General features: G+C 52.8%; 95 protein-coding genes and 1 tRNA gene (1 of these 96 running past the window's edge). 65 read left to right on the top strand and 31 right to left on the bottom strand.

What is annotated here, in order from left to right:
• The 7 genes in view from TPRIMZ1_RS0108745 to TPRIMZ1_RS0108715 are tightly spaced (at most 10 nt apart) and all read left to right on the top strand, a layout consistent with a single transcriptional unit that may run on beyond the window.
• Positions 1-783 carry the 3' portion of a DUF58 domain-containing protein gene (locus tag TPRIMZ1_RS0108745; protein WP_232616786.1) on the top strand. 153 nt of this gene lie to the left of the window's left edge, so the window shows 783 of its 936 coding nt (coding positions 154-936); the start codon falls outside the window, past its left edge; its stop codon occupies positions 781-783.
• A complete protein-coding gene (locus tag TPRIMZ1_RS0108740; RefSeq protein ID WP_010257912.1) occupies positions 780-1,697 on the top strand; it encodes a hypothetical protein in 918 nt (305 codons plus the stop codon). The genes TPRIMZ1_RS0108745 and TPRIMZ1_RS0108740 overlap by 4 nt, the downstream gene beginning before the upstream one ends.
• The gene (locus tag TPRIMZ1_RS0108735) at positions 1,694-2,695 is read left to right on the top strand and encodes a vWA domain-containing protein (RefSeq protein ID WP_010257908.1); all 1,002 of its coding nucleotides are present in this window, start codon (positions 1,694-1,696) and stop codon (positions 2,693-2,695) included. The genes TPRIMZ1_RS0108740 and TPRIMZ1_RS0108735 overlap by 4 nt, the downstream gene beginning before the upstream one ends.
• Positions 2,692-3,732 carry a vWA domain-containing protein gene (locus tag TPRIMZ1_RS0108730; protein WP_010257905.1) on the top strand — a complete coding sequence of 347 codons (1,041 nt, stop codon included), beginning with the start codon at positions 2,692-2,694 and terminating at the stop codon, positions 3,730-3,732. Before TPRIMZ1_RS0108735 ends, TPRIMZ1_RS0108730 begins: the two co-directional genes overlap by 4 nt.
• On the top strand, positions 3,725-4,384 hold the full coding sequence (locus TPRIMZ1_RS0108725; protein WP_010257900.1) for a hypothetical protein: 660 nt from the start codon (positions 3,725-3,727) through the stop codon (positions 4,382-4,384). Before TPRIMZ1_RS0108730 ends, TPRIMZ1_RS0108725 begins: the two co-directional genes overlap by 8 nt.
• Positions 4,330-5,790 carry an SH3 domain-containing protein gene (locus TPRIMZ1_RS0108720; RefSeq protein WP_232616785.1) on the top strand — a complete coding sequence of 487 codons (1,461 nt, stop codon included), beginning with the start codon at positions 4,330-4,332 and terminating at the stop codon, positions 5,788-5,790. The genes TPRIMZ1_RS0108725 and TPRIMZ1_RS0108720 overlap by 55 nt, the downstream gene beginning before the upstream one ends.
• A gap of 10 nt (positions 5,791-5,800) precedes the next feature.
• Positions 5,801-6,289 (top strand): Smr/MutS family protein, encoded by a 489-nt coding sequence (locus TPRIMZ1_RS0108715; protein WP_010257894.1) that lies wholly within the window; start codon positions 5,801-5,803, stop codon positions 6,287-6,289.
• Between the two features lie 5 nt (positions 6,290-6,294).
• On the opposite strand, the gene infA is transcribed toward TPRIMZ1_RS0108715, so the two are convergent.
• The 6 genes from infA to TPRIMZ1_RS20485 all read right to left on the bottom strand — a co-directional run bounded on the left by infA (position 6,295) and on the right by TPRIMZ1_RS20485 (position 10,041).
• Complete coding sequence (gene infA, locus TPRIMZ1_RS0108710) at positions 6,295-6,519, bottom strand: translation initiation factor IF-1 (RefSeq protein WP_010257891.1); 225 nt, start codon at positions 6,517-6,519, stop codon at positions 6,295-6,297.
• A gap of 80 nt (positions 6,520-6,599) precedes the next feature.
• On the bottom strand, positions 6,600-7,943 hold the full coding sequence (mgtE, locus tag TPRIMZ1_RS0108705; RefSeq protein ID WP_010257888.1) for a magnesium transporter: 1,344 nt from the start codon (positions 7,941-7,943) through the stop codon (positions 6,600-6,602).
• 223 nt (positions 7,944-8,166) lie between these two features.
• Positions 8,167-9,078, bottom strand: coding sequence for an alpha/beta hydrolase (locus TPRIMZ1_RS18705; protein ID WP_010257885.1), 912 nt, complete (start codon positions 9,076-9,078; stop codon positions 8,167-8,169).
• 61 nt (positions 9,079-9,139) lie between these two features.
• On the bottom strand, positions 9,140-9,460 hold the full coding sequence (locus tag TPRIMZ1_RS0108695) for a type II toxin-antitoxin system VapC family toxin (RefSeq protein ID WP_232616787.1): 321 nt from the start codon (positions 9,458-9,460) through the stop codon (positions 9,140-9,142).
• Positions 9,461-9,513: 53 nt separating this feature from the next.
• Complete coding sequence (locus tag TPRIMZ1_RS0108690; protein WP_026043622.1) at positions 9,514-9,753, bottom strand: hypothetical protein; 240 nt, start codon at positions 9,751-9,753, stop codon at positions 9,514-9,516.
• A 105-nt stretch (positions 9,754-9,858) separates the two neighbouring features.
• Positions 9,859-10,041 (bottom strand): hypothetical protein, encoded by a 183-nt coding sequence (locus TPRIMZ1_RS20485; protein WP_157784205.1) that lies wholly within the window; start codon positions 10,039-10,041, stop codon positions 9,859-9,861.
• Positions 10,042-10,063: 22 nt separating this feature from the next.
• Here TPRIMZ1_RS20485 and TPRIMZ1_RS0108685 point away from each other — a divergent pair, with 22 nt between their 5' ends.
• The 5 genes from TPRIMZ1_RS0108685 to TPRIMZ1_RS20035 all read left to right on the top strand — a co-directional run bounded on the left by TPRIMZ1_RS0108685 (position 10,064) and on the right by TPRIMZ1_RS20035 (position 16,496).
• Positions 10,064-13,096: an ATP-binding protein gene (locus TPRIMZ1_RS0108685; protein WP_026043621.1), complete on the top strand. Its 3,033-nt coding sequence runs from the start codon at positions 10,064-10,066 to the stop codon at positions 13,094-13,096.
• A gap of 183 nt (positions 13,097-13,279) precedes the next feature.
• Complete coding sequence (gene fliM / locus TPRIMZ1_RS0108680; protein WP_010257877.1) at positions 13,280-14,311, top strand: flagellar motor switch protein FliM; 1,032 nt, start codon at positions 13,280-13,282, stop codon at positions 14,309-14,311.
• An 18-nt stretch (positions 14,312-14,329) separates the two neighbouring features.
• The gene (gene coaE / locus TPRIMZ1_RS0108675) at positions 14,330-14,974 is read left to right on the top strand and encodes a dephospho-CoA kinase (RefSeq protein WP_010257874.1); all 645 of its coding nucleotides are present in this window, start codon (positions 14,330-14,332) and stop codon (positions 14,972-14,974) included.
• Between the two features lie 5 nt (positions 14,975-14,979).
• The gene (locus tag TPRIMZ1_RS0108670) at positions 14,980-15,720 is read left to right on the top strand and encodes an SPOR domain-containing protein (protein WP_010257871.1); all 741 of its coding nucleotides are present in this window, start codon (positions 14,980-14,982) and stop codon (positions 15,718-15,720) included.
• 224 nt (positions 15,721-15,944) lie between these two features.
• Positions 15,945-16,496 (top strand): cysteine hydrolase family protein, encoded by a 552-nt coding sequence (locus TPRIMZ1_RS20035; RefSeq protein WP_010257866.1) that lies wholly within the window; start codon positions 15,945-15,947, stop codon positions 16,494-16,496.
• Positions 16,497-16,819: 323 nt separating this feature from the next.
• Here the strand turns inward: TPRIMZ1_RS20035 and TPRIMZ1_RS0108655 are convergent, their stop codons facing one another.
• Both TPRIMZ1_RS0108655 and TPRIMZ1_RS0108650 read right to left on the bottom strand, forming a co-directional pair.
• On the bottom strand, positions 16,820-18,559 hold the full coding sequence (locus tag TPRIMZ1_RS0108655) for a peptide ABC transporter substrate-binding protein (RefSeq protein ID WP_010257863.1): 1,740 nt from the start codon (positions 18,557-18,559) through the stop codon (positions 16,820-16,822).
• A 12-nt stretch (positions 18,560-18,571) separates the two neighbouring features.
• On the bottom strand, positions 18,572-19,966 hold the full coding sequence (locus tag TPRIMZ1_RS0108650) for a hypothetical protein (protein ID WP_051004299.1): 1,395 nt from the start codon (positions 19,964-19,966) through the stop codon (positions 18,572-18,574).
• Positions 19,967-20,052: 86 nt separating this feature from the next.
• On the opposite strand from TPRIMZ1_RS0108650, the gene TPRIMZ1_RS0108645 reads away from it, so the two are divergent.
• The 4 genes from TPRIMZ1_RS0108645 (at position 20,053) to TPRIMZ1_RS0108630 (ending at position 23,669) form a co-directional block, all read left to right on the top strand.
• Positions 20,053-20,898, top strand: coding sequence for a hypothetical protein (locus TPRIMZ1_RS0108645; RefSeq protein WP_010257857.1), 846 nt, complete (start codon positions 20,053-20,055; stop codon positions 20,896-20,898).
• A gap of 185 nt (positions 20,899-21,083) precedes the next feature.
• The gene (locus TPRIMZ1_RS0108640) at positions 21,084-22,280 is read left to right on the top strand and encodes a hypothetical protein (protein ID WP_081503644.1); all 1,197 of its coding nucleotides are present in this window, start codon (positions 21,084-21,086) and stop codon (positions 22,278-22,280) included.
• A gap of 37 nt (positions 22,281-22,317) precedes the next feature.
• Complete coding sequence (locus TPRIMZ1_RS0108635) at positions 22,318-22,995, top strand: hypothetical protein (protein WP_420082994.1); 678 nt, start codon at positions 22,318-22,320, stop codon at positions 22,993-22,995.
• Between the two features lie 11 nt (positions 22,996-23,006).
• Positions 23,007-23,669: a hypothetical protein gene (locus tag TPRIMZ1_RS0108630; protein WP_010257852.1), complete on the top strand. Its 663-nt coding sequence runs from the start codon at positions 23,007-23,009 to the stop codon at positions 23,667-23,669.
• A 2-nt stretch (positions 23,670-23,671) separates the two neighbouring features.
• Here TPRIMZ1_RS0108630 and TPRIMZ1_RS0108625 read toward each other — a convergent pair whose 3' ends face one another.
• Positions 23,672-26,398: a hypothetical protein gene (locus TPRIMZ1_RS0108625; protein WP_010257850.1), complete on the bottom strand. Its 2,727-nt coding sequence runs from the start codon at positions 26,396-26,398 to the stop codon at positions 23,672-23,674.
• A gap of 146 nt (positions 26,399-26,544) precedes the next feature.
• Here TPRIMZ1_RS0108625 and rpsP point away from each other — a divergent pair, with 146 nt between their 5' ends.
• From rpsP to TPRIMZ1_RS0108560, 13 genes are read left to right on the top strand one after another with little or no spacing between them, the layout of a single operon-like run.
• Positions 26,545-26,793 (top strand): 30S ribosomal protein S16, encoded by a 249-nt coding sequence (gene rpsP / locus TPRIMZ1_RS0108620; RefSeq protein ID WP_010257848.1) that lies wholly within the window; start codon positions 26,545-26,547, stop codon positions 26,791-26,793.
• 53 nt (positions 26,794-26,846) lie between these two features.
• On the top strand, positions 26,847-27,080 hold the full coding sequence (locus tag TPRIMZ1_RS0108615; protein ID WP_010257846.1) for a KH domain-containing protein: 234 nt from the start codon (positions 26,847-26,849) through the stop codon (positions 27,078-27,080).
• A gap of 20 nt (positions 27,081-27,100) precedes the next feature.
• A complete protein-coding gene (gene rimM / locus TPRIMZ1_RS0108610; RefSeq protein WP_010257843.1) occupies positions 27,101-27,607 on the top strand; it encodes a ribosome maturation factor RimM in 507 nt (168 codons plus the stop codon).
• Positions 27,604-28,383, top strand: a complete 780-nt coding sequence (trmD, locus tag TPRIMZ1_RS0108605) for a tRNA (guanosine(37)-N1)-methyltransferase TrmD (RefSeq protein WP_010257839.1) — start codon at positions 27,604-27,606, stop codon at positions 28,381-28,383. The genes rimM and trmD overlap by 4 nt, the downstream gene beginning before the upstream one ends.
• Positions 28,380-28,790 carry a 50S ribosomal protein L19 gene (gene rplS, locus TPRIMZ1_RS0108600; protein WP_010257836.1) on the top strand — a complete coding sequence of 137 codons (411 nt, stop codon included), beginning with the start codon at positions 28,380-28,382 and terminating at the stop codon, positions 28,788-28,790. The genes trmD and rplS overlap by 4 nt, the downstream gene beginning before the upstream one ends.
• A 43-nt stretch (positions 28,791-28,833) precedes the next feature.
• Positions 28,834-29,793 carry a hypothetical protein gene (locus TPRIMZ1_RS0108595; protein ID WP_010257833.1) on the top strand — a complete coding sequence of 320 codons (960 nt, stop codon included), beginning with the start codon at positions 28,834-28,836 and terminating at the stop codon, positions 29,791-29,793.
• 5 nt (positions 29,794-29,798) lie between these two features.
• Positions 29,799-30,044, top strand: a complete 246-nt coding sequence (locus tag TPRIMZ1_RS0108590; RefSeq protein WP_010257831.1) for an EscU/YscU/HrcU family type III secretion system export apparatus switch protein — start codon at positions 29,799-29,801, stop codon at positions 30,042-30,044.
• Positions 30,041-31,246, top strand: a complete 1,206-nt coding sequence (locus TPRIMZ1_RS0108585; RefSeq protein ID WP_010257830.1) for an HD-GYP domain-containing protein — start codon at positions 30,041-30,043, stop codon at positions 31,244-31,246. The genes TPRIMZ1_RS0108590 and TPRIMZ1_RS0108585 overlap by 4 nt, the downstream gene beginning before the upstream one ends.
• A complete protein-coding gene (locus tag TPRIMZ1_RS0108580; protein WP_010257828.1) occupies positions 31,236-31,592 on the top strand; it encodes a YraN family protein in 357 nt (118 codons plus the stop codon). The genes TPRIMZ1_RS0108585 and TPRIMZ1_RS0108580 overlap by 11 nt, the downstream gene beginning before the upstream one ends.
• The gene (locus TPRIMZ1_RS0108575; RefSeq protein ID WP_010257825.1) at positions 31,589-31,798 is read left to right on the top strand and encodes a hypothetical protein; all 210 of its coding nucleotides are present in this window, start codon (positions 31,589-31,591) and stop codon (positions 31,796-31,798) included. Before TPRIMZ1_RS0108580 ends, TPRIMZ1_RS0108575 begins: the two co-directional genes overlap by 4 nt.
• Entirely contained in the window at positions 31,770-32,261 is a 492-nt protein-coding gene (locus TPRIMZ1_RS0108570; RefSeq protein ID WP_010257823.1) for a hypothetical protein, read from the top strand. The genes TPRIMZ1_RS0108575 and TPRIMZ1_RS0108570 overlap by 29 nt, the downstream gene beginning before the upstream one ends.
• Entirely contained in the window at positions 32,222-33,007 is a 786-nt protein-coding gene (gene mtnN, locus TPRIMZ1_RS0108565; RefSeq protein WP_010257821.1) for a 5'-methylthioadenosine/S-adenosylhomocysteine nucleosidase, read from the top strand. The genes TPRIMZ1_RS0108570 and mtnN overlap by 40 nt, the downstream gene beginning before the upstream one ends.
• A 42-nt stretch (positions 33,008-33,049) precedes the next feature.
• Entirely contained in the window at positions 33,050-33,526 is a 477-nt protein-coding gene (locus tag TPRIMZ1_RS0108560; RefSeq protein WP_010257819.1) for an S-ribosylhomocysteine lyase, read from the top strand.
• Positions 33,527-33,538: 12 nt separating this feature from the next.
• Here the strand turns inward: TPRIMZ1_RS0108560 and TPRIMZ1_RS0108555 are convergent, their stop codons facing one another.
• From TPRIMZ1_RS0108555 to TPRIMZ1_RS0108545, 3 genes are read right to left on the bottom strand one after another with little or no spacing between them, the layout of a single operon-like run.
• The gene (locus tag TPRIMZ1_RS0108555; RefSeq protein ID WP_010257817.1) at positions 33,539-33,910 is read right to left on the bottom strand and encodes a hypothetical protein; all 372 of its coding nucleotides are present in this window, start codon (positions 33,908-33,910) and stop codon (positions 33,539-33,541) included.
• Positions 33,911-33,936: 26 nt separating this feature from the next.
• Complete coding sequence (locus TPRIMZ1_RS0108550; RefSeq protein WP_010257816.1) at positions 33,937-34,617, bottom strand: fructose-6-phosphate aldolase; 681 nt, start codon at positions 34,615-34,617, stop codon at positions 33,937-33,939.
• Between the two features lie 47 nt (positions 34,618-34,664).
• Positions 34,665-39,368, bottom strand: coding sequence for an adenosylcobalamin-dependent ribonucleoside-diphosphate reductase (locus tag TPRIMZ1_RS0108545; RefSeq protein ID WP_010257814.1), 4,704 nt, complete (start codon positions 39,366-39,368; stop codon positions 34,665-34,667).
• 323 nt (positions 39,369-39,691) lie between these two features.
• On the opposite strand from TPRIMZ1_RS0108545, the gene TPRIMZ1_RS0108540 reads away from it, so the two are divergent.
• The gene (locus TPRIMZ1_RS0108540) at positions 39,692-41,125 is read left to right on the top strand and encodes a hypothetical protein (RefSeq protein ID WP_100217031.1); all 1,434 of its coding nucleotides are present in this window, start codon (positions 39,692-39,694) and stop codon (positions 41,123-41,125) included.
• An 85-nt stretch (positions 41,126-41,210) separates the two neighbouring features.
• Positions 41,211-42,560 carry a GH1 family beta-glucosidase gene (locus TPRIMZ1_RS0108535; RefSeq protein ID WP_010257807.1) on the top strand — a complete coding sequence of 450 codons (1,350 nt, stop codon included), beginning with the start codon at positions 41,211-41,213 and terminating at the stop codon, positions 42,558-42,560.
• Between the two features lie 231 nt (positions 42,561-42,791).
• On the opposite strand, the gene TPRIMZ1_RS0108525 is transcribed toward TPRIMZ1_RS0108535, so the two are convergent.
• Both TPRIMZ1_RS0108525 and TPRIMZ1_RS0108520 read right to left on the bottom strand, forming a co-directional pair.
• Positions 42,792-42,875, bottom strand: a tRNA-Leu gene (locus tag TPRIMZ1_RS0108525).
• Positions 42,876-42,928: 53 nt separating this feature from the next.
• Complete coding sequence (locus tag TPRIMZ1_RS0108520) at positions 42,929-44,026, bottom strand: aldo/keto reductase (protein ID WP_232616784.1); 1,098 nt, start codon at positions 44,024-44,026, stop codon at positions 42,929-42,931.
• 207 nt (positions 44,027-44,233) lie between these two features.
• On the opposite strand from TPRIMZ1_RS0108520, the gene radC reads away from it, so the two are divergent.
• The 9 genes from radC to TPRIMZ1_RS0108475 all read left to right on the top strand — a co-directional run bounded on the left by radC (position 44,234) and on the right by TPRIMZ1_RS0108475 (position 50,562).
• Positions 44,234-45,025: a RadC family protein gene (gene radC, locus TPRIMZ1_RS0108515; protein WP_010257804.1), complete on the top strand. Its 792-nt coding sequence runs from the start codon at positions 44,234-44,236 to the stop codon at positions 45,023-45,025.
• Positions 45,026-45,081: 56 nt separating this feature from the next.
• Positions 45,082-46,677: a PEGA domain-containing protein gene (locus TPRIMZ1_RS0108510; RefSeq protein WP_010257801.1), complete on the top strand. Its 1,596-nt coding sequence runs from the start codon at positions 45,082-45,084 to the stop codon at positions 46,675-46,677.
• A 13-nt stretch (positions 46,678-46,690) separates the two neighbouring features.
• A complete protein-coding gene (locus TPRIMZ1_RS0108505) occupies positions 46,691-46,978 on the top strand; it encodes a hypothetical protein (RefSeq protein WP_198429920.1) in 288 nt (95 codons plus the stop codon).
• Entirely contained in the window at positions 46,975-47,826 is an 852-nt protein-coding gene (locus tag TPRIMZ1_RS0108500) for a hypothetical protein (protein WP_010257794.1), read from the top strand. The genes TPRIMZ1_RS0108505 and TPRIMZ1_RS0108500 overlap by 4 nt, the downstream gene beginning before the upstream one ends.
• 69 nt (positions 47,827-47,895) lie before the next feature.
• On the top strand, positions 47,896-48,492 hold the full coding sequence (locus TPRIMZ1_RS0108495) for a MotA/TolQ/ExbB proton channel family protein (RefSeq protein WP_232616783.1): 597 nt from the start codon (positions 47,896-47,898) through the stop codon (positions 48,490-48,492).
• Between the two features lie 5 nt (positions 48,493-48,497).
• Positions 48,498-48,911, top strand: a complete 414-nt coding sequence (locus TPRIMZ1_RS0108490) for an ExbD/TolR family protein (protein WP_010257790.1) — start codon at positions 48,498-48,500, stop codon at positions 48,909-48,911.
• On the top strand, positions 48,908-49,306 hold the full coding sequence (locus TPRIMZ1_RS0108485) for an ExbD/TolR family protein (protein ID WP_010257789.1): 399 nt from the start codon (positions 48,908-48,910) through the stop codon (positions 49,304-49,306). Before TPRIMZ1_RS0108490 ends, TPRIMZ1_RS0108485 begins: the two co-directional genes overlap by 4 nt.
• Positions 49,299-49,946, top strand: a complete 648-nt coding sequence (locus tag TPRIMZ1_RS0108480; protein ID WP_010257787.1) for an energy transducer TonB — start codon at positions 49,299-49,301, stop codon at positions 49,944-49,946. Before TPRIMZ1_RS0108485 ends, TPRIMZ1_RS0108480 begins: the two co-directional genes overlap by 8 nt.
• Positions 49,947-50,040: 94 nt before the next feature.
• Entirely contained in the window at positions 50,041-50,562 is a 522-nt protein-coding gene (locus TPRIMZ1_RS0108475) for a nitroreductase family protein (protein WP_010257784.1), read from the top strand.
• A gap of 1 nt (position 50,563) precedes the next feature.
• Here the strand turns inward: TPRIMZ1_RS0108475 and TPRIMZ1_RS0108470 are convergent, their stop codons facing one another.
• From TPRIMZ1_RS0108470 to TPRIMZ1_RS0108420, 10 genes are all read right to left on the bottom strand, one after another.
• Complete coding sequence (locus TPRIMZ1_RS0108470) at positions 50,564-53,854, bottom strand: eIF2A-related protein (RefSeq protein ID WP_232616781.1); 3,291 nt, start codon at positions 53,852-53,854, stop codon at positions 50,564-50,566.
• A 76-nt stretch (positions 53,855-53,930) separates the two neighbouring features.
• Positions 53,931-54,635 (bottom strand): hypothetical protein, encoded by a 705-nt coding sequence (locus TPRIMZ1_RS0108465; protein WP_010257781.1) that lies wholly within the window; start codon positions 54,633-54,635, stop codon positions 53,931-53,933.
• Between the two features lie 5 nt (positions 54,636-54,640).
• Positions 54,641-56,734: an elongation factor G gene (fusA, locus tag TPRIMZ1_RS0108460; RefSeq protein ID WP_010257779.1), complete on the bottom strand. Its 2,094-nt coding sequence runs from the start codon at positions 56,732-56,734 to the stop codon at positions 54,641-54,643.
• Positions 56,735-56,867: 133 nt separating this feature from the next.
• Positions 56,868-58,058 (bottom strand): sugar ABC transporter permease, encoded by a 1,191-nt coding sequence (locus tag TPRIMZ1_RS0108455; protein ID WP_010257778.1) that lies wholly within the window; start codon positions 58,056-58,058, stop codon positions 56,868-56,870.
• 22 nt (positions 58,059-58,080) lie between these two features.
• Positions 58,081-59,607, bottom strand: a complete 1,527-nt coding sequence (locus TPRIMZ1_RS0108450; RefSeq protein WP_010257775.1) for an ATP-binding cassette domain-containing protein — start codon at positions 59,605-59,607, stop codon at positions 58,081-58,083.
• Positions 59,608-59,695: 88 nt separating this feature from the next.
• On the bottom strand, positions 59,696-60,853 hold the full coding sequence (locus TPRIMZ1_RS0108445) for a sugar ABC transporter substrate-binding protein (RefSeq protein WP_010257772.1): 1,158 nt from the start codon (positions 60,851-60,853) through the stop codon (positions 59,696-59,698).
• Positions 60,854-61,003: 150 nt separating this feature from the next.
• Entirely contained in the window at positions 61,004-62,116 is a 1,113-nt protein-coding gene (locus tag TPRIMZ1_RS0108435) for a substrate-binding domain-containing protein (RefSeq protein WP_010257768.1), read from the bottom strand.
• A complete protein-coding gene (locus TPRIMZ1_RS0108430) occupies positions 62,113-63,579 on the bottom strand; it encodes a response regulator transcription factor (RefSeq protein WP_026043614.1) in 1,467 nt (488 codons plus the stop codon). The genes TPRIMZ1_RS0108435 and TPRIMZ1_RS0108430 overlap by 4 nt, the downstream gene beginning before the upstream one ends.
• Positions 63,564-65,096 carry a sensor histidine kinase gene (locus TPRIMZ1_RS0108425; RefSeq protein WP_232616779.1) on the bottom strand — a complete coding sequence of 511 codons (1,533 nt, stop codon included), beginning with the start codon at positions 65,094-65,096 and terminating at the stop codon, positions 63,564-63,566. The genes TPRIMZ1_RS0108430 and TPRIMZ1_RS0108425 overlap by 16 nt, the downstream gene beginning before the upstream one ends.
• A complete protein-coding gene (locus TPRIMZ1_RS0108420; RefSeq protein ID WP_010257760.1) occupies positions 65,093-66,043 on the bottom strand; it encodes a sugar ABC transporter substrate-binding protein in 951 nt (316 codons plus the stop codon). The genes TPRIMZ1_RS0108425 and TPRIMZ1_RS0108420 overlap by 4 nt, the downstream gene beginning before the upstream one ends.
• Positions 66,044-66,241: 198 nt before the next feature.
• Here TPRIMZ1_RS0108420 and TPRIMZ1_RS0108415 point away from each other — a divergent pair, with 198 nt between their 5' ends.
• Genes TPRIMZ1_RS0108415 through TPRIMZ1_RS0108400 form a run of 4 tightly spaced genes read left to right on the top strand, consistent with a single transcriptional unit; the run spans position 66,242 to position 69,274 of the window.
• Positions 66,242-67,282, top strand: a complete 1,041-nt coding sequence (locus tag TPRIMZ1_RS0108415; protein ID WP_010257758.1) for a M23 family metallopeptidase — start codon at positions 66,242-66,244, stop codon at positions 67,280-67,282.
• Between the two features lie 28 nt (positions 67,283-67,310).
• Positions 67,311-67,754, top strand: coding sequence for a bactofilin family protein (locus tag TPRIMZ1_RS0108410; RefSeq protein ID WP_010257756.1), 444 nt, complete (start codon positions 67,311-67,313; stop codon positions 67,752-67,754).
• Complete coding sequence (locus tag TPRIMZ1_RS0108405) at positions 67,747-68,262, top strand: YaaR family protein (protein ID WP_010257755.1); 516 nt, start codon at positions 67,747-67,749, stop codon at positions 68,260-68,262. The genes TPRIMZ1_RS0108410 and TPRIMZ1_RS0108405 overlap by 8 nt, the downstream gene beginning before the upstream one ends.
• Before the next feature lie 43 nt (positions 68,263-68,305).
• Positions 68,306-69,274 carry a PSP1 domain-containing protein gene (locus TPRIMZ1_RS0108400; protein ID WP_010257753.1) on the top strand — a complete coding sequence of 323 codons (969 nt, stop codon included), beginning with the start codon at positions 68,306-68,308 and terminating at the stop codon, positions 69,272-69,274.
• Between the two features lie 17 nt (positions 69,275-69,291).
• Here TPRIMZ1_RS0108400 and TPRIMZ1_RS0108395 read toward each other — a convergent pair whose 3' ends face one another.
• The 4 genes from TPRIMZ1_RS0108395 to ptsP are packed head-to-tail and all read right to left on the bottom strand — an operon-like array spanning position 69,292 to position 74,031.
• The gene (locus tag TPRIMZ1_RS0108395; RefSeq protein WP_010257751.1) at positions 69,292-70,497 is read right to left on the bottom strand and encodes a small ribosomal subunit Rsm22 family protein; all 1,206 of its coding nucleotides are present in this window, start codon (positions 70,495-70,497) and stop codon (positions 69,292-69,294) included.
• Positions 70,497-70,859 carry a MerR family transcriptional regulator gene (locus TPRIMZ1_RS0108390; protein WP_010257748.1) on the bottom strand — a complete coding sequence of 121 codons (363 nt, stop codon included), beginning with the start codon at positions 70,857-70,859 and terminating at the stop codon, positions 70,497-70,499. The genes TPRIMZ1_RS0108395 and TPRIMZ1_RS0108390 overlap by 1 nt, the downstream gene beginning before the upstream one ends.
• 3 nt (positions 70,860-70,862) lie before the next feature.
• Entirely contained in the window at positions 70,863-72,278 is a 1,416-nt protein-coding gene (gene der, locus TPRIMZ1_RS18700) for a ribosome biogenesis GTPase Der (protein WP_010257747.1), read from the bottom strand.
• 13 nt (positions 72,279-72,291) lie between these two features.
• The gene (gene ptsP, locus TPRIMZ1_RS0108380; protein WP_010257742.1) at positions 72,292-74,031 is read right to left on the bottom strand and encodes a phosphoenolpyruvate--protein phosphotransferase; all 1,740 of its coding nucleotides are present in this window, start codon (positions 74,029-74,031) and stop codon (positions 72,292-72,294) included.
• Positions 74,032-74,128: 97 nt separating this feature from the next.
• On the opposite strand from ptsP, the gene TPRIMZ1_RS0108375 reads away from it, so the two are divergent.
• The 3 genes from TPRIMZ1_RS0108375 (at position 74,129) to TPRIMZ1_RS0108365 (ending at position 78,848) form a co-directional block, all read left to right on the top strand.
• A complete protein-coding gene (locus TPRIMZ1_RS0108375; protein ID WP_010257739.1) occupies positions 74,129-74,332 on the top strand; it encodes a hypothetical protein in 204 nt (67 codons plus the stop codon).
• Positions 74,332-76,683 carry a B12-binding domain-containing radical SAM protein gene (locus tag TPRIMZ1_RS0108370; protein ID WP_010257737.1) on the top strand — a complete coding sequence of 784 codons (2,352 nt, stop codon included), beginning with the start codon at positions 74,332-74,334 and terminating at the stop codon, positions 76,681-76,683. The genes TPRIMZ1_RS0108375 and TPRIMZ1_RS0108370 overlap by 1 nt, the downstream gene beginning before the upstream one ends.
• Positions 76,684-76,766: 83 nt before the next feature.
• On the top strand, positions 76,767-78,848 hold the full coding sequence (locus tag TPRIMZ1_RS0108365) for a [Fe-Fe] hydrogenase large subunit C-terminal domain-containing protein (protein WP_010257734.1): 2,082 nt from the start codon (positions 76,767-76,769) through the stop codon (positions 78,846-78,848).
• On the opposite strand, the gene TPRIMZ1_RS0108360 is transcribed toward TPRIMZ1_RS0108365, so the two are convergent.
• Entirely contained in the window at positions 78,841-79,461 is a 621-nt protein-coding gene (locus TPRIMZ1_RS0108360) for a hypothetical protein (RefSeq protein WP_232616778.1), read from the bottom strand. The genes TPRIMZ1_RS0108365 and TPRIMZ1_RS0108360 overlap by 8 nt on opposite strands.
• Before the next feature lie 134 nt (positions 79,462-79,595).
• Between TPRIMZ1_RS0108360 and TPRIMZ1_RS0108355 the strand changes: the two genes are divergently transcribed.
• From TPRIMZ1_RS0108355 to TPRIMZ1_RS0108345, 3 genes are all read left to right on the top strand, one after another.
• A complete protein-coding gene (locus TPRIMZ1_RS0108355; RefSeq protein WP_081503643.1) occupies positions 79,596-80,441 on the top strand; it encodes a sensor histidine kinase in 846 nt (281 codons plus the stop codon).
• Positions 80,438-81,058 carry a response regulator gene (locus TPRIMZ1_RS0108350; protein ID WP_010257725.1) on the top strand — a complete coding sequence of 207 codons (621 nt, stop codon included), beginning with the start codon at positions 80,438-80,440 and terminating at the stop codon, positions 81,056-81,058. The genes TPRIMZ1_RS0108355 and TPRIMZ1_RS0108350 overlap by 4 nt, the downstream gene beginning before the upstream one ends.
• Before the next feature lie 188 nt (positions 81,059-81,246).
• Positions 81,247-81,681, top strand: a complete 435-nt coding sequence (locus TPRIMZ1_RS0108345; RefSeq protein ID WP_010257722.1) for a hypothetical protein — start codon at positions 81,247-81,249, stop codon at positions 81,679-81,681.
• Between the two features lie 500 nt (positions 81,682-82,181).
• On the opposite strand, the gene pbpC is transcribed toward TPRIMZ1_RS0108345, so the two are convergent.
• Positions 82,182-84,452, bottom strand: a complete 2,271-nt coding sequence (gene pbpC / locus TPRIMZ1_RS0108340) for a penicillin-binding protein 1C (RefSeq protein WP_010257718.1) — start codon at positions 84,450-84,452, stop codon at positions 82,182-82,184.
• A gap of 2 nt (positions 84,453-84,454) precedes the next feature.
• Entirely contained in the window at positions 84,455-90,442 is a 5,988-nt protein-coding gene (locus tag TPRIMZ1_RS0108335) for an MG2 domain-containing protein (RefSeq protein WP_100217035.1), read from the bottom strand.
• Between the two features lie 97 nt (positions 90,443-90,539).
• Between TPRIMZ1_RS0108335 and TPRIMZ1_RS0108330 the strand changes: the two genes are divergently transcribed.
• The 15 genes from TPRIMZ1_RS0108330 to TPRIMZ1_RS18695 all read left to right on the top strand — a co-directional run.
• Positions 90,540-90,773, top strand: coding sequence for a hypothetical protein (locus TPRIMZ1_RS0108330; protein WP_010257712.1), 234 nt, complete (start codon positions 90,540-90,542; stop codon positions 90,771-90,773).
• On the top strand, positions 90,760-93,561 hold the full coding sequence (locus tag TPRIMZ1_RS0108325) for a hybrid sensor histidine kinase/response regulator (RefSeq protein WP_010257709.1): 2,802 nt from the start codon (positions 90,760-90,762) through the stop codon (positions 93,559-93,561). Before TPRIMZ1_RS0108330 ends, TPRIMZ1_RS0108325 begins: the two co-directional genes overlap by 14 nt.
• Complete coding sequence (locus TPRIMZ1_RS0108320) at positions 93,558-93,833, top strand: hypothetical protein (protein WP_010257706.1); 276 nt, start codon at positions 93,558-93,560, stop codon at positions 93,831-93,833. The genes TPRIMZ1_RS0108325 and TPRIMZ1_RS0108320 overlap by 4 nt, the downstream gene beginning before the upstream one ends.
• A 102-nt stretch (positions 93,834-93,935) precedes the next feature.
• Positions 93,936-94,151: a hypothetical protein gene (locus tag TPRIMZ1_RS0108315; protein ID WP_010257703.1), complete on the top strand. Its 216-nt coding sequence runs from the start codon at positions 93,936-93,938 to the stop codon at positions 94,149-94,151.
• A complete protein-coding gene (locus TPRIMZ1_RS0108310; RefSeq protein ID WP_010257700.1) occupies positions 94,144-94,401 on the top strand; it encodes a hypothetical protein in 258 nt (85 codons plus the stop codon). The genes TPRIMZ1_RS0108315 and TPRIMZ1_RS0108310 overlap by 8 nt, the downstream gene beginning before the upstream one ends.
• Positions 94,402-94,404: 3 nt before the next feature.
• Complete coding sequence (locus TPRIMZ1_RS0108305; protein WP_010257697.1) at positions 94,405-97,554, top strand: hybrid sensor histidine kinase/response regulator; 3,150 nt, start codon at positions 94,405-94,407, stop codon at positions 97,552-97,554.
• 15 nt (positions 97,555-97,569) lie between these two features.
• On the top strand, positions 97,570-98,724 hold the full coding sequence (locus TPRIMZ1_RS0108300; RefSeq protein ID WP_010257695.1) for a BMP family ABC transporter substrate-binding protein: 1,155 nt from the start codon (positions 97,570-97,572) through the stop codon (positions 98,722-98,724).
• Position 98,725: 1 nt separating this feature from the next.
• Positions 98,726-99,871, top strand: coding sequence for a BMP family ABC transporter substrate-binding protein (locus tag TPRIMZ1_RS0108295; RefSeq protein ID WP_010257693.1), 1,146 nt, complete (start codon positions 98,726-98,728; stop codon positions 99,869-99,871).
• On the top strand, positions 99,868-103,080 hold the full coding sequence (locus TPRIMZ1_RS0108290) for an ATP-binding protein (RefSeq protein ID WP_010257691.1): 3,213 nt from the start codon (positions 99,868-99,870) through the stop codon (positions 103,078-103,080). Before TPRIMZ1_RS0108295 ends, TPRIMZ1_RS0108290 begins: the two co-directional genes overlap by 4 nt.
• Positions 103,077-105,863, top strand: coding sequence for a hybrid sensor histidine kinase/response regulator (locus tag TPRIMZ1_RS0108285; RefSeq protein ID WP_010257689.1), 2,787 nt, complete (start codon positions 103,077-103,079; stop codon positions 105,861-105,863). The genes TPRIMZ1_RS0108290 and TPRIMZ1_RS0108285 overlap by 4 nt, the downstream gene beginning before the upstream one ends.
• A 21-nt stretch (positions 105,864-105,884) precedes the next feature.
• Entirely contained in the window at positions 105,885-110,096 is a 4,212-nt protein-coding gene (locus TPRIMZ1_RS0108280) for a hybrid sensor histidine kinase/response regulator (RefSeq protein ID WP_010257686.1), read from the top strand.
• The gene (locus TPRIMZ1_RS0108275; RefSeq protein WP_010257684.1) at positions 110,093-111,112 is read left to right on the top strand and encodes a diacylglycerol/lipid kinase family protein; all 1,020 of its coding nucleotides are present in this window, start codon (positions 110,093-110,095) and stop codon (positions 111,110-111,112) included. Before TPRIMZ1_RS0108280 ends, TPRIMZ1_RS0108275 begins: the two co-directional genes overlap by 4 nt.
• Complete coding sequence (locus tag TPRIMZ1_RS0108270; RefSeq protein ID WP_010257682.1) at positions 111,105-111,326, top strand: hypothetical protein; 222 nt, start codon at positions 111,105-111,107, stop codon at positions 111,324-111,326. Before TPRIMZ1_RS0108275 ends, TPRIMZ1_RS0108270 begins: the two co-directional genes overlap by 8 nt.
• 2 nt (positions 111,327-111,328) lie before the next feature.
• The gene (locus TPRIMZ1_RS0108265) at positions 111,329-112,342 is read left to right on the top strand and encodes a diacylglycerol/lipid kinase family protein (RefSeq protein WP_010257679.1); all 1,014 of its coding nucleotides are present in this window, start codon (positions 111,329-111,331) and stop codon (positions 112,340-112,342) included.
• Positions 112,335-115,343: ATP-binding protein (locus tag TPRIMZ1_RS18695; RefSeq protein ID WP_010257675.1), on the top strand; the 3,009-nt coding region annotated here is incomplete at its 3' end. The genes TPRIMZ1_RS0108265 and TPRIMZ1_RS18695, both read left to right, overlap by 8 nt.

Below are 115,343 nucleotides of genomic sequence, written 5' to 3'. Positions count from 1 at the left end.
CAGGGGATAGAATTCGATGAAGTCCGCCACTATGAACCGGGGGATGATGTACGTTCCATCGACTGGAACGTGAGCGCCCGGTTCGGAACCCCCTATGTTAAGATGTACCGGGAAGAACGGGAACTGACGGTTTGTCTGGTCCTGGATGAATCGGCGTCCATGTTCGCCGCGGATATGCGCCGTCGGGATCAGGCTATTCTGGCGGCGGCCCTGGTTGCCTTTTCCGCAGAACGGGCGGGACAAAGGATCGGCGCAGTATGCTTCGACCAGGAAATTACCCGGGTTTTTAGCCCCCGTAAGGGGCGATCCCATATCATGAGCATCATCAGCGGGCTCCTTTCAACGGCGAGCGGCGAAGTTTTCCGCACAAGCGACGGGGGAAAGGGAAGCAACCTGGGGCTTGCCCTGGCAGGAACCGGCCGGCTCCTCAAGCGGCGCAGCCTGGTGGTGATCCTTTCGGATTTTCTCTGCATTAACTGGGAACAAGAGCTGGGTTACCTCTGCGCTAAACACGATGTGATAGCCATAGGGATCACCGACCCCCTGGACAAGGAGATCCCCAACCTGGGACTCCTCACCATGGGGGACCCTGAAACCGGGACGGTACTCCATGCTCCCACGGGCTTTTCCTCCTTCCGTTCCGCCTGGGCCGAATGGCATAGTGATCGGACCAAGCTGTGGAAATCCCTCTGCCACCGCTGCGGCGCCTCCTACGTGGAGCTTTCCACCGCCGAAGACGCCCCTGCGGTGCTGACCCGGTTCTTTGGGGAGCGCAGATCATGAGGCGGTTCCTCCTCCTTATCTGGCTTGTCCTGCCGGTTTTTCCGGGTTTTTCCCAGGATCACCCCTCGGGCATTTCCGGAGATAACACCCCCTACATAATTCCCCAGACGATTTTTGTGGGCGATAAGGGGCGGCTGGTGTTTCCCCTTGGTTCCGCCTTTGCGGGAACCGAAGGCGCCGTGATCCAGGGCGCCGGTCTGCCCCGGTCCAACGAGCTGGTAATCAACCGGGTGGAACTGGAACGCCGGGGAACCGCTGTCCGGCTCCTGGTCGATTTCCAAGCCTATGTTCCGGGGCTCATATTACTGCCCCCCATAGAAATCGCCTCCCATACCTTTACGGGCCTTGAGGTTAATATCAGTTCCATCCTTTCGGTGGAACAGCGGGGGATGGTCCTTTCGGGACCCGCGGAGCCCTTAACTGCCCCGGGTACCGCGGTGATGATCTACGGAACCATCCTGGGGATCATCCTCCTGCTCCTTGCCCTGACCCTGGGCGGATTCTGGGGGAAAACCAGGCTGGGCAATTTTGCGGAACGGCTCAGGCGGCGGCAGGTTATCCGCGCCATGGGGAAAAGTCTACGACGGCTGCGGAACACCGAAGCGGGTAAGGAGGGGGAAACCCTGGAAGCCCTTTCGGGGGAATTCCGCAGCTTCCTGGGGATACTTACGGGAACCAATTGCCGGGCCATGGTTCCCCGGGAATTGCTCGCCCTCCCCGCTCTGGGAACCGCCGACGGCCTTTCCCCCGCCGCGATTTCGGATCTCTTCCGTCGCTGCGATACTCTCCGGTTCAGCGGGGAAAGCATTGAGCGGGAACTGGTGTCCGGCCTTCTTGACGAATTTAAGGAACTCACCGGTCTTCTGGAGACCGCCGAAAAAGAACACTATTCTAAACCGGGAGGCGCCGAATGAATATCGGTTTTGAACGGCCCCTGCTCCTGTTTGCGGGCGCAGTAATAGTGTTTCTGTGCTTTGTCATCTCCCGTTTTTTAAAAGGCGCCTTTACCCTGGTAATCCCCCTGGGCCCCCCCGGAGGGAGCCCCTTCAAGCCTCCCTTCAACGTGGAATTTCTGGTACGGGCCATCCGCGTTCTGGACCTGGCGGGGGTTTTCGCCCTTTTTCTCGCCGCCGCCGGTCCTGCCTTTATCAGCACAGAATTGGTGTGGCTTAACCGGGGGGCGGATATTCTCTTTGTGGTGGATATAAGCCCCAGCATGGCGGGGATCGACATGAACGGCCGCAACCGCTTCGACGCCGCCCGGGATCTGGTCCGGGACTTTGCCGCACAGCGGCCCTCGGACGCCATAGGGCTGGTGGCCGTGGGGAACGATGCAAGCCTCCTGGTGCCCCCCACGATTGATCGGGGCGCCCTGTTTTCCCGGCTCGATTCCCTGCGTATAGGCGAGTTGGGGGACGGTACCGCCCTGGGGATGGGCCTGGGGATTGCGGCGCTGCACATACGGAATTCCGCAGCCCCGCGCCGGGCGGTGGCGCTGATCACCGACGGGGAAAACAACGCCGGGGCGATTCACCCGGAGACTGCGGCGGCGGCCATTCAGAATGCAGGAGCCTCCCTCTGGGTTATCGGAGTGGGCGGCGGCGGGGAAGTTCCCATTGACTATGTGGATCCGGTTACCAGGATACGCCGTACCGGCACCTTCGATTCCCGGTTTAATTCCGAAAGTCTTAGATCCATTGCCCAAAGCGGGGGCGGTCAGTATATTTCCGCCCCTTCGGCGGAGGCCTTCTCCCTGGCATTTTCCCGCATCGACGAGGGGGAGATGATTATACGCCGTTCCGGTACGATAAACCGGACCCGGAGTTTCCGTATCCCCCTGATGATTACCGCCCTGGCTCTGATCTGCGCCGCCCGGTTTATCCGGCGGTATATACTGGGGGCCTTCCTGTGAGCTTCGATAATCCCAGGGTACTGCTTGCCCTCTTTTTGCTGATCCCCGCAGGTTTTTTGGCCTTCCTCCACTACCGTAAACGCCGCGCAGTTTTAAACTTCCTTTCCCGGGATTCCGGGGATAAGCTCGTTTCGAACCTGCACTTCCGTTACCTTGTTTCCACCGCAGCTTTTACCCTGTTCCTGGCCTGTGTAATCATCGCCCTGGCGGAACCCCGTGGCGGTACCCGGCTGGTGAGCGAAACCCGCCGGGGGGTGGACGTGGTCTTTGCCATCGATCTGTCCCGCAGCATGGATGTACGGGACATCAGCCCCGGCGGTCCATCGCGGCTCAGCCGGGCCGCGTCGCTGGTGGTAGAACTGGTAAACAATCCCTGGTTTACCAGCCGGAATTTAGGCGCCGGCGCCTCGGGGGTCCGGTTCGGAGCAGCCATAGGCAAGGGCAAGGGGGTACTAGCCCTCCCCCTCACCGAAGATACCGAGGCGATCCGGGCCTTTTTGTCGAGCCTCTCCGGTTCCGCCATTACCGGCAGGGGAACCAACCTGGAATCGCTCATCGACGCTGCCGCCGGAGCTTTTCAGGACGCCTTCCCCAGCCGGCGCAGGATCATACTCTTATCGGACGGAGAATCCCTGGGGGGCTCCCTGGGTGACGCCCTGGACAGAGCCGCAGATGCGGATATCACCCTTATCACCGTGGGACTCGGTTCCGGAGAGGGCGGCGCGGTTCCCCTGGGAAACGCTGCCATGCTGGGGGAGGACGGGCATCCGGTGATCAGCTATTTACAGGATGAAGTCCTCAGAAATGCTGCGGAGCGTACCGGGGGTATCTATGTGGATGGAAACCGGAGTAACGCTGCGGCCCAGTTGGCGAATTATCTGGCGTCCCTGGCCGCCCCGGGCAGCTTGGGTTCCGGAACTACCGTAAAGGGATTTCGCCGGGAAACCAGGGATCTGGGGTATATCTTTGTCATCGCCGCCCTTATCTTTCTGGGCATTTCGAAAATTATGGAGAAGGGGAGGCGAAAACATGGTTGAACCCCTACCCCCCCAAAAAAATCATCCGGTTTACCCGGCGGGGCTCCTTTGCCTGTTTGCATTACTGTTCCTGTTAGGCGCCTCCTGTTCCATGTCCTTAGGGAGCCAGATTTCGGGGAAGCTCCTGCTTCTGCGGGGCAACTTCTTTAATGCCCAGAGCATGTATACCGAGGCAATCCTCGCCTACCTGGAAGCCCTGGAATTTGCCGAAACCGCGCCCTATGCCGAATACGGCCTGGGTTTGGTGTACCTTTCCCTGGACGAAGGCGCCGCAGCCCTCCAGCACTTTGCCGCCGCCGAAGAAGGTCTGACGGATCTGATGCGGGAGGATCACCGGGAGCTGATCTACCGGATCTACTACAACAGGGGGGTGGTCCGTTTCCATGCCGGCGATTTTGCCGCCGCGGTGGATCAATTCCGGACCGCCTTGGAAACCGATGGCAGCCGCATTGAGGCGAAACGGAACCTGGAGCTAAGCCTCCTTTCCCTGTCCCATCAAAACTCCAATGCATCATCTTCTCTCTCTTTGAATCTTCAGGAACAGCAAAAGAACCCTCAGGTTCTTTTTGATTATATTCGCCGGAAGGAGCAAGACCAATGGAAAAGCCGGGAATGGGCCGAGGACACCGATACTGCAGGACCGGATTACTAGTTCTGATCCCGCTTATTGTCCCCCTATTTTTCTCACCCCGTCTCTTTGGACAGTCCGGAGAAGAACCGGTGGTGTTGGTGGAAAGCTTCCCGGAACGCCCGGTCCTCGACGGTTCCTGGCGAATTTCTATCCTGGTGGATCATCCGGTCCCTGAGGATGTGACGGTCATCCCGCCGGATCTGCCCTCATCCCTCACCTTTGCCCAGTCCCGGAAAGAAACCCGGCTCATTAGGACTTCCCCCGAAGAGGGAACCCGCTGGACTCTGGTAGAATTTTTGTTTGTTCCCCAGAGAACGGGGACCATAAGCTTGGGGGCCTTTGAGGTAAGTGTCCGGGGGTTCAGAACCACTACCAGGAAGCTGCAGACCTATGTGATAGCCCAGGAAGGGATGAAGGAGGAATACCACCCCCGCCTGGCCTGGGATACCCTTCCAGCCGCTCTGACCATAGGAGAGGACGCGGAATTAATCCTCCGCATCCTCGGCGGGGATCCGGGAAAGGCCCTTCGCCCGGCGCCGTTCCGCGGTACCGCTCCGGCGGAGGCGCTTCTGGAGGAACTGCCCCTGACAAAGGAAGATCTGGACCAGGGCCGGGTACTGCGGCTCCGTTTGATCCCCCTGGAAGGAACCAGGGTTTCCATCGAGCCCTTCACCCTTCATTTTGATACCCTTACCCTGGATGCCCCGGCCATCTCGATACGGCTGAACCCGGCTGCTCCCCGCAAGGAACCGGTTCCCGGTAACGCCGTTCCCCCGGTTCCGGAACCATTACCCGAAGCAGTCCCGCCCCAAAAACCCGCGCCGGCCTTTCCCGAAATCCGGGAGGAACCGTTTCCCCCTTTTCGCCGGGCCTACGAAGAAACACTAAAGGCGGCCCGGAAGTTTTGGAGCATGGCCCTCTATGCCGAAGCTCTGGGAGAACTTCGGCGGGGGGAACGGGACCTCTTAGGGGGCCCAAATCTGGTCTCGACGCGCCGGGCAGCGGAACAGTCCCTTGGACTTTCCACGACCGAGGATGAAAAATGGCGCCCCCGGAATTTCTTTTTGCTATTGATCATCCTTAGTTTTTGTTTATTGATACTGGCCATATGGCTGCCAAAAAAGAGCGTAACTTCCCTGTTTCTCCGGGGTTATAAAGTTGTTATTTTACTTTTGATCGGTATTTTGGGACTTGGTATTGCCGGCCTCGCGTCTTCCCGTGGGGGTACGGGAAAAACCTTACAGGAAAGTGCGGTGCTCCGTGCCTGTGCGGCTTATCGCGTGCCGGATAGCCAGGGGGCGATCAGCGCCCGTTGGCTGGAAGGCCAGCCGGTACGGGTCCGCGCCGCCTCAAAGCCCTGGGCCTATGCGGAAAGTGCCGATGGAGACGCCGGGTGGGTGCGTCAGGATAATCTTGTTTTTTACTAAAGGCTGAATAATGGATTTTGGGGATATTCTGAATCAATGGGATCGTGAAACCGCGAAACCTGCGGGCAAAAAAGCGGTCAAGCAGCGGTCTGAGGAAGATCCCGCGGCCGCCGGATCAGAGCGGGTTGATCCCCTCACCGCCTGGCTGCGGGTATACGGCGTGGACGATAAGGATGCCGAAACAGCCAAGGCCACGGTTTCCCCCGGGGAACGCCGCCGCAGGCTCCTGGCCAAAAAACCGGACGCCACAATCGACCTCCACGGCCTCACCCGTGATGAAGCATGGCTTGCCCTGGACAACTTTTTTAACGTCAGCCGACAGCAAGCATTGGAAAAACTCCTCATCGTCCATGGAAAGGGAAATCATTCCGAAGGGGAAGCGGTATTAAAGCGCTCCGTCCGGGATTTTATCGAACGCTGTCCCTTTGCCGGAGAAAGCGGTCAAAGCCCGGCCATCGAAGGGGGAAGCGGGTCTACCTGGGTTATTTTGAAGGGGTAATGGTTTTAGCGCTCGCGGTAGATGATCCGACCGCGGCTTAAATCGTAGGGGGATAGGGCAATCCGTACCCGGTCGCCGGGGACAATACGGATGTAATGTTTACGCATCTTTCCGGAAAGATGGGCCAGTATAAGGTGTCCGTTCTGATTGTCAAGTTCTACCCTGAACATGGTATTGGGAAGGGCTTCCCGGACAACCCCTTCGACCTCTATCGCTTCTTCTTTCGCCACATAAACTCCTTGGCTTTTAAAAGTAACATACTTTCCGAGTATACTACCACAGATTACAGAAATAGTCAATTAAACGCAAATCATAGCTTGAACATCATTTTGGCGATGACAAAGTAGATCCACAATGAAGCGCCGTCAACAATGGTAGTGATAAGGGGCGCCGCCATGATCGCCGGATCTACCTTTAACTTCTTGGCCACCATGGGCAGGAAACAGCCGAGGCTCTTTGCTATCATAAGGGTAAGCATCAAGCTAAGGGTTACGGTCACGGCCAAAAGGCTATTTTTCCCGTTGGTCAGATAAATACGGATAAAGTTAATAAACCCCAGGATGAAACCGCAGAGAAAACCGATACGGATCTCCCTCCAGAGTACCACCGCAATATCTTTGAACCCGACTTCCCCAAGGGCCATACCGCGGATTATCAGGGTGGAGCTTTGGCTTCCCGCATTGCCCCCGGTATCCATGAGCATGGGGATAAAGGCGATAAGAACCGGGAGAACCGCCAGGGCATCTTCAAAGCTCGCAATGATCCCGCCGGTTATGGTAGCGGAGAGCATTAAAAAGAGAAGCCACACAATACGGTTACGGACCTGGGTAAAAACACCGGTTTTCAGGTAAGGCTCCTCCGAAGGCTTGAGGGCGCCCATTTTTTCAAAATCCTCGGTGTTTTCCTCTTCGATAATCTGTACCACATCGTCAACGGTGATAATCCCCACCAGACGGTTTTCGTTGTCCACCACGGGCATTGCCAGGAGGCCGTATTTTTTAAACTGCTGGGTGATCAATTCCTGGTCATCCGTGGTATGGGCGGACACAAATGTGGCGTCCATTATATCACCAATTCTGTCGCCCGGTTTTGACAGCATCAGTGTTTTTGCGGACACCACCCCCACAAGTAATCTGTCCCGGCGTATTACATAACAGGTGTAAATAGTTTCTTTGTTTATTCCGTTTTTCCGTATTTCGTCAAAGGCCTCATTAACCGTGGCGTCCTCGCTTAGATCCACGTACTCGGTGGTCATAATGCTGCCCGCAGAATCCTCGGGGTACTTCAGCATTTGGTTGATGATCTTTCTTTTTTCATTCTGAGTATTCTGGAGAACCCGCTTTACCACATCGGCGGGCATTTCTTCAATCAGGTCTACCGCATCGTCCACAAAGAGCTTATTCATAATGTCCCTGACTTCGTTATCAGAAAGGGCTTCTATGAGCATCTGCTGTTCGTCGGGATCGATGTAGGAAAACACCTCGGAGGCAATGCTTTTGGGCAAAAGCCGGAAGATCCGCAGGTCCGTTTCTTTATTTTCGTCCTTAAAGATATCCGCGATATTCACCACATTCATCTCTGAAAAAGCTGAATGCAGTTCCGCCACCCTCATGGGGCTTTCGTTGAGGAGTTCTAAAATTGCTTCTTTTTCCATAATAGGTTCCCTTTGGTCCTATGGCTTCCGCCACTATGCCGTAAAAGAAACCCGAAGGTTATGTTTTTAGCAGGGCAGGGCCATAAGCCGAAAATTGTTTGGACTTTGTCTATGGCGGCTGCTACTGCCGCCGTCCGAATCGGACATTATGACCTCCTGAATGGTAGATTTTCTTGGTTCCATTGTGCCGGATAATGTACTGTTTTGCAATAGGGGGCAAGGGCTATGCTGAAGCGGTAAAAAAGGCGCATATGGCCTTATTGGTTTCCACACTTTCCGGCCAATGGGGGTATAAAATGTTGAACACATGACCCAGCTTTTCCCCCTGGGCTTTAGTCCAAAACAATACTTGAGATGATGCGCCAATGCCGTCCAGATAGGCTTTCAGGGCTAGGGAACGGCTGTGATAGTCGTCCGCCTCGCTGCTTACGAGTAGTATTGGCGGCAGGGATAGCCCCTGCGCGGTATCCTGAAAATTTGCTTTAGCATAGAGGGGGCTTTGTGTTGGATTACTCCCGAAAAACATGTGGTCCATTTCCCGGTTGGTAAATTGATACCCCGTGATACCGTGGCCAACGGGATCGCATACCCCATGGTTTATGGCCAGGGCGGAAATGGCAAAGGATACCGGGGCGGCCCCATAGAGGGTTTGCAGTTCCCCGCTGAGCTGAATACAGGCAGTCAGACCGGCGAGGTGCCCCCCCGCGGAATCTCCGGTAAGAAACACCCGTTTAGTATCGCAGTGATGTTGTTCGCCATTACGCTCAAGCCAATGCAGGGAATCGAAGATATCCTGAACCTGCCCCTTGAGATCTGTTTCCGGTAAAAGCCGGTAACTCACATTAAGTACCGCGAACCCCTGGGAGGCCAGATAGAGACAGTAATACTTATTCAGCTCCTTATCGCCGTACATCCACCCGCCGCCGTGGATATCAACAATCGTGGGGAGCAGCCCGGAGCTTCCTTCGGGATAATACACATCAAGGCGATGCAGGGGGGTTCCATCATTCCGGTAGGGGATATCCTTATCCTCCGCGACTCCCGCTGTTGGGGTCAGGGTTGCGATCCGCCGGTCATCTTCCCGCTTTGTTTTCTTCCAGTGGTCCTGCAGCAGAAAACGCGCTAATTTACCCATTTTATCCCTCCAGTTTTTTTTACCGCCTCCAATACTCCGAGCCCGCTGGCGTTGATTAGATTTATACAATAAAAAACGGCATTATCTGTATATTGGGTATATAGTCGTAATGTTTAGTATTTCCTGTTATCAGAATTTCCTGGCATTCTAATGCAGTCGAAGCAATTAAAGCATCCCCTAATTCCAATCCATTACTTAATTTGTATTTTTCAAGTAGGTTTATTGCGTTTTCAGAAACCGCTTCATTTATTTGGACTATCTTTGTAGACCATTGTGTTAAATCTTTTTTTAATTTACTGAGTTCCTCTTTGTTTCTTACTCCCTGTACTATTTCCATATAAGAAACGGCGGATAAACTAAAAGGAATGTTTTGATAGATCATTTGCTGTGCCTTGAGCTTGCCGCGGTAAAACCAAATCATTACATCCGAGTCTATTAGCACAATTTTCTGCCTTTCCTCAAATTCCTGACAAATAATTCAACATCCTCCATATCCTGTCGGTCTTCCCACATCCCAAAGGATTCTGATTTTAAATTTTGCTGGTTTTCGGTGCTTGTGCTTTCGTTGGGAATCAATTGTATGATAACTTCAACCTTTTTTTGCCTGAAATCCGGAGGAAGGGCAATAAGGTTTTCTAATTTCCCGCTGTCCAGTACGGTCTTTATTGATTGCATATGGTCTCCAATTTTCATTTTATATCACCTTAGGACTTTTTACCAGCGTCAAGATTTCCGTGCCGCAAAGTCCCTTATACGGTAACCCCAAAGGTGGAGTGGAACTTACTTTTTCATTTTATCAATAACGGAATCAAGCTCGCGGGCCATTTTTTCAAGAAATTCGGCTAAACTGGTGCCAGGCGCCGTTTTTCGTGTTTTTGGTGGAAAACCCCTATCTTTTGTCCAGACTTGGCGGGGCTTTTCTAGACTTTTTCCAGTTGATGCAAAGGTAGTTAAATTTGTCATTTTGATATATCATTTATTCAGAATGAAAAAACCTGCTCAATTTGCAATGTATTTTCTTCTGGCCGCGGCCCTAATCGGCGCCGTGCTTTTCTTTTTAAGGCCGAAAAATCCCGCGGAAAGCCCCTTCAGGGTAGAGCTGTCCGACTGCCCTATTTATGCAAAAAAGGGCTTTAACTTTCAGGATATAATCCGGGAATTTTCTCCCGATGACTGGGAGGCGGCGGCGCTGCCCAACCAGGGAAGGACCTCGCTTATTATTAAGGACATCCTGGGCCTCAAAAGCGGCCGCCCGTTTCTTTCTCCATGGGCAGACGCCGATGAGGAATTCACCATGGCCATCCCTTTTGAAGTCGATACCGAAGCGATACGCGCCCTGAGAAGTTCGCCGCCGGTAACGCCGGGCATTTATTTGGCGGGCATTGGGGATAACTGGGAAGTATACCTCAACGGGTTTTTAGTCCATTCAGAAATCTATCTGGACCCAAAGGGCCAAATAACCGATCACCGGACGCGGCGGGGCGCGGGTATTCCGGTGTACCGGGATATTTTTCATACCGGTACGAACATTCTTGCCATTAGGATCATAAGCCCTCCCGGTTTCGATTATGGCGGGCTTTTTTATACCGCTCCGCATTTTATTGACGATTACCGCATCGTGATGAGGCACAGCGCCGACCAAATGACTTTGATTTTTTGTACCGTGTATGTTTTTGTCGGCCTCTATCATCTTTTGCTTTTCTTCCTGATGCGGCGAGCGGAAAAGTATAATTTCTATTACGGCATTTTTTCGATTATGACGGGGATTTATTTTATTGCCCGGAGTCCTGTCATCTATAACCTTATCAGCGATTCCGCAATCACCCAAAAAATTGAATATTCGGCCCTCTATATTCTGGTGTTCTTCCTGGCGTCTTTTATCGAACAGCTCAACTTTAACCGTATTCAATTGCCTGCAAAGCTGTACGGCCTTTTCTGTTTCGTCTTGATTATCCTACAGTCGTTTTTCTCCCTTGAATTTTCTGACAACGCATTGAATCTTTGGCGAGTAGTCTGCATGCTCATGCTGATCTATGTTTTGGGCCATGATGTAATGTTTCCCTTCTGCAAAGGCATTCACCGCCAATGGGAAAAACATACCTATGCCAAATGGAATCTCCTAAAAGAGATACAGAACGGCCTTGCCAAGACTCTGTTCGGAAATATCGTTACGGTTATTGTCTTTTTGAGCCTGACCGCCGTAGTTGACACACTGGACGCGGCATTCATCCATACGGGTATTTTCCTGACCCGCTACAGTTTCTTTTTTGTGACAACCGGTATGACCGTCGCTTTAGCAAAACACCTGGCCGATTCGTATAATCAGGTACATCAGCAAAAAGCGGAGCTTGAAATTTTGGTTGGGGAAAGAACACGGGAACTTGCCGAACAGGTAAAGATTGCCGAATCCGCGTCCAGGGCAAAGAGCGAATTCCTTGCAACCATGAGCCACGAAATACGCACGCCCCTAAACGCCATCATTGGCCTTTCAAACATTGTGCTAGAAAAAACGCTGTCCGAAGCCGCTCACGGCAGCATTGAAAAAATCAGAGCTTCGGGAGTTACCCTGCTTGGAATTATAAATGACATTCTGGATATTTCAAAAATTGAAGCGGGCAATTTTGAAATAATTCCGGTAGAATACAGTACCGCTTCTCTGATAAGTGAATCGGTGCGCCTCAATATGGTACGTATAGGTGAAAAACCGATTGCCTTTGAACTTTCGGTGAGCGGCGATTTCCCTGAAACTCTTTTTGGCGATGAACTGCGGATTAAGCAGATTCTTAATAATATCCTGTCCAATGCGATTAAATATACCAGGGCCGGAAAGGTGCGGCTTGAAATAACCCACGAGCCTTTTGAAAACGGAATACGTATGATACTGAAGGTTTCCGACACGGGCGTCGGAATCAGGCAGGAAGACAGGGAAAAACTTTTTTCAGAATACAGCCAGCTTGACACCAAGGCAAACCGGAAAATCGAAGGCACCGGTCTTGGGCTTTCGATCACCAAAAAACTTTTGACCCTTATGAACGGCGCCATCAGCGTGGAAAGCGAATATGGAAAGGGCAGTACTTTTACAATGACAATCCCGCAAAGAACAACGGGAACTTCTGTAATAGGGAAAGAAAAAGCGGAGATGTTCGCGGCCCTTCGTTTTATAGAAGAATACCATAACCCCGTCCGGGATTTGAAAAGAGCCTGGATGCCCTACGGCAGGGTACTCGTCGTGGATGATGTGGCCATAAACCTTGAAGTAGCCCAGGGCCTGCTTGAACCTTACGGACTTACGGTTGAATGTGCCTCAAGCGGCATGAAAGCCATAGAAATGATTAAAGACGAAAAACACCCCTACGATCTCGTGCTCATGGATCACATGATGCCCGAAATGGACGGCATAGAAACGGTGCGCATCATCAGAAATGAAATCGGCGCCGACTACGCAAAAAATATTCCGATTGTAGCCCTTACCGCCAATGCCCTTACCGGCAATGAAGAGATGTTTCTTGCAAATGGGTTTAACGGCTTTGTGTCAAAACCCATAGACATTATAGAACTTGACGCGATGCTCAGCAAATGGGTAAGGGCCAAGCAGAGCGCCGAAACTTTGGCGCGGGCAGAAAAAGAAAGACCCGATGCGGACGAGGCTAAAAAACAAGAACCTGAAAAATCTGTGCCGGGTTTGGATATGCCAGGGGGCATTAAACGCTACAACAGTGAAAAAATATACAAGCGCATCCTGACGAGTTACAGCAAAAGCGCCCCGGCGATGCTCGACACAATCCGCGAACCAAACGGAACAAATCTTTCCGATTATATGATCACGATTCACGGCCTAAAAGGGGCAAGCCGGGGCATTAATGCCGTAGAAATAGGCAACATGGCTGAAGAACTGGAATTCGCCGCCAAGGCAAGCGACCTTCAAAAAGTAACGGAAAAAAACGGCGCCTTTATAGGGGCAGTAGAAAAATTAATCAACGATATTCGCATTTACCTGGATAGCCACCAAACAGAATAATCATGCGGTCAACACAAGGGCGCCAGGCGGCCAAATTCTCGTAGTGTCCTCTTTCAAGGAGGCACTACCCGTAGCGTGTAGTTCACGACCAAAATGAAAATGCCAAAATTGCGCTATTTCCTTATTTACTTGCATATTGATAAGATAATATGCCGATGTTATACTAATGTCGGAGCGTAGAAAATGACCGAAGTCCTGTCCCAGGATGAAATAGACCAGCTGCTCACTGCTATCAACGCCGGGGAAACCGAACCGGAGGACTTCAAGCCCGCCGCGGATACCCGGAAAATCAAGATCTATGACTTCAAACGCCCCGATAAGTTCTCCAAAGAGCAGATCCGGACCATTTCGATTATGCATGAGACCTTTGCCCGGCTTACCACCAACGCTCTGTCGGCAAATCTCCGTTCCATGGTCCACGTCCATGTGGCATCGGTGGACCAGCTTACCTATGAGGAATTTATCCGTTCCATCCCTACTCCCACCACCCTGGCGGTTATCAATATGGACCCCCTCAAGGGGAACGCCATCCTGGAAATAGACCCGGCAATCACCTTTTCCATCATCGAACGCCTCTTCGGGGGTACCGGCGAGGGGACCAAGTCCCAGCATGAATTGACGGATATTGAAGCGGCGGTTATGGAGGGGATGATAGTCCGTATCCTGGGAAATATGCGGGAAGCCTGGGCCCAGGTAATCGACCTTCGGCCCCGCTTGGGCCAAATCGAGACCAACCCCCAGTTTGCCCAGATCGTGCCGCCCACAGACATGGTTGTTCTGGTAACCCTGGAGACCAAGGTGGGCGAAGTCGAAGGGATGATGAACTTCTGCATACCCTACCTGACCATAGAGCCCATCATCGGTAAGTTATCCGCCCAGTTCTGGTATTCATCGGCTCGGCGGGCGGCTACGAACGAAAACCTCAATACCCTTAAGGAAAAACTTTCCACCGTGGACGTTACCATCGTAGCGGAAATCGGCAGGATAAATATTCCTATTAAAGATGTGCTATCCCTGCGTACCGGGGATGTGGTGCGGCTCTACAATGTCCGGGTGGGAGATACATTCTCCCTCAACATCGGCAATAAAAAGAAGTACCTCTGCCGGCCCGGTATAGTGGGGAAGAAGGTGGCGGTACAGATCATCAAGAAAACCGAGGAGCTCGAAAAAGAAGAGTTTGAAGAGCTCACCGCCGAGGGTGACGAAGCCCTTTAGGACCCCGGTATACATAACGTGGGAAATACTACAAATCAACAAAAAGTCATCGGACTCACCGGAACCTACTGCGCGGGGAAGAACTACATAGGCCGGCTCCTGGAGGAACGGGGCCTGCCGGTGCTGGACGTGGACAAGCTGGGACACCGGGCCATCGAAACCGAACGGGAGGCCATCCTGAAACGCTTTGGGGAGGATATCCTGGGGACGGACGGCGCCATAGACCGGCGGCTTCTGGGAGAGAAGGTTTTCGGCAAGGGCGAGAACCTGGCGGCCCTGGAGGGGATAGTCCACCCGGCGGCCAACCGAATGACTTCAGAATGGATAGCCGCCCAACGGGACGAACAGGAAGGCAAGCCCTGCGTAATCAACGCGGCGCTGCTCCACCGGTCCTCCGCCTTCCCGCAGTTGGACTGCATCATCCTGGTACAGGCCCCAACCCTGACCCGGCTCCTGCGGGCCCGTAAACGGGACGGTCTAAGCTTCGGACAGATCCTGCGCCGATTTGGGAGCCAAAAAAAATTCACCCCTCAATATTTCGAAAAAAAGGCCGATATATACATAATAGAAAACCGGGGATATTTTGGTTTCTGCGCCTCCCTGTATCGAAGGCGTATAGATAACCGACTAAACGAAATTCTTTCCCGGGTGGGGATGGCGTAAGTATCATGGAAAAGAAGAAATTACTGCTCGTAGCGATTTCTGTAGGTGTTTTTCTTGTCATTGTGATAGGAGCTTCAATTCTGGTGTTTTCGCCCCGGAACCCATCTCCGGCTGCTGCTGCGATGGCAAAACCGGTAAAACCCATTCCCGCAGGGAACCCTGAAGGAATCGACAACCCCAATCTACCGGCGTCACTGGATGCGGTAGAGTTGGTGAAAAATTCCGTAGACATCCAGGGCCTCCGGACCCCTCCCGAAGGCAATGCCCAGGATAATGTCTTTTATATTTACGGCGAAAACCCCAGCGATACCGTAACGGTGGATCGCGGTACCTCAGGCGCCAGCAACCGGCTGATCGTAGACGTACCCCGCCCCGTCACTGCCGCAGTTCCCGATGCGCCCCGGGTTGCCGCCAGACCGGCCCCGGCCCGGCAAACACCCGCTGCCGCCGCTCCCCGGGCTGCAGCTCCCAAATCCGCCGCCCCCGCCCAGTCAAAGTCCCGCGAAAATTTCTGGGTACAAACCGGCTCCTTCTCCACCGTAGCCCGTGCCGAAGGCGTCAAAGACACCCTAGCCTCCAAGGGCATCACGTCCCTTATCGAAAACCGCGACGTAGACGGCAAGACCTTCTTCCGTGTCCGAGTCGGCCCCTATACCTCAAAAAACGAAGCAGATTACTGGCTGGCACTAATTAAGTCCATCCACGGCTTTGAAGAAAGCCAAGTATGGAAAACCCCCGCAAGGTAACCCACACTAACCACACGGACGAAGAATCGTTCATTAAATAGTCGCTCCCTACCAAAGTGGCAAAAACGGGAGGAGGGAGTGGCATCCCCGGCGCTCACACGCTTGTAGAATTCGCTTCCGTAGGTCCGCAATGTGTTCGGCCAGGGATGCCCCTCCCTCCTCCCGCCTTTGTCAGTGAGACACTGGGCCTACATTTTTGATATATAAAACATAGGAGAAATTATATGAGCTTTGCATTGATTTTAGTTGATATTCAAAATGACTATTTCCCAGGTGGGAGTAATACATTATATAAAACGGAAGAAGCCGCAAAAAATGCAAGTATGGCACTTGAAATTTTTCGACAAAAAAAACTTCCCGTATTTCATATTCAGCATATTAGTTTACAGACAGGAGCAACATTCTTTTTACCAAATACGGTTGGAAATGAAATAAATAAAACTGTTAAACCCAATGAGGGTGAAACAGTATTAGTTAAACATAAACCAAATAGTTTTTTTGAAACTGATTTGCATGAATGTATTTCAAAAACTGGTATTAAGAAATTAATAATATGTGGAATGATGACTCATATGTGTATAGATACAACTGTTCGTGCTGCAAAAGATTATTCTTATGAAACGATAGTTTTAAGTGACGCATGTACAACAAAAGATTTAATATGGGATAATAAAAATATCCCGGCAGAAACTGTTCATAATGTATATATGGCTGGATTGCAAGGAACATTTGCAAAAATAATAAAAACAAATGAATTAAAAAAAATATTGGAATAAAACATACATAAAAATATAAAACAAAAACCGCCCGCGTCCATGCGGGCGGCTAACGTAGCAAAAATTAAAAGCGCATAAGGCCTATATGTGTTCCGGGCCTTCGGCTTCCGGGAAATACGCTCAAACACAAGTTGTGCGAACAGGCGCCGGTGGGGGCGGGGGTGGGGGAGCCACAGCGCGGGATATTTGGAATTCCCTGCTAGAGTAGACCCGCGCAGCGGGGCTGCGGAAGCAGACTCTACAAGCATCCCGCGCTGGGGATTCACCGCCCCCGCCCCCACCGGCGTTTTTCCGAATGACCTGTGTACTCTTTTTAACAAACCCTATTTCGTCAGCAGCACTACTCCCGGCAACGGCCGAAACGCCTTGAAAGAAAAATACTTAAACGGATGTATATCCAAAGCATTGGGGAACCACCCCTCCAACTCATCGGTATCAACAATATTCACCGCAGGACTGTAGGATATGGGAAGCACCGCGCCGCGGTCCAGGAGCAGTTTTTCTGCGGCTGCAAGGGTCTCCATACGGGTCTTGCCCTCCTCCGTCATGGATCTGTCCATCAGCTCTTCGTAATCCGCATCGTTGTAACGGGCGTCGTTCAGGTTGGAATCCCGGCGCCACATCTGCAGGAAGGTGTAGGGGTCAGGGAAATCGCCAATCCAGGTTGAAAAGGCTACCTGATAATCATTCTGTTTAAGGGCCGTAAAGTACTGCCGGTAGGGGATCACCTCCACCTTAACCTGTACACCCAGTTCTTCCTTCCAGGTGGTAGCCATAAGGCCGCCAATCCGGGCAGCCTCGGGGGAAGGGGTCAGGCGAATCACCAGTTCCGGCAGACCCATGCCATCGGGGTAGCCGGCCTCGCTTAAAAGGCGTTTGGCTTCATCAATGTCCGTGGTATCCAGACCTTCAACTTCGGGATAGCCCTGGATGGGATAGATAAGGGTTTTGGCGGGCAGAGAATGGCCTAAGCGGATCTGAGCCCAGGGTAAGGCTTTGGAGAGGGCCTGACGAACCCGGTAATCGGTCCAGGGCTTGGCGGTGGAACGGATGTAGTAATAGTGCGTGGCAAACATGGGGGTCACCACGATACCACTGCGGTCGGTGAGGGTTTCGGGATTAAACTCCCCGGCTATCCACCGGACCTCTCCGGAATTCCAGAGCGCCGTGGCTTCATCCCCGTCTTCAACAAATTTGAGGGAGATCTTCCTTAGGGCCGTACGGGCCACATCCCAATAGAGTTCATTCCGGGTAAGCACGATGATGTCATCGGTCTGCTCCACCATATAGAAGGGGCCGTTGGATATCGGGACGCCCCGGGACCAGTCGTCAATTTTCAGCATAGAGGGATGGATGGGGCTGAAGGAATGATGGCAGAGCATACTGGGAAAAAAGGACGCCGGGTTATTCAGTCGTACCACCAGTTTTCTCAGCTCCGGTGCATGGATACCAACCTTGTCCGGATCGGTATTGTTACCTAAACGATAATCCAGAGCCCCTTCGATGATATCGAAAAGGGAAGAATAGGGGGACTGTTTTTCCGGATCCAGCAGGGAAAGCCATGCGGCGCGGAAATCTTCCGCCCGGACCGGATCTCCGTTCCAATACCGGGCATTTTCCCGGATAGTAAAGGTCCATTCCTTCTTATCCTCCGAAACTGTCCAGGCGCTGGCGGCGGCCGGAACCGGTTCCATGGTAAAGGGGTGATAGGAAAAAAGCCCTTCATACAGGGCGGTATAAAGCTGGGCTTCGCTGGCTAGATAGGATTTCCGGAAATCCAGTTCCACTTCACCCTTGGAAACCGCCATGGTCAGCTCTTCCCGGTTCACAATCTGAGGCCGGGATTCAGCAAAATCCGGCAGTTCCCGCTCGGTTTCGGGGGCGTCTGCACTCGGTTCAGCCTCCGACGGCTCGACGGCAGGGGGAGTCTGCTCTGTTAGATCCGGCAGGCTTTTTCGTCCCGAATCATCCCGTATGGGCGCGGCGCCGATGCACACCGAAGCCAAAAGAAACAGGCCAAGGCCGATTAAAAACACCCGATATAGCTTTCCTGATTTTTTCATGTTCTATACTCCTTATACACCGGAGGAGATACCCAGCTTCCTCATTTGCTCTTCCTCTTCCTTCTGGGCGCTGTACTCGTGGCGCCGCTGGTTTGCCTTAACAATGGCATTTTTCATGGTGGCCAGTTCCGGTTTTATCCCCTTCACCTTATCCCGGTCTTCCCGGCCCGCCTCGATCTTAAAAAAATCGTCCAGGGCGCCTAAAACTTTATGGATGGTCTGTACTTCCCGGATGTTTTTTTCCAGCATCCCCATGAGCTGGGTCTCGTTCATGGACTGCATCTTCTCAAAGGCGCCGCCGCTCCGGGATGCCAGGGCGGTGAGGGTACGGGTCTTACGATCCATTTCACCCCTAAACTGGGCAAAGTCTACCTTTTCCTTGACCGGGCCCCCTTTAACGGGATCCATATACTCTACATCGAAGATGGTCGGGTCCGGTTCCTTATTCAACATCTGCTGGATAACCCGTTTGAGTTTGTCCCAGAAGCCATTTTTCCGGTTTTCCAGAAGGGCGGCGTTTTCATCCATCTTTACCCCTACTTCAGTCAGGGACGAACCAACCGATCCGATGGCGTTGAGCCCCTCGATCAGGATACCCTTAAAAAGAATCTGGGGGGAAACGGTTTTCGGCTTGGTATCCGGCACCGTCATCTGTTTAATGACCTCATCCCGCAGGGGCTTACCCGCATTGGAATCTTCCTTAACAAGCTCCGCCACTAAATCCGGATAAAAGGGCTTGCCCGGCATAGCGGTGGCGAATTTTTTCCGTATGGTGGGTATTACCGAAGCTTCCGACTCCGTCAGAGTACTAAGCACGGTGGTTCGTAGTTCGAGTTTATAGGCTTCCCGGTTGTAATCGGATACCAATTTGAGGTAGGAGAGGATACTTCCGGTAGTTCTAGACAGGTTGGACAGGGATTCATTGATGATACTGGCGGACAGGGGATCCGCTCCGGCCTTTGCCGCATTTAAGATCTCCATCATGGCCTTATTATTAGGCACTTCACTGTTGTTACTAAGCCGGGTCCAGTCAACAAACCGTACCAAACCCAGGATACGCTTTATTTTCTCCACCGTAAGAAAATCAACGCTGAATTGATAGAAATTAACCAGAAAGTCAAGCTGATTATCGTAGGAAGACAGCCGAAGACTGTACTCGTCCTTATAGTCACTCTCGGCGAAGGGGGCGGTTTCCGGCACCTCAAGTTCCCCAATCTTTACCTCATTTTTATAGGGATCCTCAATGATCAGGCCTTTTTTAAGAAACAGCTTATAAAGCGCCACAAAGGCGGTATGAAAAGTACGGAATTCTTCTTTCAATTTGGGCAGTTCCGATTTTTCAAGCCAGTCTGCCCGGGCAGCCAAAACCTCGGTAAGTGTCTTTAGATAATCACTAGTATCAGCCATCCTGTAAATAGTATGCATTAAATAAAAAATTTAAGCAATAAACAAGTTCGGTAATGCAAAATTCTGAAGCGATACATAAGCTATGTATGAAAGGAAATAATGGATTTCTATTTTTCGCCCTAACCCTGGTCCTGGGGGCCTGCGCGGGGAACTTCGCTGCATGTAGCGCAGATCCGGTTATTCCTCCGGAATACATCGTAAATTTGCCCTCCCTACCAGTCCCGTGGCAGGAAATGCTGGGAAGCCCCCACTGGCGCCTGGTCTGGTTAAACCCCCAGGGCATCCCCCAATCTCTGGAAACTGCAGGAGGGGGTAAAACCGCCATCGCCGCAGCCTCAGAATGGGCTACCCCGGTTCTGGCCTTCCCCTACTGGCCCGGCCGGGGCATACTCCCGGGGGAAATGCGCCCCGCCGGGGGGATACTCCCCTTCGACACTTCGGGCAGCAAGCTGCAACTCAGCTGGCAAGGCGGCGTGGAAGCCTGGTTCTACCGGGAACTGACCGAAGCCAGAAACACCGCAACCGGAACCATCGATACTACGACGCTCAACAAGCGGCGGCCGGAATACTTCGACTGGCCCCGGTTCCGTACCCTCATGGGCAGCGATGCGGTACCCGAGGCGATCCGGGACGATCCCTGGCGGGCGGACTGGCATGATATAGCGATCCGTACGGTCCAATCCGGCTTCGACCGGCGGCGTATCACGGCCCAGAAAGGGGAAGAACTTCTGGTACCCAGGAATGCTCTGGCTAAAACCGGGGACCATGGAGCGGAGGGCCCCTTCGCCGGACCGTCCCCTTTCGCCAAACCCATGTTTCCGGAACCGGGGGTGGGATTCCGGTTTATGGTCACCCCCCGCTCGGATACCTACGTTTCCGTCGAGGGCATACTCCGGGTAAGCAGGGGGGTGTGGATGTGGAACCGCCGGTGAAGCCATGCAATGGTTCTAAGAGGCTAAACTGGGAGTCCTATGATCTTTTCCTATTCACCTTTGTGTCCCTTCATGTCCTTCGTGGTGGAATTCTTCTTACTGCCTGTGCCGCGGTACGGCAGGGTGGTAGAGTAATCCCTGCGGTTTGTGGTTAAATTCTCTATGTTTTATACCGTTATTGTAGTATGACATCTGTATTGCCCCTATTGTTTTTACTCTCCCTCCTCGCCTGCTCAAAAGCGCCTATAGAGGTTCCTGCATTGGCGGAACCGGCGCTGCCTGAAACGCCCGCTGCCGAATATGGCCAATATGCCCTGGCGCTTTTACAGAGCGGAGAGAATCCCCTCTGGTTTGAATTGGGCGAAAATGGACCGGCGTTGATCCCCTCCCCGGAGGAAGCGTTCCCAAGCCCCTTTATTCCCTGGCCCCTATCCCTGCGTGTCGCAGGTATTCTGGCCCAGGATGACCGGATCATCCTGGGAATAAACCAGGAGGGCTTCCTGGCTTTTATACCCTGGACAGGGACGGAGGATGCAGGGATAGCCCTGTACCGCATTGATAACAGTGTTTATTGGAAGAGTTATTCCGTAGAGTCCCTTTTCTTCTTTGACGATATACCCGCAGCCATGATATACCGGAACGATTATTTTATTGATAACAAACTCCCCCCGCCTTCGCCCCGGGTCTGGGGCTTAAAACCCGGCGCCGGAATAAGGGAACTGGATATCCCCGCTTTTGCGGATCTTCCCCCGGAGGACGGCTGGGATCTGGAGGAGCTGCAGGAAGGACCGGATGAACAGTGGTATTACCGGGCGATAAAAAAGGGGGGAACCATCCAGGGGCTTGGATATTTCCGTACCGCCAACCTTTCCCTTGCCGGGGAACCGTCCTCTCCCGGAGCCTTACAGAACGCCTTCCAACCGCGCACGCCGGAACAGGCTCCGGCCCCGCTGCAACAGGTTCTGGAGGCATCCCTGGGAAACGGAGCTTTCCCTGGCATTGCAGGGGTGGTTTCCCCGGAATTCCCCAGCCTCCGTTATTACGCAACACCTGCGGCGATGAAAAATATCCAGGAGAATGTCCTGATATACCCCGGTTACTACCATAGCGGCAACAGCGATTCTACCGAAGCTATCGCCCTGCTTATCAATCCCGCCGGGCAAGGCTTTATCGGAGTAACAACGGGGGATACGGTTAGGATCCGGGAATTCGCCCTCCCCCCGCTGCCCCAGGACTTTGTCTATACCGGCGCCGCGTTGATCACCCTGACCTTCCCCGATGAGGCTCCCTCCCGGGCGGTACTGGGAACCTGGGAAGAACAGGATGGCTGGAATGTAGGCGCCGCAGGGTTTGTTTTGGCCGGGACGAATGTGTTATACTAAAGCTATGAGATCCGTCCCCCGAATAGTTTTTTTGGCGGTGTTTTTTGTTTCTGTTCTTACCGCCCTTCCCCTGGGGGCAGAGACCACTCCGGAACTTCCAGCGAAGCTCCCCGCGGAAAAATTTACCCTAGCCTTTCGGGGCTCTGTTCTTATCTTTCCCGAAGATAACGGCCTGGACTCGGATTCCGGACCTATCCTGCCTTCCGCCGGCATCTCGGCGGCCTGGCTTCTGCCTCTGGTTAAATCCCTTCAAATAGAGCTGTCCCTGGATTTTTACGGTACCTATTACGCCTACAGTTACAAGCTGGATCGGACCATCCCGGCCAATCCGGAGAACCGTTCCGCCTTTGTGATCGGTTCCATCCTGGGTGTCCAGGCTTTAAAGACCTTCCCCCTTACCGATACCCTGCGTCTCCGTGTCTACGGCGGCCCCGCAGCGGATCTGCGTATCTGCCTTATCGCGGATGGACTTGAAGGCGAGGATGAAAAGGATGCCTCCAAGCAGACCAGTGACATTGCCGCCTATTTCTGGGGCCAGGGCCGCTGGTTCATGCCGGTTATCGGCACAGGCATGGACTTTACCGTAACAGAAAAGTTACGCATGGGTTTAGACCTCCGGGTCTGGTTCCCGATCTACCGTCTCTGGACCGGCGAGTCCCTGCCGTCTATTGAGGGCTGGCGATTTGGTGCCGGGCTTAGGTTCAGTGTGCTATAATGGAGTAGACGATGACTAAGACTAAACCGGCGTTCGGTATCCTCATATGGTTTTTCCTGGCCCCCTTCGCTTTGGCAGCGAATCCTCCGGATTCGACGAATCCTCCGGACCCGTCGGATCCTCCGGACACCAATACCCTGCTGGACACTATACTGGAATCTGCAAGTCCGGTGGATCCGACGGATGAAGATTTCGAAGATGAGGATCTCCTCATGGACATTAACCCTGAGATGACCGTCTATTACGATGATAGGAACGAAGCGGATTATGTGGAAATACGGACGGCGGAAAAAATCGAAGAGTACCATTATCTAAGTCATATCAAATACAGCGACCTTATTTTTGTCCTCAGCGATCTCCTCCGCAGAATCACCCAGGACGGCTACCAATGGTCCTCGGTTCCTGCGGTTTCCTACGAAAAGAGTGAGGAGGTAGTACTCCTGTACCGTAAGGATCTGGTGAATGACATTGTGTATGGAATCGTACAGTTTCCCGACTTTAAAGTCTGGTTGAGCGGTATCCGGAAGCAGGATGCGGAGCACCGGTTCAACGCCGGGAGCGGCCGGGATATGATGACCCTGGTATTTTCATTTGCCTCCTGCCTGGCCCAGGCGGAGCAAGAACTGGGCATTAAACAGCTTGATTATACGATGAAGTTTTTTAAACAGGACTAACCCTATATCAGCTTATGTTCCTTCGCAGCCCGGCTAAGCGCTCCGTTCCAGTAATGACGGGAAAGGAAAGACCTGTTTATATCCGCATCGTCAATGCGGCTGGCCCTGCGCTGAAGGCGCTTGTAGGCCATGCTGACGGCGGTGTCCATGTCTACCTCAAGGGCCCCGGATTCACCAAGGATACAATAGTAGGCGAAAAAGTAAAAAGCGCTGTTGGGATCCATATCGGAAAGCCGTTCATCCTGGATAATCAACTCTATGCTGCGGCGGGCATCCTCACGACCGGCCTTGCCCAGACGGCAGAGGGCCAGAGCGCGGTAGGCGGAAATCATGGAGGACCGGAATTCCTTTAGCGAAAAGAGCAGCAATTCTCCCTGGAAAAAACCGCTCCGCCAGTCGGGCTGCTCAATAAAGAGGAATTCCTGATCCGGCAGTTCACCCAGGAGCCTGTCCGAAAGTTCTACGGTTCTTTGGTAGTCCCCTGCTAAATAGGAAGCTTCAATTTCAAAAAAACGGGCGTCAGTATTTGGAAACTTCGTTACAAGCGGTGCGGGGATTTCATCACTTCCAAGAAAAACTGCAGACCGGTAGGCCCAAGCTTCCAGGATATCCACCGCCGCTTCCGGGAGGGCGCTAAAGGGATTGTGCCGCAGCTCAGCGAACATATCCAGGGACTCCTTGTACCGGCCGGATTCAAAGAGGAGTTTTCCCCGGAGAAACCGTGCCCGGTCCGCCCAGGCGGAGAGCCCCGCACTGAGGGCGGTCTCCTCCGCCTTGAGGGCCAGCCGTTCCGCCTTGGCGATATTACCAAAAAGAAATTGCGTAGCGGCGGCATAATAGGCGGATAGGGCGTATTCCTCAAAATCTTCGGATTTTTCCGCCTGTTCCATGGCAAAGGAAAAATACTCAATGGAGTCGGAGAGCCGCCCCTTGGACAGGTTCACCAAGGAAAATAAACGGTATGCCTGGGCGAGCCCTCTGTTGCCGGGCAGGCCCTGGCTTATGTGCATGGCTTCCTTTATCAGTTCTACGGCCTTGTCCGTATCGTGGATCCCCAACTTATAGGAGCTCACATAGGAAAGGAGTCGCACCTTATAGGATGGAACTTCTTCCTCCGGCGGCGGCTCCCCAAAAGCGGCGCTTATATCCCCATCATTTCCCCAGAGTAAGCTTTCCAGGGTCCGAAAAATATACAGTAACGCCGGTATGTGGGAGGACCCAACAAGTTCCTCAAAACGGGATTCCTCAATAGACCTCCGCAGCGCCCCACAGGTTCCGTTTATCAAATCCCTCCGCAGCGCTTCCAGGGCCAGTTCCTCGGAGGCTGGAAGCCCTAGATCCGTCAGAGCTTGGAGTAACTTAAACCCGGGGCGCAATTTCCCGGCTTTAACCAAGGCGAGGAGACGGTTCTGTACCATCTTTTGTATCCGATCCTTGCCGTCCCCCAGCCTCCTTTCTCCCGGTAGAGGATCCTCGGTAATTTCAAGGAGCCCCAGGGAAACAAGCATATCCAGCGCCCGGGAAATCATAGCAGGATTTTTCCCCTCCTCCTCAAAAAGCCGGAGAAACAGGAAGGGCGGAAAATATTGTCGGAAAAGGGCTGCCGCATAGGCTATCTCCCACAAATCCTGGGGGATCTGTGAAGAATCTGCCGGGGACGCCAAAAATTCCGGGGATACCCGCAATATCCGGGGGAAAACTGCTGCCCAACTCCCCAATACTGGTTTAGACTCCGCATCAGGATCCCCCGATGCCGGCGCGCTCAAGCAGGTTCCGTAAATGTGCACATCGGTATTCTCAGGATTATTTAAACCATAATAATCGATAAAGACCTGTGCTGCCGCCGGATTCGCCAGATGGATGTCCTCCAGGAGGATCACCGGACTAATTCCCCGGTTTAAGGCAAGGCCGATATAATTTTCCAGGAGTATTCGCAAAAAATGACCGGTTTTCCGGATCGCAAAGGGGGTAAATTCATCTTCAAGACGTTCCTTAAAAATAAAAGCCCCCATGGCATCCAGGGTTTCCAGCTTTTCCGGGGGGATAAGGTTCCGGATAGGAGGGCTTAAGGCATCGGTGATACAGCTCAAACCGGTTCCACCGGAACCGAAACGGATAACCAGGGGGGGGTAATCGCCCAGGATGGTCCCGGCATACCGGGAAAGGGCTTCCCGCTTGCCAATATAGCCGGGGCCCATCAGTACCACCCTCCGGCCATTGCCCTGGCTTAGGACGGATTGGATCTGTTCGCCGTAGGGGGAACTTAAGGCCCCGAGCCGAATAAGGGTTTTTAGCTCCCGTATCTGCCAATAAGTGGAAAGCAGCGTCTCCACGGCATCGTTACCGGGGGGCTCGTCAAAAACCACATAGGGGTCCAGCAAGCGCCGCAAAGGTTCGGAACACCAGATCCCGGTACCACCGGAAATACGGGACAGTTGACGGAGCATAGCCGAGCCATCCTCGGCAATATCCTGGCCAAAGATACAGGCATGTCCATAAAGTTCTGAATCGGTCCTTTTGAGGGCCTGGAGAACAGCTTCCAGAACCAGACGTATATCCAAACCGAACCCTATGGTATTCTCATCAAAAGAAGCGGTGATACAGCGGTGTTCCGCTCGGACCTTGGCCCCGGATGTCTCCGCCGCCCGAATAATGGCGTTTTCCAGGGAAGTGATCAGACTTGGTCTGGTACGGCGAAGTTGAGACTGAAATTGTAAGGAAAACAACATCTGCATCATGAGTTAATATATGGATAGTCCAGAAAATGGAGAGCGTCAAGGGCGTTAATTTGGTCCTGTATAATTGACTAAAAATGATCTACTTCGTATAATAGCATTTCATGCTCTCGGATAGAGGGCAACATAGGAGGATCTTCATGAGCGCCAGAATACGGCTCAAGAAATTCGGAACTAAGAAACGCCCCTATTACCGCATTGTGGTTATCGATAAACGGGCGCCTCGGGACGGCATAACAATCGAAGAATTGGGATATTATCACCCCATTGAAGCGGAAGATAAGCAGATTGTATTCGATGCGGATAGGGTTAAGGTTTGGCTTCAAAACGGAGCTACCGCAACCGATACGGTTCGCAGGATCCTGAACAAGAAGAACATCTCCTTATAATTTTTGTTTTAGGGGACTTTTAGTCCCAAGGGACTTAGGTCCCAGGAGTGTCTATGGAAAAGGATCTGGTTGAGTACATTGTAAAATCCCTTGTTGATGATCCCGCTTCGGTTGAGGTAACGGTGGTGGAGGGCGAAAAGTCTACCATCCTGGAACTGAGAGTAGCGGCGGGGGATATCGGTAAGGTTATCGGTAAACACGGCCGTATCGCTAAGGCAATAAGAACCGTTCTCCAGGCCGCCACCGCTAAAGACGGGAAACATGCGGTTTTGGAAATCCTGGACTGACACCAGCGTCCAAACCGGAAATGATCGAACAATTTGTGGTAGCCCTGGTGGGCGCCCCCTTCGGCATTAAGGGTTTTGTAAAAACAAAGCCCCTCTCGGGAGAGTTGGAACATCTGGAACAACTTGAAACGGTTGTTCTCCGCCGGGAAAACCACGAAACCCTATTTCATATAGAAGAAACCCAGATCATCGGCGCCTCCTTGGCAATGAAATTCCGGGGAATTGATACGCCGGAAGCTGCCAGGACCCTTTCCGGAGCGGAAATCCTTACCGATAGGGACCACGCGGCGCCCCTGGGTGAGGATGAATACTACGTTGAGGATCTGCGGGGTATACCGGTTACGGATCCCCAGGGTACGGTGCTTGGGGAAATTCGGGACGTACTTGAAGGCGGCGGGGGTCAGCTGATAGAGCTGAAACTTAACGGCGGGGAACTTCGGCTGGTCCCCTTTAGAAAAGAATTTTTTGGTGAAGTAGATACGGTAAAACGCCGGGCGGTTCTGCTGGAACAGTGGATTTTAGAATGAAGTATACGGTGCTGTCCCTCTTTCCGGAAATTATCGACGCTTATTTTGCCAGTTCCATCATGGCCAAGGCGGTAAGCCGGGGCATTGTGGAATACCGGCCGGTGAATATCCGGGATTTTGCCCTGGATAAGCATAAAACCTGCGACGATGCCCCCTATGGAGGCGGCGCGGGAATGTTGATGCTGCCGGAACCCCTGGGCCGCGCCCTGGAATCCGTAGGCGCCAGGCAACGTTTGGCAGAATCAGCGGCAGCAGGCAGCGCCGGACGAAGTTCAGGCCGCGTTATATATTTAAGCCCCGGCGGTCGGCCTTTTACCCAGGATTTGGCCGTAGAACTAGCCCGGGAGGAAGCGTTGATCCTCCTCTGCGGCCGGTACGAGGGGATAGATCAGCGTATCATCGACACCTATGTGGATGATGAAATTTCCGTTGGGGATTACGTGCTTTCCTCCGGGGAAGTGGCAGCCCTGGCGCTGATAGACGCTACATACCGGCTGGTGGATAGGGTAATAACGGCGGAGTCACTGGAAGAAGAGAGCTTTTCCGGGGGTCTCTTGGAGTATCCCCAGTATACACGGCCGGAAGTTTATGGTATGCTTCGGGTTCCGGAGCTTTTGCTTTCGGGGCACCATGAAAATATACGGCGTTGGCGCCTGAGAAAACGGGTCGAAAAAACCCTTGCCCTGCGGCCGGATTTAATCCGCCGGGGGGAAGAGATTGACCTCTTCGATGGAGAGACCCGTAAACTTATACAGGAACTAGGGGGAGAAGGATGAACGAGATACGGGCCATAGAAGCCTCCCAGATGAAGGATGAATTGGACAATTTCAAGGTCGGTGATACCGTTAAGGTTCATTTCAAGATCGTTGAAGGAAAGACCGAACGTATCCAGGTATACGAAGGCCTGGTGATTGCCATGAAAAATTCCCGGGTGGGACAGACCTTTACGGTGCGGAAAAATTCCTACGGCGTCGGGGTTGAACGGGTATTCCCCATTCATTCGCCCCGGGTTACCCGGGTGGAATTGACCCGCGCCGGCCGGGTACGCCGGGCCAAGCTCTACTATATCCGGGACAAGATCGGTAAGGCCGCCAAGATTCGGGAACTTATCGTCAAAAAACACGCCAAGACCGATGAAGCTGTACCCGAGAAAACCACGGCAACTGAAAGCGCCCAGAGCTAGATCTCTCCCGTTTTGACGGGATGGTCAAGGAGAATTCCCTGCTATGAAGCTCGGTGGGCCGGAATTTGTTGCGCGGGGAACTTCGTTGCAAATGGCGGAACATCCTGTAGGGCGTTTCGTTGATACCGGAAATGTCGAAGCGCCTCGTTCCGGTGTCTCCGCCGAAGGGGACCCTTCGGATATGGTTAGGATTGCTGCGCCGGATTTTAAGGAGCTCACCCTTTCCTTAGGGCTTCCCCAGGACAAACTTACATCATCCCTGCTTTCTTTTATAAAGTTTTTTTCCTTACCTCTGGACCCTAAGCTTATCCAACAACTCCGTCAGGAAGTACTGTCCCTAAAGCCTGCCCAAGTCCGGTCCGGCGCTCAGGCTGCCGCCGCCACTGCGGCTAAAGGCATCGTTCTTAGCGCAGAAGCCCTGGCGAAGTATTCCGTTGCTATTGCCGGCGATGAGCATGATGGCGGCGCGGGACCGGAAGACGGCGCAAGCCAGGGCAGCGGGACTGGCCGGGATGGGCAGGACCGCAGCGAAACCGGGTTCCACAGCGGGGCAAAGCACAAAAACCAGGACGGTTTGAACCCTGAGCAGTTACGGGCTATGGTGGAGAGGATCGAAGGGGAGGCGCCCCTTCTGGGTATCCTGAATAAACTTCCCGGGAAAGACGGGCGGCGCTGGATTGTCCTGCCCTTTTCGTTCAACGCCGAGGGTGTTGATTTTAAGGTGTCGTTGAGAATATTATTAGCCGATAGCAATACTGTTCCCTGGAAAGTAGAATGTATTGCCCTGAATGTGGCGGCCGGACACGATGGTATCCAAGATCGCTGGGCCTTTACCCTGGAGGATGCGGTACTTCCCGCGGCTATTGGCAGCGGGGTTCCGGTTTTTGCCCGGGCTCTTGTTAGTGTCTACCCTCCCCCGGAACATCCTGCAGCCTTAGAGGGGAAATTACAGGAATTACTGGGAACTGTTGCGAAGAAAATTACCCTGATTGAAGAGGTATAAAGCCGGTGAAAAAAGCCTCCGCCCTTGCCTACTCCCCGGATATGCCTGCCCCAAGGATCATAGCCTCGGGACAGGGCAGGGAGGCTGAGCAGATCATCGCCATAGCCCGGGAGGCGGGGATTACCGTGGTGGAAGACCCCGGCCTGGAGGCACTGCTTAACGCCGGAAAAACCGGGGACTATATACCCGAATGGTGCTGGGATACGGTGGCGAAGATATTGGCATTTGTGATCGCGAAGGAAAAGAGATGAAACAAATCCCGGTACATGATTTACGGGAAGGGTTGGTATTCTCTCACCCCATTTATATCGAAAAAAACAGTATGTTTGTACCCGCGGGAATGGCGGTGCGGCAAAAGGATATCGACCGGCTTCAAGACTGGGGCATCGAGATAGTGGAAACCGACGGGGTACCCCTGGGGGAAGACTTGGCGGAGCGCCCCACCCCGCCGCTTAAACAGGAAATTTCGGCAATGAGCAATGCGGAATGGGCTGCCGTACGGGATGACCCAAAAAAAATCCTATCCCTGGCGGACGTAAAGGAACCCAGCGGATCCTACCGTAGTTATACCGGACTTATCACCTGGTTGGCCCGGGTGTTCTCTTACATTTCCAGAAAGGTTCCTACGGATATTCGTTTTATAGACGGCATTACCCAGCGGATACTCAAAACAGTCCGGGAAGAGCGGGATGGTTTTATCAACTATATCCTGGGCGGCGAGGTACGGGGCAATGAATTTGCCAAGAGCTCCATCAATACGGCAATACTCTGCGCCCACATTGGCATAGAAATGAAACTTCCCAATCACCGGATTATACAGACCATCACCGGAGCGCTGCTCCACGATGTGGGGATGCTCAGGCTTCCCCCGGATCTGATCAATAAGACAGGTGGCCTGTCAAAGGAAGAACTCTATCACATACAAAGCCATACCCTCTACTCCTATAAAATCGTCCATGAAGAACTGGCCTACCCCGAAGAAATGGGGGCCCTGGTATTGCAGCACCATGAAAACTGGGACGGATCGGGCTATCCCCAAGGGCTGGCGGGTGAGGAAATACACTTCGGCGCCCGTATAGTCTCTGTGGCGGACGCCTTTGAAGCCATGGTCAGCCAAAAACCCTACCGCAATTCCATACTTGGTTACCAGGCCATGAAAAACATCCTGGCGGACAATTCCCGGCGTTTTGGACCGGATGAGCTTAATGCCTTTATCAAGATCATGGGGATATACCCCATAGGGTCCATCATCCTTCTGAATAACGGCTCCATGGCCCGGGTTGTGGAAGTCCGGAAAGATGCTCCCCTTCGGCCGAAGATCGCCATACTGGTGGACATAACGGGAACGGTTTATAAGCAGCCCCAGGGGGAGCTTATCGATTTATTAAACGAAAAAAACCTTTTTATCGTCAGGGCAATCAACCCCAAGGAATTGACAAAGGATGCCATCTAAAAGTTCTAAGGGCCGGGAGGGGGAAAACAGGGCGGCGGAAGCCCTGGAAAAGAAGGGGATGCAGATAATTGCCCGGAATTTTCGTTCCCGAACCGGGGAAATCGATATTATCGCCCAGGAAAACGAGACAATCGTATTTGTAGAGGTAAAAACCTGGACCCATTATGGGTTTGAAGACCTTCGCTTAGGGATTGATGAAAAAAAGCAGCGCCGAATCATAGAAACAGCTAAGTATTTCCTTCTGGAACATCGAAAATATAATGGAATGGGTATCAGATTTGATGTGGTTTTTATAAGCCCTACGAATATTGTCCATCTTGCATCAGCGTTTATGGAGCGTGTATGATAAGGGTACAGCGGAAAATTCCGCTGGCAATTCAGCCGGAAAATCAGGCAGGAGTCTCACGGTTAGAGCTTTTAAGGGCTAAGGTAAATAGTGAGGACTATCTTTACGAAGCGATTCAGCGCATGGCGCAGATCCTGAGTAATGAGCTCCTGGGTATTCCGCATGGGGGGATGTTTCATGAGCGGCAGCGGAAGGGGAGGAAATAACCGCCGGGGTTTTCGGCGAGGTAAGGATAAAGACAAAGAGAAAGAAAACTGGAGCAAAGACGGGAAGAAGAAGGGGGGTGATAATCTCCGTTTCGATAAAACCCGGGGCATCATGGTTGACCGGCCCAAGTGGGTCCCACCGGCTGTGCCCACCGAACCGATTCCGGTTCCCGACTGCCCCTATTGCGGAAAGCCTATCAAGGATCTTTCTGCAGCCCTAACCGATAAGACCAGTGGAGAGGCGATTCACTTTGACTGTGTGATTGCCCGGCTGGCGGAAAACGAAAAGCTGGAACAGGGAGACGCGGTTACCTACATCGGCGGCGGTCGTTTCGGCGTGGTTCACTTTACCAACCCCAACGATACCCGGGGGTTTACAATCAAAAAAATAGTTGAATGGGAAGATAAGGAAAACCGGGCGGAATGGCGGAAGTCCTTGGCGGATCATTTCTCCATCACTTAATTTTTTATTCGTTGTATGAAAGCGAGGTAACCATGATTGGTATTATTGGCGCCATGGAGGACGAGGTAACCTTGCTCCGCTCCGCCCTGGTGGATATCCATACCGAAATTATCGGGGGCTATGAATTTTACTCCGGCGTTCTGGAAAAAAAACCGGTGGTGCTTCTGCGCTGCGGCATCGGCAAGGTTAATGCGGCGGTGGGCTGCGCACTCCTTATAGACCACTATAAGCCGGAGCTGGTGATCAATACCGGGTCCGCCGGGGGCATCGACCCCTCGCTCAGCTTTGGGGATGCGGTGATCTCCAATGGGCTGGTCCAGCACGATGTGGACGTTACCGCTTTTAACTATGCCCCGGGCCAGCTTCCGGGTATGCCCCCGATATTTACGGTTCCCGAGGACCTGATACGCCGGGGGGAAGCGGCGGTGGACAGCCTGAAACAGGAGGGGATACTGCCGCCGGAATTTAACCACGTGCGGGGCCTTATCGGTTCCGGGGATGTGTTTATGCATGAAGCGGATCGGATTGGTGAGGTCCGTAAAACCTTCCCCGCCATACGGGCGGTGGAGATGGAGGGGGCCGCCATAGCCCAGGCCTGCCACCTCTTTTCGGTCCCCGGCCTGATCATCCGGGCTATTTCGGATATCGCCGGCGCGGAATCGCCGGTTACCCACGACGAATTCCTGCCCATTGCGTCAAAACACTCCGGAGAGATTGTGCGGCGTATCGTACGGGACTGGAATTAAAACAAAATATCGTAGATTATTATTCCCATAGGAGATATCATAATGGAAAAAATTGCCAGTTTTCAGATTGACCATATTCGCCTTCTACCGGGGCTTTATGTATCCCGGCAGGATAAGTTCGGAGATACCATACTTACCACCTTCGATATGCGTTTTAAACAGCCCAATAAGGAACCGGTGATCGATATGCCGGCCCTGCATACCATTGAACACCTGGGGGCGACCTTCCTACGCTCCCATAAGGACTGGGCGAACAAGACCGTTTATTTTGGGCCCATGGGATGCCGTACGGGATTCTATGTGATTCTGGAAGGAAAACGGAGTTCCACCGAAGTTTTGCCCCTGATCATAGAACTAATGGACTGGATCCAAGCCTTTGAGGGGGACATCCCCGGGGCCGCCCCAGGGGAATGCGGCAACTACTCTGAACAGAATTTGAATATGGCCAAGTGGGAAGCTGCTCGGTACGGGGCGCTGCTGAAAAAAGCGGGGAAGGAAAACCTGAACTACCCCGCTTAAGGGCGGGGACTTTTAGCGTTTTATCGTTATGGTAAGTGGATTGGGCTCATAGACCAGGGTTATGGGCGGTTTTGCCTTTGTACCTACCCATTTCCGTGTTTCCGCCTCGTACATCCGGGTGATCTCTAAAACAGATTCCGTTTCCCCATAGCTAAAAACACCCGAGTAGACGGGGACCCCATCTACTTCCTGGGACCAGGTTTCTCCCTTAAATATAAAGGTGCACCTTGCATCGGTGAGGGGATCGTAATAATCGTAGGGGCTAAGCTGATCAAGGGGCGTAGCCGCTTTACTCGAAGGCGTAGAAGCACAGCCGGCTAAAAGAATAGCAAGGACAAATGCAAGGGTTACCGCCATTGTGGGACCTATTCCTGTTTTTTTCATGAATTCTCCTTTTACATAGTATAGCCCTAAAGTTCCGTAATTGAAATATCTCCCTGGATTGAAACCCAGGCTTTATGAAAATCGTCAACCGCCGTTTTAATGATCGATATTCCAAAGGCGTCGTGGAGTATGTGGTCCGAGACGGTTACGCTGTGAGCCCCGGAAGCCATGGCGTCCGCAGTCTGGCGTATGTTCCGGAAACTGGCGGCAAGAATCATGGCCTTCATCTTTTCCCGGTCCAGCACATGCCGCAGGGTACGGATGGAATGGTCCGCATCAATGTCCATGTTCTTCATGCGGTTATAGTACAGGGCGATATAATCGGCCTCGCAGGCGGCGGCCATAAGCCCCTGGATCTGGGTGTAGATGGCGGTGGCGGTGATTCGTACGCCCCGCTTCCGCAGATACCCCATGGCCTTAAAGCCCTCCTCGGTGGAGGGAATTTTGATGAATACCCGGTCGTCGATTTTTTTCAGGATGGTTTCCGCTTCCTTAATGATACCCTGGGCGTCTTCGGCAATAACCTGAACGTGCAGGGACCGGTCGGGACCAATTATTTCCCGAATCTTCCTTAGGTGGGAGAAAAAATCTATTTTCCCTTCAAGCTCAAGGATGCTGGGGTTACTGGTTACTCCCGCAATGGGGAATAAATCAACGCACCGGGCTATGGCATTTAAGTTGGCGGTATCAAGCATAAACTCAATCATGAAATTCTCCTTTTTCTCCCCTACTCTATGCTAAAACCACCGTATTGTTAACTACACCCCGTGGTTCCTCCGCAGGTATCACACTTCATACAGGTGCCGTTCCGTACCAGGGTGAAGGAACCGCAGGCGGGACAGGGGTCACCCTCGTAGCCCTTGATACGGGCCTGGGCGATCTTGGCGGCGTCACTTTCGCCGGAGGAAGGCGCGTCCTTAGCGGTTTTCGCCGGCCCTTCTTTGTGCGCGGGGAACTCCGTTGCAAAATGTGTAGATTTTTCACGAAGGTGACGGGCGGCGCCGGGATGCTTGGCTTCCGGCGCCTCGTTTTTGGGGCTGTTATCCAGCAGATCCTCGGGTTTGATCTGGCCCAGGTCGGTACGTTTGAGATAGCTGATGGCCAGATCCCGGAAGATAAAATCGATAACACTGGTGGCCAGCTTTACATAATCGTGGCCCTGGACCATGCCGTTGGGTTCAAACTTGGAGAAGATAAAGGCGTCCACGTATTCCTCCAGGGGTACCCCGTACTGGAGCCCCAGGGAGACGGCGATAGCAAAACTGTTGAGGAGGCTCCGGAAGGCGGCCCCTTCCTTGTGCATATCCAGGAAGATCTCCCCCAGGGAACCATCGATGTATTCCCCGGTACGGATAAAGATGGAGTGCCCCCCAAGCTTGGCCTTCTGGGTATACCCCACCCGGCGGTTCGGCAGGGAACGGCGGCGGCCCCGGACATCTGTTGGAGCAACGGTCTTGTAGTCGGCCCGGCTTTCGACGGCGTGGTTCGGGCTTTCCAGTCCCCGCTCCAGGGCCAGGATGGTATCCGCCAGGGGATCCGTACCGGGGGCAAGGGCGGACAGGGGCTGGGAAAGTTTGGAACCGTCCCGGTAAAGGGCCACCGCCTTGAGGGCGCTCTTCCAGGAAAGCATGTAAGCGCCCTTCACATCCTCATAGCCCGCGTCGTTGGGCATGTTGATGGTCTTGGAAATGGCCCCGGAAATAAAGGGCTGCGCCGCGGCCATCATGCTGATATGGGCAGTCCAGGCTATGGAACGTTTGCCGTTTTTCCCCGAGGGGTTGGCGGTGTCAAAAACCTCTAAATGCTCCTTCTTAAGATAGGGCGCCCCTTCCAGCCCCATGGTTCCGCAGGCGTAAACTTCCGCCTCGTCAATATCGGCGGGGCTGTAACCCAGGTGCTTCAACAGGCTAAACCCCGGCAGGGACCAGGTGGATTCCGGTACCCGGAGGGTTTCTTCCACAAAGGCTTTACCTAAAATCCAGGGGTTAAAGACCCCCTCCAAGCCGGTGGCAGTCTTTACCGCATCCTCCACGGCAGCCAGGGCGGCGGGGCTAAAGCCCTTGGCTTCCAGGTCCTCCAGGGAAATCTTCGGAGCGCCAGCCAGAGTTTTGCGGCCCGTGGCATAGGCGATGATCCCGTCGATCTGCTCCGGGGTATAGCCCAGGGCTTCCAGGGCCGGGGGAACCGACTGGTTGATGATCTTGAAATACCCGCCGCCGGCAAGTTTCTTAAACTTGACCAGGGCAAAATCGGGTTCCACACCGGTGGTATCACAGTCCATCAAAAGGCCGATGGTTCCCGTGGGGGCTATGGCGCTGACCTGGGCGTTCCGGTAGCCGTGGGCGTTCCCCAGGTCCAGGGCACGATCCCAAGCAGCCCGGGCAGCCTCCAGAAGGTAAGCGGGACAGGCTTCGGCCTCTATACCCTTGGGCGGGGTATGCACCTGCTCGTACTCTGCCGCAGGGGCATTGTGGGCCGCCCGGCGGTGGTTACGGATCACCCGGAGCATGGCCTCCCGGTTTTCGCCGTAGCGGAGGAAGGGACCGAGACCGGCGGCCATGCGGGCGGACTGGGCATAGGCTTCGCCGGAAAGCAGGGCGGAAAGGGATGCCGCCACGGCCCGGCCTTCCGCGGAGTCGTAAGCCAGGCCCATGAGCATGAGCAGGGTACCCAGGTTGGCGTAACCCAGGCCCAGGGTACGGTACTCGTAGGAAAGCTGGGCAATCTTCGGCGCCGGGAACTGGGCCATGACCACGGATATTTCCAGGATGGTGGTCCAGATTTGGATGGCGTGGAGATACCCTGCTATGTTAAAGGTTTTACTTTGTTTGTCGTAAAGAACGGCCAGGTTTATTGAGGCGAGGTTGCAGGCCGTATCATCCAGGAACATATACTCCGAGCAGGGGTTGGATGCCCGGATTTCTCCACCCGCGGGACAGGTGTGCCAGTCGTTGATGGTGGTATGGTACTGGAGCCCCGGGTCCGCGCATTGCCAGGCGGAACGGGCAAGCTGGGTCCAAAGATCCCGGGCCTTCACGGTTCGGGCGGCCTTATGGTCAATCCGGTTTGAAAGCTCCCAGTCCTCATTGTCCAGCACCGCCCGCATAAATTTATCGGCAACCCGCAGACTGTTGTTGGAGGACTGGCCAGAAACGGTATTGTAGGCCTCGTCATCCCAGGCGGTGGTAAAGAGCCGGGGGTTCACATCGCCGTCACCCTGCTCAAGCCGGCGCAAAAGTTGGTAGAGGTAGGTGGGGGGTACCTTCTCCTTCAGGGAATTCCCCAGGGCTGCGGCAAGCTCGTGGTTTTTTTCGGCGTTGAACTTATCTTCCTCGGGTCCTCGCCAATCCGCCAGGGCCTTCTTAAGGGCATCCAGGTTTTTTTTAACCACCGCCGAACCGGTTACCATGGAGGCCACCTTATGTTCCTCCCCGGCCTTCCAGTCTATGTACTTCTCCACATCCGGGTGGTCTATATCCAGGGTGACCATCTTGGCCGCCCGCCGGGTAGTACCCCCGGACTTAATCGCCGAAGCGGACCTGTCCCCAATCCTGAGGAAGGACAGGAGCCCCGAGGAAACGCCCCCCCCGGAAAGCCCCTCCGCCGCCGCCCTGATCCGGGAAAAATTGGACCCCGTACCGGAACCGTACTTAAAGAGCCGCGCCTCCCGGGTAACAAGGTCCATGATACCACCGTCGTTCACCAGATCGTCCTCAACCGAAAGGATGAAGCAATTATGAACCACAATATTTCCCGCAAGAAAATTTCCACTTTTTGTCTGAATATCATAAACCGGCATTTCGCCCAGATATTCAATATGAACAATAGACTCAAGACGGCGGATCGGTAAAGCCTTTCCGTTGATACCGGAAGCCAAAGAAGCGGACAGTTTGCCCTGTTTTTCAATTGAGATAAAACCGATGAGTTCTTGAAACTTTTTCCGTTCGCTCAAGTAACCGATTATCAGGTGATAATAAGTATGCCGATCATCCCGGCTATCCTTACAGACCGATATTCGACTGTATATCCCTAAATTTGCCAATAGTTTTTGAGTATCGCCGATTAGATCCTTGGAAATACTCCCTAAAACTACATCAAAGGAATCGGTGGGCCCCTTATGGGAACGAACCGTTCCATCGGCTTGAAAAAGGGATCGTAAATACGCGGACGCAACTTCCCTGCCGCCATTGAGAATGGTCAATGGTATCCGTATATCAAGCCCACGGTTTAAGGCTTCATATTTTTCAATAAAGGGCCGTAATTTTTCTCCGTAAAGCCGAATTCTGCGAAGGCAAAGGTGTTCATTCAGGGTCTCTACCGGTGTGATATGATAGTGAACATCCTCAAATACGGCGCGAATGTGCGGTAAAAGAAATTCATACTCCTCATCATCGGCGGTCATAAATTCCAGCATCAATGAGCGGTTTGTACCATTTTCATATTGCCCCGCAAACCCATCTCCTGAAAGCCAACCCGCCAGAATCGCTTCACTCAGATTTTTTTTATTATCACTATTAACACTGTCATTGATTTCAGATATGCCGGTATTGGCGATCTGCATCACCCTCATCCCCGGTTGGAGTTTCCCCGCTTCGATCCATTCGAATGAACCGACGACGAAGTCGGGATTCCCTGCGGGGAGCCCTCCGGCTGAAACCGATGCCGGAAGTTCCGCAAAAACCCGATGGTCCGGAGTTACTTCCAAGGTATTCCCGTTTTTAAGAACGATACGGATCACCGGCTTAATTCCGTTTTCCTTTACCGCCAGAATTTCTGTGGTACCATCCTTGTCATAAACTACTGTTTTGACAGCACTCCTCTCCACCAGAACACCAATGGGAACCGGTCCTTGGGGTGTGCTAATGAGTGCATGATACGGAAGACACGCATGGGGCTGGGGCCGTTTATAGGCGCTGTCGGATTGCTTGAGCTTCCCTTCCTCCGGGTCGAAGTAGTAGTGCCCCTGGGCGGGGCCGTCTATGCCATACACGGCGTAAAGCCCGGTGTTGAACCACTGGGGACTGTTGGGAGCTGCAATCTGGCGGGCCAGCATGTAACAGGTCTCATCGTAGAAGGCCCGGGCGTCTTCCTCGCTGTCAAAATAGCGGCTTTTCCGGCCCCAGTCCATCCAGGTATAGGCTAGGCGGTGGAAAACCTGACGGCTGTCGTGTTCGGCGCCGTCTTCGGGAAGGGGAAATTCGGCGATCTTTTTAACTGCGCTGCCTGCGGCCCACTTTTTCCACTCCGCCCCCTTGTCCGCCGGGACTCCGGCCTTGCGAAAGTACTTCTGGGCTATGATATCCGTGGCGATCTGGCTCCAAAAGGAAGGGACAATCACCGTATCCTCTTCAAAAATAGCCTTCCCATCGGGGTTACGGATCTCGCTGCGCCGTTTTTCCCACTGAATATCCTTATAGGGTCCGCTTTGCGGATCCGTAAATAACCGTTCGATTTTCATAAGCCATCCTTTGTGCCGTACATATAGCGTGGCAATATTTATAGTACCCCATATAAAGGGGAGTTGCAAGGGGGACGAATGAGGAATTCAACCAGGGACCACTTGGTTGAATTCCGTCTCCGGCACTAAAGCAAAATTCCCACCGGCCCTGTATATCGTGCGGAGGCATTTATGCAAAGCAATTTCCTATCCCCCCTCAATGATTATGTTGTAACGAGGGCTTTAGGGCAAAAATCGCCCAAACATTAATCCGCTTAGCCTCCGCCGGAACCGCATTGTTCAATTCATCCCCATACGCTAGACTCATAAGGGGGGGGGTCAGGGTGCGTATCGCGTTAATCCACTATCATCTGCGCCGGGGAGGAGTTACTTCGGTGATCATGAACCAGGCGCAGGCGCTGATGGAAGCCGGGGAAGATGTGCTGGTTATCACAGGAGAGGGGGAAGCTTCTGTACCAGGCATTAAGCGGGTATTGGTGGAGGAGCTCCGGTACGATCGGGACCGGGAGACTCTCCCGGGAACTTCCGGCGAGGAACTTACCAAACGGGCAAAGGAGCTTGCGGATGCTATTGTCCTGGCGGCGAAAACCCATTGGGGGGGGCAGGAAGCGGATATCCTCCATGTCCATAACCCACTGATACAGAAAAATTCCGCGCTGCTCCGGGCCTTGCACATCCTGCAGGAAAGGGAACCCCGGCTTTTGCTTCAAAACCACGATTTAGCCGAAGATTTCAGACCCGATGTCTATGCTAAGGGCGAAGAATATCCCATAAATTGCCATTATGCGGTGATTAACAACCGGGATCGTTCTTTTCTGCACCGGGCAGGGCTGAAATTCGAAGGGCTCCACCTGCTACCCAACGAAGTACGCTCCATTAACGCTACCCCGGATCTGGTCCGAAACCGGTACCTCTACCCGGTTAGGGCGATACAGCGGAAAAATATCGGCGAGGCAATCCTCTTTTCGCTGTTCATCCCAAAGGAAAAAACTGTGGCTATCACCTTGCCCCCCACCACGGAACGAGACATCCGTATCTACCGGGGCTGGATGGAATTTGTCCGGGAACTTGATCTGCCGGTGGAATTCGAGCTGGGCATGAACACTTCCCTGGAAGATGTCTATGGGAGCGCCCTGGGGATCATCACCACTTCGGTTAAGGAAGGGTTCGGTTTCTCCTACCTGGAACCTTGGATTGCTGGGCGGACGGTTATTGGCAGGCGCATTAACCATGTGTGCCGGGACTTTGAGAGCTCAGGAGTACAGTTCGATTCCCTGTATTCCTCCCTGAACATCCCTATGGTTTATATTTCTTCAACCATTCTCCGGAAAAAACTAGAACAAACCATGATGTCGGTCTACAAACGGTATGGGATGGACCCGCCCCGGTATATTATCAAGATGATGGGGGAGGATCTGGCTTCCAGGGATGTGATGGATTTCAGCCGCCTGGACGAAACAACCCAGGGAGGAATAATCCGGCTTTTGGTCTCCAACCAGCGAGTTTTCCGGGATATCGCTGATGTAAACCCCTTCCTTAGGGACCTGGTTAATTGGAAACCCGACGAGACCGTAATTTCCCTAAACCGGCGCCGGGTTCTGGAATCTTACGGAAGGGAACCGATCCACAAACTGTTAAGGGAGACCTATCGAGCGGTACTCAATACCCCGGTAACCCACAAAATTGTAAAATCCATCCTCTTAGAACTCTACCTGGACCCTACCCAGCTCTCCCTGGTAGGGGTAGGCAATGACTGATCCCAGGATCTAGCGAGACATTGCTAAAACCCTCCCTTTGCGGTATAGTTATGTCCAATTATAAGAATTATTCGGAGGAAAAACGATGGCGGAAAAATATCAATTTCCCAATGGCTTTGAATGGGGAACAGCTAGCGCGTCCTATCAAATAGAAGGCGCTTGGGATGCCGATGGAAAGGGCGAATGTATTTGGGATCGGTTCAGCCATACTCCGGGACATATCCATGACGGAACTACCGGGGATAGGGCCTGTGATTTTTATCACCGGTATGAAGACGATATCCGCCTGGCGAAGAAATTGGGGATAAAGGTATACCGGTTTTCTATTTCCTGGCCCCGAATTTTCCCCGACGGTACCGGCGCTGTTAATGAGGCGGGGATCGCCTTTTATCGGAAGGTGCTTACCTGTCTGCATGACAACGGGATAAAGGCCGGAGTAACCATGTATCACTGGGACTTACCCCAAAAATTACAGGATCGCGGCGGATGGGCTAACCGGGAAATCGTAGGCTGGTTTGAAACCTACGCGAAAACGCTCTATGAACGCCTGGGGGATTTGGTGGATTACTGGATCACCCTGAATGAACCCTATTGTACTTCGATCATCGGGTATTGGATTGGCGAACATGCACCGGGGTATCATGATTATTCCATGGCACTATCCGCGGTTCATCATTTGCTGCTTGCCCATGGCGCCGCTGTCAAAGCCTACCGGAAAACCGGGCTCAAGGCCGATATCGGCATAACCCTCAATATGAATATAAGCTATCCCTATAATCCCGATTGTCCTGAAGATGTGGCTGCCGCAAAACGAAACCAGGAACACTCAAATAATCTTTTCGGGGACCCCATATTCCTTGGAAAATATCCGGAGGAATTATTTTCTTACCTTAAAAAAAGGGGCGTAGTTCTGCCGGATATACAAACGGGGGATATGGAACTTATATCCCAGAAGGTGGATTTCTTTGGTCTTAATACGTATTTTACGGATCATGTAAAGGCCGACGAAACTGCCTGGCCCTTGGGGACAGCTTCCGGTAAAACCGGCAGACCCCAAACTGATATGGGCTGGGAAGTAAATCCTGAGGGTATGTATGATCTCCTGAAATGGATACATTCCCGTTATAATCCGCCAAAGGTGATTATCACCGAAAACGGCGCCGCTACAAATGATTGGGTTAATGTGGAAGGGAAAGTCGATGATCCCAACCGTATTGATTATCTTTACCGGTATTTAGCCCAGGTGCATAAGGCAATTCAGGAAGGAGTTCCGGTCCAGGGATATTATGTCTGGTGTTTCTGCGATAATTTTGAATGGGCCAAGGGTTTGTCCAAACGCTTTGGTATAGTATATGTGGATTACGATACCCAAAAGCGTACACCAAAGGAAAGCGCCTATTGGTATGCGGAACTTATAAAAAATAACGGTTATTGAATAAATTTTGGATGCAATCCATTCAATGATTTTTTGATGACTGCCCAGAAGAAGACTCGAACCCTCCGCCCCTCAACTTCCTGTTTCGGGGCTCCGGGCCGCCTCCGGCCCCTGACGCGCGCATCCATGCGCGCTCTTCCTCCCTCCGGTCGGCGGGGCCTCCGGAAGTTCGAGTCTTCTTCTGGCCTTAAATAAAAAACCCCACCTTACGGTGGGGCCTCAATTTTGCTCTGCCCAGAAGAAGACTCGAACTTCCATGCTTGTTACGGCACTGGTACCTGAAACCAGCGTGTCTACCAATTCCACCATCTGGGCTTGTTTGAATACTATACACCAAATCGGACCGAAGGGTCAACGGTTTGACGACCCTACTCGATCCACCCCTTTAGCGCCTCATGGGCTATCTTAAGCTGTTTGGGGATTTCAATGTGCTGGGGACATTTTGTCTCACATTCCCCGCAGGCCACACAGAGTGAAGCATCCTGTTTGTTCCTGGTCGAGAAAAAGTATTGCCGCTTGACGGCGTCAAAGGTTCCAAACATAACCCCATCGTTGTATTTAGCAAACGCATCGGGAATTCTGACGCCCTGGGGACATGGAAGGCAGTATTCGCAGGCGGTACAGGGGATCGAGGCCATGGATTCATATTTGGCCTTGACCCGGGTGAGGATGGCCTTTTCCTCAGGGCTCAAACAATTCGGCAGGGCATCGGGCTTGGAGAAGATTTCGATATCTTCCTTGAGCTGCTCCAGGGTGGTTACACCGCTTAAAATAGTGCTTACCTGGGGATAGTTGATCATATGCCTAAAGGCCCACTCGACGGCGCTGCGTTTTACCGGAAATTCGTCGTAAATTGCTTTAACCTGGGCCGGAGGGGAAGCGAGGCTGCCGCCCCGAAGGGGTTCCATGATAACCAGGCCGGTACCCTTATCTCCCGCCAGCTTGATCGCCTCTTCGGTGGCCTCGTGGTCCACATCGATAAGGTTCTGCTGGATCTGGCACATATCCCAGGAATAAAAGGAAAGAACATCCTTAAAGGTGGGCAGCTGTCCGTGATAGGAAAAACCGATACCGCGGATAAGCCCTTCGGAACGGAATTTTTCGTATTCTTCAATGATTTTCCGCTTTTTTATATCCTCCCAGTAGGACTTCTGAATATTGTGGATCAAATATACATCAAGATGGTCCGTACGGAGCTTTTTCAAGGTATTTTCAAGGTTACGCCGTATATCGGCCTGGGTTGTCATAACGTTGAAGGGCTGTTTGGTAACGATCTTTACCTTGTCCCGGCGGACGCCTTCCAGAGCTTCCCCCACCACCGACTCGCTGGTGGTATGGTGGTAGCCATAGGCGGTATCAAAATAACTGATGCCGTGATCCGCCGCGTACTGGATCAGTTCAATAGCCTTTTCCTTATCTACCTGGGCCTCACTGGCGCCGGGAGCAAAGATGCGGGGCAGCCGCATACACCCCATACCCAAAAGGGATACCTTAAACCCATTCTTACCATATGTCCGGTATTGCATCACCAATCACCTCTCTAAAAAATTCTGATCAATCTACTATAAGCCCTGCGGGTACGTCAATGGTCTTGCTCTGGATTTTCATTTTTGTCCCATTTTTCTATCCAGGGACTAAAGCAAAAACCAGTATAGGCCCCTATACGGTTTATTATGGACCATTATATTTATCCAAATTCTATATTACAGCCGGAAGCAGCGCCACTTGCAACGAAGTTTCCCGCGCAGGAAACGGCGTCGGAAATACAGGACCGGGGGTACTGCTTCGATTCCCTGGGGCTCAATCCTCTTTCGCTTCCCCAGGCTAAGCGGCCCCGGGAAAGGTTGAATTCCGATGGGCCCGGAGCTTTGACAGACCATGATCTACTGGCCATACTCCTCAATACCGGGGTTCAGGGCAAAAATGTCAGTGTCCTGGCCATGGAACTGCTGGAATTGCTGGATCGGGACAAGGGAATTCCTTCAATTAAGGAACTCTGCCGGCTAACCGGCATGGGGGTAAGCAAGGCTTCGGCTATTGCGGCCATGCTTGAATTTGGCAGGCGGCGGTGGGGGGCCTCGGGAACCCATATCAAGCACCCGACAGATATCTTCAATACGGTTCGCCATTTTGCGGATCGCCGGCAGGAACGGTTTGTCTGCCTTTCCTTAAACGGCGCCCACGAACTTCTGAAGGTACGGACCGTCACCCTGGGACTGGTAAACAAGACCATTGTCCACCCCCGGGAGGTCTTCGCAGACCCCATCCAGGATCGCGCTTCGGCAATTTGCGTAGCCCACAACCATCCCTCAGGGCAGTTAAAGCCTTCCCCGGAGGACGGGGAGATCACCTTTCAGTTATTTGAGGCAGCGAAAATCCTTGGGCTCCGATTTCTGGATCATGTGATTTTTACCGATACGGGCTATTTCAGTTACCGGCAGGCGGGATTACTGGGGGGAGATTAAGCAAAGCCGCCTACCTTAGGAGTTTAATAATACCGGGAAAAGGCCTATATTAAAGTATGAATCGGATTCAGCTTTTCCCGGTATTGCTTATCGGCCTTTTGTGTATCACCGCAGATCCGGTAATGGGGGATTCTATAGAGGAGATCGCAGGGAAAGGTCTGGTTGTTCGAAGCGCCCCCTCCATGTCCAAGGTATTTATCAACGGTATAGAACGGGGGCTTACCCCCCTTACGCTTGAGAATATTCCCCAGGGCGAATACGATATCAGGCTTGAAAAAGACGGCTATGCGGAACGCCGGATCTGGGTTTCCATACGGGAAAACAGCAGACTGGAAATAAGCCTTAACTTGGGGGAAATTCTGGGAACCCTCATTCTGGATATAGACCGGGCAGCCGGGAGCCCACCGCCGGAAAAAATGGCGCTAAACCCGGAAATTACCGTGGAAGGAATAACCCAAACCGATCCTGTATTTTCCCTGCCCGTGGGATACCGGGCGGTCCGGATCCGGGCTTTCGGCTGGGAAGAGGCCATTCATTCTGTCTATATACTCCAGGATGCTATCCAGCGGCTAAAGGTGGAAATGCGGCCCGCATCCTTCAGTATGACCGGGGCGGAGCTTAGCCGGGCTCGGTTCAATCCGGCAAATTCCGGTTCCCTGGGAATCACCGAATTCAGTTTTAACGTATCCGGCCCCGGCGACGGGCGGATAAACATAACGAATGAACAGGGGGACCTGGTTTTTGCAAGGGACCTGGGACCCTTTACCACCTGGTCCCAGTCGACAGCATGGAACGGCCGTTCCTCCGATGGAACGCCCCTGCCGGACGGAACCTACAAAGTGCTGCTCCTAACCGAATCCATGCTCCGGGATACTTCGGCGCCGGTGGAGCGGCGGGCTGAAATGACGATACGCATCGATAGTTCCATGAATATCTATCCCCTTTCCTCCTCGGGAGCAAGCTCGGGACTTTTTTTTAGCCCCCTGCCGGAAATTCTCCCCCGTGGCTCCTTCCAAATAGACGGAAGTATGCTCTTTGGCAGGGCCGCTGCAGCCGGAGATGCCTGGGACGCCCTCCCCTTCGCAGCATCCCTGAGATTTTCCCCCCTGGAACGGCTGGAAATGACGGCAGCTCTGAATGTGACACCCTTTTTCGATGGCGGCGCTGTGGCCGGGTTTGGGGGAACCCTTAAAGGGGTCTTTAAAAAAGCCCGGGCGGAATCGCCCCTGGGTCTGGCCATGGGGCTTTCCTATGTTTGGGCCGACGAAGGGACCCTCACCCCCTTTGGAACCGCCATAGGCGCCGGTCTCTCCCTGCCCCTTTCATGGCGCCTGGGGACCGCCCTCTCCCTGGCGCTAAGTCCGGAAATCCTCTGGACCGGGGAAAAGGGCTACCCCGACGACCCCGCCCCCAGGGCCCTCCTTTCAGGCGGACTGCTGATCCAGCAGTCCTTCTTTACCGCAGGACTGTCCCTGAGATCCGAATATATCTTTTCCGGGACAAGTATGGATTTCGGGCCCCTCATGGCCGCTGCTGAGATCAGGTTCTTTCCCCCTCCCTCAAGTATGGTTTTTTCCCTCCTGGGAGGCGGCTGGTTAGAAAATAGCCAGGCCGGCGGCTTCGGGGGGATAGGAATCGGACTAATCTATTAAGTATAATAGACCAATGAAACTGACACGAACCTTGCTTTTAAGAATTACCGCAGGCCTTGGAGTTTTTCTCATCGCATATAGCCTTTTCCGGTATTTTACCGGCATCCATGTTAACGAGGAACTGGAAAAGTTCTTGATGGATGGCATCGTTTTTGCCGCCCTGGGACTGTTCATCTATAACCGGAAACTCAGCGCCGATGAAAAAAAAGCCCGGGAAGCGAAGGAACACGCGGAACTTCCAACGGAACTTCCAACGGAACTTCCCGCAGAAAATGAAGCTAAACAGGACGAGAAAGAATGAAGTACAAAAGGGCCGGCTTCCTCATAAGCGCAGCATTGCTGATGATTGGAGGGGGTTGTGTTTCCCTGGCTGAAACCGGAGGGAAGGTCCTGGACGGTTCCGCCTTTGCGGAGAAAACCCTGGCATCATATCAGGAAGAACCCGGGGGGAAAACCCGCCTCGACAGGGTACACCCTAAGGACGGGCCGGAGTTTATTGCCATCCGCTTTGACTCCATGCCAAACCTCCGGATTACGGGCTCCCTTCCGGATGGGGAGGGCAATTTCTATCTGAGCTCCCTGTACTTTCTCAGCCCCAACACTAACGGCTGGAACGAATTTACCCTGGAACTTTCCGGGAGCGGCAGTTTTGTCAGCAGCGACGCTGCCCAAACCGGAGCGCTTCTCCAACTGAAGGGTCCGGTGGAAACCCTGGATATCAGAGAAGGGAAGATCCGCCGGGGCGCCTCCCGCTTAACCGGAGCCCAGGCGCTTACGGCTCTGCACAACCGCCAGGAACGGATCGAGGCAATTACCCTGTGGATGAAGGAACAGCCCGGTCTTCCCGATTTTTTAGATCGGGAAACATTTGAAGAATACTGGACCCCCCTCCTCTTCCCGGAGATAGTAAAGCAAAAAAAAAGACCCGCCGCCTGGACCGAGGGGGAATCCTGGGTCCTGGGGGAGGATGTAAAATGGAACAGCGTTTATACCAAATCGGTTTTCCCGGAAGATCTCTGGCCGGTACGGAATTCCGGGACCCTGCTCCGGGACTGGGAGGAAGCGTCCGGATGGATCTATTTTGCATTTGAGTGGGATCATATAGTAGCATCCCTCTCCGAAACGATTGAGCTTAAAAAAATAAAGTGAGGTACTGACATGGATGGAGGAAACGCAGGTTTTTCATTATTAGAACTTTTCAGAATGGGCGGAATTTTTATGTGGCCCCTCCTGATTTTTTCAGTGGCCACCATTGCCATTGCCCTGGAACGGGCAATCTATATTTTTTACCACAACCTCCGGCTTGAGGACCTTGAGGAAAAGACCGCGGAGTATATCCACGCCAAGGATATGGAAGGCGCCAAACAATACCTTTCCGGCTTAACCAAACGCCGCATGGGCGCACGGATACTTTTGGTACTGGTCAAGCGCTCAGACTTATCGGAACACCGTATAGAAAAGGCGGTAGAAACTGAAGCCCTCACCTGCATCAATTCCCTGGAGAACGGCTTCAATTTCCTTGTCGCCCTGGGTTCACTTTCCCCCCTGACGGGATTTTTGGGAACCGTCTCGGGAATGATCGGCGCATTCAAGTCCATAGCGGAGGCTACTGAAGTGAACGCCCAGATCGTAGCAAACGGTATTTACGAAGCGTTGATCACCACCGTGTTCGGCCTCGTCATCGCCATCATCGCCATGATCGCCCATTCGCTCTTTTCCCACGTGGTAGATAGGTTCGCCATGGATGTGGAGAAAAGCTGCTCCGACCTTATCACCGAACTGGTTACGGGCACTGAGCTCCCCGCGGTAAACTAACAGCCATGAAACTCCACCGGCGAACCAAACGGGGCTTTGACGATACCAGTGCTTCCAGTGATGTTGCCTTTCTTCTGATCATTTATTTTATCGTCATCGCCGGATTTAACGTCAACAAGGGCTTTCTGATGAACCTCCCCGCCAAAGATTCTACCCGGCTGATCCTGAAGGACGATCTGCTGCGTTTCGATCTGGACGGTACGGGAACTCTGCTGCACCAGGGTGCAGCCCTGAACTATGCTTCGGCGGAACGGGAGATACGGGGCGCCGTTGCCGCTCATCCCAATCTGGCGGTAATACTAACCGTAGACGGCAGAGCCCCCTGGCAGACGGTAGTTTCCTTTGTTGAGATGGCCCAAAAACTGAATGTGGAATCCTTCTCTTTCACCATGAAGAAAAATGACGGGGGTCCTCCATGAACCTTCGGCGGAACAAGAAAAAATTTGCTGTCCCCATGAACTCCATGTCCGACGTAGCCTTTCTACTGCTCATCTTTATCATGTTAGTATCCCTGATAAATTATCGAAGGGAAGTCAAGATCGATTACCCCGAGGCAGCGGCGGCACAAAGAACCAGCGCGGAAAAAAATCTGGAGATCTGGGTGGACAAGGGCGGCGCGGTGTACCTGGACGGTGCCCCCAGTAATCTTAACGCAATAGAAGTCGCTATTACCGATATGTATCGGGATGCCCCGGATACCCGGGTCCATATCATCGCCGACCGGGACACCCCCTTTGCGGAGGTAAACAAGGTACTTCAGGTACTCCAGTTCCTCCAGTACCGGGTAGTAAGCTTTGTGGTAAAAGATGCGTAAATCCGCCTATTCCCACACCAATCTTGCCCGGCTCATCCTTTTTCTGGCGGTCGCCGGTATTCATGTAGTATTTATACTCTTCTTTGTCATACGGGTTAACGCCATCCCCATGGTAATTGAACAACCCCCAATGGTGATGAAGCTTACGGATATACAGGAGGAGGAACCTCTTCCACAATTGCCACCTCCACCACCAAAAACAGAATATACGGAATCCGCCTCGAACACCATAGAAGCCATCGCAGAGACAATGATCGAAACCGATGAAGTGCCGGATCAGATCGTTGTTTCCGGTATCATAGCGCCCCGGCAGGTTGAATACGTACAGGAAGATTACCTGCCCATGCACAAGGTTTCTGCGGCCCCGGTCTTTTCCGAAGGCGAAATAAGAGAACGCTTGGTATATCCGCCCATTGCGCTGCGGGCCAAAATAGAAGGCATGGTTTACCTGGAACTCTTCGTGGACCACCACGGACAGGTACGGCAGATAACGATATTGCGGGAAACCCCGGAAAACCGGGGCTTCGGTGAGGCGGCGATAAAAGCCTTCCAGGGGCTACAGGGCAAACCGGCCCAGGCTAACGGCGCCGCAGTGGCGGTACGGTACCGGTACCCCGTACGGTTTGCCATCCGGGGCTGACGGCATATCCCAACCAGCAATTCCCAAGGCGGCTATTGCGCTTATTGTATTTCTCTATGTATACTAAGATATGTGAAGTAAAAGGAGTCATCCCATGAGCTTTAAAGAATTATCCATAAGCCGTTTTTCAGTCCGCCAGTACAAGAACAAACCGGTGGAAAAAGAAACCCTGAATGTCATCCTTGAAACCGGGAGAGCGGCCCCCACGGCGGGAAACAAACAGCCCCATCGTATCCTGGCGGTAACTGAGGCGGAGGGCCTCAAAAAGATAGACCTCTGTACCTCTTGCCGTTATGGCGCACCGGCGGTACTTATTGTTTGTTATGATAAAAACGAATGCTGGGTCCGGAAATACGACGGCGCCAAGAGCGGCGAGGTGGACGCCAGCATCGTAACTACCCAGCTTATGTACCAGGCGGTAGAGCTTGGTCTGGGTACCCTCTGGGTAATGTTCTTCGATCCCGCTAAGCTCATAGCGGAATTCGCCATCCCGGAGAATCTGGTTCCCACAGCTCTGCTAATCCTGGGTTACCCCGCGGATAACGCCGCCCCGGCGGAAAGACATACCCAGCGTCACCCCTTGGAAAAGCTGGTCGCCTGGGAAAAGTTCAGCTAATTTATTTCGTCTCCGCGAGGTTAAAGTCCGCATAGTCCTCAAGACCGATAATTGAGGGATGCTGGGTTCCATTAGAAAGTTCCAACACCTTCTTCGATACAAAGGAGTCCAGCTCCCTCATGGTTATCAAAGCGTTCCTATTCGAATCCGCTTCTCCGTTCATAGCTCCGATGATTGCGTAGGTGAACAGACCGAGCTTATAATCGGCGCTTTCCAATGAAAGTTCATCCCCACTGCTGGAAGTAAAAAGCAGGGACCGGAGGGGCTTTAGATCCATGGCAAGCCGGACAGTATCCACAGGGCGGATATTTCCGGCGGATATCCCCGCGGAATGGGAAGAATCGACGAACAGCAATTTTCTCCCCGGCACATCCAGGGCTGCGGAAATTGTCTCCCAGGATAGGGCTTCCGCATAGGGCATGGAACCGTCCGGGGTAAGCCGTATATCCGAAGGGAGGAAATAATAGTTTCCATCCTCGTCATTCACGGCGTGCCCGGAAAGAAACAGTATTACGGTGTCTTGGGATGTAACCCCTTTAAAAAAGTTCCCCAGTTCCCGGGTGATATTGCTTTTTGTCGGAGGCTGCAGCTCCCCGGTGGCGATAAGGGCACTGGTCACGGTTCCGTACAGTTTTCCCTCCTGGGCTTTGAATGCATTGACCATTTCCCGGGCGTCAAAAACCGCGAACCCCAAATGGTTTATCCGGGGCTCATCATAACGGCTGACCCCAATGGAGAGAATCCGGAGATTGGGGAGCGCCTCTTCCTCTGCGGGGAACTGCGTTGCAAGTTGCTTGTTGCCCCGAGGCGGTTCTACCGTTAGGGAAGCCCGGCCTTCGGTATAGCCGTTAAAGACCGTCACATCAATCCTGTTCGTTCCGGCATCCAAAGTCAGGGGCAGTTCAAACTCCACCTCCTTACGCTTTCCCGTTACGGAGATCCCCGTGGGCGCCGCCTTAAGGCCAAGCCCGGCAAGGCCGTCCAGCTTGTCCGCCCCAATAAGTTTGCCGTTCAGGTAGACCCTGAAACTTTGCAGGGGGAAGTTTTGATCGCTAGCCGTTACGGATAGTCCCGCGAAAAAATTGATGTTAAGGGTTGGGGGAATACCAAGGGTATTAATATTATGGAGAGACCGGGAATTCCGAATTTTTCGGCCCTGAAGTCGGGCATGAACTATGGAGGGATTATAAAAGGCCGGACGGTAGAGCTCCAAACCATAAACATCCTTACCTACCCGGACATTGAAGTACCTATCGCCCCTGGCGGATGCGGTGTAATACCCGTCGGGGGTAATGCTGATCCACTCGCCGTCGTTAAAGCCGATACTTTGGGTAATTTCCCGGCCCGTTGTGATATCCCAGGTACGGGTGGCGCCGTCCAGGGAAGCGGAAGCCAGGAACAATCCATTGGGGCTATAGGCAAGATCATATACTTCGCCGGTATGCCCCGACAGGGTCCTAAGCTCCCGGCCGGTTGCAGCATCAAATATCCCAATGCTTTTGTTTTTCATGGTGGCGGCTATGAATCTGCCGTTGGGACTGTAGGCAAGGCCGGATTTTATATAATTCGAATAACCCGAAATAATCCATATCTCCTTACCCCCTTCAACATCCCATACCCTGAAGGTCCCGTCCATGGAACCGGAGGCGATATACCGGCCATCCGGACTATAACTCAGGGATAGTATCGGGGCAGTATGGCCCCGGAGGGTCGCCAAAACGGATCCGCTTGCCACATTCCATATTTTAATGGTGTTATCCGCAGCCCCGGAAATAATGTTCATACCGTCGGGGCTATAGGCCACCGAGTTAACCCCGTCGAAATGTCCCGTGAAGGTCCATAACTCCTTACCGCTCTGGGGCTCCCATACTTTAACGGTGGTATCCGATGAGCCGGAGATGAGATACTGCCCATCGGGACTGTAGGCCACTGATTTTACTATAGAAGAGTGTCCAAAGATGATTAGCCGTTCCCGGCCGGTTGCCGCGTCCCATATTCTAATTGTGTTGTCCGCGGCGCCGGAAGCGACATACTTACCATCGGGGCTGTAAGCCACCGCACGCACAGAAGCGGTGTGTCCCCGGAGGGTCAGGATTTCCCGGCCGCTTCCGGTTTCCCTAATCCGAATGATCCTGTCCGTTGAGCCGGAGGCGATATACCTGCCGTCAGGACTGTAGGCCAGAGCCCGTACCCAGGAGGACCGGCCAACCAAGCTTTGGGTTTCCCGGCCTGTCGAGGCTTCCCATAGCCGTATGGTATTGTCCAGACAGCCTGAAGCAATAAACCTGCCATTGGGGCTGTAACTTAGGGTTTCGATACCGGTGGAACCAAAGCTCCGGAGTTCCTCTCCGGTCCCGGCATCCCATATCTTGATGGTCGAATCTACACTGGAACCGGAAGCAATATACTTGCCATCGGGACTGTAGTCCAAGGCCCGTACTACCCCGGTATGCCCAGTAAGGGTACGAAGCTCCCGGCCGTTTACGGTATCCCATATTTTGATAGTATTGTCCGAAGAACCGGTGGCGATAAACTTACCGTCGGGACTGAACCGGATGGCATTCACCTCATCGGTATGTCCGGAGAGGGTCCGCAGTTCCCGGCCGGTTTCGGCGTTCCACAGTTTTACGGTACTATCCCTGGAGCCGGAAGCGATAGTTCTGCCATCGGGGCTGTATCGTACGGAATTTATCCACAAAGAATGCCCGGAAAGGGTCTTTAAGTTCTGACCGGTTTCAACGTCCCATATTCTGATAGTCCTGTCGCTTGATCCGGAAGCGAGGAAACGCCCGTCAGGGCTATAGGCGATGGAGTTGACAACTGAAGTATGTCCGGAAAGGGTCTGTAAGCTCTGGCCGGTTTCAACGTCCCATATTCTGATAGTATAATCTGCAGAACCCGAGGCGATAAACCGGCCATCGGGGCTGTAGCTTACGGATTTTACCGTGGAATCATGTTCCGGAAAGGTCCATATTTCCCGGCCGGTTTCAAGATCCCATATTTTGACCGTACTATCCGCGGAACCGGAAACGATAAATTTACCGTTAGGGCTATAGGCGACGGAGGATACAACGAAGCTATGCCCCCGCTGGGGAAATAACTCCACCCACCGTCTGGTAGTATTTGTCGAGTCGAGCGCCTGCGCCTCGCCCGATGAGGCACAGGAAATTCCCAGGCAGCTTGCAACGAAGATCCCTACCGGTATTACAAGCCCACTGTGGAAAAATTTTTTGAAGATCCGCACCTGCTTAACCATCTTTACTGCCTTCCCTGCTCTTTTCTTCGTTTCCATTCATGAGGCTTCGGAAATACAAGACAGAACTTGACCATGGTTATCTTCTTGGAAAATCGGCTCCGGAATGAAACCCCTATTCCTCAAGAATAAGCAGTGTCTTGGGGTCCAGTTTGAGGGCCAGGTGTTCCGGGTTATAGGTATCCCGGTCCTTCGATACCGTGAGGGCGATATGATCCTGCTTAGGTTCAAGGACGATCACCACATCCACCAGATCCACAAAATCGCCGATCACCAGGGGAATGCTCTTTTTGTCGTAGGCCGCGCTTTCACCCGTAACGGTGCAGCTGTACCAGACCGAAAACCCCTGCTCCTTGGCAAAGCCTTTAATCGCGGCGAGCCGTTCCCGGCTCATCTTGGTAAAATCAAAGCCGTCGATGATCAGCGCTTCGGCCTTAAAGCCCCCGTCCACGATCATCGCCCGGAGGCTCCGGAGTATCTGATCCCCCGTAACCCCGTCCTGGTTAAAATTCATCAGGACCCGATTCTTTATCAGCTCATTCTTAACATCCCGGGCATTTTCCAGGTTCTTCTTTTTGATAAATTCGTCAAAAATATCCTCGTACCAGGCCAAAACATAGTCGGTATGCTGGGTAAAGGATACGTGGATGACCTTTTTGGTCTGCAACAGTTTGTCCAGGGCGATCTGCACCAGCACCGAAGTCTTGCCGATACCGCTCTGGGAAGAAATAATCCCCACCTCCCCGGCCCCAAGCCCGCCGTGGATGGATTTCTCGAAGATCCTCACCGGACTCCTCTGTATCAGTTCCTGCTTAACCATTTTTGCTACCTTCCCTGCTCTTTTCTTCGTTTTTCCTCGTATTCCTTAACGAGGGCTTCGGAAATGCTGGACGGAACTTTGCCGTACTTTTCAAATTCCATGGTGAACTCGGCCTTACCCTGGGTCAAGGATCGAAGTACCGTGGAATAGCCAAACATTTCACTCAGGGGAACCTCAGCCTCCACACGGGAGAAGGTTCCATCCTCGGTGGATGCGGATATTATACCACGCCTCTGGTTAATTGAGGCATAAATATTTCCTTGAAATTCCGTAGGACCCTCAACGGCGACCTTCATGATAGGCTCCAGGATACAGGGCTTGGCCTTGTTATAGGCTTCCCGGAAAGCGCCGATGGCTGCCAACTGGAAGGCTATGTCCGAGGAGTCCACCGGATGGGACGCTCCGTCGTTGATCACGCAGCGGATATTGACGATGGGGAACCCGATGAGGCTGCCCCGCTTGACCGCTTCCTTAAAGCCCTTATCGCAGCTGGGGATGAACTCGTTGGGGATGGACCCGCCCTTGATGTTGTCCACAAATTCGTAGTCCCCATCGCTGTAGGGTTCCATATAACCCGCCACCCTGCCGTACTGCCCGGAACCGCCGGTCTGTTTCTTGTGGGTGTAGTTAAAATCCGACCGCGTCTGAATGGCTTCCCGGTAGGCTACCTGTGGCATCCCGGTCTCCACTTCGCACTTGTACTCCCGGCGCATCCGTTCAATGTAGACTTCCAGGTGGAGTTCCCCCATGCCCTGGACGATGGTCTGATTGGATTCCTGGTCCACAAAGGTACGGAACGTGGGGTCCTCTTTCGTAAAGCGGTTCAGCGCCTTAGCCATCTGGTCCGCCGACTTCTTGTCCGTGGGGTTGATAGCCAGGGAGATAACCGGTTCGGGGACGAACATGGATGTCATGGCGTAGTTAAGCCCGCCGCCGCAGAAAGTATCCCCGGAGGCGCATTCAACGCCGAAGAGGGCCACAATATCCCCGGGCGCCCCTTCGGTAATGTCTTCCATATCGTTGGAGTGCATACGTACCAGCCGGCCCACCTTAAACTTCTTCCGAGCCCGGGTATTGATAAGTTCCTCACCCTTTTTCAGGGAACCCTGGTAGATCCGCACGTAAGTAAGCTGACCATACTGGCCGTCCTCAAGCTTAAAGCCCAGGGCCACCGTGGGACTCTTTTCCTCGGAAATAAGCTCCTTCCGCTCCTCTCCGTGGTCCAGATCCAGGGCGTAATTCTTTACTTCCGTGGGGTTTGGCAGATAGCTGCCCACCGCATCCAACAGGGTCTGAATCCCCTTGTTTTTATAGGCCGAGCCGATCATCACCGGCACAAACTGTTCCAACAGAGTCCCCTTACGGATAGCGGCATGGATCAGTTCCTCGGGGATATCCTCCCCGCCTAGGAATTTCTCCGCTAAATCATCGGAAAAGAGGGAAACCGCGTCGATCATCTCTTCCCGGTACTTTTCCGCATCCGCCTTAAGGTGGGGAGGAATCTCGGCATACCGGAGATCGGTCCCCGAATCGCCGTCAAAGTACACCGCCTTCATGGTGATCAGGTCCACCAGGCCCTCAAGCTTATCCTCAAGCCCAATGGGAATCTGGATCATCACCGCATTGAGCCCCAGTTTTTCCCGGAGTTGGAGCCGTACCTTGAAGGGGTTCGCCCCGGTACGGTCGCACTTATTCACAAAGGCAATCCGGGGAACATGGTAGCGTTTTAACTGCCGATCTACGGTGATAGACTGGGATTGAACCCCGCCTACCGCGCAAAGCACCAGAATCGCCCCGTCCAGCACCCGCAGGGAGCGCTCAACCTCAATGGTAAAGTCCACGTGTCCGGGTGTATCAATCAGGTTAATGGTATAATCCTTCCATTCAACCTGGGTCGCAGCGGACTGAATCGTAATTCCCCGCTCCCGCTCGAGTTCCATGTGGTCCATGGTGGCCCCAACCCCGTCCTTTCCCCGGACTTCGTGGATGGCATGGATTTTGTCACAATAGAACAAAATCCGTTCCGAAAGGGTGGTTTTCCCCGAGTCAATATGCGCGCTGATCCCAATGTTCCGCATCTTGGTTATATCGATGCCCATTTTTCTACATACTCCTTAGCCATAAACTGAGTCGATTGACTATATCATTATATTATGGAAAAAAACGATAATAGACGCCTGTAATTGGGATAAGATAGCAAGGATTGCGAATATATGCAATACCCCGGGACTGTCAACCCAAACCGGCCTTACGCCGGGAATACACATCGTAGAATACCGCCAGGAGCAGGATGATAGCCTTAACCACATACTGATAGTGCTGCCCCAGGTTCATCAGGGACATACCGTTGTTGATGGCGGACATCACCAGGGCGCCCACGATGACCCCCACCACGGTTCCGATACCGCCGGAAGCGGAAACACCGCCGATATAACAGGCCGCAATGGCATCCATCTCAAAGAGGTTCCCCGCCTGGGGAAGGGCGGAGTTCATGTACCCCGTGGAGACCACCGCCGCAAGACCGGTCAGTACGCCCATGATGCAGAACACGATAAACACTATCAGCTCCGAGTTGATACCCGAAAGTTTTGCCGAACGGGCATTGCCCCCAACGGCGTAGATATACCGTCCGAGGACGGTGTTTTTCATCATAAAATGAAACACCAATATGGTGATGGCCAGAACGATCACCACCACCGGAAGGCCCCGGTACGTGGCGAAACGCTGGCTCAGGCTCAGGATCAGGACGCCGACAATCACAACCTTCCCCAGCATTATAGGGGCAGGGGAAATGTCAAAATGATTTTTGATCCGGCTCCGCCGGGTTATGATTTCCGCAGCAATAAAGAGTACAAAAACCAGCAGCCCTATGATTAATGCGGTAAAGTGGAAACCGTTGATCTCCAGCCCCGGGATATCGAAGGACCCGGAAGCCATCTGCTTATACCCATCGTCCTTCAGGGCTATGGGGTTTACCTTGGTAATGATGTAGGTAAGCCCCCGGAAGAGGAGCATCCCCGCCAGAGTCACGATAAAGGCCGGAATATTTGCGTAGGCTATCCAGGCCCCCTGGAACATACCGATGACAAGTCCCATGACCAGGGCCGCCAGCAATGTTACGGGCATCCCCACGCCGGTGTTGTACACCATGGCGCTGATAGCCCCCACAAAGGCGCAGACCGAACCGACCGAAAGATCGATGCCCCCTATGATAATAACCTGCACCATGCCTACCGCCAGGATAAGCACATAACTGTACTGGATAAAAATATAAGAAATATTCCGGGAACTGAAATTGATCCAGTTAGTCAGAAAACCGAAAACGATCAGGATCAGAACCAGTATGATAAACATAGAATAGTTTCTGATATTACTCTTGATCAGCGCAGAAATACTCGTTTTTCCCCTTGCCTCATCACTCATGATATACTCCCCTTAAACAGTTCTATCCTACCAGTGCCATATGCATAATTTTTTCCTGGGTTGCCTCTTCATGCATAAGCATACCCTTTATCTTTCCCTCGTTCATAACATAGATCCGATCCGCCATCCCCAGGGCTTCGGGAAGTTCGGAACTTATCATGATAACACTCTTACCCGCCTTTACCAGGTCATTCAGGATATCGTAGATTTCCGATTTCGCCCCCACATCAATGCCACGGGTAGGCTCATCCACAATAAAGATATCCGGGTCCGCCAAAAGGGTGCGGCTTACCACCACCTTCTGCTGGTTCCCGCCGGAGAGGTTCCGGGTAAGCTGGTTTATCGACGGAGTTTTTATCCGCAGTTCCCTGCGGTACCTCTCCGCCTCCTCAATTTCCTGCTGACCGTTCACCACCCCAAACCGGGAAATCTTATCCAGACTGGAGTGGGAAATATTCGTTTTTATATCCTGGATCAGGATGAGCCCCAGACTCTTCCGATCCTCCGATACATAGCCAAGCCCCGCGCTGATAGCCTCCTTGGCGGAATGCAGGTTTACCCTATTTCCCTTGATGTACACCTCACCTTCACTGCGGGAACCGTAGGATTTGCCGTAGACACTCATCATCAGCTCGGTACGCCCCGCGCCCATGGGGCCGCAGAAAGCGAGAATTTCCCCCTTCCGCAGATAAAAAGAAACGTTGTCCACAACCTTAATGGTATGGTATTCCGGGTGATAGACGGTCCAGTTTTTCACTTCCAGTATGGTTTCCCCCGGGGCGGACTTCCGCTCCGGGAAACGGTGGGTAAGATCCCTGCCCACCATGTCACGGATGATCATGTCCTCGGTGAGCTTATCCGCCTTTACATCAAAGGACGAAATGGATTTCCCGTCCCGCAGTACCGTTACCGTGTCGGCCACCTTAAGGACCTCGTTCAGCTTATGGGATATCATCACCGAAGTTATGCCCTGGGCTTTGAATTCCAGCATCAGGTCCAGCAGCTTGGCGCTCTCATCATCGTTCAGGGATGATGTGGGCTCGTCCAGGATGAGGAGTTCCACCTGTTTGGAAAGCGCCCGGGCAATCTCCACCAGCTGCTGCTTGCCAATCCCCAGCTTACTGACCACCGTAGCGGGGTTCTCGTTAAGACCCACCCGGGCCAGATATTTTTTTGATTCACGTATATATTGATCCCAGTGGATAATTCCAAACCGGGTTTTCATATGCCCAAGAAAAATATTTTCATAAATTGACAGATAGGGACTCAGGGCCAGTTCCTGATGGATAATGGCAAGCCCTTCCTTTTCACTGTCCTTAACGTTGTGGTAATTAGTTTCCTTACCCTTAAAAAAAACCTTCCCGTCATAGGAACCTTTGGGATAGACCCCGCTGATAACGCTCATCAGGGTCGATTTCCCCGCGCCGTTTTCTCCGCAGAGAGAATGGATCTCTCCCTTCTTTACCTTCAGATTAACCTTATCAAGGGCCCGCACCCCGGGAAATTCCTTGGTAAGATCCTCAATCTCCAGTATGTATTCGCCGCTCATGGTTCATCCTTTACTGCAAAAGGAAGCGGGAGAAGAATTTTCTCCACCCCGCTTCCTCCGGATTACACGTCAAACACGAATAGTATCACTATTTGAGCTGAGCCGCTTCGGCATCCGTATAGAACTGGGCGTTCACCGGAACGGAAATATTATCCTTGGTGATAATTACCGGTTCAAGCAGGTAGGCCTTTACCACCTTCTTTCCCGTGTCGCCGATGCTGGTCAGGCTGCCTGAGGCAAGGGAAGCGCCGGGGATATTAGGAGCCTGACCCTTGAGGATCTGATCCGCCAGGATGATGGCGGCTTCCGCCAGTTTGGTAGTATCCTTGAACACGGTCATGTACTGCTGGCCGTTCTTAATGGACAGGGCGGAATCAAATTCCGCATCCTGACCGGTAACTACCGGGAGCTTACCGCTGCCGGTATATTTGGCATCCGCCAGACAGGCTTCGATGATGGCCCGGGCCAGGGTATCATTGGGGGCGAGCACCGCGTCCAGGGTTACGGTCCGGGCGTCGTTGCTGAGGAGGTTTTCCATCCGGGTCTTGGCGATAGGAGCCTGCCAGTTTTCGGTGGCAATACGGGTAAAGTTGGCCGCATCGGCGGAAGTCTCGGGATAGGGACCAACCACCTTGAGGACGCCGCTCTTAACGTAGGGATTGAGGACGCTCATGGCGCCGTCAAAGAAGAACTTGGAGTTGTTGTCCGTGGGGGAGCCGGCGAACAGGGTAATGTTCTTGGGGCTGGCGGCGGTGGCGGACTTGAGGTTGAGCGCGGTCTCGATGCCCTGACCCTGGAACTGGCCGACCTTGAAGTTATCAAAGGTGATGTAGTAATCATAATCCGCGGAGCCCATGATGAGCCGGTCGTAGGCGATTACCGCAACCTTGTCCTGGGCGGCTTCGGCGACCACCGAATTGACGCCGTCATTGACGTTGCCGATTATGAGCAGCTTGGCGCCCTGGGTCAGGAAACCCTGGACCTGCCGGTTCTGCTGGCTCTGGTCCGCATCGCCGTAGGCAACTTCCGCGCGGTAACCCTTGGATTCCGCGAAGGATTTGAGGGACGCGCCGTCTTTCTGCCAGCGCAGCACATGGGTTTCGGGCATGGCAAGACCGATCAGGGCCGTACCACCGGCTGCAGGAGCGGCAGAAGTTCCACTGACGCTCTCCTTCTTTTTACAGCCCACAAAGGCCATGGAAGCTGCGGCTAAGAGAACAATAAGAACCGTACAAATCTTTTTCATTTTATTCCTCCAGAATAAATAAGTTATTATTCATTATGCCGGTGGAATTCAATTTTCCGAAATCGTAATGTTTTGATAAAAGCAAAGAATTATCTTTTTTCCCGGAAAACAACCAGGAAAATAAGGAATGTTTTGATATCATTATTTTACCTACTCAACCGCCCCGTTGAGCACATTGCGGTAAATATCCTCCCGGGAGTGGAACCCGTCCCGTATCACCACATCCATATTGTGTCTGTTCACCGCAATGGGCATCTCGATATATCCGGGGATCATGGAACCGCTCTGGTTATCCACCATGCCGTCCGGAGGGTAGTCCCGCTTTTCCGCCATGGCCATGGCAAGCCGGGCAGCCCGGGCGGCAAGTGTCCCGATGGGCTTATACACCGTCATAAGCTGGAGTCCCTCCACCACCCGCTGGCAGCTGATAAGCTCCGCGTCCTGGCCTACCACTACCACTTCCCCGGCCCGGCGCCGTTCCGATAAGAGCTGTATCGCCGCGTTAGCTATACTGTCGTTGCCGCAGACAATGGCGTCATAGGCGGTGGTTTCTTCAAAGATAGCCCCGATAGTTTCCAGGGCTTCGTCAAAGCTCCACTCCTCAAGCCATATCTCCCGTTCTACCCTTATCTTGCCGGCCGTAATATCCGGATCGAGGATCTCATGCAGCCCTTTGCTGATATCAAAACTGTTAATATCGTGAACCGAACCGTTTACCACCAGATAGGTACCCTGGGGAACCGCTTCCTTCAGGGCTCTGCCGAACTGACGGCCCACTTCCCTGCTGTCAAAGGAGATGTAGGCGTCGATGGGGGTCCCCAGGATCAGCCGGTCATAGGCGATCACCGGAATCCCCGCGTCCCGGACCTGTTTGATCGCCCCGGCTATGGCCTCCGAGTCGTGGGTAATCACCACCAGGATATCTATCTTCTGGTTCGCCATATAGTTTATCTGCGCAATCTGCTCCCGGGTCCCCCCGGCGGAAAGCTGAACCAGCACATCCGCCCCCAGTCCCTGGGCAGCCCCGGAAAATACTTTTACATCCTTGTTCCACCGCTCAATAATAAAAGTCGCCGTAGCCACCGAGAGCCCAATGGTCACCCGCTTTTCCCCGCCCGCCTCCGGGACGCCCTCGCCCGTCCACGCAGCCGCAGGCGGCAAGGACGGCACCGGCGTTGTCCCAGAGGTATCGTTCCTCCCCGAACAGGATAGAAACACCAGCGCTATCAAAAAAAGAACCCCGCGCCCCGCTGTTTTTTTCACCCTTCCCCCCTCTTCTCCGCCGCATATCCCGTAGGCAGAACGCCGGTGGTCTTCTTAAATATCTTGCTGAAGTAATTTGGGTCCTGATATCCCACCGCAAAGGCAACCTCTTTAACATTCATCTTCCCCTCCAGGATAAGCTTCTCCGCCTTTTCCATACGCAGTTCCGTAAGGTAATCCACAAAGTTTGTTTTAAGGTGCTCCGAAAAAAGCCGGCTCAGGTAAGCTGACGAAACCTGGGCAGCCTCGGCCACGGAACTGAGCTGTATACCTTCGGTCTGATGTTCGTGGATATACTCGATAGCTTTACTGAGGGGCATGGGGAAACTGCCGGACCGGTACAGGGTGGCCCGGAACAGGAGCCTCCCAAAGGCATCGGAAGCCCAGGTTTCCCATTCGGCCAATCCCCGCAGGGGCAGAATTTCCTCTGCGGGGTTAAGGGGGGGGTCCTCCTCCGAATGGGCGCCGTAGCACCCCGTACAATCGTCGATGAGGAGCGTAAACAGGGCAGCCATCTTCGCCTTGGCCAGGGTAAAATCACAATAGGTAAAGACCTCCTCCCAGAGGGACCTAAACAGTTTCTTTACCTCCTCCGCCCCGGCGATACCGATCTTATGGCGAATCTGGATAATCCGCATCCGTTCCCGGAGCAGCATATCGGTCCGGTTCAGCCGGTTCTGCAATTCCCGGAGAGCCCCGTTACAAGACTGGTACAGGAGCTGCCCCGGCCGTACCTCGCCGATGCCGTAATAACAGGACCCTTCCGGAAGCTTAATATCCCGCAGTATTACGGTCACCTGTCCATCCAGAGTATCCCGGCCCATATCCTCAAGGATCAGAAAGAGACCGCGGTTCAGCATCACGTCGTACCGGCAGTGGTGGCGGAAGGAAAGCTGTTCGGCAATTTTTTTACACCACAGTTCCGTATCCTGGTCCAGTTCCACCAACAGGACTATCCCCTTATCTGAGGACAGGTTAAACCGCTCCCGGCACCGCTCCCAATCCTCCGGGGATATCTCCTTCCAGATGGTCTTCCGCAGGAACTGCCTTTCCGGCTCATCATCACCCTGGGGGCCCTCTTCAGTAACCCTGTTCTCCAGGGCTTCCCGAACAGTATCCAGGGTAGAGAAAAAGGTTTTTTTCGATACCGGTTTAACCAGATAGGCAAACACCCCCAGGGGTATGGCCCGCTGAGCCAAATCAAACCGTTCATAGGCGGTGGAAAGGATAAAGACCATGGGAGCAAATTTCTTGCGGACCTCGCCGATAACCTCAAGACCGTCCAGACCGGGAATGTTGATATCCATAAAAACCAGATCCGGCTCAAGCTCGTAGATCAGCGCCAGGGCTTCATACCCCGTACGGGCCTTTCCTGCCAGACTAAAGTCGGCGGTACTTTTCAGCATAAATTCATAGCTGTCCAATACCGGCTCCTCATCGTCCACAATCAAAACTCTATACACGGTTTCCTCCCGGTATCGATGCGGATAATGATGGCAGTCCCCTCTCCATTTTTGCCGCTTTCAATGTCTACTACCAATGGGTCGTCGGGATAGAAGAAATACAGCCGTTGGATCACGTTTTCCAGGCCCATAACCCGGGACAGGGAGGACTTGTCTATCGACTGGGGATGGAGCAGATTTTCCCGGGTTTCGCTTGCCATACCGCTGCCGTTATCCTGCACCCGCAGCACCAGCCGGTCCTCCTCAAGGGCTGCGCTCACCCTGATCCGGGATTGCCGGGAGGGACTTTCCCCGGGATAGGCAGGGCTGTCCTTAAAGGCATGGATCACGCAGTTCTCCACCAGGGGCTGAAGTATGGACACCGGTACCTGGTACCGATCCGGAAGGGCATCGTCACAATCCAGGATCAGATCCAGATTCTTGGGAAACCGCACCTTTAGCAGGTAAAAGTAGTAGTTCAGGCCCTCAATCTCGTGCCGCAGGGGAACGATGATATCCTTATTCCGGATGATATGCCTGAAAAGCTTGGCCAGGTATTCCATGTATTCTCCGGTCCGGTCCGCGCCCTCTACGATGGCAAGCTGCATCCCCGTATTCAGGGTGTTGAACAGGAAATGGGGATTCATCTGAGCCTGGAGGGCATAGATCTCCATATGCCGTACCAACCCCTCCATCTTCATATTCCGCATCCGTTCCTGCATAAACTCCTGTTTGATATTTTCCTGCCGGCGTATTTCTTCTATATATTGGTGGATGTCCCGCTTCATCCGGTTAAAGGCCTGCACCAGCTGATCCATTTCCTGGACGGAACTGGTTTCAATGTCGTTACTATCAAAATTTCCCGCAGAGATCTCCACCGCCATGGCGGAAAGCCGGACCAGCGGGCTGGTGATCCGCCCGATAGCGTTGAGCAGCATCAGTGTGGCAAAAATAGAAACAAAAATGATAAACAGGAAGTTCCAAAGCTGCACCGACCATGCATCGGCGATAAATATTCCATAGGCATCCATCTGGTTCCGGGACCGTTCAAGGCTGATTTTGCCTATCTCGCTGTTGATATATTCCAGAAGCCCCGCCATCTCATCGTAGATCCGGGTATAGGCTGAAATATTCCGCCCCCGCTTTTCTTCCATAGCCTGATCCGCCAGATCCAGGTAGGAACGGATCAGAGAGTAGAGTTCCCGTTCCTTAAGATCCGTCTGATCCGCATTGATGGGCATATAGGTGGGAAGCTGCCATCGCAGGGCCTGGGTATCAATCAGTATTTGTGAGAGCGCATTGGAGGAACGGGTGGAAAGGTAATTCAGTAACGGTCCCTGGTAGTCCTCCAGCCCCTTCCGGATGGAGGTGATAAACCGTTCCCGTTCAAAACTCCGGTCCGAAACGGTCTGGAGGCGCATGGAGGAAAACAAGATGTAGGCGGTAGAAAGGACCAGGATGAAAAACACTCCTAAACTGCTCAGGAGCATTTGCAGGCTGATTGAATTACGTATCCTCCGTATCAAAGACAGCGTCACAGGCTGCTCCCGTCGATGATCTTTATCCCCGTGTCGATGGACGCCGGGGTATACCCGGTCTGCTGCAGGGACCAGAGGGAACGAACCGCCTCATAGCCGATCCGTTCCGGGTTAGTCAGGACGCTGCAGGCGATAACCCCCTTGCGGATATTTTCCAGGATTCCCGGATCGTCCCCAAAGCCGATGATATGCACCTGACCCACCAGGTTCATATCAACCAGGGTCTGGGCGGCGGCGAGGGTATCATTGGGATCCGTAAAAACGATGGTATTGATATCCGGGTTGGCCCGAAAGAGCCGGTAGAGGAGTTCCTCAGCGTCCAGGGGATTCAGGTTAGTCCGCAGCCCCAGAACCGGCGCGGCAAGCCGTTCCCCAAGGGCCGCGTTAAGCCCCATCTCTACAAGTTCCCGCTCACCGTATATTCCCGGGGCCTTATCGCTGTACACCAGGGCAAGCCGCAGGGGCCCCTCGCTGATACTTCCCGCCATCAGGCCGATTCTGCGGCCCACATCGAAGTTGTTGGACCCGATAAAAGGCCAGGGTTGATCGTTGGGAACATCGTGGTTGATGATCACCGTCGGGATCTGCCGATTCCCCAGCTTATCCAGCTGCCGCCGGGCCAGGGCATCCTCCAGGTAGGGACAGACAATGGCCCCATCAATCCCCGTATAGGAGGCCATTTCCAGTTCGTTCTTCGCCGGATCTATAGAATGGATGGAAACCGCCGCGTTCAACTCCGCCGCCGCCTGTTCCGCCCCCTGGATAATCCCAGTAAAGAAGGAATTCCGGTTATCGGGTAAATAAAGGGAAAAATGATAATTTCGGGGGGAAACGGCGTCACCGGAGGTACTTTTATAAAGATCCCGGGCAAGGTAGAGGGAAACGAGAAAAGCCATCAGGGACAGTAAACCAAAAAAAACTATCCCAATCTTCAAAAAATGTTTCATTTTTATTGAAAATCTCGTTTCGTTAAGATAAATTCACGGTATAGTATATCCTTTACCGGCTTTTTTGTCAAAACAGGGTATTGTCAAACCAGGGTATTTGACAAAAGAAGTTATTTAGGATACAACAATAATAGGGTGTTATACTATTTGATGTCCTGAAATAAGAATTTGTTCCGATAATTATTATTGAGGTGTATATTGGCGTCGGTTCACGAATATAAACGGTTTGAGAATAACTTGGTTTTAAAGGCGAAAAACCTGACCCTTTTGTTTGGTAAGGGACTCATCTCTTTCCTGCAAACCATTTTCAGAGCCCTAACCCGTCGTTATACCGTTGTTTTGGTCCCCCATTCGGAAAAGAGGGTCTACAATCTCCATGTAACTGTTTTGTCTCTGTGCTGTGCAGCCCTGGTTTTGGCGGGTATTGTGGGGGCATTCTTCTGGTATGGCGCCTCTTACAGCAATACCAAGAGTATCGTGGCGGAAAAAGACGGCCGTCTAAAGAACACCCAGGCCAGCCTGGATCAGCTTAGGGACGAAACTTCCCGGCTTTTGCGGACCGCCCGGGGTTTTGAGGCTGCCCTTTCAAATACCCTTTCCGCCCTTGGGGTGGATACGCCGTCAAATAAGGCCTCCGCCCCATCCATGACCGGGGATCTTTCCTCCTTTTTTGATATTAAAGAAACCGCCGAAGGTACCCTCCAGGAAGTAAACGATGTGCGCCGGCTTTCGGAGTACCTGGCCTCTGCGGTGGAGCCGGTTAAGGAAATTGGTACCCTCCTGGACTCCCAGAGCGCGCTGCTCACGGAAATCCCCAGCGTTTGGCCTATTAAGGGCGGGATCGGCCATATTTCCATGTTCTTTGGGCAAAACGAAAACCCCTTTACGGGCCAGTATTACATCCATAAGGGAATAGATATGTCCACCTACCGTCAGGGAGACGCCATTGTGGCCGCCGCAGACGGGCAGGTGGTTACCGTGGACTACGATGCCACGGGCTTTGGAAACTACATCATTATTAAGCATAAACACGGGTTCTATACACGCTACGGTCATATGCAGCAGTTCCGGGTAACCACCGGACAGCGGGTTCAGCAGGGTGAAACCATCGGCTATATCGGAAACACCGGACTTTCCACGGGTCCCCATTTACACTACGAGGTTCATATCGGTTCCGATGTGGTGGATCCCTTCAAGTACCTCAATATCCGTTCCAGCATAGCAAAAAACGCACGATAGACCTGGGGAACTTAACGGGGGGGTTAGGGTGTCCAACGGCAGACTCGAAGATTTTTCCATAAATACTATTTTAGGTCCCGGTTCCTCAATCAACGGCGATATCGAATCCGGCGGCTTTACCCGGGTAGATGGCAGCATACGGGGGAACCTCAACGCCAGCGGCCGGGTTGTGGTGGGCGAAAAGGCCCGGATGAAGAGCAACATCGGCGGTACCACCGTAACCATAGGAGGGGTGGTGTACGGCAATATCCTTGCCAGCGAGCGGATCATCATCCTCAATACCGGGCTGGTCCTGGGTGACATCATCACCCGGCGCATCCAGGCGGACGAAGGATGTCTTATCCACGGCAAAGTAACCGTTTGCCAGAGCGAGGAAGCCTGGGATAAGGCCGTGGCCGAATACCGTGACGCCCAGGGGGTAAAATCCGCCCTTTCCAGGTTTTCCCTGCGTCCGGAAAAAGTACATGGATAAGATAGACATCCCCGGCAGCGCGCCGATTTTTAATCCCGCCGCCTATACCGTGGCCCGGGGGGAGGCTCAAAAGCCCAAGGATAAGGGCTCCGTTAAGGCCCTTAAAAAGACCCCCTTCTCCCGGCTGCTTGAGGAAAAGGGCGTTCGGGAAGGGGAGGAAGTGGGGGCCCTGCCCGATTATCCTCCATCGGAAGAGGTCCTCCAGGAACTGCTGGACGATGTTCACAGCGCCGGTGATGCCCTACGGCTGCGGCCCCTGGCGGAGGAAATAAAGCAGTACAAACAGGCGGTACGGCATTTTTTACATTATGTGGTGGAGAACGGTTATACGGTAAAGACGGAAAACTACCTTTTTAACCACGAAAAGCGCCGTAAAGTTCAAATAGAGGTGGTAGACCAAAAGCTGGAGGAGCTGGCATCGGGAATACTGTCCGGTCAGCTTGGTCAGGTTCAACTGTTGGCCCGGCTTGATGAGATCACCGGTCTCCTGGTAGATTTATTACAGTGATAACCTGCGGGTTTCTCTACAAACGAATATAAAGGAAAATACTGTGGCCCAATCCGGTGATTATGATGATATAAATAACGATGACGATATTTCCGATGAAGATATCTCCGCCCTTGAGGATAAACCCTCGGATTCCAACATGGAGGAAACCGACGTAATTGTCGTGGCCGGAGAGGAAGCTCTGGCGCCGGACACCCCGGTATACCGGCTCCGGCTCTCCTATTCCAACGAAACCTTTCTTGCCATCCACAAGGGAGAGACCCTGGGCAACGGAAGCTGGGTCCTGGTTCCCACCCGCTACGGCAAGGATCTGGCCCAGATAATCGGCCCGGTTCAGCGCAAGAATTCCTCCTCCTTTTCCGAGGTTGCCCGGATCGAACGGCCCGCCTCTGCGGAAGACCTGGATAAATCCACTTATAACCGGAATCAGGAAAAGGAAGCCTTCCAAATCTGTAAAGAAAAGATCGAAACCCACCGGCTGGAGATGAAACTCGTCTCGGTCCATTACCTCCTGGAGGAGGCTAAGGTTCTGTTTTTCTTTACCGCAGAAAACCGGGTAGATTTCCGGGAATTGGTAAAGGATCTGGTGGGGATCTTTAAAACACGGATAGAACTCCGTCAGATAGGGGTTCGGGATGAATCCCGGGTAGTTGGCGGCCTTGGGGTCTGCGGGCGGGCCTACTGCTGCCACGCGGTTTCGGACAAGTTAAAACCGGTCTCCATAAAAATGGCCAAGGACCAGAACCTTTCCCTCAATTCCATGAAAATCTCCGGTCCCTGCGGCCGGCTCCTCTGCTGCCTCGCCTACGAACACAATTTCTACAACGAACAGCGCCGGCTCATCCCCCAGGAGGGCTGCAAAATAAACTACGACGAATCCCTCTGGAAGGTCATAGAGGTCAACATAGTCATGGGGACAGTAAAACTAAGTACCGAAGACGGCCGGCAGATCTCCCTACCATCAACCCAATTTGAAAAAATCGACGGGCGATGGCAGATAAAGCGAAATTAAAAATAGAAAGTTTAAGTTTACAATGTTGCGCTTAGTCCCAGTACCAGCGCCCCGCTCTTCCCGTCCCGCTTTTCCGGCGTTGTCGCAGTAAGCGTCACCTGCGTCCCGGACTCCAGCGTTTCTACGCCGCCCCTTTTACCGCTTACCAGTACCAGTCCCCGGGCAGAACAGCCGTAACGTCCGTAAAGCGTCCCGGTCAGGGGGAATGGGTCGGAGATGACCCGTACCGGGAGAGAATCTGAGTGGACAGGTTCCGGCGCCGAAGCTGCGGCTGCGTTAACCGGTCCTGCCAGGAGAAAACTCAGGACGGCCCGTTCCTTGGGGATCCTCGCCTCTTCCGAGAGCCGGTGCAGGGCCGCCGGGGCGTCGGTGGTGGTAAAAGCAAAGTGGCACCACTTGGTATCCGCTTTTTCGGAGCGGGAGGCGGCGGCGGGAATACCCGGCAGCGGACAGGGACCGGCGTGGGGACAGGGGGCAAGGGGAAGGCGTCCCTTGGCGGAAAGGGAAGCCCTGAGGAGGCTTATGAATTCGCCGCAGCGGGGGACTCCGGGCTCAAGCGCCAGGATGGAACCCGATTCCAGGGTCAGGGACGAAAGGATGCGGGCCTGTTTTTCCGCAAAGGACGAAAGGGCCGATACCCCGGGGAGCTTCCAGAAAAGTTCGTTAAACAGATTAACTGCGGTAAGCAGCTTAGCCTTGGAGAAACGGACCGGCTCTCCCAGGGAAGCCCGGATTGTTTTGATAGTCCAGGGGCAGCCCGTGTTGGCAGCAGTGTTACTGCCCGTAAGGGCCGCGAATATTTTCTTCCCCGCCTCAAGGGCAGGGCCGGAACGATCCAGGCAGCGGAACTCCAGGGGGAGCTGCCGCAAATCGGGCCGGGATATCCACAGGGCAATAGGCAGGGTAAGGGGGCCGGAACCCAGATCGGTCAGGGCGTCGCCGGCGGAAAGGGGGAGGGACAGGGACGGGAACAGCCGGGCAAGGCGATAGACGTTCCAGGGGAGGAAGTAGCGCAGGTAGGCCGAGAGCAGGGGAGCTTCGTTCAGGTAGGAGTCGTTCCGCTCCCCCCGGCCGCTGGTAAGGAGGCGGGAAAGTTCCGCCACATCCCGGCTCAGGCCGGAACGGAAACGCTTCGGTATGGGGAGGACCTGATCGACCAGGGCGGGGATTGAATCTACCTGCCGCCGTATTTCCGGATCCAAAGGGGGAAAGAGCGTTTCCATCAAACAGGGCCTTGGTCATTCGCGGGGGGCTGGGTTGGACCGTCCGGCTGGTGAACCAGGAAGTACAGATCCACCAGGTCCGAGCGAAGCGCTTCAATGTACGCTTTGAGATTTTGGTTTTCAATCCCGCCGCCGGTAAATTCCCGGAAGAGCTGTTCACGGGCGCCCTCAATAGTAAAACGGCGATCGTAGAGGAGGTACTTCAGCCGGAAGAAGATCAGCAGGTCCCGCTTGGCGTAGACCCGTCTGCCGGCAAGGTCTTTGCGGCTCTGAATCAGGGGGACCTCCTTTTCCCAGTAGCGGATCACATGGGCCTTAACCCCCAGGAGTTTTTCCAGATCCCCAATCCCGTAGGCTGCCATGGCTCAACGCCGATCCTTTCGGGAACTATTCTTCCGGGTCAAATCGTTCTTGGCGGAAGCGCGTATCTCTATGCCTAAGGGGATCAGGGAATAGCCCAGGTCCCGGCGTATCTTGTTTCGCAGGTAACTGACGTAGGATTCGCTCACCGCCTTGGGACGGGAGGCGAAGACGATAAACTTCACGGGGTTGTCCGAAACCTGGACGGCGTACTTCAGCTTGAACCGGGTTTGGGGGCCCGACGGCGGCGGACTTTCCGTAAGCCAGCGTTCCAGGGCCTGGTTCAGGGCGCCCGTATCGGTGTGGAGATTAAGCTGGGCGTGCATCCGAACCGCGGTGTTGAGCAGTGCATCAATACCGGAACCGGTTTGGGCGCTGACCGGCAGGATGGGGGCGTATTCCATCTGCCCAAAGAGGAAATGGATACGATCCTGCACCGCAGTAAAGGTGTTTTTTACATCCGGCATGGTATCCCACTTGTTGAGGACCATGATGATCCCCCGGCCCCGCTCATCCGCCAGGGCGGCGATCTTCTTGTCCTGATCCGAAAGCCCCTCCTGGGCATCAATCATTAGAAATACTATATCTGCATCATCCATGGTTTTGATGGCCCGATTCACCGAATAGTATTCGATGTTCTCCGTAACCTTGCTTTTCCGGCGTATCCCCGCGGTATCCAGGACCTGGAAATCCCGGTTCTTGTAAGAAAAATGGCCCTCCACCACATCCCTAGTGGTACCGGGTATATCGCTTACAATGGAGGCCGTAGTTGAGGTAAGGCGGTTCGAAAGGGTGGACTTCCCCGTATTGGGTTTCCCCACGATAGCTATCCTGATGGGCCGCTTATCCGGATCGTCAAGCTCAACCTTGGAAAAATCGAGCCGGGCGATGATGGCGTCCTCCAGATCCCCCACATTGTCCCCGTGTTCGGCGGAGATCATCAAAACCTTGTCAAAGCCGTAAGAGAGGATATTCCAGGACTCGTTTTCCCGGCGGCCCCCCTCGGTCTTGTTCACCACCGCTAAAAGTTTTTTCTGGTACGGCCGCAGCAAGCCGATGAATTCCTCATCCTCCGGGGTAAGTTCCCCCGCTTCCAGGATCAGGAGAATCAGATCCGCGCTTTCCAGGGCTCCCAGGGTCTTCTCCACAACCAGGTCGTCCAGGGTATCGTCGGGAATATCCCTGCCGCCGTCGGCTTTGCGGTCCAGCTTAAAGCCGCCGGTATCCATAAGCCGCAGGGGTTTCCCGTTGATAAAGGCGTCCATGGCCACGGGGTCCCGGGTTACCCCCGGAGTCGGATCCGTGATGGCGCGCCGCGTATGGAGGAGGCGATTGAAAAGGGTGGATTTGCCCACATTGGGACGGCCGGCCAAGACTACCGTGGGGAGCTTCCGGTACTTGTCCCGGGGATCAAATTCCATTATGGCGGATCCTTCACTTGGCGGGGAAATATTCGGCCATCCAGGCGTTGACCAAGGTATCGGTCTGCTTGTAGGAGACACTGGCCATGGCTTTTTCCGCCAGGTCACGGCAGCTTTCGAGGGTGGTCCCCCGGATGATCCGTTTAACGATAGGGATGGCCGAGGCGGCCATGCTGAATTCGTCCAGCCCGAGGCCTAAGAGTATGGGCGTCGCAAAGGAAGCCCCTGCCAATTCCCCGCACATGGCGGCCTTGATACCCCTGGAATGGGCGGCGTCGATGGTCAGCTTGAGGAGCCGGAGTACCGCCGGATGGAAAGGCTGGGCAAGGTAGCTTACCTTTTCATTTCCCCGGTCAACCGCCAGGGTATATTGGAGAAGATCGTTGGTCCCTATGGAGAAAAAATCCGATTTCCGGGCCAGAACATCCGCAGTAAGGGCAGCAGAGGGGATTTCGATCATGGTCCCCACCTCTATCTTTTTGGCAAAACGCTGCTTTTTCTGCAGGCATTCCGCCTTCGCTTCCTCCAATAAAGAAAGGGCCTGCTCCAACTCCTCAACCCCGGAGATCATGGGGAACATGATCTTTACATTTCCATAGGCACTGGCCCGGAGTATAGCCCTAAGCTGGGTCTTAAAAAGGTCCGGCCGGGCAAGGCACATACGTATGGCCCTCCAGCCCAGGAGCGGATTTTTATCATCCGCCGGCTGAATATTGGGGGATACCTTATCGCCTCCCACATCCAGGGTCCGGATAGTCACCGGCAGATCTCCCATGGCTTTCAGCACCGAACTATAGGCCTGGTACTGCCACTCCTCCTCCGCAGCCTGACCGGGGGTAAGGAAAAGAAATTCCGAACGGTAGAGGCCTATACCCTCGGCGCCATAGTGCAGAACCGCCTCCGCTTCCTCGGGTACTTCGATATTGGCCTTGAGGCATACCCGGTGTCCGTCCTTGGTTTCCGCCGGCAGATCCACCTCCGAAAGGAGTTTATCCCGTTTCCGCTGGTATTGTTTTATGGCATCCTGGTATTTAAGCAGGACATTCTTACTGGGATTGATGATAACCTGACCGGCGCCGCCGTCCACCACCAGGATATCACCGGTGGTGATCTCCCTGGTAACCGTGGAAAGCCCCAATACCGCCGGTACGCCGAAGGCCCGGGCCAGGATGGCGGTATGGGAGGTCCGACCCCCCATGTCCATCAGAATACCCTTGACCCTATCTTTATTCATGGCTAATACTTCCGACGGCATAAGATCGTGGGCAACCAGGATAACGTCCTCGGTCAGATCCGCCAGGGAAAATTCCTTTACCCCCAGGAGCTTATGCATCAGCCGGTGGGACACATCGGCAATATCCACCGCCCGTTCCCGAAGATAGGCGTCGGAAGAGGACAGCATCTTTGAGGTAATTCTGCGGGAAATATCCGAAACAACCCATTCAATGTTTTCACGATCCGCTTCCAGCTCTTTCTTAATCTGATCCTGAAATTCCGTATCCTCCAGCATCATCAGGTGGGCCTGAAAAATATCCGCTTTTTCCTTACTCGTTTCTTGGACAGCCTTGTCATACAGGGCACGGACATCCGCCGCCGCAGCCTCGGTGGCCGTAAGAAAACGCCGCCACTCCGAATCGATCTGAGTCTTTCCTATGGCATACCGGGGAATATCCTGGAATTCGTTCCCCTGATAGAGAAAAAACTTCCCAATAACGATACCCGGGGATGCGGAAACACCGCTCAACTTCTTCATATTATTGAAGAATACCCCAAGAGCCGGGAACTGTCAAATGCCGGACCTTTGCGAAAAGCCGAGCTTTTCCTATAATGAATGCAGGAGAAGATTTTAGGTGCCAAAGGACAATGAACACCAGGACAAAAAGCCCCGCGCCCCGGACTGTCTCAAGTGCGTCTATTTTAAGGTTACCTGGGAACCTGCCTTCCCCCGTTCCTGTGCGGTATTCGGCATCAAAAGTCGGAACCTCCCCTCCCTTGAGGTACTCTCCGCCACCGGACGCCACTGCCCCAGCTTCCAGCCAAAGGAAGGCTTTTAGTGTTTTGTCTGGTCCAACCGCCCCTGTCGCAGCTTAACTCCCCCTACCCTGCCCCGTATTACCTGAAAACTTTTCTTGAAGGCCGGGGTTATCAGGTCCGGGTCCAGGATCATTCCATCGGCCTCTTTGAACGGATCTTTTGCCGCCCCGGGCTGGAACGGATTTTTACCGACGCCAAGGCAGCGGCTAAGCCGAGCCAAAAAAATCAACTGGAACGGATTTTTACCGACGCCAAGGCAGCGGCTAAGCCGAGCCAAAAAAATCAAAATGTTCTCTATAATATAGACCGTTTCCTCTCCGAGGAGGATCGCTGGCTTTCCTCCATAGACCGGCTGATTGATTTTCTTCGCGGCCGTGATCGGGAGTTCGGCCACCTTCTGGCCTTGGCAAACGGCGTTCTCCCCGGGGGTCCCCGATTCGACGCTTGCCTGGATTCCCTGGACGGAAACCCCCTGAGCGATGACGCCCCTCTCCTAGCAAGCAAACTTCTTGCGGATCTGGCAGACTTTATCACCGTCACGGTGGACCCCTCCTTCAGCCTTATCCGTTACGCCGGCAGTTTTAGTGCAGGGTTTCGGGATTTTTCTGCGGTGGAGCAAGGCCTCGACAGTTATATTCTGCGGGAATTCTACCGTCCCCTGCTTGAGGATCAGTGGGACGCACTGGACCGGCTTATTACCGCAGGCAACGATCCCCTGGTAATTGGCGTAACCATCCCGTTCCCGGGTTGTCTCGCCGGGGCCCTTGTCTGCGCGGCATCCGCCAAAGCCCGGTACGGCAGCAATGTTACCACCATTGCCGGGGGCGGTTATGTAAACACGGAACTCCGGTTTATGGAGGAGCCGGCGTTTTTCGACTACTTTGATTACCTGTCCTTTGACCGGGGTTACGGTTCCCTGGCAGCCATCCTGGAACATACCGAAGATACGCCGGTATACAAAACCAAGTACCGGTCCCGCCTTGATTGCCGTGTTATAAGCGATCCGAGCATTAACAGTATTTCTACCCTTGGGGATATTGACCGTGATGCAGTACGAACCGTCTTCCCCGATTACAGCGCCGTGGATTTTTCCCGTTATCTCCGTCCCGTGGACGATCTTAACCCCATGCACCGGCTCTGGTCCGATGGCCGCTGGCTCAAGGCCTACCTGGCCCACGGCTGCTACTGGCACGCCTGCGCTTTCTGCGATGTGCAGCTCGACTACATCCGGTGCTTTGAGCCCCTGGAACCACAGGCCCTTTTCCAACATCTGCAGGACCAGGCGGAAAAAACCGGCGTCCGCGGCATCCATCTGGTGGACGAAGCGGCTCCGTCGGATTCCCTGCTTCGCCTTGCCCTGCTGAACCGGGAGGCGGGACTTCCAGGACAGCTAAAGCAGCCTGGACAGCTAAAGCAGCCTGGACAGCTAAAGCAGTCTTTGATCTTCTGGGGAAACATCCGCTTTGAAAAGAATTTTACCCCGGACACTGCGACTATCCTTGCTGCAGGAGGATTGGTGGGCGTTTCCGGAGGAATCGAGGTTGCCGCTGAAGAGGGTTTTAAGCGCATTGGTAAGGGAATCGGCCTTAGGGATGTGGTTAATGCCTGCGCCGCTTTTAAGGAAGCGGGCATCCTGACCCATGCCTACCTGATCTACGGATATTGGGACCAGGACGACCAGGAGATCATCGATTCCGCAGAAATACTGCGCCAGCTTTTTGCGGCGGGTCTCCTGGATTCCGCCTTCTGGCACAAGTTCGTCCTGACCGTACATTCCCGGATCTACGCCGAATGGGAACAGGGCAAACACCCGGCACTTGTAGTTAAGGACGATGACAAACAACGGAACCTATTTGCCCTGAACGATCTATCCTTTGCAGGGGAAGACCGGTTCGACCGCTTCACCGGGCCCCTGGACCAGCTCCTGGCCGCATGGATGGCCGGAGAAACTTCGGCTCCGGTGGAACAGGGCTTCCCCTTTACGATTCCTAAACCGAATGTAGCAGCGGATCTGGTAGAGGGACTCCTGGACGAGTACGCCCGGAACCGGGACCGTAATCGCGCTACTTGCAACGCAATTCCCGGCAAAACGGACCGCGTACTTTTCCTGGGCTCAAGACCGATAGTACAAAATACCGCCCGGGAGACCGTCCTCTTCTGGCGATGGCGGCTGGAAGACCGGCTGTTACCGATTGGGCCAATACGGGAGAAAGCAGCGGCAACAGCAATACTGCTAGAGAAAGCGGCGCAAAATGACGGCCTTGACGCTGCAGATTTTTACCGGGATCTGACGCGACTCCTCGGGGACAGCGCAGCGGAAAAAGCCTGGAAAATTTTGCGGGAGGGAGGGTTGGTGCAATATAAAGAATAACTGAACTTATTAGCGGAGATACTTGATTTTTTTTGTATTGTATGCTATTTTTAAGGTTGATTTTTCTAAATTTGCGGGGATTTATGGAAAACGTCACCATGCGGCCGATTATCAAAGTTCTGGAAGATAAATGTATCAACTGCCATCGTTGTATCATGGTGTGCCCGGTAAAGATGTGTAACAACGGGTCCGGGGCCATTGTGGACCACCACAGCGACCTCTGCATCGGCTGCGGGGAATGTATCACCGTCTGCTCCCACGGGGCGCGGATAGGGATCGATGACTTTGATGAATTTATGGCGGATCTTAAAAAGGGCGTCAAAATCGTCGTTATTGTGGCCCCCGCTGCGGCGGCCAGTTTTGAGGGTAAATACCTGGAACTGAACGGGCTCCTGAAATCTTTGGGGGCAAAGGCAGTTTTTGACGTAAGTTTCGGGGCGGAACTGACGGTTAAGTCCTACCTGGACTACATGAAAAAGAAAAATCCCCTCACGGTTATTTCCCAGCCCTGCCCCACCCTGGTTTCCTTCATCGAAATGTACCGCCCCGAGCTCATCCCCTACCTGGCTCCGGCAGACAGCCCCATGATGCACATGATGAAGGCTATCAAGAAATATTATCCCCAATACTCGGACTGTAAGATCGCGGCCATATCCCCCTGCTATTCCAAGCGGCGGGAATTCGCTGCCTGCGGAATCGGGGACTACAACGTTACCTTCAATTCCATCCAAAACTGGATGGATAGCAAGAAAGATACTATCGCCAATTATAAGGCGGAGGATTACGATAATCCCCCGGCGGAACGGGCGGTGCTGTTCTCATCCCCCGGGGGGCTCATGCGGACGGTTCAGCGTTACGACAAGGATATCAACAGCAAAACCCGGAAGATCGAAGGGTCCCCCGAGGTCTACCATTACATGGCCTACCTTTCGGAGGCTATCAGGAAATCCAACGGCCCGGTATTCAAGCTCATCGACTGCCTTAACTGCGCCATGGGCTGTAACGGCGGGCCCGGTACGGGGAACCGGGGGAAACACCTGGACGATGTGGAATACCTGATAGAGCAGCGGCAGATGGAGACCCGGAAAAAATATCAGCCAAAAAATATTTTTCAGAAACTCTTCGCCCGGAACAAACTGGAAAAGCTGCTGGACAAATACTGGGAGGATGGCCTGTACAGCCGTTCATATATCGATCGGTCGGCGATATTCAAGGAGATGGTTATCGACCCTTCGGAGCAGCAAATCCAGGCGGTCTTTACCAGGATGCACAAAACCAGCAGCAGCGATATCCTCAACTGCGGCGCCTGCGGGTACCGGAACTGCGAGCAGATGGCGGTTGCCATTATCAACGGCCTGAACAAGATGGAAAATTGCCGGCACTATGTGGAGATTGAAAAAACCCTCCGGAATGAAGAGTCGGTCAAACAGAAACTCAACACGGTCTACGATCATACCCTGGGGGAGATGAATAAAAACCTGGGGGGCATCAGTTCCCTTTCGCTCAATATCGGCGAAACGGCGAACCATGTTCTTTCCTCATCCACCGCCATAGAGCAGATGGTGGAAAATACCCGTTCCATCCATCAAACCCTGGAACAGAACGCCCGGACAGTTTTACTGCTCAACGAGTCATCCTCGGAAGGGAAGAACCGGCTGCACCGCATCGCGGAACTGATAGATGATGTCTCCGCCCAATCCGACGCGCTTATCGAAGCCTGCAGCGTCATCGGGGACATTGCGGAGCAGACCAGCATCCTGGGGATGAACGCCGCCATTGAAGCGGCCCACGCCGGGGAAGCGGTGGGCAAGGGCTTTTCGGTGGTCGCCTCGGAAATCCGCAAGCTCGCCGACAATTCCAACAAGCAGGCGGCGGAAATCGCCGGGAGCCTTAAAAATATCAAGGCCCTGATCGACAGTTCCAAAGAATCCTCCGGTCAGGCGGAACAGCAATTTGACACCATGGTAAGCCTTATCAACACCGTCAAGAACGAGGAACTACACATCAATAACGCCATGGAGGTGCATAGCAGCGGGGGGAATCAAGTTATCCAGTCCCTGAACGAAATCAACAGCCTGATCCTCAAGGTCAAAGAAGAATCCGCCTCCCTATTGTCCAGCAGTGAAACTATCATCGAGGATATCCGCGGGTTGAAAGCTATGTAGCTCGCTTCCCCAGACTCCTGCCTCCCCAGGCCAGTAACACCGCCAGCCCATACCCGGTAAAAGACGAAATCATCCGGTCAAGCAGGTTCATCGGAATACGCGAGCCTATGGACACAATAATGGCGGGCAGATGTCTTCGTACCAGGGCGAGTCTGAAATTCAGTTCAGGGGATACGGGATCAGCAATCAATGATGAATTAAAATGCTCAATAATTACCGCAAAAAAGCCCCCAAGAACGCTTATAACCAGGCATAGGGCAAAAGATAAAAGGACAAGCACAATGGCCCTTCCCATCAGATCCTGGAGCCAGAGGCTTTTCCCTTGGTTGTTGGAAAGTGGTTTTTCCGAATTTCCAGCGCTAGAATTAATACCCAGCTCCTGGGGAAACCAGCGGATAAAGAGGGCAGTAACCAGGGCCACCGCTATATTACAGAAGGCGTACAGATAGGGGAGCCAGCCGTAAAAAAAGATGCTTTGCTCAATCAGATTGGTCAGGGTACCGGTTAAGGCGCCCCAGAACACCCCGCCGTAGAACGTGACGGTCATGGTCAGCACCGTGTCCAGAAACAGGGGAATACCCAGCCGACCCCGTGAAAAATACTGGATCAGCATATTAAGCAGGGCCCCTGCAATAGATACAAAAAGCAAAACAAGCGGATTTTTCGTTCTATGGCCTGAAACAGACTGCATAGACGTATTAAAAACCTTTATTGCCCTTTTGTCCAGTTTTGTATTATTATAAAGCCATGCCAGCCGAAAGCGCCCTATTACCCTCGGAGTTTGATTCATATTTCCGTTTGTTGTGGCTTCTGGTGTTTTTTATCAGCTTACTAATGGTCTTTCTCGGTTATATCTATCTTGCAATGCGAAAGGCCCGGGAACGGGAATCCCAAAGTGCTGCTTTTTCCTCCTTGGCGCTGGAAGCCCAGGAAACCGAGCGGCGGCGCATTGCCGCAGAACTCCACGATACGGTACTGCCGGATCTGCGGGATACCCCCGCTGCCGCCCGTATCCGGGAAATTTGCAGCCGGCTTATACCGCCGGATCTTGGCCGCTTCAGTCTGAAGGATTCTCTCATTTCTTTATGCGACACCTTTGTTAAACGTACCGGAATTGAATGTATCGTCGAAATAGAAGAAAGCCTGGACTTCAGCGGATTGAACGGCGAACACCGGCTGCACCTCTACCGTATCGCCCAAGAAGCGCTCAACAACATCGCCAAACATTCCCAGGCAAAACAAGCCGTACTGGTCGCCCGGCAAGGCGCTCGGGAACCCGTAGGGGTTTTTGGCAAGGGGCGGCCCTTGCTGTTCAGTATTTCTGATGACGGCAAAGGTCTGCAAAGCAGACCAGGTCTGCGCAACTTGCAACGCAGTTCCCCGCGCAACTTGCAACGTAGTTCCCCGCGCAACTTGCAACGCAGTTCCCCGCGCAGCAGAAGCGGGCAACAAACCGAAGGAGCGGGAGACGGCTTTGGTATGCGGACCATGCGTCAGCGGGCGGCAATCCTGGGGGCGCAAATCGACTTTATCAGCGTAGAAGGCGGCGGCCTTATGGTGTGTCTTAAAGTCCCCCCATGGAGGGACGCATGAACAGCATCATTATAATTGAGGATCACCCGGTCATGCGTAAAGGACTGGCCGCATGGTTTGCCGGAACCGGGCGCTGGCAGGTGTTAGGCATCGTTGGGGATCTTACCGAGGCTAGGGAACTGTTTTCAGAACTGGCGGCGCTTCCGGACATCCTGCTCCTGGACATCCAACTAAGCCTTCACGACGGCGCAACGGAAGACGCCATGGGTCTTGATATTATCCCCTGGCTGCGGGAACGGTTTGGTAAAACGCCCCCGATAGTTGTGTACACCCAGTTTGACGACTACGCCCATGCCAATGCTGCCCTGGGCTTCGGTGTCCGGGGCTATGTCTGCAAATACCGGAGCGAGGAAGAACTCGAAACCGCCCTCCAAGCGGTGCTGCAGGGCAAAGTTTCCATAGACAAAGCGGTGGAACCCAAGTTGAAAAATGCTGCGAAAACACAAACACTCCTTACCCGCCGGGAAGCGGAAATACTCAAGCACGTAAGGGAGGGCCAGAATAACAAACGTATCGCCGCCGCCCTGGGTATAAGCCCCCGTACCGTAGAAAACCTCCTTTCCCGCATTTACTACAAAACCGGCATCGCTTCACGCTCGGATTTGCAGAAGATATAGAATAGAAACCGTACATATTGCCGGAGAATTCACGCCTTATTTCCCCAAACTGTGCGTAACCACCTACAAAACACCCAAAAAAACCTTGTAAATATGAGTAGTCAAACTCACGACAAATATTTTTCGAAATGTAAAAATAATAATGTCGGCGGACCTTATACGCAAATAAATACCTTAGGAGAGTAAAAATGAAAAAGACGGGTTTTGTTCTTGTGGGAATGGCAATGGCGCTGGTATTCGGCCTTGTGCTTTCGGCGTGCGGGGACGGCGCAGGCAGTGGTGGCGGTGGCGGTAGTGTGACCGTGACCAATTTCCCTTCAGATGAAAAGGGTTATATATATGTTTATCCTGACACGGGAGACGGAACTATAACTACCAGAAAAGAGTATGCCGCTGCAACTGGATTTGATACCCGTGTGGCAACAACCGAGGGGAGCTCTTTATCACCGTTCCCTTTGTATACCCCTGATTGGGATCAACGTTGGAAAGATACAGGGACCTACCTTGTAGTATTAGAGTATATAAATTATATTATGTTTAAAACTGGCGTTGCTTTTTCTAAGGGTTCGGCGACTATTGATCTTAACGATATGACAAACTGGAGCACCCTACCAAACAACTAGTAGTCCAGAGGACAAAGGGTGGAAAGGCGCAGTGGCGCCAGGCACTGTTTTTGAACAGTAACAAAAATGCGGTGGGGTCTGTTGCGTATAGCAGCTGTCTCCATCGCATTTTTTTCATAGACGATTTTAATGTCCTGTTCAATCTTCTTTCTATTTTATCAGGCATAGGTGATCGTCTGACCAACTGGGGCTTTTTTTGTTACTATCCACAGAAGGCTTTGCATATGTAATAGGGGGGGTGCCATAGGGGGCCTATTTCGCATAACAATGCATACCGCTTGGAGCTTAATCGGAAACTTCATTCGGCGAACCGGCCCGGTGAAGCCATGCGCCCACGAGGCACGGAAGCACACTTACACATAGTACGGAGTGGGGTGTCCGGAAGGAAATGTATGGAGGGACCCTTTGGGAGGCCCCATACGTTTCCTTCCGGACAGGCCCCCTTACCATTTGTGTGCTTTCGGAGACCCAGTCAGCGCATGGCTTCACCGGGTATCCTGCTACCGCACCTCAAAATCCACCGCCGCACTCCCGCCGCTTTCATCCTCCACCACAAGCCGGTGCTGCCCCCGTTGCAGGGTCAGTGCGAAAACCCCCGCGGTATTCAGACTTCCCTGGAGCGTATCGTCAACATACACAACACCGTTGAGGCTGAAGCCCACGGTTTCTACCCGCAGGGCCTGCGCATCCTCTGGCAGATATGGGTCAATGTAGAACACCGAGCCCGGCGCCGGGAGGCGGATGTATCCTGCGGTCCCACGTTGTCCGGTATTTCCCGCCCGAAAGCGTTCGGTAAGCCAGGCTTGATACTCCGGGGGGTACACCAATTCTCCCGCTTGGTGCCAGGAACAGGGTTTTTGCGTTCTCCGGCTGTTCCCTGCCGTTTCTTTAATGCGGATCCACTCCCGGAGTGTCCCGGTACAGTAGGGAGTCGCGGCCATGCCGGCAAGGGCGCAGATTTCTATTTCCCCCGCCTCTGCCAGGATAGGACCCCCTACGGATTCCCCGGAACCGCCCCCTGTGGTGTAAGCGGCGATGGAGGATTGTTCCAGGGCAGCCAACAGTTCCGCTGCGATCCGGGCAGGGATGGAGCTTCCGGTACGGCCCACCACGGTCTCCCCGGAAAAATTTCCCATCCACACCCCCACGGTAAAACGCGCCGATGCCCCTAAAGCCCAGATATGCTGAAACTGATTCGCCGTCCCGGTTTTAAACATTGAAGGAAAGGATGTAGACAGCACCGGCGCCGGACCAAAGGCGACAAAGCGGCTCCCCCGGTCGGAGAGTATGTCCGAGATGACCCAGGCTGCATAGGGGGACATGACCTGCGTAGTATTACTGTTACCATGGTTGTCTTCAATAAATTGCAGTTCCACAGGGATGCCTCGGCGGGGAAACACCGCGAAGCCCCGGACCAACTCCTCAAGGCTGACCTCGGCATTGCCCAGGGCAAGGCCGGTTCCGTGGGAACCCATAGCGGCGGCCACAGAATCGAAACCAAGGCTGACCAGAAATTCCTCGAAGGACCGTACCCCAAGCCGCTCCAGGATATATACCGCCGGAATATTGAGGGACGATGCCAGGGCGACCCGCAGCCGTACCGGGCCGTTAAAGCGGCGATTAAAATTGGAGGGTATATAGGCTTCACTGCCGCCAAATACCTGAGGGATATCCGGCAGTATTTCTGCGGGACTGAACCCGGTATCCAATGCCATGGCGTAGAGAAACGGTTTAAGGCAGGAACCGGGTTGATTCAATACCCGGACCCCGTCTATTTTACCGGAACTCCCCTCGTCAAACCACGAACGGGAACCGACATAAACGCGGACTGCCCCGGTCTCGTTATCAATTGCCAGTATGGCGCCGTTACTGACCCGGTTTTTGGTGAGCATGGCCAATTCGTTTTGCAGCAATTCTTCCGCATAGGATTGCAGATCCAGGTCAAGGGTACTGCGTACGGAATGAATAGTACTATTACCGCCGGATCTCAAATCCGATGCAAGCCGTTCGGTAAAGTGGGGTGCGGAGAAGGGACTCCGGTATTCATCGGCATCGGGGGAAGCTTCCCGGGCGACGGCTTCCAGAACCGCCTGATCCAGCCCCAGTTTAAGGCGGCGCGACAGAAACAGTGCCGCCCGGACCGCCGCTTCGGGGTTTAGCGCAGGGTCGTACAAACCGGGCCGTCGGGGTACCGCCGCAAGAAGTGCAGCCCTGGTGTCGTCAAGCTGGGTAACGGGCTGCCCAAACCGGTTCCGGGCCATGGCGGGGAGGCCCTCAATATTACTGCCAAAGGGGATACCGTTAAGCCAGAGTTCCAGAATGGCCTTCTTTGAAAGCCGGGCTTCAAGGCGAAGGGCGTCCCAGGCTTCGGCAGCCTTTCCCCCCAGGCCCGGACCCCTGGGCCGGATCAGCCGGGCGAGCTGCATGGTGATGGTGGACCCGCCGGAAACGATCCGGCCCGCCCGCAGGTTCCGCAGGGCGCTCCCTGCAACGGCGATTGGGTCAACGCCGGGATGAAAATAAAAACGACGGTCCTCGGCACGGATAAATACCCGGAGCGCTCCGGCGGGAATATCCCCCAGGCTTGCCCACTCACGCTTTACCCCATCATCCGCCGGAACGACCCGGAGGGTAACGCCGTTTCTGTCGTTGATCACCAAGCCGTACGATCGGGACCGGTAGGCCTTCAGCTCCGGGTAGGGTGAAAAAAATAATATTAAAAACAGTAATACTACTATAGACAGCAATACTACTGAAACAAGGCCCTTCATTTTCACCGTATCACGATTAGTTCCCCGGGAGCGCGGCCGAAAACCTCACCCTCGTACATACACTCCGCCTCCGCAGGCGGGGTGGGATACACCCCGGGCATGACCGCCCGGAAACGGAAGACCGCTTCTTTTTTCCCCTGGGGAAATTGATCCCAGTGGAACCGAACCTCATCATCAAAGATAAATTGCAGGGGCGGCTGCTCATAGGGTGTCCAGTAGTCCCGCTCAGGCTTAGTGTCGTTGTCCGGAGGGATAGTTCCACTGCTGACAAAAGAGGCGTCCACAATTTCCGCGCCCGAGGGGACCGGGACCCGTACCGCCACATAGGAACGGGCCCGGGGGCTTGAAATCACCACCCGCCTGGTGTAGACCTTCCCCGCAGTAAGCCTGCCGTCGGTCACCGGACGGCCATCGGCGTCCAGGGTTTCCACAAATACCCCGAGCCCCTCGTCCCGCACACCCGCCAGTTCCGCGGGGATGCCGTAGCGGAGGCTTGCGGTATAATAGAGCCGGGCTACTACTTGCAACGAAGTTCCCCGCGCTGATTCGGCGTTCGGGGCAGCGGCCTCCCGCTCAATACGCAGGGGGAACAGAGTATTCCGCTCAAGTCCCGCCAGGGGCGGTTCAGTAAAACTAAAGATGCGGGAAACCGGAACCCCGCCCTTTGGTTCAAAATCTGCGCTAAACAGAGCATGTCCTCCCAGGGAAACCCGCGCATTTTGCAACGAAGTTTCCCCCGCAGTCCGGGGGGCGGCATCCAGGGCCTCAGTATCGCTGATCCACCCGAAGGCAAGGACAGCCCAGAAGCTTGCGGCCGTATCGGACCAGCCGGCTCTGCCCTGCCCCCGCCGCTGCTTGTCGATCAACGCGTTGGCAAGCCGGGTGGTCATATCATCCTTGGGATTCAGGGACTGGTAGAGCATCAGCGCCAGGGCATACTTATCGGTTTCCCGGTTCCAGTAGCTCCTGGCTATCCGGGACTCCGCAGTATCCGTAATGTCCAGGGAACGGGTCTGGGGACGGATGTAACGCCTGACCCGGTCCCGGGCGGTAGTCGCCAGATCCTTCATGTCCAGTGCCAGAGCGGTAAGCCCGGCGAAACTCATGCCGCTTATACCCAGCTCGTCCCCCCGGTTCAGGTAGGTCCGCAGCTCGCTCCCTACCCTCTCTCCCAGCATGGCCCTGACCCAGAGGCTGTAACCCTGGAGAAAGGGATCCCGGGTTAGATGGTACCGGGCGGATTCGGAGGAACTCAAAAAGGTAAGGAGCCTGGGGATATCAATGCCGCCGGGAACCGCATAGCCCTTCTCTTTGGCCAGCGCCGCGATATGCCCCACACGAAGGGTGACAAAATAGTCCCCCCGGCTGTTCCCCGGCCAATAGGGATAGGATCCGTCGGACAGCTTGTTCTTCGCGAGGAGCGCCAATTCATCCTCGATAGTTTTTCTGACATCCGTCACGGGGCTGTCAAGCTGAAGAGCGGCAAGACTATCCCCAAAGGCAATCAGGGGAAGGAGCCGGGCAGTACGCTGTTCAAGGCAGCCATAGGGGTAGTCCAGAAGGTAACCCACAGCATCCTTGAGCATGGCCAGCCGGGAAGCGGCCAGGGAAACAGACAGTGTTCCTGTTTCTCCGCCTATCACCACACCTTCCTCGATAAAGGGAGCTTCACCCAAATTCCCCATCACCGTTACTGTTTCGTAAACCCTGGGCCGGTCTATATCAATTTCCCGGATGATCCGCTCGTTCACCTTCGGAGAACGGAGGGTAAAGATAAGCCGGGCTCTCCCGGAACCAACCGCCGCCACCCGGAAGGGCGCCTCAAGGGATTCGCCGGGCTGCACATTCAAGGTCCGCTCCGTCGTACCGTCCACCACAAGTACCGGAGTATCCTTCGACAGGTCCTCAATTTCCAAGCTAACCTTGGCTTCCGCCGCGGTGTTTTCAAGATTCGTCAGGATCAGAGAGACCTGAGCGGTATCACGCCAGCGCAGCTTCCGGGGAGCGGCGATGAGGGCCGTCATGGGGGCGCTCACCCTAAGGTCCCGCTCCTGTATACCGAAGGCGGCAAACCCGGCCTCCTGCCCCACCGCTACTGCGGTACAGCGGTAAGTGGTCAGTGAATCCGGGAGGCTGAAACGCACCATCACTGTTCCATCGGGACCGGTGAGCAGGTAGGGTTCGAAAACTGCGGTGGGCCGGAAGTCCTTACGCTCTTCAAGTTTGGATTCGTCCTCAGCGTCACCTCCCTGGAGATCCGAAAGGGCATAGGTTACGGGATCGATAAGCAGGGACCGGCTGTCCGCCCCCCGCACCCCCAGAGGAAAATTATTGGGGTCGTAGAAAAACGCAAGCGGGTCCGGGACATGGTAATTGATGAGATCCACCACCCCCCGGTCTACCGCCATAAAACTCAGTTCCACCCCCGAAACGGGCTTGCCGCCAAGGGTCACCCGGAGCCGCACATCGGCGTCATCTCCGGGACCGTATACACCCTGGCCGGGTTGAATCTCAATCTGATAATGACGGCTTGCGTTATCCACATAAATGGCAGCGAGTCCGAAAATCCCCTTAGGCTTGTCCAGATCCGGCTCATAGTAACTATTCTCCCCAGCCCCGGAACGGATCGTATAGGACGAAATAGCCGCATACACAATGGGTACGTATGATTCTTCTATAGGAATGTCGATGGTCCGCGCGGAACCATCAAGGTCGATGATCTTTTCAGAGAAGATACCCTCCCGTTCCAGGGTGAGCAGATACTTTCCCTTTGGCAGGGGCGACTGGACCAACAGTTTTGCTGTTTCCCCGGGGGCGTAGATCTGTTTGTCCGTCCTCAGGGTGATGGCGTCCGCATCTGCCGAACCCCAGCGTACCCACCCTGCCCCGCTGACATAAAAACTCAGCCGGGTGACCACGGGCCGGTCCCGGGCATCCCGGCTCCGCAGCCGAAGTTCCCACTGACCGCCCTGGTCCGGGGTAAAGTTCAGCACACCGCTGGTCGCAGTTGTCAGGCGCACCGTCCTTTCCTCAACCACCGTTTCAACCCGCTCCCAGAGCAGGTTCACCCGGCCGCCTATTCCCGCCTGCCGGGACTGCTTCCATTCGTGACGCACAAACTGAACGGCGAGCTCCCCCTTCCCGTTTTCGGGAAACCGATAGCTTTCACCCTGGGCATTCACCAGGGCCCAACTCACCGTGGCGGGACTTCCCGCGGCGAGGAAATAGGCGGAATTCTTCGATTCTGCCAAATTGACCGCCCGCATGGTCCCGGTATCCAGCCGGGCGGCGATGTAAAACGATGCGGGGTGCACCGTTACGGCGTTTCTGCTGGCAATTTCCTGCCGCCCCGCGTCCTGCACCGACCCTTCCAGCCGATACCGGTAGACCGCGCCCTCAACACCGTCCCCCTGGGGTACCAAACTGATATCGGCGCTCCCCTGGGGGCCTAAATTCCCTTCCCCCCGGCTCAAAAAAGAACGCCCATCGTTATTTTCAGGGCCAAAATGCCAATATTGCCAGTTCCCGCCGGGATTGAAGGCCGCAGGTTCCCGGGTCCAGTAAAAGGAATAGGGGGCTCCGGTCAAGGCGCCCCCCGCCAAGTAGGAAGCGGAAAGTTTCCCCGTAAGGGTTTCACCCTGGTAGAAGGGCAGATCCGGAAAACTCACCGACCCCTCTACCCGGAGGCGCTCAAAATTCGCCACCTGGAAACTGAGGGTCTTTACCCCCGGATCCTCCTTGGAAAGACGGGTATAGCGGAGTACATATTGCCCCGGCTCCAGTTCCGCAGGCAGCTCGAAGATACCCGAACTTCCTCCGGTACCGGTACTTACCCCATCAAGAACCGCCAGGGTCCGATTGCCGCCGGCCGGCAAAAGAATTTCTACGCTATACTTGCCCTGGTAGGGCTGGTATTGGCCCCGGGTAAGGCTGCGGTCTATACCCCGGAAAGTCAGGGTCTCCCCGGGACGGTATAAGCCCCGGTCGGTGAAGAGGAAAATCATCGGCAGCTGCTCCTCCGCCCTAAAGGGGCTCGTCACAGAATCTACCCCAAAGCGCCAAAGATTATGGCTGTCGTTGGGGACAAACTCAAGCTCATCCCCACCGGCCTGGGCGCCGCCGTTCTCGACAACCCGGATACGCAGCCCCTTTCCGGCGCTTTCCCTCAAACTTGACGAAGTTTCCGGTGGGCTAAAGCGGCGGACAAACTCCCCATCGGAAAAACTGAAAACCGCAAGCCCCTCGGTATTGGTTCTGCCCTCAGCCTGTAACCCGGTTCCCTCGAGCAGCTCCACCCTGGCCCCCGCTACGGGCTCCCCGGTGGAAAGCCTAGTCACCCAGACCAGCGCCCGGTTATACCCGTACCGGGTGGTAACGCCCAGGTCCGTAACCTGTACGGAAAGCCAGGCGGAGTTCCGGTACACCCGCCCCGCTTCCCAGGAGGACCGGGTTGCGTAATCCCAGCTCAGGGCGGCGCTCCCCTTACCGCCGCTCCCCAGGAAGGGACTGAGGTCTTCCATAAAGTACCGCTTGGAATTCCGGGGGAGCAGATCGGGATCCACATCCTCCACGGGGGGGTCCGCACGATCATAGGGTCCCCGGGCTGCGGAAAGACGCCGCTTTAAAGAGACCGGATTCTGGGCTTCCCAGACGATCATCGGGGGAAATCCCGCCTCCAACATCTTGGATCCGGTATTGCGGATGTACACGTAGCTATTGGCGTCTCCAACCTTTACCTGAATCACCTGGGCTTGCCCCAACTGCCTGCCCCACAGATCCTTGAGTTCCGCCGCTATCCGTACCGTGTATTCGTGCTGATATTCCAGGGGAAGCCGGTTCAGTATCACCCTATCCCCATAGACATGGATATTTTCCTTCTTAAGCGCCCCAATCCCATCGATGGAAAAATAGTTCTCCACTCCCTCAGGATCGATCCCATGGGTAAAATCAAGGGAAATGGGGATCGTATCCCCCTCCTGGGTGCGGGGATTAGAATCGGTCCTCACCGAATACCGCCCAAACCTAAAGGGCCGCAGGGTATGGAAGCTTTCCCGCTGCTCTTCCTTCGACCCCAGCCAGTCCGCTTCCGACCGGGCCCCTGCCAGAATACGGATCTCCACATCCGTGTCCGGGGGAAGCCGCTCCCGCAGGGAAAGCCGTACCCCCTGCTCCGGCGCCGCCGCAGAACGTCCCCGCAGAAACCCCCAGTCCTTGATGATTTCGGGCCGGGAAACCGTAAAGGGCCAGGTCCTTCCCGCCCCGCGGATCTCAATCCACTTCATAATTTCTGTTAGATTGACGGGGTAGGAAAAGATCAGGTTGATAAGCCCCCCGTCCTCGGGTCCCACATCCCAGGGGAACACATACTGCTCTCCGGTCCCCAAACTCCAGGTCAGCAGGGAAAGCCGTTCGGTTTCAAAGCTGAAGGACCGTTCCCCGGTAAGCCGCTTCCCCCCCAGGGATTGCAGCCGGTCCGAAATCGTTACGGTATAGCGCCGCTGGGGCAGACTTTCCGCATCCGGTTCAAAGGCCAGCAGCCGGGACCCATACCACCGGTACACCCCTTCCATAGCCGGTTCTACCGTAAAAAACGCCTTCCCATCCCGAATAGGCGCCCCCAATCGGGAAAGGGGAACCACGGGCTGGGAAAACACCACATATATAGAAGGTTTTTTTATCTCGCTGGGTAAATCCCCCCGAGGACCATAATCCACAATCGTAAAGGGCTCATCACTCTCCTGAATAAGCCCGCCTGAACCCTCGGTCTCCGCCGCCGCAATCGCCTCGTAATAGGCGATACGGTACTCCGCCAACTCCGCCGGGATCCGCCCCGCAGACGCCGCCGTCCCGGAAAACACCGTCACCGGCCCGCCGGCCCGGGCATCCTTCCCGCAGGCGCTTAAAACCAGGCAAGTCAAGGCCGCGCAGAATAGGGTTAGCGCCGGGAACGAAAAACGGTAAAACCGGTTAGAATTATTTGGAGGGGTCATGACCATAGTATAACCCTCTAATGGCTTACTTTTCATCTCCTTCCATCATACTTTTAAGCAGGATAGCGTCGACGACTTCATCAATGACCACCCTTTCATGGGCGTGGAACACCCTGGTAATGGAATCAAAAAGGGAGGAACCTGGGTGGAGAGTACGAACAATGAGGACAGCCTAAACGAGCTATCCTTTGAAAAAAAGATAAAACTTCTGTCAAAAGTGGATAAATCCTACTTGCAGGGATATATTGATAAAGCAGTAATAGATTGTCAAAAATCCAAAAATACGAGGAAAAAGCAGGCAAAGTCCGGGGAAGTGGATGAAAACAAATAGCAGCATACTCCGCCTTCTTACCAGCGGAAAATTTGAAAACCAGGGGGCGCCGCAAGCCGCATCTGACAATCGGGATTCTCTTGGGCAGGTGGTGAACGATGCGATGATCCGGTACGTCAGCCTGAATGTCGCCCTCATGTTGGGAGCCTTTTTTCTGATTACCTTCGGCATTACCGTTTTTATTGCCGGCAATACCCTGCGGAGTCTGCTCGATTTTACGGTGGCCCTGATCTGTATTAGCAGTGTCTTTTTGCTGCGGACCCGGCTGCCTTTTACGTTTTCAGCCATGCTTCCCGTGGCGGCCTTCAGTACCCTCTGCGCCGTCCTTGCCTTTTCAGGCGGGGTAAGCGGGTTCGCAGGGCTGTGGATCTACGCTCAGCCGCTGATAGCCATTTTCATCCTCGGATTAACAGCCGGTTCTATCCTGTCGGGATTGCTTTTGGTTGCCGTGGGGATTACCGTCTTCGTCCCCGACGCAGGCTTTGCCTATGAAAGCGCCGTAGGTTTCCGCATTCTCTGCGTATTCATTTTAGTTTTTTTACTAACCATGGCCTACGAATGGGTACGGGTTACCAATGACAGACGGGTTAAAAAGCTTACCGGGGAACTGGAAACGGCCCGGCTAAAAGCCGAGGAGGCCGCCGCCAAGGCGGAGGAAGCTGCGGCGGCTAAAAGCAGTTTTCTTGCCAATACCAGCCATGAGATACGGACACCAATGAACGCGATCCTGGGGATGACCGAGATGATTTTGCGGAAATCCCCGAACTCTGAAATATACACCGATGCCATGAGTATTAAACAAGCCGGTGAAAGTCTGCTTTCCATCATTAATGATATTCTGGATTTTTCAAAAATCGAGTCCGGAAAAATGGAACTGGCCCCCGCGGAATATTATTTTGAATCCCTGATCCATGATGTGGTTAATATTATTAAGGTCAGACTGGGAGAAAAGCGGATCCGATTTATTACCGATATAGACAGGAACATACCCGCCAAACTATACGGGGATATGATACGTATCAGGCAGGTTTTGCTTAACCTCCTCTCAAACGCGGTTAAGTATACAGAAAAGGGATACATAAAACTTACCGTGGCCGGTATTCCCAACCATGGTAAGCGGGAGGGTGAAGAAATCACCCTTAGCTTTGAGGTAACGGATACCGGGTACGGCATAAAAGAAACGGATATGGATAAACTTTTCGGCGATTTTACCCGATTCGACAGCCACAGAAACCGGAGTATTGAGGGGACAGGTCTGGGACTTGCCATAAGCCGTAATATTTGCCGCCTCATGGGCGGAGATATTACGGTCCAATCCAGGTACGGGGAAGGCAGTGTCTTTAGCGCCCTCATCCCTCAAAAGGTTCGTGAGGAACGGCCTATAGCCGGATTGGATAAGGCAGAAAACAAGGCGGTGCTGCTCTATGAACGGAGGGATGTCTACCGGGATTCCCTGATCAATTCCCTAAAAAACCTTGCGGTTCCTTTTAGAGTTACTAACCGTGAGGGTTTATTTGAGGAACTTGAAAAAGATATCTGGCCCTTTACCTTTGTATCCCCGGATGCTGCGGAGGAAGTTCAGAATTTTATACAGGAATGGAATAAAAAAACAGTGCTTGTGCTTCTGGCAAAACTGGAGGATGATGAACTGTTCCGGGATATACCCATGATAAGTATTCCCGCCCATACGGTTCTCATAGCAAATGTGCTTAACGGCGTAAAAGAAATTAAACAGGAGAAAAAATCTCCCGTCAGGTTTACGGCACCGGAAGCGAGAATACTCATCGTAGATGATATATCCACAAACCTGAATGTGGCCCGTGGTCTTCTTTCGCCGTATAGGATGGATATTACCACCTGTACCAGCGGAAAGGAAGCGGTCGATCTGGTTCGTAATACTATGTACGATATGGTATTCATGGATCACATGATGCCGGAAATGGACGGGGTTGAAGCAACCGCAGCGATCCGTTCCATCAACGGCGATTATTTTAAAGCCCTTCCCATCATAGCCCTTACCGCAAATGCGGTTACGGGGATGAAAGAAATGTTTCTTGAGAGCGGATTCAGCGATTATATTTCCAAGCCCATAGAGATTGTAAAAATGGACGCCATGATAGCAAAATGGATTCCTCCTGAAAAACAGATACTGGAAAACAGTACAATTGCTGCGCCTGCCGAGGAAAGCACGAATATGAAAATAAACGGGGTAGATACTGCCAAAGGTATGGCCATGACCGGGGGGACCGAAGCCGCCTACCGTAAGATACTGGCCGTTTTTTGCAAGGATGCACTTGATCGTATGCCCCTGCTTCACAATACGCCCGGAGAACAGGAATTGCCCCTGTTTACCAACAGTGTACACGCCTTAAAAAGCGCCTCCGGAACCATCGGCGCCGCAGCCGTATCAAAGGAGGCGGCAGAATTGGAAGCAGCGGGAAAGGCCGGGGATACGGATCTTATCGAAAAACTACTTCCGAATTTCTACCGGGATCTTAAAATGGTGGTGGAACAGATAGGACTGACGTTGAATGAAGCAACATCATCCGGTGAGGGTAAAATACAAACTGCCGGAAAAATCCCCGATTCATGTATTTCCTTGTTCAGAGAACTTGCCGCCGCGCTGGAACAGGAGCAGCCCGGGACCATACGCCGCCTCCTTGCGGAACTGGAAGAAAAGCCCCTGGACGCAAAAATAAAGGAAAACCTCAATAGTGTGGCTAATGCGGTTTTGATGACCGAGTTTGGGGAGGCCATAAAGGCCGTTAAAGAGCTGTTACCAGCATGAATGCAGCGCTTAAACACTATGTGGAAAATGAAAGATTTATTTCAGATAAAGAACGGGAAATCACCTGGGCACTCCTGGAGGGACTTGCGGGAATAAAAAAAGTACATATTCCGGATGATGAAGCTATGGAACGCCTGCCGGTAATATCCTTTATTATAGAAGGACTATCAACTGGAAAAAAGTCTAGAAACATACCCTTAATAATAGCTAAAAGTTTAGAAAAGCTCCCCCAAGCCTGGACAAAAGATAGGGGTTTTTCACCAAAAACATGATACATTGCAAGATATGCAATACGGAAAAGCGGTGAGCCCGAACGTAGAGACGGTGGAAACTATTTAATACTAAAAGTAGCAATTTTTAAAGGAGCTTTATAAATGGGAGTAAAACTAACGAGCATTTATACTGCTATCAAACAAGACGGCGGTATGAGAGCCCAAATGAGGCTTGCCATGACGATGGGCCTGCCAAGCCAAATGGCGGCGAATGTTCCGGATACTCAGGAGATGCTGGAGAAGTTCAGACGGGCTTACCGGGATATTACCGCCAAGGAATGTCCGGTCTCAATTCAGGAAAGAGGAACCAATGGCTGATTTTGTAAAAAGGAAACTGCAATTTGAACCCCGCTTTGATCGAAAAACCTACCGCCATACCATCAACGGAATTACCGCAGTACTCCATTGCCATCATTTTGCCACCCTTACTGCCCCGGGAAATTGCAGAACAGGTATCCTTTGGGAACCATATTTCTCCACCCGGGGCCGGATAAACGCGGAGATCCGAATAAAGGGCAATGAATGTGGTTACCCCTACGGCGAATTTATCGTCACCAGGAGAAAATAATAGATGAACACGGCGTTTGTTATAAGAAAAAATTATCAGCAACTTCTGGTGGTCGTTTTTATTTTCCTCTTCATGATTGCGGGCAGTTTAATCTCCACCGGTATTATTATGCGAAGACAGCTTATCGCAAGCGCCAACGAGTTCATCCATACTGCGGATGCAAATTTGAAAACAACCCTGCGGGAACCGGAATCCACCTTAATAAGTTCAGCCTTTAATATTCAGGATATGATAATGGATAAGAATCATTCCCAGGAAGATATACTCCGGTATTTGATAACCCTTACGGACTGGCTCACCGCAAATGAGGACCGGCTTTCGGGGTTTAACGGAATGTACGGTTTCATCCGGGAAGAGTTTCTTGACGGCACAAGATGGGAACCTCCGGAAGATTATGTGCCCCAGGAACGACCCTGGTATATAGACGCCAAGGAATCGCCGGGGCAGATTATTATGACAAGTCCCTATGTGGATGCCCAGACCAATTCAATTGTGGTAAGCTTTGCCCAGGAACTGTTTGATGATTCAGGGAGATCTCTTGGGGTTCTCGCCATGGATGTACAGCTTACCCGGCTTGAAAGCTATGTGCGCTCCCTCAAACTAAGTGAAGAAGGCTACGGTATACTGCTTAATGAAAACCTGGAAATCATGGTCCACCCCGATGGAGCATACATCAACAAACCCTTGGGGGATTTATTCTCCGATACCGGGAATCCCAATATCAAAAGGAATCAAACCAATAAAAAAACTTCCGTTCTGACGGAAACCCTGGCGAAAAAAAAAGAAATAAATGCCCTGCAGATATGGGATAAAAACAGCAGCAGGGTTATTGTTTTTTTCCGGCAGGCATATAACGGCTGGTACCTGGGGCTCGTGGTTCCGGAGGCTAACTTTTACCATGACATATACCGCATATCTTTTGCCATCTTCCTGGTAGGAACAGTTTTGATGTTCATCCTCTGTTATATGCTGATCCGTTTAAGCGCTGCGAAGCTCCGTTCCGATGAGGAGAACAAAAGCAAGTCCTCCTTCCTGGCCCGGATGAGCCATGAGATCCGTACCCCCATGAACGCGGTTATCGGCATGAGCGAACTGGCCCTGCGGGCGGAAACCCTTCCCAGGATGAACGAATATGTAACGGGGATCAAACAAGCAGGGCTCAACCTGCTTTCCCTGATCAACGATATACTTGACCTTTCTAAAATTGAGGCGGGGAGCCTGCAAATAAACTCCGCTCCCTATCTCCTGGCCTCCCTCATTAATGATGTGCTCAATGTAATTCGTATCAGAATTAACGAAAAACCCATCCTGTTTACAGCCAATGTGGACGCCAAGATACCCAATAACCTTGTGGGCGACGAAGCGCGGATCCGGCAGATCCTGCTCAACCTCCTGTCCAATGCGGCCAAGTATACCCGGAAAGGGTATATCATGCTGACCATAGGGATGGAAAAGCAAGCTCCCCTGGGGGATGGAGAAAAGCAGCTTATACTCACCATAGAAATAGCCGACAGCGGCATCGGCATAAAGAAAGAGGACCTTTCGGGACTTTTCGGTAACTTCGTCAGGTTTGACGCGGAAAAAAACAAAAACATTGAAGGTACCGGACTTGGGCTTGCAATTACCCGGAACCTCTGCCTTGCCATGGGTGGAGATATAACAGCGCAAAGCGAATACGGAAAGGGGTCGGTCTTTACCGCCCGGATTCCCCAGGGGTACACGGATGATACAAAACTTGCGGAGCTTGAAAACCCGGAAGAAAAGAGAATTCTTTTTTATGATGACCGTGCCTTCTACGCAGAATCCCTCTTTCTTACCCTGGAGAACCTCGGCCTCACCGTAACGGTTACCATCACTGCCGATGATTTCCTGGAAAAACTCAAAACCGGAGAGTTCCCCTTTGCCTTTGTCTCCGAGAGCGTTGTGGAAAATGCAAGAAAAGTAATACAGGAGGGAGACCTCAAGACCGTACTAACACTGCTGGCGAATTTAGGAGAAATAAGCTCTTTTCAGGATATTCCCATCATCATTATGCCCGCATGGTCAGTCCCCATTGCCAATGTACTCAACGGCATCAAACAGTCCGATTACCGGGAAAACGCGGAAGTCCGGTTTATTGCCCCCGAAGCCCGGGTCCTTATTGTGGATGATATCGAAACGAACCTCAAGGTCGCCGAGGGGCTCCTTGCCCTGTATCAAACGGGGATTCATACCTGTACCGGGGGAGAACAGGCCATAGCCCTGGTTAAGGAACACTCCTACGACATCGTCTTTATGGATCACATGATGCCTGGCATGGACGGCATTGAAGCCACAGAGGTGATCCGTGCCCTGAGCTCTCTCCGGGGTGATTACTTCCGGAAGCTCCCCATTATCGCCTTGACCGCCAATGCAGTTGCGGGGATGAAGGAAATGTTTTTGTCTAAGGGATTCACCGACTACCTCGCCAAGCCCATAGAGATGTCCAAACTTGAGGAGATCATGGCAAAGTGGATTCCCCGGGAGAAGAAACAATTGAATGAAGCGGCAAAAACCAATGCCGAAATAACATCCCTGTCCGCCGATTACTCGCCCCTCACTGCCATAGGAGTGGATCTTACCAAAGGTATAGCCATGACCGGCGGTACAGAAACGGCCTACCGAAAGGTATTAAGCACCTTCCGTAAAGACGTTCTGGAACGGCTGCCCTTATTGGAACATGTTCCCAATGAACAGGAACTTTCCCTGTTTACCACCAGCGTACATGCACTCAAGAGCGCTGCAGGAACCATCGGAGCTGCGGCTGTATCAAAGGCCGCGGCGGAACTTGAAGCGGCGGGGAAAGCCGGAGACCTTTTTTTTATTACAGAACAACTCCCTCAGTTTTACCGGGACCTCCAAAACCTGGTGGAACAAATAGGTCTGGCGCTGGATACCCGTGCCACTGCTGAAGCTGATTCCGGCGAGACTTTTACCCAATACCTCCCCCTGCTTACGGAACTTGCGGAAGCATTGAAACAGGAAAATATTGGGACCATCCACCGCATCCTTGCAGAGCTTGAGGAAAAGCCCTTTGACACAAAAACGAAAGAAACCATTAGCAGCATTTCTAACGCTGTTTTAATGAGTGACTTTGAAGATGCAATAAAGGAAATTGAAACCTTACATAGATAATAATGGAGAAATAGTATGACCAGAAATTGGGTAAAGACCGTATTGTTGATTATCATTTTGGGAAGCTCCCTGTTACTTGAGGCCTGCGGAAACAGAAAAAATGCCGCCGCCTGGCGGCCCGGCAAAGCCCTGGCTAAAGAAAAGATAAAAGTCGGGGTGATCTACATGACGGATCCCCTGACGGAAACTTCCGGGTATTCATACGCCCATGAAATGGGCATACGGGAAATGCGGGGACGCCTTGGTTTAAAAAATGAGCAGATAATCACCAAAATCCATGTGCAGGACACCGATGCCGAGGGAATAGAAAGCGCCATGAGGGATTGTATCGCCATGGAGGCGAATATCATCATTGCCACCAGCTGGGGCTATATGGATGCCTGTGAAAAACTTGCTATAGAATTTCCTCATGTGGTATTTGCTCATGCCTCGGGTTATAAATACAATAGTACTAATTTTACCAATTACTTCGGCCGTATCTATCAGGCCCGCTACCTTTCGGGTATCGCCGCAGGCCTTAAAACAAAAACGGACAAGGTAGGCTACGTGGCCGCCATGGGCAAGGATAATAGCGAAGTAACCGGAGGGATTAACGCCTTTGCCCTGGGGGTTGAGAGCGTGAACAGCAAAGCAAAAATCCATGTACAGATAACCTATAGCTGGTTTGATCCCATGGAGGAGGCAAACGCAGCCCGCCGCCTCATTGCCGCCGGCTGCGATGTAATTACCCAGCACTGCGATACACCCCTCCCCATGATTGAAGCGGAAAAGGCCGGCGTCTGGGGCCTGGGGTACAACAGCGATATGTCAAAAGAAGCGCCCCTTGCGGTTATCAGCTCGGTACTCTGGAATTGGGGCGCCTATTATACCTTCCTGGTACAAAGCGTCATGGACGGTACCTTTACTGCCGAACCCTACTTCGGTGGCATCAGCGAGGGGCTTGTTGATATTACACCGCCTAATATGCTCGTCGCTGTGCCCGGTACCGCAGAAGCAATTGAGGAAGCTAGAAACCGTATGATAAAAAAAAGCTTTAATGTCTTTGACGGAATCCTTGAAACTAACGACGGTGGAACCATAGGCGAGGCAGGACTTACCCTTGCGGACAGTGAAATTACCGGGAACATGAACTGGTACTACCGCAATATTGTAGAAAGTCAGGGGTTTTAATATGGGAAACAAAACAGCTTCAAAGAACCGCTTTTTTCTTCTTTTACCGGTACTCCTATTCCTGCTTTCGTCCTGCCATAGCAAGCAGCAGTATTTATGGAAACCCGGCGAAGATATGCCAAAAGAACAAATCAAGGTAGGGATTATCCATCCAAATGAAATCACTGAAATTTCCGGGTACGACTATGCCCATTATGTGGGAACAATCCACATGCAGCAGGAACTGGGCCTTCGAGATACACAGATACTGCGGAAGACCAATGTGTTTGAAGACGACAGCAGCGCGGTAGAGAATGCTATGCGGGACTGTATCACCGAAGGGGCCAATATAATCATAGCCGCGAGCTGGGGCTACATGAATTCCTGCGAAAAACTTGCGGCGGAATTCCCCGGCGTTATTTTTGCCCATGGTACGGGCTATAAATTCAATAGTACAAACTTTACCAATTATTCGGGGCGGCTCTATCAGGCCCGGTATCTTTCCGGCATTGTTGCGGGAATGAAAACAAAAACAAATAAGATAGGTTTCGTGGCGGCCATGGGCAAGGAAAACAGCGAGGTAAGTTCGGGCATTAACGCCTTTGCCCTGGGAGTGGAAAAGGTAAACCCTGCCGCGCGTATCTATGTAAAGGTAACCTACAGTTGGTTTGATCCCCTGGGTGAAGCCGAAGCCGCCCAAGCTCTTATCGCCTCCGGCTGTGATGTTATCACCGAACACTGCAATACGCCGACTCCGCAGATCACCGCCGAAAAAGCCGGTGTATGGGGCATAGGGTTTAACAGTGACATGAGGAAAGACGCGCCCAACGCGGTCCTTTGCTCGGTCGTTCTGAATTGGGGCGTGTACTATACCCATCTCGTTAGGAGCGTGATAGACGGCAGCTTTACTTCCGTACCCTATTTCGGCGGCATAGCTGATGGTATGGTAGATATAACTCCGCTTGCGGAATTCGCGGAGAGCGGTACGGCCGAAGCAATTGCGAAAGAGCGGCGGCGCATGGTGTATGAGGGCTTCAATGTCTTTGATGGAGCGATCAAAACCAATGAGGGCGGGATCATCGGCAAAGAAGGGACAACCCTGGACGATAGCGAGATAATCAGCGGAATTAACTGGTATTACCGTACGGTGGAAGAAATACAGAAATGAAAAGCAAAACAGGAAGAGTTATCAGAAAAAATTATCCGCTGTTTGTTTTTGTTTTTATCACTTTTATATTGATGATACTGGTGGGCGGTCTTTTTGTCAGTAATGTTCTGCGTAAGCGCCTGCGGGAAGATGCGGAAACGGTACTGTTTACCGCCGAAGCAAATATAAATGCGGCCTTGAGCGAAGTTGAATCCATACTCCTCAATTCGCAGTACATAATTGTAAACATGATTGAACAGGGATCGTCCCAGGAAGAAATCCTCGCCTACCTGACAGAAACCACCGCCTGGATGCGTCAGCGCGAAGGGGGACTTTTAAAAATTTATGGAATCTACGGGTATATCCGGGGAGAATTGATTGACAGCATGGGCATTAATCCTGATGAGACCTATATACCCCAGCGGCGGCCCTGGTATCAGACGGCGGTACGGAGCGGGACAAAGACCTCTTACACCGCCCCCTACGAGGACTGGGCCAACGGGAACACCATTATTTCGGTAGTAAGAAATATTGACGGCCCTCAGGGAAATATGCATGGGATTCTTTCGGTGGATGTGGATATATCCTGGATTCAGGACTATATAAAGTCCATGCATCTGGCCCCCGGAGGCTACGGCATGATAGTCAGCCAGAATATGATTTTGATAACAAAGCCCCATATCCAAAGTCCTCTCCTGAGGGGATCCGAAGACGAGTACCATGGAATCCAACTGCAGGAATTGGGCTCCGATTATCAGGAAATTTCCCGGATGCTCAGAAGGAAGGAGAACATAAGCGCCCAACGGATCAGGGATACGGACGGCTCCGAGGTAATTGTTTTTTTCAGGAAAATATTCAACGGCTGGCATGTGGGGCTCATTACCCCCTACGTCCGGTTCTACCGTGATCTTTATTACACCATAGCGGTCCTTTCGGCGCTGGGGATCACCCTGGCTTTTTCGTTAAGCTTTATTCTTTTACGGATCACCCGGGCAAAAATACAATCCGATGAAGAAAATAAAAGTAAATCTTCTTTTCTGGCCCGGATGAGCCATGAGATCCGTACCCCCATGAACGCCATCATCGGTATCAGCGAACTTGCTTTACGGGAAGAAAATTCACAAAAAACAACGGACTATTTAGGGGGCATCAGGCAAGCGGGAGAAAACCTCCTTTCCATCATCAATGATATTCTGGATTTTTCAAAAATTGAATCCGGCAAGATAGATATCATTTCCACCGAATATATGTTCGCCTCCCTGATAAACGACTGCATCAGCATTATCCGCACACGGCTTACAGAAAAACCTGTAGTCTTACTGACAAAAATTGACGGATCCCTGCCTGCCTCCTTCAACGGCGATGAATCCAGAATACGCCAGATACTGCTGAACCTGCTGAGCAATGCGGTTAAGTATACCCATAAAGGCTATATTACCCTGACTATTACAAATAGTAATACTACCAGTAATGCCGCCGATGGGGACACCATGCTCCTTAGCTTTGAAATTGCCGATACGGGGATTGGTATAAAAGAAGAGGACATGGGTAAGCTCTTCGGCGATTTTAACCGGTTCGATCAAAGGGCGAATCAGGGTATTGAGGGAACCGGCCTGGGGCTTGCCATAGCCCGGAACCTCTGCCGCCTCTTGGGCGGGGATATTACGGTTACATCGACCTATGGTAAGGGTACGGTATTTACTGCGGTTTTACCCCAAAGGGTGGTGAACAGCGAGCCCTTCGCAGAAGTGAAAGAAGCGAAAACGAAGCATGTACTGGCCTACGAAACCGTTAAAGAATATGCGGAATCTATTGTCTATTCGGTAGAAACTCTGGGCGTACCCTGCACCCTGGCGGAGAGCCGGGAGGAATTATCCGCCTCCCTGGAAAATCAGGTCTATCAATATGCGATGGCAAGGTCACCCTTATTTGGGGAATTACAAAACCTGATACAGGATACGGGTATACCCGTAAAACCTGTTCTGGTATTATTGGCGGATCAGGATGAGGGAGTTTCAAAACCGGACATAAAAACTATTATTATGCCCCTGCATCCCCTCACCATTGCCCGGCTGCTCAACGGCGAAATAGACAGCTCCGGCGGGGTTCAGTATAAAAAAGTAAGCATCAGATTTACCGCCCCAGAAGCACGGATACTGTTGGTAGATGATGTTTCCACCAACCTTATCGTGGCGGAAGGTCTTTTGGCGCCCTACCAGGTAAAGGTTGACTGCTGCAGTTCCGGTGAGGAAGCGCTCAAACTCGTGGGGAAGCATTCCTACGACATTATTTTTATGGATCACATGATGCCGGGGATGGACGGCATTGAAACGACCGCTATCATACGTGCCTGGGAAGCCAAACAGCAAATATTGGAACATACTTCGCATATTCCAATCATCGCCCTGACCGCAAATGCGGTTTCCGGCATGAAAGAGATGTTTTTATCCAAAGGGTTTAACGATTATCTCTCAAAACCCATAGAACTTACAAAGCTGGACGAAATTATGGGGAAATGGATTACCCGTGGAAAAAAATATAAAAATGAATCGACGAAAACCGATGTCGAAAAAACAGATCAGGGTGGTGCAGGAAATCCGCCTGTTATACTCACCGTTGATTATTCACCCCTCACTGCCATAGGGGTGGATCTTACTAAAGGTATCGCCATGACCGGCGGTACAGAAGCGTCCTACCTGAAGGTGTTGACAATATTCCGCAAAGACGCTTTGGAACGGCTGCCCTTACTGGAGCGTATGCCCAATGAACAGGAACTTTCCCTTTTTACTACCAGCGTACACGCCCTCAAGAGCGCCTCTGCCACCATCGGTGCCGAAGCGGTATCAAAAGCTGCTGCGGAACTTGAAGCAGCAGGCAAGGCCGAGAACCTGGCCCTTATCGCAGCGCGGCTTCCTGGTTTTTCCCGGGACCTCCAAAACCTGGCGGAACATATAGAAACGGCGCTGAATACCAACACCTTCGTTGAAACTGATTCAAAAGAGGCCTTTACTCAATACCTCCCCCTGGTTACGGATCTAAGGGCGGCGCTGGAACAGGAAGATATCGGAACTATCCGCCGCATCATTGCGGAGCTGGAAGCGGCGCCGTTTGACAGGAAAACACGGGAAGTGCTGACGGCGGTTTCCGACGCGGTGTTGATGACCGAGTTTGCGGAAGCAATTGGCAAGATGGACACATTATTGAACAAAATGGATCGGGGGCTGGGATGATAACAGGAATAGTAAATATCATTTGGAACATACTTACTTCCGGAAAGGCGCCTAAGGGTGATAAGAAAGAACTGTCCGATTATATCATCAGCTATATTCTTATGAATTTTATTTCCATCTTCGGTTTCATTTTTCTCATTTATTATATAGTTGTTAATAGTAACAAAGGTTCCTATGTGGACGCCGCTATTTGCGTGGTTATGTCGATGATAGCCATCATCGCATTTATTGCCGCCCGCACCAGGGTTATTCGTATTGTTCCCGCCATGATTATCCTGAACGCCTATTGTTTATTTTGTGCCCTCCTCATCTGGAACGGCGATGCACAGGGGATGAATTTTTTATTCGTCTATCTGGTCCCTCCCCTTACCTTAATGCTGGAACGACTGAAGCCGGGTATTATCTATTCCACAATAGTATTGGTTGTCATATCTATTGAAGTGTTTGTACCGGGTATATCCAAGTTTTATTATTCCGCCGATATAGCATCCCGGATAGTTGTTACCTATTTACTAATTTTCGGGACCACCGTTGCGGTAGAAGCCACCAGGGCTGCCAAAGACAAGGCAAATTCTGAATTAACCGCAAAGCTCCGGAAAGAAAGCCAACGGGCCGAAGCCGCTACCACGGCAAAGTCAAATTTCCTTGCCAATACCAGCCATGAGATACGGACCCCCATGAACGCTATTATCGGCATCAGCGAACTTGCCCTCAGGGAAGAAATCTCTCCCCGGGTAACCGAATACATCTCGGATATAAAACAGGCAGGCCACAATCTCCTGGTCATTATTAATGACATATTGGACTTTTCAAAAATTGAATCCGGCAGGCTGGACATTGAGAAGGCGGACTATCTGCTGGGTTCGGTGATAAACGATGTGATCAGTATTATCCGCACCCGGCTGAGCGAAAAACCCATTATCTTTACCGTTGATATTGACAGTAAACTCCCCAACCACCTGATCGGCGATGAAGTCCGCCTTCGTCAGGTGCTGATGAACCTCCTCTCCAATGCGATAAAATACACACGGGAGGGACACATCGTTCTTACCATCTCAGGTACGCCCCGGGAAGACCGGGTTGTCCTGACCATGTTGGTCTCCGACACCGGTATCGGTATTAAACAGGAAGATATGGGCAAACTGTTCGGCCAATTCCAGCAGCTTGATACCCATAAAAACCAGGGCATTGAAGGAACCGGCCTGGGACTCGCCATAAGCCGTAACCTATGCCGTCTTATGGGCGGAGATATCACGGTGAGCAGCGTATACGGAGAGGGCAGCATCTTTACTGCAACCATACTCCAGCAGGTACGGGACAGCGAACCCCTGGCTGCGGTTGAAAACCCGGAAACAAAAACGGCGCTGCTCTATGAGCCCCGGAAGGAGTACGCCGGTTCGATTATTCGCTCGATGGAGAATCTGGGTGTACCGGTAACGGTGGCCGGAGATAAAGAAATTTTTGCCCGGGAACTTAAGGGCTGTTCACCCACAGGGGGGAAAAGCTATGCATTTGCTTTTGTAAGCGCCAATTCGGTAGAAGAGACCCAATCACTAATACAGGACTTATCACTGCCCACAAAGGTAGTTCTCCTGGCGAATCAGGAGGAAATTGCTTCCTTCAGAAACATTCCTACTATCACCATGCCCGCCTATACCCTGTCCATTGCCAATGTGATTAGCGATAAGATAGAACTCAACTATCACAAAAAAACCGATGTACGGTTTACCGCTCCCAGCGCCCGTCTCCTCATCGTTGACGATATTGTTACCAACCTGAATGTAGCCAAGGGCCTCCTGAGTTTATATCAGACCGATATCACCACCGTGACAAGCGGCAAAGAAGCAATAGAGCTGATAAAGAAAAACCGTTACGATATAATATTTATGGATCACATGATGCCCGAAATGGACGGCATAGAAACGACCGCCGCCATACGTGCCTGGGAAGACAGCCGGCAAATATCTCAGGAATATGCGAAGCATATTCCAATCATAGCCCTGACCGCAAATGCGGTGACCGGGATGAAGGAGATGTTTCTGGCAAAGGGCTTTAACGATTATCTTTCTAAGCCAATAGAAATATCCAAACTTGACGGGATGATGGCTGAATGGATTCCCCCTGAAAAGAAAGTAAAGCCGGGATCAGGTACCACCCTGGAAAGGATCGCAGAAACCACGGATATAAAAATTAACGGGGTGGATACCGTCAGGGGCTTTGCCATGACCGGCGGAACCGAAGCCGGATACCGGAAGGTATTAAACGCCTTCCACAAAGATGCCCTTGAGCGGCTTCCCCTGTTTGCCGCACCCCCTGATCCGGAAACCCTTTCCCTGTTTACCACTAACGTACATGCCCTCAAGAGCGCCGCCGCTACCATCGGGGCCGGCGCCGTGTCAAAGGCCGCGGCGGAACTGGAGGCGGCGGGAAAGACGGGGGATCTGGCGCTTGTCACGGAAAAGCTTCCGATTTTCCACCGGGACCTCCAGGACCTGGCGGAGCAGATAGAAGCGGCCTTGAATGAAGGAATGCCGGACGGGGCGGAAGGCGGCACAGGGTCCTCCGGAAACGCCGGATCTGCCGGTTTATGTGTTCCCCTGTTTACGGAACTTGCGAAAGCCCTGGAGCAGGAAGATATCGGGACCGTCCAGCGTATCCTTGGGGAGCTGGAACAAAAATCTTTTGACCCTGGGACAAAGAAAATTATAAGCTGTGTTTCCAATGCGGTATTGATGACCGAATTTGAAGATGCAATCAAGGCTGTTAAAGGGATGCTGCCTTAATAAAAGGAAGGTTATTGAAAGATGAAACGACTAACTGTTTTTTGTAATGGAACTTTTTTCCTTGCCCTGTGGGCCTTTGCGGCGCTGGTTCCCGGGTTCCCCTGTTTCGCGGCGGAGGAAACAGGAGGAAGCGACCGGGAAGCCCGGCTTTTTCTGTCAAACCGGGTTCAGAAAGTTTACCGGAGTACCAACGGCTTCCCCTCGGACGAGGCAAATGCAGTTTTGCAGACCAGTGATGGCTATATGTGGTTTGGCAGTTACCAGGGCCTTATACGGTACGACGGCAGTGCTTTTAAAACCTTTAACGCCATGAGCCAGGACAACTTTCCCGGTTCCAGTGTCCGCTCGCTTTTGGAAGGTCCCGATGGGACCCTTTGGATTGGGACCAACGAAAGCGGCGTGGTAGCCTACAATGGGGAAAGCTTCGAGGTTTTTGACCGCAGCCGGGGTCTTCCTTCCGGCATGATCCGTTCCATCGCCGCGGATCAATCGGGGACCGTCTATTTCGGTTCCGCCGGGGGCATCTTCTCCATCAACAAAGACCGGGAAGTCAGGATTATCCCCCTAGACCTCAACCAGTCGGCCACGGTTGTCTCCCTTTCCCTGGACAATAACGGCAACATTTACGGCGTGCTGAATTCGGGCAAACTGGTTATATATACCACAACACAAAAAACGATCCTTTTTGATCCCGGCATACCCATCAAAGCGGTGCTTGCCCTTGACAGTGAACATATTATTTTGGGTACCCAGGGTTCAACGGTACTGTTCGCATCCTTTGACGGAGAATCTGTCTCCTATACCGAAAAGCAGATAAGTTGTTCCATGGCAAACAGCATATATAAAGACCAGGAGGACCGTATCTGGATTACTGCGGATACGGGTTTGGGTTTTTTTGACGCCACCCTGGATTTTCATCCCCTTGAGGGCCTTGGGGCGGCCGGATTTTTTACCGGCATAACCGAGGATTATGAAAAAAATTATTGGCTTACTTCGTCTAACGGGGGAGGGGTTATACTTCTTGCGGAAAGCCCCTTTACCCGGGAGGACCTCCTTCTGGGGCTTCCGGATATGACGTACAATTCGGTTTTGCGTGCGGAAAACCGCTGGTATCTGGCCGGCGACACAGGCCTTATCATAAGCGACACTGAAGGTGTACTGATAGAAAATGAACTTACCCGGGCGCTGCGGAATATCCGTGTCCGGTCAATTTATCAGGACCGCAGGGGCGATATCCTGATCAGTACCTATGCAAAATACGGGATTATTCACTATAACCCGGGAACCGGTGTGTGGAGTAATTACCTGGCGGCGGAACGGATCAGGCTGGTCTTGGAACTACCCGGCGGAATTTATGCGGTGGGAACCGCCAACGGCCTTTTCTTTTTGAAACAGGGTTCCCTTATAAGCCCCCGGGAAATTTTCGGCGGCCAGGCGACTTTCACCATGCCGGATGTAATGGTACTTTCCCTGTATTATGATGAAAAGGGAGATACGCCAGTTCTGTATGCCGGTACGGACGGTAACGGCATCTACGCCTTCAGCAGCAGGGGCATTGAAAGCATCAATGCGGAAAACGGTCTCTCCGGCGATGTAATACTGCGTATGGCGGGAGATGATGAAGGAGGTATCTGGATAAGCACCGGGAACGGCCTCTGTTATATCAAGGATAAGGCCGTGAAGGTACTTGATGTTTTCCCCGCTTATAGTATTTTTGACATCCTGCCGTATAAAGGGAAACTCTGGCTGACCACAGCCAATACCCTTTACGAAGCCGATGCTGCTTTGCTCCGGGAAAATTCCCCTTCGTTTTTGAAACGGGAATTGGGCATACAAAACGGCCTTTCCGGTTCTCTTAACGCGAATGCATGGAACCATATTGATGATCAGAGTGGATACCTCTACTTTTGCTGTATCAACGGATTCAGCGCCATCTCCCTGGAGCAGGAGATATGGCAGCATCTGCCCAAAGCGGCGATCACTTCCGTCGAAGTCGATAACCGCGTCTATTATGACTTTTCCAAAACTCTGGTTGTTCCCAAAACAACAAGCCGCATTACCTTTAACATCGCGCTCCTTTCCTACGGGCTTCATGAACGAACAAACCTTTCCTACCAGCTTGCAGGTCAGGATAAACAGGAATATATTGCCGATTCCGCAGCAAGCAAGATTTCGTATACCAATCTTGCAGGGGGCAGCTATACCTTTACGGTTCGATCCTCCGGCTCAAAAAACGCCGGGGTTTCCGATAACGCCGTAAGTTTGCAGATAGAAAAAAAACTGGCATACATTGAATATTGGCCGGTACGCATTTTACTGGCCCTTGTTTTTTCTTCCCTCCTGGCCGGAATTGTCCTGCTCATTGTCAGAATCAGCCATACTGCGGAGCGGATCGCCATGGTAAAGGAGCTGGAAGAGGCCAAAGAAAATGCTGAACAGGCCAACAAATACAAAAGCGAATTTCTGGCAAATATGAGCCACGAGATACGAACCCCCATGAACGCCATTGTCGGCATCAGCGAGCTTGTCCTTAGGGAAGAAATAACGCCTCGGGTAAGCGAATATATCACCGATATAAAACAGGCGGGCCATAATCTTCTGCTTATTATCAACGACATACTGGACTTTTCAAAAATTGAATCGGGTAAACTGGATATTATAGAGGTCAATTATTATCTGAGTTCGGTGATAAACGATGTGGTCAGCATAATCCGCACCCGGCTGAATGAAAAACCCATAAGCTTCGCCGTGGATATTGACCCTAAACTCCCCGACAGCCTGACCGGTGACGAAACACGGGTCAGGCAGGTACTGATGAACCTCCTTTCCAATGCGGTCAAATACACCCTGGAGGGAAGCATCGTTCTTGCCATTACCGGCACGCCCCGGGAAGACCGGCTTGTCCTGACCATAAGGGTCACCGACACCGGTATCGGCATTAAACAGGAAGATATGGGTAAACTGTTCGGCCAATTCCAGCAGCTTGATACCCACCGGAACCGGAGTATTGAAGGAACCGGCCTGGGGCTTGCCATAAGTCGCAATCTCTGCCGCCTCATGGGAGGAGATATCACAGTGAGCAGCGTATACGGAGAGGGCAGTGTTTTTACCGCAACCTTATCCCAGATGGTGCGGGACAACGAACCTATGGAAATGGTAAAAAGTGCGGAACCGAAAACAGGGCGTTTTACTGCTCCCGGCGCCCGACTCCTCATCGTTGACGATATTGTCACTAACCTGAACGTAGCTAAGGGTCTCTTAAGTTTATATCAGACCGATGTCACCACGGCCGCAAGCGGCAGGGAAGCCATAGAACTAATAAAGAAAAACCGCTACGACATAGTATTTATGGACCACATGATGCCCGAAATGGACGGCATTGAAACCACCGAGCTCATCCGGTCCCTGGATTCCCCATTGGGGGAGTCCTATTTTCAGACCCTTCCCATCATAGCCCTGACCGCAAACGCGGTAACCGGGATGAAGGAAATGTTTCTGGCAAAGGGCTTTAACGATTACCTTTCCAAGCCCATAGAAATTTCTAAACTGGACCGAATGATGGCTGAATGGATTTCCCCTGAAAAGAAGGTAAAGCCGGATCCGGAAACTGCGGCGCCGAGCATCATTCCGGTAGAAAACACGGATATAAAAATTAACGGAGTGGATACCGCCCGGGGCTTAGCCCTGACCGGCGGCAGCGAAACCTCTTACCGTAAAGTGCTGAGCTCATTCCGCAATGACGCCCTGGAACGGCTGGCCTTAATGGAACGGGTTCCCACGGGGTCTGAACTTTCCCTGTTTACCACCAACGTTCATGCCCTCAAAAGCGCCGCCGGAACCATCGGGGCCGCCGCCGTATCCCAGGAAGCGGAAGAACTGGAGGCTGCGGGAAAGGCGGGGGACCTGGCGCGTATCACAGAGCTGCTATCGGGATTTTACCGGGACCTCCAAAATCTGGCGGATGGTATAGGTCAGGTCCTGGATGACGGCGCCCTGCAGAATCAAGATAGTGGCACTGCGGGAAAGGCCGCCGAATACCTGCCCCTGTTTACAGAACTCGCAGAATCACTAAAACAGGAAGAGATAGGGACCGTGCACCGGCTCCTTGCGGAACTGGAGGCGGCGGCGCTTGACGGAAAAATCCGGGATAGTCTTGCTGCGGTTTCCAACGCGGTTTTAATGAGCGACTTTGAGGATGCAATCAGGGCTGTTCAAAGGATATTATCGGAATGAACAGAGCAGTGAATGATTTTCTGAATATGAGGCATTTGTTCATTATAAACCCGGTTTCTTTTGGACGCCGGACTGATATGGATGCTGTTATGCTCGATATCGAAAACTGTTTTGCCGAGCTGGGTATGTGGGATTACGCTTTCTTTGTCTCGCGTTTCCCGAGAGACGCCATCGGCGAAATCAGAAGATTCGCCGGGGAAGCGGGAGAGAAAAAAACAATCCGTATATATGCCGTTGGCGGAGACGGCATTCTGTTTGACTGCCTGAATGGCGTTATCGGGCTGGAAAATGCGGAACTTGCTGCAATTCCTTACGGAAACAGCAACGATTTTGTCCGCGCCTTTGGCGAAGGGAAGGAAGCCCTGTTCAGGGACATTAAAAAACAGGCAGTGTCGCCGGTCATTCCCACGGATGTGATATTCTGCGGGAACAATTACGCCCTAAATACCTGTACCATCGGCATGGAAGCCTATGCGGTTCACAAGGCTGCGGAATTACATGCCTTGTATACACCATACCTGACAAAATTTTCTCTCCCCATACGCAAAGCTCTATATGATTTCACATTTTTTTGGGCAGGGGTCATCTCGGCGTTTACCCCAAGTATCATCAAGCAAAAATACACGATTACTATTGACGGTGAAGAATTCAGCGGAAATTACACGACAATCAACATTGCAAATGGTCCCTGTTATGGGGGTGACAAAAAAGCCGCCATCGCCGCTATGCCGGATGACGGGTTGCTTGATGTGCTGCTTTTCAACAGTACCAACAGCCTGAATGTCATACGGGTAGGCACCGGTTATCTATACGGAAAATACCGGAAATTTCCTTCATACATCACATACAAAAGGGCGGTCGAAGTTACTGTCCGGTCAGAGGAACCGCTGGTATTGCAATTGGACGGCGAGATATTCCTGGATACGAACATCACGGCCAAAATTATCCCCCAGGCAGTAAAAATCGCTACCCCCGGCGGTTCGGTATACGAGAGGATGGCGGTATTCCATGAATAAAAGAAACGGATCAGCAAAGGCCCTGATGGCGACAACTCCGAACCTTATAGCCCACATATTGAACCCTGAAAAGCAGGCGGAAAAAAAAGAAAGCTCCGAGGCCGGAGCAATTTCCGCCTCCTGTCTCCTCCTGTTTAAAGAACTCGCAGAAGCCTTAAAACAGGAAGCAATCGAAAAGCTGACGGTAATCCGCCAAAATAAAGGAAGGTTATAGCGATGCGTCACCTATTTGTTATCAACCCCCGTTCTTTCCTGGACCAGGGAGATTTTGACGCCGTGCTTCTGGAGATAAAGCGTTGCTTTGCATCCCGAAACAGCGCCAGGGGTATGGATGGCGGCGCCAATGGTATGGGTGGCGGCGGGGATTGTTTTATCCATATCTCCCGGTTTCCCCGGGATGCCGTGGGAATGATCCACCAACAGATGGCAAAAGTCGAAACGTCGGAAACGGTCCGCATCTACGCCCTGGGGGGGGACGGTATTTTATTTGATTGTATAAACGGCGCCGTGGGATTTCCCAACGCCGAACTGGTTTCCGTACCCTATGGAAAAACCAACGACTATATACGCGCCTTTGGGGAGGGAAAACACCACTTGTTCAGAAACATCGACGCCCTGATAGACGAAACTAATATCATCCCTACGGACCTGATTTATTATGGGAATAATTATGCCATTAACGTCAGTACCGTAGGGATGGAATCCACGGCGGTAATCAGAATGAAGGTCCTGGAAAAAAAATACTTCAAATACAGTAATAAATTTCCCTTTATATATACCTTTCTGGTTTTTCTGGCCGGCTTTATTTCCCTCTTTGATCAGAAACTTATCTTTCAGCACTATGACATTACCATAGACGGCGAAGATTACAGCGGAAATTACGCCACCATCAATATCGCTAACGGCCCCTGTTACGGCGGGGATATGTGCCCCGTACCTACCGCCGTGCCCGACGACGGGTACCTGGATGCGCAGCTTTATAAAAGCCAGAGTACCCTTACCCTGCTGCGGAGTATACAGCGCTATTTACACGGGAAAAGGCGCATGGATCACGTTTTGCTTAAACGGGCAAAGAAAGTTTCCATTCGCTCAGGAAAACCCCTGTTGATTCAACTAGACGGTGAAATGCTTGTTGATACAAATATTACCATGGAAGTGGCCCCCCATGCGATTAGAATGGTAACACCCAAGGGGCTTCGCTACGAAAGGAGGGCTCCCTTTGATGCATAACCCCATAGGCGCCGTTAATGATGCGGACAGTCCCTATTATCATCTGGCAAATACCATAGCCATTTTGTGTATCTCAAGTTTCGCGATTTTCAGAATCTATACCGCTGTCTCAGGCGGCAGGCTCAGGGAAGGGATCATCGTGGGGGTAGGCTGCGCGGTTTCAATTGCCGTGATCCTTTTCTTCCGGGCAATACGGCGTTTCATGAATCCGGCGTTCACCGTTCCCCTGTTCATTTACATCGTGTACATTGCCGCTTCCTTCTCCATGAAAAGTTTCGTCTATCTTTTCACTTGCTCCATGGCCATCTGCTGTATAGGCGCCATGTACTTTAATCCCCCAAAATTTCTCCGGTATATCCTCATCTCAAATTTATCAAACCTGGTTTTGATCCTCCTCCGCATTCCCATGATAATGAACCCACTGCGGAACAATGTAACCTTAAGCGAAATGATGGCCAAATGGGTTCAGTTGTCCTTTAGTTCCGTCTGTATTTATTTTATTACCAAATTCGCCGCCGATTATAATAAGGAATCGGTCAAGGATCAGGACGCTTTTCAAACCCTGCTGGAAACCACCCCGGATTATATCGCCCTGGTGGACGAACTCAACCAGGTTACCCATATCAGCAAACCCCTGGCGGCTCTTGCCAACATTGAGGACCGTAAACTGGCAGTGGGGCAGCCCGTGATGGATCTGTTCAAAACCAGGGAATTAAAACTTATAGTCCATGAAATCATCACCTCCCAGGGGTTTTATGAAGGAACCATAAAACTGCCATTCAATGGGGAAGAACAGCACCTCAAGATCATCGCAGACAAACTCCTGGGGGATACCCCGGGGCTGTTCTTCAATGCCAGCGATATTACCCCCCTGGTAAAGGCGAAGCTGGAAGCCGAACGGGCGGCCATGGCAAAGACCGTATTCCTTGCCAATACCAGCCATGAGATACGGACCCCCATGAATGCCATCCTGGGGATGACCGAACTGATCCTGCGGAAGGATATTCCCCAGGATGTATACGAGGATGCCCGGAGTATCAAACAGGCGGGGGCAAACCTGCTTTCCATCATCAACGATATCCTGGACTTCTCTAAAATCGAATCGGGTAAGTTGGACCTTGTGGAGGCCGATTATCAACTCAGTTCGGTGATTAACGATGTGATCAGTATTATCCGTACCAGGTTGAACGAAAAACCAATACTGTTCACCGTGGATATTGACGGTAAACTTCCAAACCGCCTGATAGGCGATGAAGTACGCTTCCGGCAGGTACTGATAAACCTTCTCACCAATGCGGTCAAATATACCCGGGAGGGCCGTATCATCCTTACCATCACCGGCGAAACCCACGAAGACCGGATCGTGCTGACCATTTCGGTGGCCGACACCGGTATTGGTATTAAACAAGAGGACATGGGTAAATTATTCGGTGAATTCCAGCAGCTTGACACCCACAAAAACCAGGGCGTTGAAGGAACGGGTCTCGGGCTTGCCATAAGCCGCAAGCTCTGCCGCCTCATGGGCGGGGATATTACCGTGAACAGCGCATACGGAGCGGGTAGTATCTTTACTGCGTCCATCCCACAGCGTTTCTGGGACCAGGAGTCCCTGGCATCTATTGAAAACTCCGAAACAAAAACGGTATTGCTCTATGAAAGCCGGAAGGAATACGCCGAATCCCTTGTCCGTTCGATGAAAAATCTGGGAGTACCGGTAACGGCCGTGAGAAATGCGGATGGGATCATTCAGGAACTTAGGGCGTGTTCACACCCTGGGGAGAAACAGTATGCCTTTGCCTTTGTATGCGCCCCAGCGGTAGAAGCGGCCCTATCCGTTATACAGGAGTTATCCCTGCCCACAAAGCTGGTACTCCTGGCAAATCAGGAGGAAATTGTCTCCTTCAAAAATATCCCCATTATCACCATGCCCGCCTATACCCTGTCCATCGCCAATGTAATTAACGAAAAGACGGATACCCCGTATCATAAGGAAACCAATTTACGGTTTATCGCCCCGGATGCCCGCCTCCTCATCGTTGATGATATTGTTACCAACCTGAATGTTGCCAAGGGTCTCCTGAGTTTATATCAGACGGATATTACTACCGCCACCGGCGGAAGGGAGGCAGTAGAACTGATAAAAAGAAACCGGTATGACATAGTGTTTATGGATCATATGATGCCGGAAATGGACGGCATTGAAGCCACCGCGGCCATACGCGCCTGGGAAGACGAACAGCCGGAACATACGAAAAATGTTCCAATCATAGCCCTCACCGCAAACGCGGTGACCGGGATGAAGGAAATGTTTTTATCAAAGGGCTTTAACGACTACCTTTCCAAACCCATTGAAATATCCAAACTTGACGGGATGATGGACAAGTGGATACCCCCTGAAAAGCGGGTAAAACCGGCGCCGGGAACCGCCCCGAAAAGGATAACGGAAACCACGGATATACACATTGACGGGGTGGATACCGCCAAGGGCCTGACCATGACCGGCGGCAATGAGGCGGCCTACAGGAAGGTACTGACAACATTCCGTAAGGATGCTTGGGAACGCCTGCCTTTACTGGAACAGGTTCCCAATGCACAGGAGCTTTCCCTTTTTACCACCAACGTGCACGCCCTCAAAAGCGCCGCCGCTACCATAGGCGCCGCCGCCGTTTCAAAAAAAGCGGAAGAACTGGAGGCTGCGGGAAGGGCTGGGGATATCCCTCTTATCGAAAAGGAGCTCCCCCATTTTTACCGGGAGTTAAAAAAACTGGCGGAACAGATAGGGGCGGCATTGAATTCCGGCGCCGCCGCTGACACCGGTTCCGATATTTCCCGATATCTTCCCCTGTTCGCAAAACTACGGGAAGCGCTGAGACAGGAACAGCCGGGACTTATCCACAACATTCTTACGGAACTTGAAAATAAACCTATTAATGCAGAAACAAAGGAATTAATCAGCAGTATTTCTAATTCAGTATTGATGACCGAATTTGAAAATGCGTTA

Source organism: Treponema primitia ZAS-1, assembly GCF_000297095.1.
GTDB lineage: Bacteria > Spirochaetota > Spirochaetia > Treponematales > Breznakiellaceae > Termitinema > Termitinema primitia_A.
Note: the sequence above shows the minus strand (reverse complement) of the source record. Positions and strands in the feature narration are given on the sequence as shown.

Excerpts from the sequence above, each read along its gene's own strand:
- TPRIMZ1_RS0108670 (WP_010257871.1), top strand. The coding sequence starts at position 14,980 with ATGGAAAAGAAGAAATTACTGCTCGTAGCGATTTCTGTAGGTGTTTTT.
- TPRIMZ1_RS20035 (WP_010257866.1), top strand. The coding sequence starts at position 15,945 with ATGAGCTTTGCATTGATTTTAGTTGATATTCAAAATGACTATTTCCCA.
- TPRIMZ1_RS0108330 (WP_010257712.1), top strand. The coding sequence starts at position 90,540 with ATGGGCGTGGAACACCCTGGTAATGGAATCAAAAAGGGAGGAACCTGG.
- TPRIMZ1_RS0108505 (WP_198429920.1), top strand. The coding sequence starts at position 46,691 with ATGAAACTGACACGAACCTTGCTTTTAAGAATTACCGCAGGCCTTGGA.
- trmD (WP_010257839.1), top strand. The coding sequence starts at position 27,604 with ATGAAGTATACGGTGCTGTCCCTCTTTCCGGAAATTATCGACGCTTAT.
- TPRIMZ1_RS0108360 (WP_232616778.1), bottom strand. The coding sequence starts at position 79,461 with ATGCTGATCCAGTATTTTTCACGGGGTCGGCTGGGTATTCCCCTGTTT.
- TPRIMZ1_RS0108715 (WP_010257894.1), top strand. The coding sequence starts at position 5,801 with ATGGATTTTGGGGATATTCTGAATCAATGGGATCGTGAAACCGCGAAA.
- TPRIMZ1_RS0108735 (WP_010257908.1), top strand. The coding sequence starts at position 1,694 with ATGAATATCGGTTTTGAACGGCCCCTGCTCCTGTTTGCGGGCGCAGTA.
- TPRIMZ1_RS0108585 (WP_010257830.1), top strand. The coding sequence starts at position 30,041 with ATGAAACAAATCCCGGTACATGATTTACGGGAAGGGTTGGTATTCTCT.
- TPRIMZ1_RS0108305 (WP_010257697.1), top strand. The coding sequence starts at position 94,405 with ATGAACACGGCGTTTGTTATAAGAAAAAATTATCAGCAACTTCTGGTG.
- TPRIMZ1_RS0108725 (WP_010257900.1), top strand. The coding sequence starts at position 3,725 with ATGGTTGAACCCCTACCCCCCCAAAAAAATCATCCGGTTTACCCGGCG.
- TPRIMZ1_RS0108355 (WP_081503643.1), top strand. The coding sequence starts at position 79,596 with ATGCCAGCCGAAAGCGCCCTATTACCCTCGGAGTTTGATTCATATTTC.
- rplS (WP_010257836.1), top strand. The coding sequence starts at position 28,380 with ATGAACGAGATACGGGCCATAGAAGCCTCCCAGATGAAGGATGAATTG.
- TPRIMZ1_RS0108550 (WP_010257816.1), bottom strand. The coding sequence starts at position 34,617 with ATGATTGAGTTTATGCTTGATACCGCCAACTTAAATGCCATAGCCCGG.
- TPRIMZ1_RS0108265 (WP_010257679.1), top strand. The coding sequence starts at position 111,329 with ATGCGTCACCTATTTGTTATCAACCCCCGTTCTTTCCTGGACCAGGGA.
- TPRIMZ1_RS0108510 (WP_010257801.1), top strand. The coding sequence starts at position 45,082 with ATGAATCGGATTCAGCTTTTCCCGGTATTGCTTATCGGCCTTTTGTGT.
- TPRIMZ1_RS0108685 (WP_026043621.1), top strand. The coding sequence starts at position 10,064 with ATGAAAAAACCTGCTCAATTTGCAATGTATTTTCTTCTGGCCGCGGCC.
- TPRIMZ1_RS0108285 (WP_010257689.1), top strand. The coding sequence starts at position 103,077 with ATGATAACAGGAATAGTAAATATCATTTGGAACATACTTACTTCCGGA.
- TPRIMZ1_RS0108345 (WP_010257722.1), top strand. The coding sequence starts at position 81,247 with ATGAAAAAGACGGGTTTTGTTCTTGTGGGAATGGCAATGGCGCTGGTA.
- TPRIMZ1_RS0108420 (WP_010257760.1), bottom strand. The coding sequence starts at position 66,043 with ATGAAACATTTTTTGAAGATTGGGATAGTTTTTTTTGGTTTACTGTCC.
- TPRIMZ1_RS0108535 (WP_010257807.1), top strand. The coding sequence starts at position 41,211 with ATGGCGGAAAAATATCAATTTCCCAATGGCTTTGAATGGGGAACAGCT.
- TPRIMZ1_RS0108475 (WP_010257784.1), top strand. The coding sequence starts at position 50,041 with ATGAGCTTTAAAGAATTATCCATAAGCCGTTTTTCAGTCCGCCAGTAC.
- TPRIMZ1_RS0108695 (WP_232616787.1), bottom strand. The coding sequence starts at position 9,460 with ATGATCTATCAAAACATTCCTTTTAGTTTATCCGCCGTTTCTTATATG.
- ptsP (WP_010257742.1), bottom strand. The coding sequence starts at position 74,031 with ATGAAGAAGTTGAGCGGTGTTTCCGCATCCCCGGGTATCGTTATTGGG.
- TPRIMZ1_RS0108295 (WP_010257693.1), top strand. The coding sequence starts at position 98,726 with ATGGGAAACAAAACAGCTTCAAAGAACCGCTTTTTTCTTCTTTTACCG.
- mtnN (WP_010257821.1), top strand. The coding sequence starts at position 32,222 with ATGGCGGAAGTCCTTGGCGGATCATTTCTCCATCACTTAATTTTTTAT.
- TPRIMZ1_RS0108650 (WP_051004299.1), bottom strand. The coding sequence starts at position 19,966 with ATGGCTGATACTAGTGATTATCTAAAGACACTTACCGAGGTTTTGGCT.
- TPRIMZ1_RS0108280 (WP_010257686.1), top strand. The coding sequence starts at position 105,885 with ATGAAACGACTAACTGTTTTTTGTAATGGAACTTTTTTCCTTGCCCTG.
- TPRIMZ1_RS0108320 (WP_010257706.1), top strand. The coding sequence starts at position 93,558 with ATGAATGCAGCGCTTAAACACTATGTGGAAAATGAAAGATTTATTTCA.
- TPRIMZ1_RS0108630 (WP_010257852.1), top strand. The coding sequence starts at position 23,007 with ATGACTAAGACTAAACCGGCGTTCGGTATCCTCATATGGTTTTTCCTG.
- fusA (WP_010257779.1), bottom strand. The coding sequence starts at position 56,734 with ATGGGCATCGATATAACCAAGATGCGGAACATTGGGATCAGCGCGCAT.
- TPRIMZ1_RS18705 (WP_010257885.1), bottom strand. The coding sequence starts at position 9,078 with ATGGGTAAATTAGCGCGTTTTCTGCTGCAGGACCACTGGAAGAAAACA.
- TPRIMZ1_RS0108315 (WP_010257703.1), top strand. The coding sequence starts at position 93,936 with ATGGGAGTAAAACTAACGAGCATTTATACTGCTATCAAACAAGACGGC.
- TPRIMZ1_RS0108310 (WP_010257700.1), top strand. The coding sequence starts at position 94,144 with ATGGCTGATTTTGTAAAAAGGAAACTGCAATTTGAACCCCGCTTTGAT.
- TPRIMZ1_RS0108270 (WP_010257682.1), top strand. The coding sequence starts at position 111,105 with ATGAATAAAAGAAACGGATCAGCAAAGGCCCTGATGGCGACAACTCCG.
- TPRIMZ1_RS0108640 (WP_081503644.1), top strand. The coding sequence starts at position 21,084 with ATGACATCTGTATTGCCCCTATTGTTTTTACTCTCCCTCCTCGCCTGC.
- TPRIMZ1_RS0108450 (WP_010257775.1), bottom strand. The coding sequence starts at position 59,607 with ATGAGCGGCGAATACATACTGGAGATTGAGGATCTTACCAAGGAATTT.
- TPRIMZ1_RS0108615 (WP_010257846.1), top strand. The coding sequence starts at position 26,847 with ATGGAAAAGGATCTGGTTGAGTACATTGTAAAATCCCTTGTTGATGAT.
- TPRIMZ1_RS0108555 (WP_010257817.1), bottom strand. The coding sequence starts at position 33,910 with ATGAAAAAAACAGGAATAGGTCCCACAATGGCGGTAACCCTTGCATTT.
- TPRIMZ1_RS0108690 (WP_026043622.1), bottom strand. The coding sequence starts at position 9,753 with ATGCAATCAATAAAGACCGTACTGGACAGCGGGAAATTAGAAAACCTT.
- TPRIMZ1_RS0108480 (WP_010257787.1), top strand. The coding sequence starts at position 49,299 with ATGCGTAAATCCGCCTATTCCCACACCAATCTTGCCCGGCTCATCCTT.
- TPRIMZ1_RS0108325 (WP_010257709.1), top strand. The coding sequence starts at position 90,760 with ATGAAAACAAATAGCAGCATACTCCGCCTTCTTACCAGCGGAAAATTT.
- TPRIMZ1_RS0108560 (WP_010257819.1), top strand. The coding sequence starts at position 33,050 with ATGGAAAAAATTGCCAGTTTTCAGATTGACCATATTCGCCTTCTACCG.
- TPRIMZ1_RS0108500 (WP_010257794.1), top strand. The coding sequence starts at position 46,975 with ATGAAGTACAAAAGGGCCGGCTTCCTCATAAGCGCAGCATTGCTGATG.
- TPRIMZ1_RS0108720 (WP_232616785.1), top strand. The coding sequence starts at position 4,330 with ATGGAAAAGCCGGGAATGGGCCGAGGACACCGATACTGCAGGACCGGA.
- TPRIMZ1_RS0108455 (WP_010257778.1), bottom strand. The coding sequence starts at position 58,058 with ATGAGTGATGAGGCAAGGGGAAAAACGAGTATTTCTGCGCTGATCAAG.
- der (WP_010257747.1), bottom strand. The coding sequence starts at position 72,278 with ATGGAATTTGATCCCCGGGACAAGTACCGGAAGCTCCCCACGGTAGTC.
- TPRIMZ1_RS0108740 (WP_010257912.1), top strand. The coding sequence starts at position 780 with ATGAGGCGGTTCCTCCTCCTTATCTGGCTTGTCCTGCCGGTTTTTCCG.
- TPRIMZ1_RS0108395 (WP_010257751.1), bottom strand. The coding sequence starts at position 70,497 with ATGGAAACGCTCTTTCCCCCTTTGGATCCGGAAATACGGCGGCAGGTA.
- TPRIMZ1_RS0108335 (WP_100217035.1), bottom strand. The coding sequence starts at position 90,442 with ATGACCCCTCCAAATAATTCTAACCGGTTTTACCGTTTTTCGTTCCCG.
- TPRIMZ1_RS0108465 (WP_010257781.1), bottom strand. The coding sequence starts at position 54,635 with ATGGTTAAGCAGGAACTGATACAGAGGAGTCCGGTGAGGATCTTCGAG.
- TPRIMZ1_RS0108490 (WP_010257790.1), top strand. The coding sequence starts at position 48,498 with ATGAAACTCCACCGGCGAACCAAACGGGGCTTTGACGATACCAGTGCT.
- TPRIMZ1_RS0108485 (WP_010257789.1), top strand. The coding sequence starts at position 48,908 with ATGAACCTTCGGCGGAACAAGAAAAAATTTGCTGTCCCCATGAACTCC.
- TPRIMZ1_RS0108290 (WP_010257691.1), top strand. The coding sequence starts at position 99,868 with ATGAAAAGCAAAACAGGAAGAGTTATCAGAAAAAATTATCCGCTGTTT.
- TPRIMZ1_RS0108655 (WP_010257863.1), bottom strand. The coding sequence starts at position 18,559 with ATGAAAAAATCAGGAAAGCTATATCGGGTGTTTTTAATCGGCCTTGGC.
- rpsP (WP_010257848.1), top strand. The coding sequence starts at position 26,545 with ATGAGCGCCAGAATACGGCTCAAGAAATTCGGAACTAAGAAACGCCCC.
- TPRIMZ1_RS0108390 (WP_010257748.1), bottom strand. The coding sequence starts at position 70,859 with ATGGCAGCCTACGGGATTGGGGATCTGGAAAAACTCCTGGGGGTTAAG.
- TPRIMZ1_RS0108575 (WP_010257825.1), top strand. The coding sequence starts at position 31,589 with ATGATAAGGGTACAGCGGAAAATTCCGCTGGCAATTCAGCCGGAAAAT.
- TPRIMZ1_RS0108350 (WP_010257725.1), top strand. The coding sequence starts at position 80,438 with ATGAACAGCATCATTATAATTGAGGATCACCCGGTCATGCGTAAAGGA.
- TPRIMZ1_RS0108275 (WP_010257684.1), top strand. The coding sequence starts at position 110,093 with ATGAACAGAGCAGTGAATGATTTTCTGAATATGAGGCATTTGTTCATT.
- TPRIMZ1_RS0108405 (WP_010257755.1), top strand. The coding sequence starts at position 67,747 with ATGGATAAGATAGACATCCCCGGCAGCGCGCCGATTTTTAATCCCGCC.
- pbpC (WP_010257718.1), bottom strand. The coding sequence starts at position 84,452 with ATGAAGGGCCTTGTTTCAGTAGTATTGCTGTCTATAGTAGTATTACTG.
- TPRIMZ1_RS0108365 (WP_010257734.1), top strand. The coding sequence starts at position 76,767 with ATGGAAAACGTCACCATGCGGCCGATTATCAAAGTTCTGGAAGATAAA.
- fliM (WP_010257877.1), top strand. The coding sequence starts at position 13,280 with ATGACCGAAGTCCTGTCCCAGGATGAAATAGACCAGCTGCTCACTGCT.
- TPRIMZ1_RS0108445 (WP_010257772.1), bottom strand. The coding sequence starts at position 60,853 with ATGAAAAAGATTTGTACGGTTCTTATTGTTCTCTTAGCCGCAGCTTCC.
- TPRIMZ1_RS0108645 (WP_010257857.1), top strand. The coding sequence starts at position 20,053 with ATGAAAGGAAATAATGGATTTCTATTTTTCGCCCTAACCCTGGTCCTG.
- TPRIMZ1_RS0108570 (WP_010257823.1), top strand. The coding sequence starts at position 31,770 with ATGAGCGGCAGCGGAAGGGGAGGAAATAACCGCCGGGGTTTTCGGCGA.
- TPRIMZ1_RS0108625 (WP_010257850.1), bottom strand. The coding sequence starts at position 26,398 with ATGTTGTTTTCCTTACAATTTCAGTCTCAACTTCGCCGTACCAGACCA.
- rimM (WP_010257843.1), top strand. The coding sequence starts at position 27,101 with ATGATCGAACAATTTGTGGTAGCCCTGGTGGGCGCCCCCTTCGGCATT.
- TPRIMZ1_RS0108470 (WP_232616781.1), bottom strand. The coding sequence starts at position 53,854 with ATGGAAACGAAGAAAAGAGCAGGGAAGGCAGTAAAGATGGTTAAGCAG.
- radC (WP_010257804.1), top strand. The coding sequence starts at position 44,234 with ATGGACCATTATATTTATCCAAATTCTATATTACAGCCGGAAGCAGCG.
- TPRIMZ1_RS20485 (WP_157784205.1), bottom strand. The coding sequence starts at position 10,041 with ATGACAAATTTAACTACCTTTGCATCAACTGGAAAAAGTCTAGAAAAG.
- mgtE (WP_010257888.1), bottom strand. The coding sequence starts at position 7,943 with ATGGAAAAAGAAGCAATTTTAGAACTCCTCAACGAAAGCCCCATGAGG.
- TPRIMZ1_RS0108545 (WP_010257814.1), bottom strand. The coding sequence starts at position 39,368 with ATGAAAATCGAACGGTTATTTACGGATCCGCAAAGCGGACCCTATAAG.
- TPRIMZ1_RS0108595 (WP_010257833.1), top strand. The coding sequence starts at position 28,834 with ATGAAGCTCGGTGGGCCGGAATTTGTTGCGCGGGGAACTTCGTTGCAA.
- TPRIMZ1_RS0108580 (WP_010257828.1), top strand. The coding sequence starts at position 31,236 with ATGCCATCTAAAAGTTCTAAGGGCCGGGAGGGGGAAAACAGGGCGGCG.
- TPRIMZ1_RS0108300 (WP_010257695.1), top strand. The coding sequence starts at position 97,570 with ATGACCAGAAATTGGGTAAAGACCGTATTGTTGATTATCATTTTGGGA.
- TPRIMZ1_RS0108520 (WP_232616784.1), bottom strand. The coding sequence starts at position 44,026 with ATGCGGCTGCCCCGCATCTTTGCTCCCGGCGCCAGTGAGGCCCAGGTA.
- TPRIMZ1_RS0108495 (WP_232616783.1), top strand. The coding sequence starts at position 47,896 with ATGTGGCCCCTCCTGATTTTTTCAGTGGCCACCATTGCCATTGCCCTG.